Source organism: Streptomyces flavofungini (genome assembly GCF_014650815.1).
GTDB lineage: Bacteria > Actinomycetota > Actinomycetes > Streptomycetales > Streptomycetaceae > Streptomyces > Streptomyces flavofungini.
The window spans coordinates 225400-340742 of the sequence record NZ_BMVR01000009.1; the positions used below are offsets into that span (position 1 = coordinate 225400).

The window sequence follows — 115343 nt, forward strand, 5'->3', positions numbered from 1 at the left end:
ATCGAGCGCGGCCGGACCGCCAACCAGGAGGTCGACAGCCAGGGGTGCGCGCTCTAGGCCCTGTCCGATGGCTCGGCGCGATCCGCCGGGGGCGTCCGCGGGTGCGCGGCGCGCCCCGTGGAGTCGTACGGCGGGCGCGGGTCAGTCGCGGGTGTGCCGCAGTCGCGCGGACATCCAGCGGGCCCTGCGGCGCAGGATGCGGGGGATGCCGATGGCCTCGCCGGAAGCCGTGTCACCGGGGTGCCCCGGATCGTGCGGGCCGCCCCTCTCGTGGCCGTTCACCACGGTGGCCGTCCGGCGCTTGCGTGCTACGTCACTGTAGTCGTGCGTCCAGCCCATACCCGGACGTGTGCCCGTGCCTCAAGGTCGGTAACCACGCCCAAGGGCCCCAATTGGCGTATGCGGCAGGCAATTGGCGTTCGTAGGACAGTAGTTCCCTGTGGGGGTGACGAACGGTGACGAACCGTCCGGGCGGTCCGGTCCAGCGGTCCGGCCGGGGATCCCTACCGGTCCGGCTCGGGGTCCTTGAGCCAGGCCACCAGTTCGTTGGAGAACGCCACCGGGTCCTCCTCGTGCGGGAAGTGCCCGAGCCCGTCGAACAGCCGCCACCGGTAGGGCGCTTCGACGTACTCGCCGGATCCGGCAGCGCTGCGCGTGCGCAGGACCGGGTCCAGGGAGCCGTGCAGATGCAGCGTCGGCACCCGCACCGGCCGCTTCATGCGCCGGTTGAACTGGATCCCGTCGGGCCGGGCGAGGGAGCGCACCATCCAGCGGTACGGCTCGATCGCGCAGTGCGCCGTCGAGGGAATGCACATGGCACGGCGGTACGTCTCCACGGCCTCGTCGTCCGGCAGGCTCGGCCCGGACCAGTCCCGCACCAGGCGCCCCACCAGCGCCCCGTCGTCGGCGACCAGCTGACGCTCCGGCAGCCACGGCCGCTGGAAGCCCCACACGTACGACCCGGCCGCCGTCTGCTTGCGGTCCCGCAGCATCGCCGCGCGCCAGCGCCGCGGGTGCGGCATCGAGGAGACGGCGAGGCGGCGCACCAGCTTGGGCCGCATCACGGCGGCCGTCCAGGCCAGGTAGCCGCCCAGGTCGTGGCCGACGAGCGCGGCGTCGGGCTCGCCGAGGGACCGGACGACGCCCGTGATGTCCAGGGCGAGGTTGGCGGGGTCGTAGCCGCGCGGGGTGCGGTCGCTGCCGCCGACCCCGCGCAGGTCCATCGCGACCGCGCGGAAGCCCGCGTCGGCGAGCGCGACGAGCTGGTGCCGCCACGCCCACCAGAACTGCGGGAAGCCGTGCAGGAGCAGCACCAGCGGGCCCTCACCGGCCTCCGCGATGTGGAAGCGGGCGCCGTTGGCGGCGACGTCCCGGTGCGTCCAGGGTCCCTCGATCCGTACGGTCGCGGGGGTCGGCGCGGTGGTCCTGTCCGGGGGTGGGACTTGGTCCGTCATGTAGTCGAGCGTGCCACAGCGTCGGCCCGCTCACCCGCCTCCAGCTCAAGGGCCCCCGCAGGGGCCACGGGGCGCGGATGCGGCTTGACGTTGCTGAGGACGGCGGCGGTCTCCTTGGCGGCGGCCGCGGCCTTCTGGGGGCCCTTGCCCTTCGCGGCCTTCTTCGCGAAGATCACGCCGATCCACGCGAGGAGGCCGGCCACCAGGACGTTCGCGGCGAACGAGAGCACGAAGCAGATGGCCATGTTCCAGCCGCTCCAGGTGCGGATGCCGTAGGCCAGGGCGAAGCTCAGCATCGGCAGCGAGAAGATGAGGACGGCGGTGGCCGCGATGAACGCGGCGCTGCCGATCGCACCGCGCTTGACGTCCTGCGTCAGCTGGGCCTTGACCAGCGCGATCTCATCGTGCACCAGCTCCGACATCTCTTTGCTGGCCGCGGAGACGAGCTGGCCGAGGCTGCGTTCGGTGCCGACGGGACCGTCGGGTGCGCTCATCGCTTGCTCCTCATTTCTCTGACTTCTTCTCTGCCTGCGGACCTGCCCGCGCGGACGGACCGGGCGGCTGCCCGTGCGGGAAGTTCTGGTCAGATCAGATCATGCCGGACCGTCGCGGCCGTCGCTCGATCCGGCCGACAGTCGAGCAAGTCTGCGGTGCTCCGCGGCCTTCTTCTCGAAGATCTCCGCCATGCGCAGGTGGTAGTCCGGATTGTCCTGTTCATAGATGTCGGGGATGCCGTCGAGGTCCTCGTCGCGCTCCTCGTCCTCCCACAGCTTGCGGTACTTGCGGTCGCGCACCTTCAGCAGGACTCCGGAGAGGACGGCCGCTATCAGCGAGCCGACCAGCACGGCGGCCTTGATCTCGTCGGTGAGCAACGGGTCCTCGCTGAACGCGAGTTCCCCGATGAGCAGGGAGACGGTGAAGCCGATCCCGGCGAGCGAGGCCACCGCGAACACGTCCGGCCAGGCCAGGTCCTCGTTCAGCTCGGCCTTGGTGAAGCGGGCGGCGAGCCAGGTGCCGCCGAAGATGCCGACGGCCTTGCCGAGGACGAGGCCGAGCACCACGCCGAGGGTCTCCGGCTTGGTGAAGACGTCGCCGAGCGCCCCGCCCGAGACGGCGACACCGGCGCTGAACAGCGCGAACAGCGGCACGGCGAGCCCGGCGGAGAGGGGGCGTACGAGATGCTCGATGTGCTCGCCGGGGGAGTGCTCCTCGCCGCCCTGCTTGTGGCAGCGCAGCATCAGGCCCATGGCGACACCGGCGATGGTGGCGTGGACGCCGCTGTTGTACATCAGGCCCCAGACGACCAGGGCCAGCGGAACGTAGACGTACCAGCCGCGCACGCCCTTGCGGAGCAGCAGCCAGAAGACCGCGAGGCCGAGGACCGCGCCGCCGAGCGCCGCGAAGTTCAGGTCGTTGGTGAAGAAGATCGCGATGATCATGATCGCGAAGAGGTCGTCCACGACGGCGAGGGTGAGCAGGAAGGCGCGCAGCGCCGACGGCAGCGAGGTGCCGATGACCGCGAGGACGGCGAGCGCGAAGGCGATGTCGGTCGCGGTCGGCACGGCCCAGCCGTCCGTCGCGCCGTCGCCGAGGACGTTCACCAGCGTGTAGACGAGCGCCGGGACGGCCATGCCGCAGATCGCGGCGATCACGGGCAGCGCGGCGGCCTTGGGCTCCCGCAGATCACCGGCGACCAGTTCGCGCTTGAGCTCGATCCCGGCGACGAAGAAGAAGATCGCGAGCAGTCCGTCGGCCGCCCAGTGCTGTAGGGACAGGTCGAGGCCGAGCGAGCCGGGTCCGAGGTGGAAGTCCCTGACGCTCTCGTAGCTCTCCTTGATCGGGGTGTTCGCCCAGATCAGCGCGGTGATGGCGGCGACGAGGAGCAGGACGCCGCCGACCGTCTCGGTGCGCAGCGCGTTCGCGACGAAGTTTCGCTCGGGCAGGGAGAGGCGTCCGAGGACTTTGCGGTTGCTGCTGGCGGGCGCGGCCACGAGAGTCGACCTCCGGTCGGTAGGCAGGACTGAGCACATGCCGACCAGACTTCCCGGCGCACCTTGGCGTTTCTTGTCGCGTTGTTGACGTTGATCCTTAGCTTACCTAACCGTGCGCTCGGATGTATCCGGCAATTTTCACCTTAGACATAAAAAGGGCACCCGGCGCGGGTGGCGCCGGGTGCCCCTGGGTGCTGCGGCGGGCTAGTCCTCGCTGGGCGCGGCCGGGAGCCTGGACTGGATCAGGTCCATCACGGACGAGTCCGTGAGCGTGGTCACGTCACCGAGCTGACGGTTCTCCGCGACGTCCCGGAGGAGGCGCCGCATGATCTTCCCGGAGCGCGTCTTCGGCAGCTCGGCCACCGGCAGGATCCGCTTGGGCTTGGCGATGGGGCCGAGCGTCGTCCCCACGTGGTTGCGCAGCTGGCCGACCAGCTCCGCGTCCTCCGCGTTCGCCGTGCCCCGCAGGATCACGAACGCCACGATGGCCTGGCCCGTGGTCTCGTCGGCGGCGCCGACGACCGCGGCCTCCGCGACCGACGGGTGCGACACGAGCGCCGACTCGACCTCGGTGGTGGAGATGTTGTGCCCGGAGACGAGCATCACGTCGTCCACCCGGCCGAGCAGCCAGATGTCCCCGTCGTCGTCCTTCTTCGCGCCGTCCCCGGCGAAGTACTTGCCCTCGAAGCGCGACCAGTACGTGTCGATGAACCGCTGGTCGTCACCCCAGATGGTGCGCAGCATCGACGGCCACGGCTCGGTGAGCACCAGATAGCCACCGCCGCCGTTCGGCACCTCGTTGGCCTCGTCGTCCACGACGGTCGCCGCGATCCCGGGCAGCGCCCGCTGCGCGGAGCCCGGCTTGGTCTCGGTCACGCCGGGCAGCGGCGAGATCATCATGCCGCCGGTCTCGGTCTGCCACCAGGTGTCCACGATCGGGCACGTGTCGGCGCCGATGTGCTTGCGGTACCAGATCCACGCCTCGGGGTTGATCGGCTCACCCACCGACCCGAGCACCCGCAGGCTGCTGAGGTCGAACTTGGCGGGGATGTCGTCGCCCCACTTCATGAACGTACGAATCGCCGTCGGCGCCGTGTACAGGATCGTGACCCCGTACTTCTGCACGATCTCCCAGAACCGGCCCTGGTGCGGGGTGTCCGGCGTGCCCTCGTAGATGACCTGGGTCGCGCCGTTCGAGAGCGGGCCGTACGTGATGTAGGAGTGGCCGGTGACCCAGCCGATGTCGGCCGTGCACCAGTAGACGTCGGTCTCCGGCTTGAGGTCGAAGACGGCGTGGTGGGTGTACGACGTCTGCGTCAGATAGCCGCCCGCGGTGTGCAGGATGCCCTTCGGCTTCCCCGTCGTCCCGGACGTGTAGAGGATGAACAGCGGCTGCTCGGCCTCGAACGCCTCGGGGGTGTGCTCCGGCGACTGCTTGCCGACGACGTCGTGCCACCACAGGTCGCGGCCCTCGGTCCACGCCACGTCCTGCTCGGTGCGGCGGACGACGAGGACCTTGCCGATGCCCTGCGTGCCCTCGCGGGTGAGGGCCTCGTCGACGGCGGGCTTGAGCGCGGACGGCTTGCCCCGGCGGTAGCCGCCGTCGGCGGTGATGACGAGCTTGGCGTCGGCGTCCTTGATGCGCGCGGCGATCGCGTCGGCGGAGAAGCCGCCGAAGACCACCGAGTGCGCGGCGCCGATGCGGGCGCACGCCAGCATCGCCACGACCGCCTCGGGGATCATCGGCAGATAGACCGCGACCCGGTCGCCCGCGGTGATCCCCAGCTCCGTCAGGGCGTTGGCCGCCTTGCTGACCTCGTCCTTCAACTCGGCGTAGGTGATGGCCCGGCTGTCGCCGGGCTCACCCTCGAAGTGGATGGCCACGCGCTCGCCGTTGCCCGCCTCGACGTGGCGGTCGACGCAGTTGTACGCGACGTTGAGCTTGCCGTCCTTGAACCACTTGGCGAACGGCGGGTTCGACCAGTCCAGCGTCTCGGTCGGTTCGGTGGCCCAGGTCAGCCGACGGGCCTGCTCGGCCCAGAAGCCGAGCCTGTCAGCCTTGGCCTGTTCATACGCCTCCGCCGTGACATTGGCGTGCGCCGCCAGCTCGGCCGGTGGCGCGAACCTGCGGTCCTCCTTGAGCAGGTTGGCCAGGCTTTCGTTACTCACGACATCTCCCTTTCCCAGGGTGTCCGTTGTGTCCCAGACCACAGCTCATCAGACACCCGGCCCTGGTGACAAGGGCTTGCCGGAAATTGGTTTAGACCTCTACCGGGTGAGCGGGCGGCACCTGGCTGAACACCTCGTCGGGTGCCTGCCCCGCGCGCGCCGTCTCACCCGCTTTCCTCCCGTCCTCCGCCCCCTCCGTGCCTTCGGCCAGCAGATATGCCTGCGCCTCGCCCACGTGGAAGTACATCCCGTGCAATTCCAGGGTCCCTTCGGCGAGCCGCCTCGCCACCGCCTCGTGGGCCCGCAGATGCTCCAACTGCTGCACCACGTTGGTGAGGCAGAGCTGCTCGACGGCGTCGGCGGGGGCGCGGCCGGCCAGGCGGGGCATGCCGCGCAGGCTCGGCTCGGTCGTGGGGGGCCCTGCGGCCGCCCCGAGGCTCTGCCCGGCCTGCGCCCCGAAGCTCTGCTCTGCTTGCGCCCCGAGGGTCTGGTCGACCGCCGCCCCGAGGGTCTCGTCGACGGCTGTCCCGAGGCTCTGCTCGGCCGCCTCCTCGGTCTGCTCGGCCATCCGCTCCAGGCTCGGCAGACCGTGCCGCAGCCAGCGCTTGAGCGGCGTCTGCGCGCCGGTCGGCGGCGTGTTGAGCAGCGCCTGCATGGCCCCGCAGCCCGAATGCCCGCACACGGTGATGGACTTGACCTTCAGCACGTCCACCGCGTACTCGATCGCGGCGGCCACCGAGTCGTCGCCGCTCTCGGCGCCGGGCAGCGGCACCAGATTGCCCACGTTGCGGACGACGAAGAGGTCTCCGGGGCCGCTGGACGTGATCATCGACGTGACGACGCGGGAGTCGGCGCACGTCAGGAAGAGCTGCGCGGGCCGCTGTCCCTCCCGGGCGAGGCGGGCCAGCTCGCCCCGCACACGCGGCGCCGTGTTCTGCTGGAACGCGCTGATTCCCTTGGCCAGTTGGTGCTGTTCGGGGCGGTCGGTGCGCGGGGGTTCCTGCGGGGTGTCGCACTGGTGGTTGCGCCAGGGCGTCCAGGGGCGGCAGCCGCAGTGGGCGGTGGCCGCGGGCTCCGTGATGCGCTGGCCGCCGCGGCCGGTGACCTCGGCGCTGCCGCCCTGCGCGGCGTGCGCGTCGAGCCAGCTGTGCAGGGTCTCGTACGCCGCGTGGTCCATGAAGGAGCCGTCGAGCTCCACGACCGCGTGCGCCCGCTGCGGGATGTGGTGCAGGCAGCGGCTGAGCCGGGGCACCGCGAGGAACGTCAACTGTCCCCGCACGTGCACATGGTGGACGCCTTCCGAGTCCTCCTCACAGGTGATCCGCGTTCGGGCGAGGCGGTGCAGGGCGACGGCGACGGCCACGGCGACGCCGAGGGCCACGCCCTCCAGGACGCCCAGGAACACCACGGCCAGGGTGGTGGCCGCGTACACGAGCACTTCCCGGTGGCGGGTGACGGTGCGGATGTGGTTGATGCTGACCATCTGGGCGCCGACGACCATGACGAGCGCGGCCAGGGAGGCGAGCGGGATCATCTCCAGGACCGGCACGAGCAGCAGGGCGGCCGCTACTACCCAAACGCCGTGCAGCATCGTGGAGTTCCTGCTGACGGCACCGGCGCGCACATTCGCCACGCTGCGCACGGCGACGCCCGCGACGGGCAGCCCGCCGAGCGCCCCGGACACGACGTTCGCCATGCCCTGGCCGCGCAGCTCGCGGTCGAGGTCGGAGCGGCCCACGCGCTCCTGGGTGCCGGTGCGCCGGGCGGTGAGCTTGTCGATGGCGACCGCGCCGAGCAGTGACTGCACGCTGCACACCAGCGTGACCGTGAGCACGGCGGCGACCAGGCCGAGCGCGGGGCCTTCGGGCAGCCCGGCGAGGGCGTGGGTGCGCCAGGAGGGCAGGTCGACCCTGGCCACGGTCAGGGTGGCGAGGCCGGCGAGCGCGGTGGCGGCGGTGACGGCGATGAGTGGCGCGGGGACGGTCCGTGCGACGCGTCCGACGCGTCCGGGGATGCGGGGCCACAGCACCAGCACGCCGAGGGTCAGCGCGCTCACCGTCAGCGCGGCCGGGTGCACCTCGGCCAACTGGGCGGGCAGCGCGCCGAGGTTGGCGGTCACGGAGCTCTGGGGGGTGCCGCCGAGCACGATGTGCAGTTGGGCGGCGGCGATGGTGACGCCGATTCCGGCGAGCATGCCGTGCACGACGGCGGGGCTCACGGCGAGCGCGGTGCGTGCCACGCGCAGGCAGCCGAGGCCGATCTGGGCGAGTCCGGCGAGGGCAGTGATGGCGCAGGTCGTCCGCCAGCCGTAGCGCTGGATCAGGTCGGCGGTGACGACGGTGAGGCCGGCGGCGGGGCCGCTGACCTGGAGGGGGGCGCCGCCGAGGCGTCCGGCGACGAGGCCGCCGACGGCGGCGGCGACCAGGCCCGCCTGGAGCGGGGCGCCGGTCGCGAGGGCGATGCCCAGGGACAGCGGCAGGGCGATCAGGAAGACGGCGACGGACGCGGACACGTCGGCTCCCGAGACGCGGAACCTCTTGCGCGGCGGTGGCGCGTGCGGCTGCTGGGGGCGTGGGCCGTGCGCCGAGTCGGGGGCGCTTGTGGGGACGCAGGCAGACATGTTTCCCGTCTCCTCCGGGGCGGCGCGGTCGCGGAACAGGGGGTCCTCCGGTGGGCACCGGAGGGCGGGTCGCGGCCGTGGGTCACGGCGTTGCAGCGGCGGGATTACTCAACTCTCGGTAAACGAATCGTAATGCAGTGTAAAGGTCTTAGCTGGATCATCAGGGCAAATGGGGTATCTGATCACTCTAATGAGTGAATAAAAATACTGATCGGCTTGTCGGAATCCGCCACTCGTGACGCCGTGCGAAGTTGCTGCCGTTCTGTCCCGACTTGCACGGAAGAAGGTGGGCGGAAGATGGCCGCCAACCCAAGCACTGCCGCGGGGGTGCGGCGGACGGCCGCGGGCCTCGCCGCTCTCCTGGTCTGCACGGCGGCCCTGGCCGGGTGTGCCGACGACTCGTCCGGCGCGAAGGGGGGATCGCCCGGGTCGGCGCACGGCGCGAAGAAGCCCGCCGGTGCCCCGGCGCCCAAGGCCGCGGTGCGCCTGATCGGCGACGGCTCGACCGCGTTCACCGGTCAGCAGCCGCTGCTCCCCAGACCGGAACGCCTGAAACCGGGCCAGCGGCCCCCGCAGTTCGTGGTGTTCTCCTGGGACGGCGCGGGCGAGGACGGCCAGAAGCTGTTCTCCCACTTCCGCAAGGTCGCCAAGCGGAACAACGCCACGATGACGTACTTCCTCAGCGGTGTGTACATGCTCCCCGAGGCGAAGCGCAGGCTGTACAAGCCGCCGCAGCATCTCGCCGGCAGCTCGGACATCGGCTTCAACAACCGCGAGGGAATCAAGGACACCGTGGACCAGCTCCGCGGCGCCTGGCTCGAGGGCAATGAGATCGGCACTCACTTCAACGGCCACTTCTGCGGCACCGGCCGAGGCGTCGGCGAGTGGTCGGTCGCCGACTGGAAGAGCGAGATCAGCCAGGCCAAGTCCTTCGTGAAGGCCTGGAAGACGAACACCGGCATGGGGAAGGCGCAGCCGCTGCCCTTCGACTACGACCGGGAGCTCATCGGCGCCCGCACCCCCTGCCTCGAAGGCCGCCCCAACTTCATGCGCGCGGCCCGCGAACTCGGCTTCCGCTACGACACCAGCGGCGTGAACAACCAGCTCTGGCCCAAGAAGAAGGAGGGCCTGTGGGACCTGTCGATGCAGCTCGTCCCGGTCCCCGGGCGCGGCTTCGAGACGCTCACCATGGACTACAACTTCATGGTGAACCAGTCGGGTTCGACCTCGCACGGTGACCCGGACAAGCACGAGTACTGGGGCGACCAGATGCGCGACGGCCTGATCAAGGGCTTCGACCGCGCCTACCAGGGCAACCGCGCGCCCTTGATCATCGGCAATCACTTCGAGTCGTGGAACGGCGGCACGTACATGCGCGCCATCGAGGAGACGATCGAGCGCGTCTGCACCAAGCGCGAGGTGCGCTGTGTGTCCTTCCGGCAGCTCGCCGACTGGCTGGACGCGCAGGACCCGCAGGTGCTCGCCAAGCTGGCCCGGCTCGGCGTCGGCAAGACCCCGAAGGAGGGCTGGCCCGCCTTCCTCTCCGCGAGGCCCGCTCCGGCGCCCAAGGGCGTACCGGGCGCGGAGCCGGCCAAGCGGTAGTCGGCCCGGGGGTGTCCGCCGGGTCGGCGCTCGGCCCGGCGGGGGCCAGCCCGGCGGTGGTCGTCCGGGCGGTGGTCGGCCCCGGGGAGGGCTAGGCGTTCGCCGTCGCGTGCTCCCGCAGGACGAAGTCGGGGTCGACCTGGGCGGCTAGGTCGGCTCCGGTCCGCTCGTTGCCCCAGCTCTGGGCGTTCTTCAGGTGGAAGTGGACCATCTGGCGGGTGTAGCGCTCCCAGTCGCGGCGGTCGTAGGCGGCGTCGGCCGCTTCCTGGAGCGTCTTCAGGGCCAAGTGGTTGCTCTCCTCCAGGAGTTCGAACCGGGGCGGACGGCCCTTCTCCATGGAGCGCACCCAGTCGGAGTGCCCGACGGTCACCAGGAGGTCGTCGCCCACCTGCTCGCGCAGGAAGTCGATGTCGTCCCGGCCCTGGACCTTGTTGCCGACGACCTTGAGGTCGACGCCGAAGTCGTGTGCGTACTCCTTGTACTGGCGATAGACGGAGACCCCCTTCCGGGTCGGCTCGGCGACGAGGAACGTCATGTCGAAGCGGGTGAACATCCCGGAGGCGAAGGAGTCGGAGCCCGCGGTCATGTCGACCACCGCGTACTCGTCGCGGCCGTCGACCAGGTGGTTGAGGAGCAGTTCGACCGCTCCCGTCTTGGAGTGGTAGCAGGCGACACCGAGGTCGGCTTCGGTGAACTGCCCGGTGACCATCAAACGCACGGCGCCGCCGTCGAGTTCCACGGCCCGTGCGCACGCCTCGTACACCGGGTTGTCCTCGCAGACCCGCAGCAGTCGTGAGCCGTCGCCGGGCGGGGTCGTCTTGATCATTGTCTCGGCGCTGGCGATGCGCGGATTGGTGCCGCGCAGATAGTCCTTGATCAGCGGCAGCCGTCCGCCGAGCGCGGGCAGTTCGGCGCTCTGCTCCTCGTCGAGGCCGAGGGCGGCGCCCAGGTGCTGGTTGATGTCGGCGTCCACCGCGATGACCGGTGCGCCGGTGGCGGCGAGGTGTCGGATGAAGAGCGAGGACAGCGTGGTCTTGCCGCTGCCGCCCTTCCCCACGAAAGCGATCTTCATGTTCATGTAGCGTAGCCGCGCGCTCTGCCGCGGGGCCCTGTTCGCGTCAGGAGGGGCCGGTTCGCGTGAAGAAGACCACTCCTTCGTGGCGGGCGGGCCCGGGGTGCGTAGGGTCGTACTCATGAGTACGAAAGCCGATCCGCTGGCGGCCCTGGGTGCGCTGCCCGGCGTCGCCGACTCCGTGGACTCCGTGCGCAAGGCCGTGGACCGGGTGTACGGCCACCGGATCATGCGCCGCCGCAGCAACGAGGTCACCGCCGAGGCGGCGCTGCGGGGCGCGCGCGGGTCCGCGGCGCTGTCCGGCGCCGAATGGGCCCTGGAGGAGGTCCGCAGGCGTACCGACTTCAGCGGCGAGGGCGACGCGCGCGTGATGGGTGCCGCGCTGCGGCTGACCGCCGAGGCCGGGCAGCTCCTGTCCATCTGGCGGCAGTCGCCGCTGCGGGTCCTCGCGCGGCTGCACCTGGTCGCCGCGGCCGACGCTGACGAGGCCGCGGGCCGCCCGCGACTCGCGGGCGAACCGGTCGAGGAGCCGTTGATCGAGCTGGAGTTGCCGGACGCGGACGAGGTGGCGGGGCGGCTCGAAGGGCTCTCGCAGCTGATCATCGCGGGCGGCTCGGCGCCGGCCCTGGTGACGGCGGCCGTGGTGCACGGCGAACTCGCGGCCCTGCGGCCCTTCGGCTCGTGCAACGGCCTGGTGGCGCGCGCGGCCGAGCGGATCGTCCTGGTGGGCAGCGGCCTCGACCCGAAGTCCATCTGCCCGGCCGAGGCGGGCCACGCGGAGCTGGGGCGCGCTGCCTACGTAGGGGCCCTGGAGGCGTACGTGTCCGGCACTCCGGAGGGTGTGGCCGCCTGGATCGCCCACTGCGGCAAGGCGGTTGAGCTGGGCGTCAGGGAGTCGACGGCGGTGTGCGAGGCGCTGCAGCGCGGGGCCGCGTAACCGGGAGCCCCGGGGGTTCGGTGGCGGGTTGCGGCGGGTCCTGCGTGTGCACGGCGACCGGCCCTGAACAGGGATGCGGCGGTACGAGAACTCGTACCGCCGCTGGCATGTTCACCGGGTTACCAAGCGTCCTCGATGGTTTGCCCATCAGGTCGGGAACTTTGCCCGTCACCTGGTGCGGCTGGCCCGTAATCGACGGGTCGACGTCGCGTGGGTGCTCAGTGACCATGCTTCGGTCCGTGGGGCCAATCAATGCGGTTAAAGGTAATCCTCTCGGATGTCCTTGGTCTCGCGGGCCGTTGACTCCTTTGTACTCCTGTCCTGGGGGAAGCGGAAGCCCTGGCTGCACTTCTTTACTTTTAGGTTCAAACAAGGGTGAATCGGACGCAGGGCTTCGTCCGCCCCCAGAGGTGCACCGGGGCCGCCCCCAGAGGTGCACCGGACGGCCGTGGCGCGAGCTCCGTAGTGCGAGGTCAGCTCGCTGCCGCGCGCCGTCGGCTGGCGAACCATACGAGGCCCGCGGTGGCCGCTGCCGCACCGACCGCGGCCGCCGCGACGAGCGCCGGACGGCGGGGTGCGGGCAGCCGCTGCTTGAGCCGCACCGGGCGGTGGAAGTCGAGAATCGGCCATCCACGCGCGAGGGCCTCACGGCGCAGCGCCCGGTCCGGATTGACCGCGTAGGGATGGCCCACGGACTGGAGCATGGGCACGTCCGTCGCCGAGTCGCTGTAGGCAAAACAGCGCTCCAGGTCGTACCCCTCGGACTCGGCGAGCTCCTGGATCGCCTCCGCCTTGGTGGGGCCGTACGCGTAGTACTCCACCTCGCCCGTGAAGCAGCCGTCGTCGCCGACCACCATCCGCGTGGCCACCACCCGGTCCGCGCCCAGGAGTTCACCGATCGGCTCGACCACCTCGGCGCCCGAGGTGGACACGATGACGACGTCGCGACCTGCGGTGTGGTGCTCCTCGATGAGGGAGGCCGCCTCGTCGTAGATGATCGGGTCGATCAGGTCGTGCAGGGTCTCCGCGACGATCTCCTTGACCTGCTCCACGTTCCAGCCGCGGCACAGCGAGGACAGGTACGCGCGCATCCGTTCCATCTGATCGTGATCGGCCCCGCCGGCGAGGAACACGAACTGGGCATATGCGGTTCGTAGTACTGCCCTGCGGTTGATCAGCCCGCCTTGGTAGAACGACTTGCTGAAGGTGAGCGTGCTCGACTTCGCAATGACCGTCTTGTCCAGGTCAAAGAACGCGGCTGTGCGGGGCGACGAGTGGTTTTCCACGAGGTTGAGCATAGGCGCCCACCATTCGGCGTAAGCTGAGGCGCGTGGGTTTGCCTGAGAAGGCTCTCGGGTACACCATGGAAGTCACGGATCGTTCGCGACCGTGCTAACCCGGTCTGGCTCCTCCCCCCCCGAGTCGGACCGAGGGGACGACCCCCGCTCTCCCCCCCGGCGGGGGTCGTCGCATGTCCGGATGCGTTTTCGCTCCCCTTTCCTGATCTTTTCTGATCGTCGGGGTTCCGTATGGGCTGAATCGACGGCGCTGCCGTCTGCCCAAGATCCGTCACTGTGTGTATCCGTGGGGCTGCGCTGCGGAAGGTGCCCGAGGCCTCACCGGTTTGGGTGAAGGAGTTATTCACAGCCAGCGTCTTCTCCACAGTTATTTACCAAGATCCACATGATTTCCGGGATCGCCGCACGCTGGATTCCGTTCGTGAAGTTCATGGCCGGATTTCATTGGCCGGTCTTCGCGTACGCGGATCCGGATGCGCACACACGCGCATTCGAAGGACTTGCAGCGAGAGGGGGCCGGAAGATCGTGGCTGGAGTCATTGCGTGCGACACACCGCCGACGTCCGAGGGGCGCGCCGGTGGACCATTGATCGTCACGGAAGACGTGGATCTGCTGGACGACCTGCTGCGGCTGTGCGCCGCGGCCGGGGCGCGACCAGAGGTGCACCACGGCGTGCCCGAGCGCGGCGGCGGATGGGAGTCCGCGCCGCTCGTCCTCGTCGGGGACGACGCGGCGGACCGGGTGCGCGGGGCCGCACGCCGGCGCGGGGTCGTGCTCGTGGGACGCGACCAGGACGACTCGGGCGTGTGGCGGCGGGCCGTGGAGATCGGCGCGGACGACGTGCTCGTGCTCCCCGACGGCGAGCGCTGGCTGGTGGACCGCATCGCCGATGTGGCCGAGGGCGTCGGACGGCCCGCGCTGACTGTCGGCCTCATCGGCGGCCGCGGCGGCGCCGGGGCCTCCACCCTGGCGTGCGCCCTGGCCGTCACCGCGGCGCGCGCCGGACGGCGCACCATGCTGGTCGACGCCGACCCGCTGGGCGGCGGGCTCGACGTGATGCTCGGCGGGGAGACCGCCGAGGGACTGCGCTGGCCCGCCTTCGCGCAGTCGCGGGGCCGGGTCGGCGGCGGCGCCCTGGAGGAGTCACTGCCCGCCCTGCACGACCTGCGCGTCCTGAGCTGGGACCGCGGCGACACGGTGTCCATCGCCCCAGAGGCGGTACGAGCCGTCCTCGCCGCGGCCCGCAGGCGCGGCGGCGTCGTGGTCGTCGACCTGCCGCGCCGCGTGGACGAAGCGGTCGCGGAGACGCTGGCACAGCTGGACCTCGGCCTGCTCGTGGTGCCTGCGGAACTGCGCGCGGTGGCCGGGGCGCGCCGGGTCACATCGGCCGTGAGCATAGTGCTGCGGGACCTGCGGCTCGTCACCACGCCCGGCCCGCCGGGCGGCGACAGGCTGGACACGGACGAGGTGACCCGGCTGCTTGGCCTGCCGCTCGTCGGCGAACTGCCCTGGGAACACGGCCTCGGGACGGCTCGCGGCGGCGGACAGCCGCCCGGCGGCGCGGCACGCGGGCCCCTGGCCCGGTTCTGCGCGGCCTTCTGGGACCAGCTTCCCGCCCACGCCGGAGGGGGCGTATGACCGCCGTCGTGGGCGCCCGGATGCTGGACGGGGTCCGGCAGTGGCTCGCGGCGAACGGCACCGAGCCGACGCCGGCCCGGGTCGCCGAGGCCCTGCGGGCGCAGGGCCGGATCCTGGGCGATGCCGAAGTCCTCGGCGCGGCTGAGCAGTTGCGCTCGGAGCTGGTGGGCGCGGGCCCGCTGGAGCCGCTGCTCGCCGACCCCTCGGTGACCGACGTGCTGGTGTCCGCGCCGGACCGCGTCTGGGTGGACCGCGGCGGCGGCCTTGAGCTCACCCAGGTCTCCTTCCGCGACCCGGCGGCGGTGCGGCGCCTCGCCCAGCGGCTCGCCGCCGTGGCCGGGCGGCGCCTGGACGACGCCCGGCCCTGGGTGGACGCCCGCCTGCCGGACGGCACCCGGCTGCACGCGGTGCTGCCCCCGGTCGCCGTCGGCTCCGCGTATCTGTCGCTGCGCGTCGTACGGCCCCGCGCCTTCACCCTCGCCGAACTGGTCGCGGCGGGCACGGTGCCGCCCGGCGGGGAGCGGGTGCTGCGCCGACTGCTCGACGCCCGCCTCTCGTACCTCATCAGCGGCGGCACGGGCACCGGCAAGACGACCCTCCTGAGCACCCTGCTAGGCCTCGTCGGGCCAGGGGAGCGGATCGTCCTGGCCGAGGACTCGGCGGAGCTGCGCCCCGACCATCCGCACGTGGTGCGCCTGGAGTCCCGGCCTGCGAACCAGGAAGGCGTCGGCCGCGTCGGCCTGGACGACCTGGTGCGCCAGGCACTGCGGATGCGCCCCGACCGGCTGGTGGTGGGCGAGGTGCGCGGCGCCGAGGTGGTGCACCTCCTCGCCGCGCTGAACACCGGCCATGAGGGCGGCTGCGGCACGGTGCACGCCAACGCCGCCGCCGACGTACCGGCCCGCCTGGAGGCGCTGGGCACGGCCGCGGGGCTCGACCGGGCGGCCCTGCACAGCCAGTTGGCGGCCGCCCTGTCGGTGGTCCTCCATCTCGTACGGGACCGGGCGGGGCGACGCCGGATCGCCGAGGTGCAGGTCCTGGAGCGCACCCCTTCGGGTCTGGTGGCCACAGTGCCCGCCCTGCGCTGGGGTGAGCGGGGGTTCGTCCGGGAGCGCGGCTGGCCGCGGCTGAGCGCGCTGTTCGCGGAGCGGGGGGCGGGCGCATGAGCGCGGTGGTGGCGTGCGGTGCCGTTCTGTGCGCGGGCGGGTCGGTGTGGTTGCTCGGCGGGCGGGTGCGGGCCGTGCGGGGGCTGCGGCGGGCACGGACCCTTCTTCCGGCGGGCGGCCCGGCATGGGAGTCCTGGTGGCGGCGGGCGACCACGCGGGTGCGTGGGCGCGTGGGGCACGAGGCCTGGCTCCTGGTGGGAGGGGCAGTGATCGGGCTTCTCGGGGAGTCCGTGCTGCCTCTGGTCGCGGGGGCGGTCGGCATGCCCCTCGCGGGCCGGGCACGCCGGGCCGGGGAGGCCGCTCGGGCGCGGGAGCGGAGGGCCGACGCGGTCATCGCCCTGTGCGGGACCCTCGCCGGTGAGGTGCGGGCGGGGCGGCAGCCTGGGCAGGCGCTGCGGACGGCTGCGGAGGTGGGTTCGGAGGCGGGTCCTGGGGTGGGCTCGGAGTCCGGCGGGGTCGTTGGCCGGGGCCTCGGTGGGGCGCGAGCCGGGGTGCTCGCGGCGGCGCGTTTCGGCGGGGACGTGCCCGGCGCGCTGCGCGAGGCCGCCCGGGCGCCGGGCGCCGAGGGGCTCCTCGGGCTCGCGGCTTGCTGGCGGGTCGCTGTGGACCGGGGCGCGGGCCTCGCCGCAGGGCTGGAGCGCCTGGAAGGTGCGCTGCGGGCGGAGCGGGACCAACGGGCCGACCTGCGAGCGCAGTTGGCGGGGGCCCGGTCGACGGCCCTGATGCTCGCCGGACTTCCCGTCCTGGGCCTGCTGATGGGAGCCGCGCTGGGCGCCGAGCCACTGCGGGTGCTGCTGCACACGGGGGCGGGCCTCGGTTGCCTGGTCGTGGGCGGGCTGTTCGAGGGCGTGGGCGTCTGGTGGGCGCTGCGGATCATGCGGAAGGCGGAGGGGCGATGAGGGGCGAGCTGATCGTCGGCGCCGGGGTTCTCCACAGGCTGGGGGCGGTGGTGTGGGTGGCGGCAGCGCTGGCGTGGCTGCTGCTGACGGTGGCGGCGGCACGGCGGGAACGGGCAGCGGGGCGACGGGCCTCGGCTCTCCTGGGGGCCGGGGGACGGCCGGGGCGGCCATGGGGTCGAGGACGTGGCGAAGGGCCTGGAGACCGGGCGTGGCTACGGCAGTGGGGCGGTGCGGTGTCCGGGCGGCGGGCGCCGGTGCGGAGATGGCTGACGGTTGCCGGGGTGATCGGCGCGGGCTGGGCGCTGGTCGGCGGGATCGCGGGATGCCTGGTGGGTGTGGCCGCGGGGTGCTGCGTGTGGCGGCTGCGGCCGGGCGCCGACCGGAAGGACGAGTTCGACGCCTCGCAGGCAATCCGACAACTGCCCCTGGCGGCCGACCTGCTGGCGGCCTGCGTGGCGGCCGGGGCCGGGCCCGTGCTGGCGGCGCAGGCGGTGGGGGACTCCCTGGGCGGCCCTGTCGGGGAACGGCTCGCCTGGGGCGCGGCGCAGGTACGGCTCGGCGGGGCACCGGCCGACGCGTGGCGGAGGGTCGGCGAGATACCGGGCGCCGACGCCCTGGCCCGCCTCCTGGAACGCGCCACCGAGTCCGGCTCCCCTGCCGCCGCGCCCGTCGCCCGGCTCGCCGCGGACTGCCGAGCCGAACAGGGACGCACGGCGACGGCCCGGGCCCGGAAGGCCGCGGTTCAGATGACCGCACCGGTGGGCCTGTGCTTCCTGCCCGCGTTCATCGCGATCGGGGTGCTGCCAGTGGTGATCGGGCTGGCGGGGGGATTGATGGGCGGGCGGTGAGGCGGCGCGCTGCGCGCGGCAGGCGGCGGGGCTGGGGCGGTGTCCGGCTCGGTGTCCGGCCTCCGAGTTCGGCTGGGCGTCCGGGCGGGGGTGCTGGGGGCTGTGTGGGCGAAATGTCGTACGGGCGGCAGGACATCGGGCTCGCGCGGCGAGCGCCGAGCCACCAGGTCCGAGTGAGTCGGCTTCCGAAAACCGAACTGTGAACAACCAACTTCGAACAACTGACACAAATTCCATGGGGGTTGACATGTGGGGACAGGTGCGTGCGCGGGCTCGGCTGTATGTGGCACGGCTGGCGCGGTGGATGCGATGGCAGTGGCCGGTGCGATCCGGGCGACCGGTGCGTCGGCTGGGGCGGATGCGCGGTGTCGCGCGGGACACCGGAATGGTGACTTCCGAGTACGCCATGGGGATCATCGCGACCGTGGCGTTCGCCGGGTTGCTCTTCAAGGTCGTGACGAGCGGACCGGTCAAGGCCGCCCTCCAGGCGGTGGTGGAGAGGGCGCTCGATGTCCAGTTCTGAGTCCGGCTCCGGGCACCGTTCCGGACGGCGCCGGGTCCGGCGGGACGGCGGGTACGTGACGGCGGAGGCGGCGGTGGTGCTGCCGACGTTGGTGCTGTTCACGATGGCGCTCGTGTGGGCCCTGTTGGCCGCGTCCGCGCAGATCCAGTGCGTGGACGCGGCCCGGGCCGGGGCCCGCGCGATGGCCCGCCAGGACCCGCGGGGCACGGCGATCGCGGCGGCCAGGCAGGCGGCTCCGCGCGGCGCGAGCGTGACGGTCAGCCGGGACGGTGACCTGGTCCGGGTGGAGGTGGTGGCGGAGGCGCCGGGGCCGAGGGCGTTGGGGCTGGGCCTGAGGTTGCGGGCGGAGGCCGTGGCGATGGCGGAGGAGACGGTGGGGGTGGGGGCGTGAGGTGGGGGTGCGCGGGCGGTTGGTGGTCGGGGCTGGGGCTGGCGACGGGGTCGGGGCAGCCGCGGTCGGGGCCGAGGCCGGGATGTGAGTCTGGGCCTGGGGCTGGGCCAAGGGGGAGGACGGGGCCCAGGCCGGGTGGTGGCGGTGGGGCTGTGGCATCCGGGGATCGAGGTGCCGCGACGGTGTGGGCCGTGGTGGTGATGGCCGCGCTGTGTGCGGTCGCGGGGGTCGTGCTGGCGATGGGGCAGGTGACGGTGGCTCGTCATCGGGCGGGCGGCGCGGCGGACTTGGCGGCGCTGGCGGCGGCGGACCACTGGATGGAAGGGCGTGCGGAGGCGTGCGGGCGGGCCGAGCGGGTGGCGAGGGCGCAAGGTACGCGGATCGTGCGGTGCGCGGTGACGGGGGAGGTGTCGGATGTCACGGCGTCGGCGGAGTTCGGGGCGTTCGAGATGGAGGTCAGGTCGCGGGCGGGCCCCGCGGGGCCTCCAGGGCCTCCCGGGCCTCCGGGGCGGGTGGGGTCCCCGGGGTCTGCAGGGCTCGCAGGACCAGTTGGGCCGGTGAGGCCGGTGGGGCTTGTCCCGGCTGCGGGGCAGGCAGGGGTTGCCGGGCCCGCGGCTCGCGAGGGACCCGCGAGGTCGGTGCCGGGTGCGGGTGCTGCCGAGGGAGCGCCCGGCGCCGGGGGCTCGTCCGCCACGGAGGGATCGCCCGTCGACGACGGCCTGCCCGGTGACGGCCCGCCCGCAGACGGTCCGCCCGCCGACGGCCCGCCCGTCGGTGGCGAACCTGGAGACGTGCGGTCAGGCCGTCGGAGCGTCCTTCAGGAGCGTGGTGAGGAGGCGGACTGCGCCGCGTTTGTGCAGGGGTTCGTTGCCGTTGCCGCACTTGGGGGACTGGATGCAGGAGGGGCAGCCGGCCTCGCACTCGCAGGAGGCGATGGCCTGTCGGGTGGCCGTGAGCCAGGCGCGGGCGGTGTGGAAGGCGCGCTCGGCGAATCCGGCGCCGCCGGGGTGGCCGTCGTAGACGAAGACCGTCGGCAGCAGGGTGTCCGGGTGCAGCGGCACGGAGACGCCGCCGATGTCCCAGCGGTCGCAGGTGGCGAAGAGGGGCAGCATGCCGATGGAGGCGTGTTCGGCGGCGTGCAGGGCGCCGCCGAGGATCTCCGGGTTGACGCGGGCGGCGTCGAGTTGGTCCTCGGTGACCGTCCACCACACCGCGCGGGTGCGCAGGGTGCGGGGCGGCAGGTCGAGCTTGGTCTCGCCCAGGACCTCGCCGGTGATGAGCTTGCGGCGCAGGAAGGAGACGACCTGGTTGGTGACCTCGACGGAGCCGTAGCAGAGGCGGCCGGGGCCCCACGGGATCTCGGTGTCGGTGTCGAGGACGGAGATGGCGGTGGTGTCGCGGGCGGTGGTCGAGTACGGCGGGACGGCCTCCTCGACGAGGGCGACGGAGTCGTCGAGGTCCAGGCTGCGGACGAGATACGTACGGCCCTGGTGGAGGTGGACCGCGCCCTCGTGGACGGTCGTGTGGGCGGCGGAGGCGTCGACGGTGCCGAGCAGGCGGCCGGTGCCCTCCTCGACGACCTGTACGGGCCGGCCGCCCTCGCCGCGGATGTCCGTGAGGTCGGCGGCGCGCTCGCGGCGGGTCCAGTGCCAGGCCTTCGTACGGCGCCGCAGCAGCTTCGCGGCCTCCAACTGCGGCAGCAGTTCCTCGGTGGCCGGGCCGAAGAGCTTCAAGTCGTCGTCGGTGAGCGGGATCTCCGCGGCGGCGGCGCACAGGTGGGGCGCGAGGACGTACGGGTTGTCGGGGTCGAGGACGGTGGACTCGACGGGCTGGTCGAAGAGGGCCTCGGGGTGGTGGACGAGATAGGTGTCCAGCGGGTCGTCGCGGGCGACGAGGACCGCGAGCGCGCCCTGGCCGGAGCGCCCGGCGCGGCCCGCCTGCTGCCAGAGGGAGGCGCGGGTGCCGGGGTAGCCGGCGATGAGGACGGCGTCCAGGCCCGATACGTCGATGCCGAGTTCGAGGGCGGTGGTGGCGGCGAGGCCGAGGAGTTCGCCGGAGTGCAGGGCCTGTTCCAGGGCGCGGCGCTCCTCGGGGAGATAGCCGCCGCGGTAGGCGGCCACGCGCCGGGCGAGGGAGCGGTCGACCTCGGCGAGGCGTTCCTGGGCGATGACGGAGATGAGTTCGGCGCCGCGCCGGGAGCGTACGAAGGCGACGGAGCGGACGCCCTGGACGGTCAGGTCGGTCAGCAGTTCGGCGGTCTCGGCGGTGGCGGTGCGGCGGACCGGGGCGCCCTTCTCGCCGTGGAGTTCGGTGAGCGGCGGTTCCCAGAGGGCGAAGACGACCTCGCCGCGGGGTGAGGCGTCGTCGGCGACCTCGGTGACCGGAAGGCCGGTGAGGCGTTCGGCGGCCAGGGCCGGTTCGGCGGCCGTGGCGGAGGCGAGGAGGAAGACGGGGTCGGAGCCGTAGCGGGCGCACAAGCGGCGCAGCCGGCGCAGGACTTGGGCGACGTGGGAGCCGAAGACGCCGCGGTAGGTGTGGCACTCGTCGATGACGACATAGCGCAGGGGGCGCAGGAAGGAGGACCAGCGGGGGTGGGACGGGAGGATGCCGCGGTGCAGCATGTCGGGGTTGGTCAGGACGTAGTTGGCGTACTGACGTACCCACTCGCGTTCCTCGACGGGGGTGTCGCCGTCGTAGACAGCGGGTCGCACGGCTGTGCCCAGGGGCGCGGCCAGGGCGCGGACGGAGCGGCGCTGGTCGGCGGCGAGAGCCTTGGTGGGGGCGAGGTACAGGGCGGTGGTGCCGCGGCCGTTGGGGGCCTCGGAGCCGTCGAGCAGCGCCGACAGGACGGGTGTGAGATATGCCAATGACTTGCCGGACGCGGTGCCGGTCGCGACGACGACGGACTCGCCGTCCAGCGCGTGTTCGGCGGCCCGTGCCTGGTGGGCCCACGGGTGATCGATTCCGGCCGACTGTACGGCGGCGACCACCTCCGCACGGATGCGATGGGGCCAGACCGCATAACGGGCCGCACGTGGGGGCAGGTGCTCCGTATGAGTGACGCGTGCAGCCCGGCTCGGCCCCGTGGTCAGCCGGTCCAGGGCCGACTGCGGGGAGAGCTGTGCCGGGGTGTCCCGTGAGGGTCTTCCGGTGGGAGAAAAGTTGGCCATCGGCACCGAGTGTGTCACCGGCGGGATGGACAATGGTCCGAAGGCGTCGTGCACGCCTGCCGGTAAGTGATTGAATGCCATCGCGGCTGGCGATCCGTCCCGAGGGCGTGGGCCGAGGTGTCCCGAGGGGCGACCGCTCGATAGCAAGGTGCTGGAGGATCCGTGGACCTGTCTCTGTCGACCCGTACCGTCGGCGATCGTACGGTCGTCGAGGTCGGTGGCGAAATCGATGTTTATACCGCGCCCAAGCTGCGCGAGCAGTTGGTCGAGTTGGTGAACGACGGCAGTTTCCATCTGGTCGTCGACATGGAGCGAGTGGACTTTCTCGACTCCACCGGACTCGGCGTGCTGGTCGGTGGCCTGAAGCGGGTGCGTGCCCATGAGGGCTCGCTCCGCCTGGTCTGCAACCAGGAGCGCATTCTCAAGATCTTCCGTATCACCGGTCTGACCGAGGTGTTCCCGATCCACACCTCGGTCGATGAAGCGGTCGCGGCCACCGACTGATCCGGTTGCCCGGCGCTGGCCGGGCGCCCCGGGACCCGTCCCGGGGTTCCGGGCTATGGCCCGGAGTGGCAGTACGGCAGGGGGCCGGGCCGACGGCCGGGCCCCCTGACAGCACGCGTGTATGTCCGAGGGGGATGCATGGCCACCGTTGAACTCCGCTTCAGCGCGCTGCCCGAGCACGTCCGGACCGCCCGTCTGGTGGCGGCCGCGGTCGCGCGCAGGGCGGGTGTGGACGAGGCGGTCCTCGACGAGGTCAGGCTCGCGGTCGGCGAGGCCTGCACCCGTGCCGTCGGGCTGCATCAGGCCGCCGCCATTCCCGCGCCGGTGCGGGTCGCGCTGGTCGAGGAGGAGAAGCAGTTCTCCATCGAAGTCGGTGATGAGGCTCCGCGTTCCGCGCCCGGGGAGCGGGTGCCGGGTGCTCCGCCCGGATCCGGGGAGGATCTTGAGGCTGAGGGCGAGGACGAGATGGGTCTCGCGGTCATCAGTGGACTTGTGGACGACGTCGAAGTGACCGCCGGGGAGAACGGTGGGTCGATTCGGATGACGTGGCCCACGACGGCCTGACGTTCCACGTCGGCCCGCTGCCTGCGACGGCCTGAGGCCCCGCGACGGCCCGACGCTTCATGACGGTCTGAGGCCCCGCGACGGCCCGACGCTTCATGACGGTCTGACGCCCCGCGACGGCCCGACGCTCCATGACGGCCTGAGGCCCTACGACGGCCTGGGCCCACGACGGTCTGACTCTCAGCGCGGCCTGCGGTCGCCTCGCGTAGCTGCTCGCCCCGGCTTGTCGCCGGGACCCCTGCCTTCGGCGTGCGCCGGGGGCTTTTCGCTTCCCCGCCCCGCCCGCCCCGTCCCGGGGCTTCGCCCTGCCCCGTCCCGCCCCCGCGTGGGCCTGGCCGGGCCGCTCCGCCACCCCCGCGCCGCCTCTCCTATGGGGCTTCGCCCCTTGCCCGCGCTGTCGGCGCCGCCCCGAGCCTCGTCCTCAAACGCCGGACGGGCGGGAGGGGCGCATCCTGCCGAACGTCGGCCACCGACCAGGCCAACCGGCCGACGCCCGCACGCGGCGCGCCCCACGGCCTGAAGCGACACCGACGAGGTCGAGGGTGTCGGGTGAGGCCGATGGGGCGTGCGAGGCCGAGGAGTGTTCGGTTATCGGGGCGGGGATTCGGGGTTTGGATTGTGTTATTAGTGAATCGAGGGGTGTGAACTCCCGTGATCAAGACAGGAACTCGGCGTCAGCGGTGGCGTCAATGCTTTTGAAGCATTACCGCTTTCGGGGTCAATCCAGCGGCGCGATCATTTGCGGACACGCACTCCCGCGCCAATTCCGTTTGCGGCGCACTGTTTTGATCAGGTTCAGCTCCCTACAATCCGTCCACATCTTGAGCTCAGCCCAAGCGTCAAGGAGGACGAATGGCGGGGCTTTCTACCCCTCATCAGCTCGACCACCCCTCAACCCTCGCGGCAGCGGTACTGACCGACGACAACCGGCTCATCGTGATGGTGATCGCGGCCGTCGCGGTCGCGGCGCTCGTGCTCGCCTGGGTCCTGGTGCGCCAGGTCCTCGCGGCAGGCGAGGGCACCGACAGCATGAAGAAGATCGCGGCGGCGGTCCAGGAAGGCGCGAATGCCTATCTGGGACGACAGATGCGCACCCTCGGCGTATTCGCCGTCGTGGTGTTCTTCCTGCTCATGCTGTTGCCCGCGGACGACTGGAATCAGCGGGCCGGCCGTTCGATCTTCTTCTTGATCGGCGCGGCCTTCTCGGCGACCACCGGCTATATCGGTATGTGGCTCGCCGTACGCAGCAATGTGCGCGTGGCCGCGGCCGCGCGGGAAGCGACCCCGGCGGAAGGCGAGCCGGAAAAGGATCTCACCGCCGTCTCGCACAAAGCCATGAAGATCGCTTTCCGTACGGGCGGCGTCGTCGGCATGTTCACGGTGGGGCTCGGTCTGCTCGGCGCCTCCTGTGTGGTGCTCGTGTACGCGGCCGACGCCCCCAAGGTCCTCGAGGGCTTCGGCCTCGGGGCCGCACTGATCGCGATGTTCATGCGTGTCGGAGGCGGCATCTTCACCAAGGCCGCCGACGTCGGCGCCGACCTGGTCGGCAAGGTCGAACAGGGCATTCCGGAGGACGATCCGCGCAATGCCGCGACCATCGCCGACAACGTGGGCGACAACGTCGGCGACTGCGCGGGGATGGCAGCCGACCTCTTCGAGTCGTACGCCGTCACGCTCGTCGCCGCGCTGATCCTCGGCAAGGCGGCGTTCGGCGACGCCGGACTCGCGTTCCCGCTGATCGTGCCCGCGATCGGCGTGCTCACCGCCATGATCGGGATCTTCGCGGTGGCGCCCCGGCGCGCCGACCGCAGCGGCATGACCGCCATCAACCGCGGCTTCTTCATCTCCGCGGGCATCTCGCTGGCGCTCGTCGCGGCCGCCGTCTTCGTCTATCTCCCGTCGTCGTACGCGGACTTGGACGGAGTCACGGACGCGGCGATCCTCGCCAAGGACGGCGACCCGCGGATCCTCGCGGTCATCGCCGTCGCCATCGGCATCGTCATGGCGGCGCTGATCCAGCAGCTCACCGGCTACTTCACCGAGACCAACCGGCGTCCCGTCAAGGACATCGGCAAGAGCTCGCTGACGGGACCGGCCACGGTGGTGCTCGCGGGCATCTCCATCGGTCTCGAATCGGCCGTCTACACCGCACTGTTGATCGGGCTCGGCGTGTACGGGGCGTTCCTGCTCGGCGGTACGTCGATCATGCTCGCCCTGTTCGCGGTGGCCCTCGCCGGTACCGGCCTGCTCACCACGGTCGGCGTCATCGTCGCCATGGACACCTTCGGGCCGGTCTCCGACAACGCGCAGGGCATCGCCGAGATGTCCGGCGACGTCGAGGGCGCGGGCGCGCAGGTCCTCACCGACCTGGACGCCGTCGGCAACACCACCAAGGCCATCACCAAGGGCATCGCCATCGCCACGGCGGTGCTCGCGGCCTCGGCGCTCTTCGGGTCGTACCGCGACGCGATCGCCGAGGCGGCGGACGACGTCGGCCAGAAACTCGGCGACGGCGCCCCGATGAACCTGGTGATGGACATCTCCCAGCCCAACAACCTGGTGGGCCTGATCCTCGGCGCGGCGGTCGTGTTCCTCTTCTCGGGGCTCGCGATCAACGCCGTGTCGAGGTCGGCCGGAGCCGTGGTCTACGAGGTGCGGCGGCAGTTCCGCGAGCACCCCGGGATCATGGACTACACGGAGAAGCCGGAGTACGGGCGCGTCGTCGACATCTGCACCAAGGACGCGCTGCGCGAGCTGACCACGCCCGGTCTGCTCGCCGTGCTCACGCCCATCGCGGTGGGCTTCAGCCTCGGCGTCGGCGCGCTCGGCTCGTTCCTCGCGGGCGCGATCGGCACCGGCACGCTGATGGCGGTGTTCCTCGCCAACTCCGGTGGTGCCTGGGACAACGCCAAGAAGCTCGTCGAGGACGGCCACCACGGCGGCAAGGGCAGCGAGGCCCATGCCGCGACGGTGATCGGTGACACGGTCGGCGACCCGTTCAAGGACACCGCGGGCCCGGCGATCAACCCGCTCCTGAAGGTGATGAACCTGGTGGCGCTGCTCATCGCGCCCGCGGTCGTCAAGTTCAGCTACGGCGAGGACAAGAGCGTGGCGATGCGGGTCGTGATCGCCGTGCTGTCCATCGCGGTCATCGTCGGGGCGGTGTACGTGTCCAAGCGGCGCGGGATCGCCGTGGGCGACAGTGAGCCGCAGGGCAAGGTCGCCAATTCGGCGGATCCGGCGGTGGTTTCGTGACGTAGTCCGACGCGGGGCCGCGGCGGGCCGGGACCGGGGTGACCCGGACCGGCCGGACGCGGCGGATCCGCTCAACACGCGGGCGGGCGGCGCTTTTTGATGCGCCGTCCGCCCGCGGGCGTGTGCGCGGGGTCGCGCCGGGGGCCTCGTGAGTCTTCTCTCGTGCCCATAGCTTGGTGCAAATGGCTTCAATAGGGGTCGTAACGCACCCTTGGCATGAGGTTGTCGCCCAGTTGGCGTGTAAGTTCCGGGGCCGAGAGCCATGGAAGGGACCAATCCGGTGAACAAGAAGCTCGCGGCCGTACTGTCCGGCGGTGCGGTACTGGTACTGGCGCTGTCGGGATGCAGCAGCAGTGACGACGGTGACAAGAAGCTGGACGACTGGGCCAAGAAGGTCTGTGACACGGCCGTGGGGCCGCAGTCGAAGAAGATCGCCGACGCCAACGCGGCGATCAAGAAGCAGACTGCGGACAACAGTTCGCCCGACGAGGTCAAGAGCACCGACTCCAAGGCGTTCGGGGACATCTCCGCCGCGTACGCCCAGCGGAGCGCCGCCCTGAAGAAGGCGGGCGCCCCGCCCACCGACGACGGCGAGAAGAAGCTCAACGACGCCGTGAAGGAGCTGGACGGCCTCTCCAAGTCGTACGCCGACCTGAAGACGCAGACCGACAAGCTCGACACCAAGGACCAGTCGGCCTTCGCGGACGACCTCGCGAAGATCGCCGAGGAGCTGGGCAAGCTCAGCCAGAGCGAGAACACCGCCCAGAAGAAGCTGGAGGCGGGCGACGTGGGCAAGGCCATGCGCGAGCAGGACAGCTGCAAGACGGCGGCGGCGTCGCCGAAGGCCAAGAGCTAGGCCGCGGGCGGCCCGCTCATCCGTACGGCCGTGTGCCCCCGGTGCCCAGTGGCGCCGGGGGCGCCGTCTTGAGCGGGCGGGTCACAATTGGGGGGTGAGTAACGCCAGCATGCCCTTGCCCTCGTCCGACCGCCCCGACGTCACCGCGCGGCTGCGGGAAGCCCTCCTCGCCGCCGACTTCACCGCCGACGGGCTGCTCGAACTGCTCGGGGCGCCCGCCTACACCGCGCTCGCCCGCAGCGAGACCGTGCCCGCGCTCCGGGCCACCCGGGGCGACGGGGCGCAGGCGTCGCTCGTACGGCTGTTCCTGCTGCAGCATCCCGTGCCCTACGCGCGCGTGGCCGACGTGTTGCCGGTCGACGTGCTCCTGGAGAGCGGCTGGCTCGTCCGTGCGGAGGACGGTGCGGGCGGTACCGGTGAGCTGCGGGCGACCGTCGACGTGCGGCCGTACGGCGGGCCGGACGGGGAGGACTGGTTCATCGTGTCCGACCTGGGGTGCGCGGTCGGCGGCGCCGGGGGCATCGGCAGCCGCGACGAGGGCGTGGTGCTCGGGGTCGGCGGCGCGTCCACGACGCTCGCGGGCATCACCGTACGCAAGCCGGTCGCGAGCGCCCTCGACGTCGGCACCGGCTCCGGCATCCAGGCCCTGCACGCCGCCCGGCACGCCACCCGCGTCACCGCCACCGACCTCAACCCCCGTGCCCTGCACTGCACCCGGCTCACGCTCGCGCTGTCCGGCGCGCCCGAGGCGGACCTGCGGGAGGGTTCCTTGTACGAGCCGCTGGGCGACGCGACGTACGACCTGATCGTGTCCAACCCGCCGTTCGTCATTTCGCCCGGCGCCCGGTTGACTTACCGCGACGGTGGCATGGGCGGGGACGATCTGTGCCGCTCGATCGTTCAGGAGGCGGGGGAGCGACTGAACGAAGGGGGGTACGCGCAGTTTCTCGCCAACTGGCAGCACGTGGAGGGCGAGGAGTGGACCGAGCGGGTCCGTTCCTGGGTGCCGCGCGATTGTGACGCGTGGATCGTGCAGCGCGAGGTGCAGGACGTCACGCAGTACGCCGAACTGTGGCTGCGCGACGCCGGGGACCACCGCACGGACCCGGCGGAGTACGCGGCGCGGTACGACGCGTGGCTGGACGAGTTCGAGGCCCGCAAGACCCGGGGCGTCGGCTTCGGCTGGATCACCCTGCGCAAGTCCGGCGCCACCGAGCCGTCCGTGACCGTCGAGGAGTGGACGCACCCCGTCGAGCAGCCCCTCGGCGAGACGGTGCAGGCGTTCTTCGCACGGCAGGACTACTTGCGGGAGCACGACGACGCGGCGCTGCTCGCCGAGCACTTCAAGCTCGCCGGTGGCGTGGTGCAGGAGCAGATCGGTCTGCCCGGCGCCGAGGACCCCGAGCACGTCGTGCTGCGCCAGCACCGCGGCATGCGACGGGCCACCCAGGTGGACACGGTGGGCGCGGGCTTCGCGGGCGTCTGCGACGGCACGCTGAGCGCCGGCCGCATCCTGGACGCCATCGCCCAGCTCATGGGCGAGGACGCGGTGCTGCTCCGGGACCGCACCCCGGCGCAGATCCGGCTCCTGGTGGAGCAGGGGTTCCTGGAGCCCGTGGGGCAGTAGGGGCTGCCGCACCTGCCGGGACACCGCCCCCGACCTCGGCGGCCACCCACGAAGGCGTACCGCCAGACCTGTCCAGCGACCTGTCCACCGACCTGTCCAGCGACCTGTCCAGCGACCTGTCCAGCGACCTGTCCATGGACCCACCCACGGATCCCCCACGGACCCACCCACGGGGGAGAAATCAGCCCCTCCGGGAGGGAATCCAGCCATTGTGGGCCCAGTACGCCGCCCCCCGTTCACTCGGATTTCGCGCTTCCGCCGTCCGGGCGTGCCAGCCTCCCCAGCCGGGGTACCCGACAGGTGCCGCACGGACGGCACGGGGAGGCCAGGGGCATGGAGAGCGGACCAGCGATCTTCGCCGGGACGGTGTTCGCGCTGTTCGGGGCGGGCCTGCTGCTGTGGACGGGCACCCGCGTCGCACACCGCGCCCCCGTGGCCCACGGCGTGCACCCCACGGCCGCCGCGACCCTGGCGACCTTGACGGGATCCGGTGCCCTGGCACTCGCGGTGTGGTGCTTCACACGGCTCTGAGCCGACACGGTCCGGCGGCACGCCAGGCCGCACGCCAGGCCGCACGCCAGGCCGCACGACCGGAACGACCGCACGACCGGGCAGGCCGCCCGCGGCGCGGACCGTACGGGCAGGCCGCGCGCGGCGCGGAAACGGCGGGCGGGTGGGGAAAGAGCCCGTCCGGCGCTTGAGGACGAGCGCGCAGCGCGATGGACGGCACGCCACGCGAAGGGCACCATGAAAAAGTCCCCCCACCCACACCGCCCAGGGCCCAGGGGCCAGCCACCGCCAGCCCAGGCGGCAGGAATGGCGGTAGTCGGGTTACCGTTCGAGTGGCCGTTGCGGGCTTTTCCCGTTTGACACGGGGGCGGGATGTACCGTCACACTCCGCAGCGTCAGCGCAACGCAAGCGCGGTCACAGCGCCCCACGGCGTCGGACCGCACAGCCGCAGCACTGCCCACCGAGCGTCGACCGGAGAGAAGAGCGAAGTTGTCCCCGACCAGCGAGACCGCACAGGGCGGCCGCCGACTCGTCATCGTCGAGTCGCCTGCCAAGGCGAAGACGATCAAGGGCTACCTCGGCCCCGGATACGTAGTCGAGGCGAGCGTCGGGCACATCCGCGACCTTCCCAACGGGGCCGCGGAGGTCCCCGACAAGTACACGGGCGAGGTGCGCCGTCTCGGCGTGGACGTCGAGCACGACTTCCAGCCGATCTATGTCGTCAACGCCGACAAGAAGGCGCAGGTCAAGAAGCTCAAGGACCTGCTGAAGGACTCCGACGAACTCTTCCTCGCCACCGATGAGGACCGCGAGGGCGAAGCCATCGCGTGGCACCTCCTCGAGGTCCTGAAGCCCAAGGTCCCGGTCAAGCGCATGGTGTTCCACGAGATCACCAAGGACGCGATCCAAGGCGCCGTCGCCAACCCGCGCGAGCTCAACCAGCGCATGGTCGACGCCCAGGAGACCCGCCGCATCCTGGACCGCCTGTACGGCTACGAAGTCTCGCCGGTGCTGTGGAAGAAGGTCATGCCGAGGCTCTCGGCGGGCCGCGTGCAGTCCGTGGCGACCCGCCTCGTCGTCGAGCGCGAGCGCGAGCGCATCGCCTTCCGCTCCGCCGAGTACTGGGACCTCACGGGCACCTTCGGCACCGGTCGCCCCGGTGACTCCAGCGACCCCTCCCAGCTCGTCGCCCGCCTCACCACGGTCGACGGCAAGCGCGTCGCACAGGGCCGCGACTTCGACTCCCTCGGGCAGCTGAAGAGCCAGAACACCCTGCACCTGGACGAGGCCAACGCCCGCGCGCTGGCCGCCGCCCTGGAGAACACCGACTTCTCCGTACGCTCGGTCGAGTCCAAGCCGTACCGCCGCTCTCCGTACGCCCCGTTCCGTACGACGACGCTCCAGCAGGAGGCCTCGCGCAAGCTCGGCTTCGGCGCGAAGGCCACCATGCAGGTGGCGCAGAAGCTGTACGAGAACGGCTTCATCACCTACATGCGTACGGACTCCACGACGCTGTCGGACACCGCCGTGTCCGCCGCCCGTGCGCAGGTCACGCAGCTCTACGGCAGCGACTACCTGCCGGACAAGCCCCGCGTGTACGCCGGGAAGGTCAAGAACGCGCAGGAGGCGCACGAGGCGATCCGCCCCTCGGGTGATCGTTTCCGCACGCCCGCCGAGACCGGCCTGACCGGCGACCAGTTCCGGCTCTACGAGCTGATCTGGAAGCGGACCGTCGCCTCCCAGATGAAGGACGCGACCGGGAACTCCGTCACGGTGAAGATCGGCGGCCGGACCGCCGACGGCCGCGACGCCGAGTTCAGCGCGTCCGGCAAGACCATCACCTTCCACGGCTTCCTCAAGGCCTACGTGGAGGGCGCCGACGACCCGAACGCCGAGCTGGACGACCGCGAGCGCCGCCTGCCGCAGGTCAGCGAGGGCGACGCGCTGTCCGCCGACGAGATCACGGTCGACGGCCACGCCACCAAGCCCCCGGCCAGGTACACCGAAGCGTCGCTGGTCAAGGAGCTGGAAGAGCGCGAGATCGGCCGCCCGTCGACGTACGCGTCGATCATCGGCACGATCCTCGACCGCGGCTACGTCTTCAAGAAGGGCACGGCCCTGGTGCCGTCCTTCCTGTCCTTCGCCGTCGTCAACCTCCTGGAGAAGCACTTCGGGCGGCTCGTCGACTACGACTTCACCGCGCGGATGGAGGACGACCTCGACCGCATCGCCCGCGGCGAGGCGCAGGCCGTGCCGTGGCTGCGGCGCTTCTACTTCGGTGAGGGCGAGCCCTCCGGGGGCGCCGCCGACGCCGGGAACGGCGACGGGGACCACCTGGGCGGCCTCAAGGAGCTCGTCACCGACCTGGGCGCCATCGACGCCCGCGAGGTGTCGTCCTTCCCCGTGGGCAACGACATCGTGCTCCGCGTCGGCCGCTACGGCCCGTACGTCGAGCGCGGCGAGCGCGACTCCGAGGGCCACCAGCGCGCCGACGTCCCCGACGACCTGGCGCCCGACGAGCTGACCGTGGAGTACGCGGAGGAGCTGCTCGCCAAGCCCAGCGGCGACTTCGCGCTCGGCACGGACCCCGGCACCGGCCGCGAGATCATCGCCAAGGACGGCCGCTACGGCCCGTACGTCACCGAGGTGCTGCCCGAGGGCACCCCGAAGACCGGCAAGAACGCGGTCAAGCCGCGCACCGCGTCGCTCTTCAAGACCATGTCCCTGGACACGGTGACCCTCCAGGACGCGCTGAAGCTGATGTCGCTGCCCCGCGTCGTCGGTGCCGACGCCGAAGGCGTGGAGATCACCGCGCAGAACGGCCGCTACGGCCCGTACCTGAAGAAGGGCACGGACTCGCGCTCCCTGGAGACCGAGGACCAGCTCTTCAACATCACGCTGGACGAGGCCCTGGAGATCTACTCCAAGCCGAAGCAGCGCGGCCGTGCCGCGGCCAAGCCGCCGCTGAAGGAGCTGGGCGAGGACCCGGTCAGCGCCAAGCCCGTCGTCGTCAAGGACGGCCGCTTCGGCCCGTACGTGACGGACGGCGAGACCAACGCGACCCTCCGGTCCGGCGACAGCGTCGAGGACATCACTCCGGAGCGCGGCTTCGAGCTCCTCGCCGAGAAGCGGGCGAAGGCCCCCGCGAAGAAGACCGCCAAGAAGGCGGCCAAGAAGGCCCCGGCGAAGAAAACAGCGGCTAAGAAGACCGCTGCCAAGAAAACGGCAGCCAAGAAGACGACGACTGCGGCCAAGAAGACCACCACCAAGAAGGCGGCGGCTTCGAAGGCGGCGGCCGAGGACTGATCCGGCCGGGGGCCGGCCCCGCGGTGGGCTGGTCCGGTCGACGGCCCGTCCGGTCGATGTGACGCGGTGTCGGGGCGCCTGGTGATCAGGTGCCCCGGCGCCGCGTTTCCGTTGGTGCAGGCCGGGCGGGTGCGGGTCCAGGTGTTCGGACGGGCACCGCGAGGAGGCGCGGCGTCCAGATAGGCTGGACGGATGACGCGTGCCGAACAGCCACCCGCCATGACCACGGCCCCCGATGACGCCCTACTCGCGGACTCCCGCGAGCGTGCGGTGCGCGCCCTGCTGCGCGTACCGCAGCTGAAGCGGTTGTGGAGCGCGCACCTCGTGGGCAGCGTCGGTGACGCGCTCGGGTTGCTCGTCCTGGTCATGCTCACCCTCCAAGCGGCCATCGCCGAGGGGGCGTTCGGTGACGGCTACAGAGGCGTCTCCATCGCCGTGACCGCCGTCTTCGGAGCGCGCGTTCTCGCGACCCTCCTCTTCGGAGCGGTACTGCTCGGCCCGCTGACGTCCCTGACGTCACCCGACGGACCGCTGGACCGCCGCTGGACCATGGTCGGCGCCGACGGCGTCCGGGCCGCGCTGCTGATCTGCGCGCCCCTATGGATCGACTGGACGCCCGACAACGCGCTCGCGATGCTGCTCGTCACCGCCTTCGTGGTGGGTGTCGCCGAACGCTTCTGGACGGTCGCCCGCGAGAGCGCCGCGCCCGCGCTGCTGCCGGGACCGCCCCTGGAGGGCGCCACGGTGCGCCCCCTGCCCGACCACATGGACGCCCTGCGGCGCCTGTCGCTGCGTACGGGATTCGTGGCGCTGCCCCTCGCGGCCGTCGCGCTCGTCGCCGTCAGCCTCGTCGGCATCCTGCTCGGCGCCGGAGTCGACTGGTTCGAGCAGCACCAGGCGGGCCTCGGCTCGTTCCTCGCGGCCGGACTGTTCGCCGCGTCCCTGTCGATCGTGTACGCCATCGCGCTTCCCGGTACGCACACGCCCCGCGCACGCAGCCCCCTGGAGGGCCTGCGCAGGCCGCGTACGGGCAGCGGCACCGACAAGGGCCGCACCGGCGCGATCCCGCTGCTCGTCGCCGCCTGCACCGCCGTCGCCGGGGCCGTCGCCGCGGCCGTCGCCGTCGCCGTGCTGCACGCCAAGGACCTCCAGGGCGGGCCGGTCACGTACGGCCTGTTCGTCTTCGCGCTGACCGGCGGCACCGTCGCGGGCATCCGCGTCGCGCCCGCGCTGCTGCCGTCGCTGTCGCGCCGCCGCCTGCTCGCGCTCGCGATCACCGTCACCGGAGTCGCGCTGCTCGCCGCCGGACTCGTGCCCGACGTGACGACGGTCCTGCTGATCCTGGCGCTCGCGGGCCTCACCGCCGGTATCGCCGCGAACCTCGGGCACGCGCTGCTCGACCAGGAGGTCGAGGACTACCGCAGGGCGCGCACCACCGAGCACCTCCAGGCCGTCGTACGCCTCTCCGTAGCGCTCGCCGCGCTCGTCGCGCCGCTGCTCGCGGCCGTCATCGGGCCGCACCGGATGGTCAACGGCAAGTTCGTCTTCGACCACGGCGGCGCCTCCTTCACGCTGATGCTGGTCGGTGCGCTGCTGCTGCCCGTGGCCGCGCTGGTCCTCGCCAAGGCCGACGACCGGCAGGGCGTACCGCTGCGGCACGACCTGCGGGACGCGCTGCGCGGCGGCGACGACCCCGTGCAGGCGGCTGCCGACTCCGGGTTCTTCATCGCCCTGGAGGGCGGCGACGGCGCGGGCAAGTCCACGCAGGCCGAGGCGCTGGCCGAGTGGATCCGCGCCAAGGGCCACGAAGTCGTCGTCACGCGCGAGCCGGGCGCCACGCCCGTCGGCAAGCGGCTGCGGTCGATCCTGCTCGACGTGTCGTCGGCCGGACTGTCCCACCGCGCGGAGGCGCTGCTGTACGCCGCCGACCGCGCGGAGCACGTCGACACCGTCGTACGACCCGCCCTCGCGCGCGGGGCCGTGGTGATCTCCGACCGCTACATCGACTCGTCCGTCGCCTACCAGGGCGCGGGCCGGGACCTGTCGCCGACCGAGGTCGCCCGCATCAACCGGTGGGCCACCGGCGGCCTGGTGCCGCACCTGACGGTCCTGCTCGACGTGGCCCCCGAGGCGGCCCGCGAGCGCTTCACCGAGGCGCCCGACCGGCTCGAGTCCGAGCCCGCCGAGTTCCACGCGCGCGTGCGCTCCGGCTTCCTCACCCTGGCCGCCGCCGACCCCGGCCGGTACCTGGTCGTCGACGCGGCCCAGGAGCCGGAGGCCGTCACCACCGTCATCCGGCACCGCCTCGACGTCGTACTGCCCCTCTCCGAAGCCGAGGTGAAGGCCCAGGAAGAGGCCCGCCGCAAGGCCGAGGAGGAGGCGCGGCGGCGCGCCGAGGAGGAGGCCGCGCGCAAGGCCGAGGAGGAGCGTCTGGAGCGCGAGCGCCAGGAACAGCTCGCCAAGCTCCGCGCGGAGGAGGAAGAGCGCAAGCGGCGCGAGCTGGAGGAGGCCCAGCGCCGCGAGGCCGAGCGCCAGGCCGAGGAGGCCCGGCTGCGCGCCGAGGAGGCCCGCCGCAAGGCCGAGGAGGAGCGCGCGCGGGTCCTCGCCGAGGAAGCCCGGCGCGAGGCCGAGGAGCAGGCCCGCGCCGCCGAGGAGGAACGGCGTCGCCGCGCCGCCGCCGAACAGGCCCGCCTGCACGCGGAGGCCGAGGCCCGACGCCTCGACAAGCAGCGCAAGGCGGAGGAGGCGCTGCGGCGGGCCGAGGAGGCTCGGCTGTTGGCGGAGGCGGCTGCGGGGGCCGCGGAGGCTGTGGGGTCCGGCGGGCCTGCGGGGTCCGCTGGGTCCGCGCGGGGCGCCGGGCCTGCGGGGGCTGCGGGGGCTGGGTCGCCCGGCGACGCGGCGTCCGGCGGTGCGGCGTCCGGCGGTGCTGCGACCGGCAACGCGTCGCTCGACAAGTCGGCCCCGAAGTCGGCCGACAAGGCCCCCGTTCCGTCCGGCAAGGCGCCTGACAACGAGACGACCGTGGCCACGCCCGTGGTGAAGCCGCAGGTTCCGGGTGCCGCCGATGAGACGGCTGTGCTGCCGCAGGTTCCGGAGGGCGGGGCTGTGGGGACGGGGCAATCCGGCGGCGCGGGTCGGTCCGGCGGGGTCGCGTCCGGTGCGTCCGGTGCGTCCGGTGCGTCCGGTGCGTCCGGTGCGTCCGCTGGGTCCGGTGCGTCCGACGTGACCGCCGAGCTGCCGAAGGCGACGGTGCCGGGTGCGGCCGACGAGACGGCGGTCCTCCCGGCGGTGGGCCACGAGCCCGCGGCGCGGGGCGGGCAGGCGGAGAGCGTGGCGGACAAGGTGCCGCCGGGCTACTTCCGCGACGAGCGGCCCGAGGACGTCCGGTCCGGTGCGGACCGGTCGGGCGAGGCGCTGCGGGGTCCCAACGACCGTACGCGGGAGCTGCCGCAGGTCGACGAGGACGGTACGCCGAGGCGGCGGCCGCCCTCCGACTGGGCCGAGGAGACGCCGCTGGACGACCTGCCGACGCTGGCGGACGAGCTGCTCGGGTCGCACGAGGACGATGATGTGGACGAGAGGCGGCGGCGGGGGCGCTGAGGCTCGCGGGGGCGTGGCGGGCAGCTGATGTGGGCCGGGCGTGGCGGGTGTTGAGGTACCCGCTCGCGCCTGGCCCGCACTCGTGTCCGGACGTCGGTCACCGTGCCCGGTCGTGCATCGGCCACCGTGCCCGGTCGCGTATCGGCCCAGCTCAAGGCGGTCGTGGGCGGCGTTGTCAGTGGGGTGCCCCACAATGAGATCCGACAGTGCGAAACGGGACGTACGCCGAGGGTGGTGTGCGTCGGTAGGGCGAAGGCGGTGACCCATGCCGGTATGGGACGACCTGGTGGGCCAGGAGAAGGTGAGCGCGCAGCTCGGCGCCGCCGCTCGTGACGCCGACGCGCTCGTCACCGCCGTCGCGGCGGACACCCCGCTGCCCGAGTCGTCGAAGATGACGCACGCCTGGCTGTTCACGGGCCCGCCCGGCTCCGGCCGAGCCGACGCCGCCCGTGCGTTCGCCGCCGCCCTGCAGTGCGTGAGCCCCGACCGCGCACTCGGCGGCGAGCCCGGCTGCGGCTTCTGCGACGGCTGCCACACGAGCCTGATCGGTACGCACGCCGACGTGGAGGTCATCCGCACGGACCTGCTGTCCATCGGCGTCAAGGAGACCCGCGACCTGGTCCGCCGCGCCCAGCTCTCCCCGGCCGGCGGCCGCTGGCAGGTCATCGTCCTGGAGGACGCGGACCGCCTCACGGAGGGCGCGGGCAACGTCCTCCTGAAGGCGGTGGAGGAACCGGCACCCCGCACCGTGTGGCTCCTCTGCGCGCCGTCCCTGGAGGACGTCCTGCCCACCATCCGCTCCCGCTGCCGTCACCTGACCCTGCGTACGCCCTCGGTGGCGGCCGTCGCCGACATGCTCGTCCGCCGCGACGGCATCGACCCGACCGCCGCCGCGGCCGCCGCCCGCGCCACCCAGGGACACATCGACCGCGCCCGTCGTCTCGCGACCGACGAGCGCGCGCGGGAGCGCCGGGCCGCCGTCCTCAAACTGCCGCTGCGCGTCGGGGAGATCGGCGGCTGCCTGAAGGCCGCGCAGGAGCTGATCGACACGGCGGCGGAGGAGGCCAAGCAGGTCGCCGAGGACGTCGACGTCAAGGAGACCGAGGACATGAAGGCGGCGCTCGGCGCGGCCCAGGGCGGCCGGATGCCGCGCGGCACGGCGGGCGTGATGAAGGAACTCGAGGACAGACAGAAGCGCCGCAAGACCCGTACGCAGCGCGACAGCCTCGACCTCGCCCTCATCGACCTCACTGGCGTCTACCGAGACGTCCTGGCCCTCCAGTTGCGCTCCCGCGTCCCGCTCGCCAACACCGAGGTGCAGGACATGCTGGAGCGCATGGCCCGGGACACCTCGCCCGAGTCGACGCTGCGCCGCATAGAGGCGATCGGCGCGTGCCGCACGGCGCTGGACCGGAACGTGGCGCCGCTGCTCGCGGTGGAGGCGATGACGGTGGCGCTGCGGGCGGGCTGAGGGGGCGCGGCGCGCGCGGCGAACGTCGGGACGACCGCGTACCGACCAGACGACCGCGCACCGACCACAAGAGGCGAGCCCAAGCGACGACCACAAGAGGTGACCGCAATCGCCAATTGACCGCATCACCCATACGAGTACGCAAAGTGATTCAACAACTCCATAGAGTTAGTCTCGCGAGATGGAAACCTCCCATCCCCGAGCCAGCACGCCCGCTCGAGCAGGAGACCCCGACCGGCACCTCGAACGACAGCGCCCGCGAGCACGCACCCGCGCCCGCCACCTGCGCCGCGGCAGCCTGTCCCTCCTGGCCGTCGGCCTGCTCATCTCCGGCTGCTCCTCGGCGAGTTCGTCGACGGACGTCGTCATGGACGAGTTGCCCCGCGCCACACCGAAGGAACTCGCGTCGTACTACGGCCAGAAGCTGCGCTGGCGCGGCTGCGGCGTACCCGGATTCCAGTGCGCGACGATGAAGGCGCCCCTGGACTACGACAAGCCGGACGCGGGCGACGTGAAGCTGGCGGTGTCGCGCAAGCGGGCGACGGGAGGATCCAAGGCGGGCACCGAGGCGGGCGCCAAGGCGGAAGGCCGCCTCGGCTCGCTGCTCGTGAACCCGGGCGGACCGGGCGGCTCGGCCGTCGGATACCTCCAGTCCTTCGCGGCCCTCGGCTACCCGGAAAAGGTCCGCGCCCGCTACGACATGGTGGCGGTCGACCCGCGCGGCGTGGCCCGCAGCGAGCCGGTGACCTGCCTGGACGACCGCGAGATGAGCGCGTACACGCAGACGGACACCACGCCCGACGACCGCCGGGAGACCGGGCAACTCGCCGCGTCGTACAAGAAGTTCGCGGCGGGCTGCGAGAAGCGGTCCGGGAAGCTGCTCGGGCACGTCTCCACGGTGGAGGCGGCCCGTGACATGGACATCCTGCGCGCGGCGCTCGGCGACAAGAAGCTGACGTACGTGGGGGCGTCGTACGGGACCTTCCTCGGGGCGACGTACGCCGGTCTCTTCCCCGACCGCGTCGGCCGCCTGGTCCTCGACGGCGCCATGGACCCCTCGCTGCCCGCGCGCCGGATGAACCGCGACCAGACGGCGGGCTTCGAGACGGCGTTCCAGTCGTTCGCGAAGGACTGCGTGCGACAGCCGGACTGCCCGCTCGGCACCAAGAACGCGGCGGACGCGGGCAAGCGCCTGAAGGGCTTCTTCGCCGACCTGGACCGCGCCCCTCTGAGCGTGGGCGACACCGGCCCGGCCGACGGCCGCAAGCTCGGCGAGGCGCTGGCCACGACGGGCGTGATCGCCGCGATGTACGACGAGACGTCCTGGCCGCAGCTGCGCGACGCGCTGGCCGCGGCGATGAAGGACAAGGACGGCTCGATGCTCCTCGCCCTCTCCGACAGTTACTACGAGCGCGACGGCGACGGCTCGTACTCCAACCTCATGTTCGCCAACACCGCCGTGAACTGCCTCGACCTGCCGCCGTCCTTCACCTCCCCCGAGGACGTCCGCAAGGCGCTCCCCGACTTCGAGAAGGCCTCCCCGGTCTTCGGTGAGGGCCTGGCCTGGTCGGCCCTGAACTGCACGTACTGGCCCACGAAGGCCACGGGCAAGCCGCACCGCATCGAGGCCGAGGGCGCCGACCCGATCATGGTCGTCGGCACCACCCGCGACCCCGCCACCCCCTACCGCTGGGCCAAGGCCCTCGCCGCTCAGCTCACCTCCGCCCGCCTCCTCACCTACGAGGGCGACGGCCACACCGCGTACGGCCGAGGCAGCCGCTGCGTCGACGAGACGATCAACACCTACCTCCTGACGGGCCGAGCCCCCAAGAACGCCAAGCGCTGCACATAACCCCAGCTCAGAGACCCGCACGGCCGCCCGCGCCGCCACCTCGCAGGGGTGTACGGAGCACCCTTGGAAACTGTGTAGACTTGGCGTCGTTGCTGATCGCACCATAGGTGCGGACAGCGCGCCGCCTTAGCTCAGATGGCCAGAGCAACGCACTCGTAATGCGTAGGTCTCGGGTTCGAATCCCGAAGGCGGCTCCACTGAAACCCAGGTCAGTTATCAACTGACCTGGGTTTTTTCTATGTACCGGTACCCCGGGGGGCCGGGGGAACCTGGGATCGGTAGGAGGGCCGGGGCGGGGAGCCTCGGGGGATGGACGTGGAGAGGCTGCTCGGGTTGTGGTGGGTGGTGCCCGGGGGGCTCGCGGTGGTCGGGTATGCCTGCTCGTTGGGTGGGGTTACCCGGGTGCAGCGGGCCGTTTGGGTTACTGCTCGGGTCGTGGAGGTGCATGCGCCTGGGCATGGGGAGTCCAAGCGGGGTGGGGTGCCGGTGACTGTCGCGTTCTGGGATCCCGGTAGGGGGCGGGAGTGGCGGTTGCGGCATGCGGGGAAGCGGGGGCATGTGGTGGATGCGGCCTGGGTGGGGCGGGAGTTTCCGGTGCGGTTCCCGCGGGGGCGGCCCGGGCGGTTCTCTTTGATGCTGGATTCGGCGGGGGAGACCCGGGGACTCGGGGGGCCGAACTGTGCGGTTGTTCTGATGCTTTTGGGGTTGGCTGTTCAGGCGTTCTTCGTCTGGGGGTATGAGGTTGGGCTGGTATGCGTTGGGGGGTTCTTGATGCTTGGTGGGGCTTTCAGTCGGGATATCGCGTCTGCTCGTGCTCGTGGCGCCTTGTTGGCGGGGGCTGTTGCTGTTCCTGGTCGGGTTGTCGCTGTCACCAGGGACGTTTACACCGATGGGGAGGGGGGCGAGATCGTCAATCATGCGCCCGTTGTTGTTTTTACTACGCTTGAGGGAGTCCAGGTCACCGCGTTGAGTCGGGACGGAATTCCTGAGCCCCGGAAATCCCTCGGGCGTGAGGTTCGCATTCACTACGCGCCCAGTGATCCGGCTGTTTTTACGCACGATCTTGAGCATGATCGGCGTGAGCGTGCGGCGGCCGTTCGGTTCCTTCTTGGGGTGTGGGCGGCGGGGGCTGCCGCGATGGCGGCGGGGGTTGTTTCGTTGGAGTATCCGACGGTTTGGGATGCCTTTATTTGATGATGCAGGTCAGGGATGCCCAGAGCAGGGGGGAGTGTTCGACACGGTGGTCCGCGCGCCAGTTGTTCAGTTGACTGCGTTGCCAGCGGGCCAGTTGGTGCACGGGGTCGGGGTGATCGTGGGCGTTGTCGACCGCGATCACTGCCTGGGTCAGGGGGCGTACGGAGTCCGGCAGGGCGGCCAGGCGGTGGAAGGCGAAGCTCGTCGGCAGGACCCAGCGCGTGGCCGTGACCAGGTGTGCGCCGTTGTGGATCATCGCTGTCGCCAGGCCGAACGACTCCGTGAAGCGAAGGTCGCCGCCGCTCTCGCACGCGATCAGGGCCACGCGTGGCGGGGCCGGCCAGAGATGTGCTCCCGGCACGCCGTCAGGGCGCAGCGGGAGCGTGCCCAGGAGGAGGTCCTTCGCCGACAGGGGGCGGTGGGTGCGGAGCGCGGGCGTCAGGCCCGTGGTTTCCGGGCCGCAGGAGAGGTGGAGGGTTACGTCCTCGCTCTGGCCCGCCGCTAGCGGGGCGCCGCTCACATGGCCCACGTACAGCAGGCGGCTCGCGCCCCTGCGGAGCGTCTCGCCCAGCCAGTCGCGGTCCAGGTCCGTGCGGCGCAGGGCCTCGGTGGGGGTGGTCGCGGGGGGTGCGACGGGGCCCGCGTCGAGGTGGCGCTGGACGAGGGCCAGGAGGGCGGGGTCCGAGCCCGGGGGGCCCAGGACCGAGCCGAGGGGGGAGTCCGCGCGGAACCCGGGGATGCGGGGGTCGAGGATGAGGACGACGGGGGCGGAGGTGGGGGTGGTGTCGGGGTCGGGGTCGGGGTCGGGGTCGGGGTCCAGGGTTGCTTCCCGGGTGGGGGCCGGGGGTGTTTCCCGGGGTGCGGCCGGGGCGTGGTGAGTTGTGGTGGGGGTACGGAGCGATGCCGGGGCCGTCGTGGCCATGTCTGCCAGGTCGAGCAGGCGGGTGTCCGTCGTGGGGTCGGTGGGGGCGGCTTCCACGGAGAGGAGTTCCCAGGGGACCTGGGCCACCCGGGGGGACGGTTGCAGGCGGATCAGGGGGCGGCCGAGGCGCGCTGATACCTGGCGGATCTGGGCTGTCAGGCCTGGCGGCCACAGTGCTTCGGAGAGTCGGCGGGCCAGGCGGCGCTCGGTCTCGTACGTGGTCAGTGCCCCGGAATGGAACGCGCGCCGCATTCCCTCCGCGCCTCCGCCTCCGTCTCCCGCGCCTCCGCCTCCGCCTCCCGCGCCTCCGCCTCCGCCTCCCGTGCCTCCGCCTCCGCCTCCCGTGCCTCCGCCTCCGTCTCCCGCGCCTCGGCTCCCGCCCTCGCCTTCGCTCCTGGCTCCGCTGCCACCCCTGGCCTCGCTGCCGCCCTCACCCCCATCCCCGCCCCCGCCCTCGCCCGGCAGCGCAGCCACCAGCGCGCGGATCGCCTCGTCCACCTCCCGCGCCGGTGCGTAGCCCGTGCCGAAGCCCTGGGCTCCGGTCGTCCACGTCCACGTCATGTGCAGGTCGCCCGCGTCGGCGAGGCGGACCTGGACCACCGGGCGGGTGGGGTTCGTCAGGTCGTCGTCGGTGGCCAGAACGGCACCTCTTCCTCGCTCACGATCCGCCGGTGGTAGCGGAATTCGGCTGCCTGGATGTACTGCTGGAGTGCGACGCGGCCCGTTTCGGGTGACATCAGCACGCGGGGTGGGGGCGCGACGCGCAGGCCGACGGAGGCCGCGGCTTCGGCCGCCACGCCGCCCAGCGCCATCGGGCCAGGGCCGTTGCCACCGGAGGCGGTTGGCGTGTGCGTCTTCATCGCCGCGTCCGGGAAGACCGGTGCCGCGCCGGGGGCTGACGGCGGTGTGCGTTCCGTGCGGCTCAGAGCCAAGGACGCGCCGGCGCAGCGGTGTTCCACCAGTTCGAAGATCAAGCCCTGGTCCTCGGCACGCAGGGCCAGGCGGAACGCCAACTGCATCGCGTCGTCCGCCAGTTGGTGCCACTGGCTGCGGGCGTGCGCGCTGGCGAAGTCGTAGCGGGCCGCCTCCAGGGTCAGGGCGGCGGGCAGGGCGAGGGAGAGCGCGTCGGCGAGGGACGTGCGCTCGTGCTCGCCGTGGTCGGTGCGGGTCAGGTTGTCCTCAAGGGCCTTCGCGAGCATGAGGTCGACCTGGGCGCAGCGCTCGTACACGCCGCGTTCCTGGTACGCGTCCCGCGCGCCCTGGGCGAGGCGCTTCATCTCGTCGATGTCGCCCTGTTCGTACGCGTGCCGGGCGCCCATCAGCATGGTGTCGGCGGCGGCGATCGTGGCGCCGAGGCGTTCGAAGCGGGCGAGGCTCGACGCGGTCAGGTCGTTCGCGTCGGCGGTGTCGCCGCGTCGTGCCGCGAGGAAGGCGCGGGCTTGTTCGCAGACCGCCAGGTCCTCGAACTGGCCCTGCCGTTCGAAGACCTCGGCGGCCTCGGCGTACAACTGCTCCGCGCGGTCGAAGTCCCCGGCGCGCAGCGCGGCGTACGCCCGGTGGGAGAGCAGCTGCTGCCGACCGGCGTGGTGTCCCAGCGCCTGATACCCCTCGTCCGAGCGGGCGAAGTAGTCCGCCGCCAGGTCGAAGCGGTGGGTCGAGGCGCAGACGATGCCCAGGCAGTCGAGGAGGTGCGGCTCGATGGCGGGCGCCGTGGCGAGGAGCGCCGAGGCGAGTTCCTCGGCGGCGCCCCACTCGCCGCGGTCCAGGAGCAGATGCAGCCGGGCCAGTCCGACCTCGGCGCCGCGCAGGCCCTCGGGGTCCTGGAACTCGGGCAGCACGGCCGCCGCCTCGTCCGCCGTCGCCTGTGCCTCGTCCAAGTCGCCGGTTCGGCGGAGCAGTTCGGCCCTGGCCAGGAGGGTTTTGAGCAGGACCTCCAGCCAGAGCTGGCGGCCGCGCGGGCCCATCGGGACGGACGCGATGCCTCGGATCAGGGTGCGGGCCCGGTCGAGGGACCGGGCCGCGCCGGGGAGGTCCGTGGCGCTGAGCTGGACCGAGCCGAGGTCGGAGAGGAGGTGTCCGCGCAGGAGCTGTACGTCGGGGGTGTCCTCGATCGACTCGGCGAAGGCGAGGAGTTCGGCGTAGACGGCTTGGGCGGCGGGGAGGTCGGGGGTGAGCTGGTGGTGTTCGGCGAGGGCGAAGCCGGTGTCGAAGGGCTCGCCGTAGCTCAGTGGCGCGGGCGGCGTGGGCGGCGTGGGCGACGCGGGCGGGGCGGGCGGGTCCGGCTGGTCCGCTTCGTCCTTCGGCATGGGTCAGAAGTCCTCCTCTGCGGCTGCGGCGGCCATCTCGGCGAGGAAGGGGGGCGTGGGGTGCGGATGCTGCGGGTGCGTGTCCGTGGCCTGCGGGGCGGGCAGCGGCGTCGCGGCTGCCAGGCGTTGGCGGGCCAGGGCGCGGATCGCTTCGCGGGTGGCGCGGGCGGACGTGCCCGGTGGTGTGTCGGGGTCGGGGTCGGAGCCGGGGGTGGCGTCGGGGCCCGGGTCGAACCCGGGGAGCAGGACACCTACTTCGATACGTGGCGACCTCGCGGCGGCCGGGATGTCGAGGTCCGACCGGCCGGTCCACACGTCGTCCCGGCGGGCGAGCTGGACGCGGTGCGGTGGGCCGCCGTTCACCTCGACCTCGGCGGCGAGGCGTACGCCGTCGACGGGGGCCGTGGCGTCGGCGATGACCTCGACCTCGATCCGGCGTTCGGCGCCGATCGCGTACGCGGTCCAGGAGACGGCGGTCTCGGCCGCGTCGACGAAGCCGGGTGGATAGCGGTGCCAGTGGTTGGTTCCTGAGCCGCGGGCGATGACTCGGCCGGTCGGGGCGGGGGCGGGGGCGCCTGCTGTGAGGGCGTAGGCGTGGGGGTGGAGGTGGGGTAAGAGGGTGGTGAGGTCGGCGGGGGTGAGGTCGACCGGGGTGACATCGGCGGGGGTGACGTCGACGGGGCTGGTGTCGACGGGGGTGTGTTGCGTTGCGGTGTTCAGGGACGAGTGGAGTTGGCGCAGCGGCTCGCTGTCCAGTCCGGCGTTGTCCGCCGCTTCGTCTATCAGCCTGAGGACGTGGTCCAGTTGGGGTACCGGGGCTGCCGACCGGTGGGTGGCGCGCCACCAGTGGGTCAGGGGGGCGAGTGCGGCCTGGTGCTCCTCGATCAGCTCGGCCGCGTTGCCGTCGGGCTGGTCACTCGGGTCGGCGTGGAGGTCCGGGTCATCCGGGTCATCCGGATCATCCGGATCATCCGGATCATCCGGATCATCCGGTTCATCCGGGTCGGACAGGTCGGACAGGCCGCCCGGCGCGTCGATGTCGTCGGTGGCGGCAGTGGTGTCGGTGGTGTCGGCGGTGTCGTCGAAAAGTTGCTGGCATTCGTGGGTCAGTGCGGCCGACTCCAGGCCGAGTACGTCCGGTTCGAGGGCCGGGATCCCGTCCAGGTGCGAGGTGGGCCACCAGCGGGCGGCCCAGTGGGCGAGGGCCAGGCGGGCGGCGGTGTGCGCGAGGGGGGTCGGCTGTTCCGGCAGGGGCGCTGTCAGCTCCGGCAGGGGCACGTCAGTGGGCCGTGGCCCAGCCGCGAGGGCGTGGACGGCGGCTGCCGTGCGTTCGCCGTAGATCGCCCACAGCCATTGCTGGGCCCGGCCCGCGTCGTGGATCTCCGCTGTCGGGAGGCCGGGGGCGCCGAGGACGGGCCAGGTCAGGACGGCGCCCGCGACGCCGAGGACGGCCTGGGCGAAGGCGGGGGCGGGGCCGGGACCCGTGGCGGGGTCGGTGGCCGGGGCGACGACGCGGATGGTGCCGTCGTCGGCTCGGGCGATGTGGATGTCGGCCTGCCCCTCCGGCATCACGCGCTCCTCGGCTCGGCGGACTTCGGCTCGGCCGGCTTCGGGGCGGGCGATTTCGGCTGGGCCGGCTTCGGGGCGGGCGGCGACAGCGCGTCGGCCGAGGGGCCGTCGGCCGACCGCGCCCCGGACGACAGCGTGCGCAGCGCCGTCCGTACCCGGGCCCGGTGGTCCATCATCACCGAGCGCGCCACACCGTCCAGCACCGCCCAGGCCGCCCCCGCGTCCGGCAGCCCCGCACCCCGCACGTCCCGCCCGTGCAGCCGCACCCACAGCCGCCGCATGTACGCCGACCACGGGTTACGCAGGTCGTGGGCGAGGGCTTCCAACGCGCCGCCGTCCGGGTCCGGGCGCGGGGAGAGGGTCATCCTGCGGGCGCGCAGGACCGAAGCCTCGCGCTGCCAGCGGCTGTTGACGACGCGGTGGGCCGCGGTGGCCCCTGGCGCGGCTGCTCCTCCCACCCCGGCGGCCGCCCCCGGCGCGACAGTTCCCCGCGCCCCGGCAGCCGCCCCGGACGCGAAAGTTCCCCGCGCCCCGGCGGCAGCCTCGGACGCGGCAGCCGCCCCGGACACGGAAGCCGCCCCCGCCCCCGAACCCCCACCCCCCAACGGATCCAGCCCCACCGCAAGCCGCCCCCCGAGCACGACGGCCACCCGCAGGCTCTCGTCGTACAGACCAAGCGGCGCGCAACTCCGTCCGACCTCCCGCCGCACGAGTTCCGGCACCGTCGGCAGTTCCTCGCGGTGTGCCGACGTCTGGAGGACGGTGAAGAGCCGCTCGAAGAGCGTGCGGTCGAGCGGCGCGGGGAGCGTGGCGGTCGACGCGCTCCGGCCGACCTCCGGACGCGGCGGCGCCTGGTGCGCGGTCAGTCCCAGATGCGTCGGTACGTCGTCACGTCCCCACACCCCGCTCGTACGCGCCCACAGCGCCCGCCCGAGCAGGCTCCCGTGCCCGCCCCGGACCATGTCCGCGAAGCCCGACGAGCCTTCCTCCGGCAGCGGGCCCGCGCCGGGGCGCCCGCCCGAGCCACCCGCGCCGGGGCGCCCGCCCGAGCCACCCGCGCCACAGGCCTCCAGGACCTCCCCCGCCAAGCCGACCACCGCACCCAGGCCCACACCCGCACCGGCGTCCGACCCGTCGGCGCCCGCCCGCCCCGCCGCCCACGTCGCCGCCAACTCCCCATCGAGCCGCGCCCACCGGCCCCCGTCCCTCAGATGCTCCTTCAACGCCGCCACCGTCCGCCCGACGGTCACCTCCGCGATCTCCTCGACCACGGCCCTGGCCACGGCACCCGCGGCACCCGAGGGCGTCCCGTGCTCGGCCGCCAGCTCGAAGCAGCGCTGGAAGTACAGGTCTTGGGGGTTGCCCGCCACGATCCCCAACGCCCGGCGGGTCTTCTTGAGCAGCGTGAACCACTGGGCGGTCGCCGCGAGCAGCGCGCCGGACTCCCGGATGAGCGCGGCGAGACGGTCGGCCTCGCGCGGAGCGAGGAAGTCGGCCGCCAGCTCCGGGCGCAGCGCGGGTCTGACGATCAGCGGCAGCACGATCAGCTTGACCGTCCGGGTCAACGGCGCGCCCCCGGGCCCGCTCAGCGACTCAACTCCCGACCCCGGCCCATGCCCCGCCCCCGCCCCCGCCCCGGGCTCCGCCCCGATCCCACGCCAAGCCCCGTCGATGACCATGGCACGCGGACGGTGCCCGTCGCTCGGCAGCGTGCTCGCGGACGGCATGGCCCGAGATTACGTCGTCGGGGAACAGACGGTCGAACCTGGGATCGGTAGGCGAAGACCGCCCCCTAGCGTTCCCCTCGACGACGCCGGGCAGCACCACCGGTCACCAGGACCAGAGCCCGCACCAGAGCCCGCACCAGAGGGGGAAGGCACACCATGGGACTCTTCGGAAAGCGCAGGACCCGCGAGGAGCGGGCCGCCGAGATCGCCGGGAAGGTGGCCGGCGGCAAGGGTTTCTACGGTCGTACGACGCGCGCGTTCCTCGGCGGCGAGGACTTCGCCAAGGTCCAGCAGTCGATCGGCGCGCACAACTCCGCCGTCCACGCGCGGCAGTTGCTGGCCATGGGGGCACCGACCCTGCCCGCCGTCGTCGTGTCGATCACCGACACCGGCAAGCTGGTGAACTTCGACCCGATCGTCGACCTGGTACTGCAGCCGTCCGGAACCGACACCGAGCGGATCGCACTCCAGACCATCGTGTCCAAGCTGAGAATCCCGCGCACCGGGGACCAGGTGCTGCTGATCGCCGACCCGGCCCGTCCGGGCGGCTACCTCTACGCCGGGGACGGTGAGACGACGTGACGACACCACCGTACGAAGCACATGAAGCACATGAAGCACATGAAGCACACGAACCACGCATAACCTGTGAAACCCGCGAACTGCACGAGGTGTTCGTGACCGACACCGTCCTGCTCTCCTTCGACGGCCGCGTGCTTGAGGTCTTCGGCTACTCCGACACCCACCGCAGCCACCTCTTCCAGGAGCCCCGCCTGGAGTTCGGCACCGGCCGCAGGCCCCGGATGGAGATCACCCTCACGTCGGGCGTGCGGCACTCCATGCCGTACGACCCGCACCGCCTCGACGCGCTGCGCGCCTTCGCGGAGCGGCTCGCGCGCGCGGTGGCCGAGCGGCCGAAGCGCTGAGGTGAACGGGCCGACGCAGGTGTCGGCGATCGGCCGCTGGTCGGCGGTGTGGCTGTACGCGGTCGTCGCCGGGCTGTGCCTCGCGGGGCCGTTCCTGCTGGGGCTCACCCTCGTCGCGGGCAAGGGCGTCCTGGCCGTCGGCATCGTGTGCACGGTGGTTCTCGTGCCCGTGGGTCTCCTCGTCTGGGTCACCGTCGCCGCCGAGCGGAAGCACAACCGGCGGCTCGACGCCGTCGGGGTGCCGGCGGTCGCGGAGGTCATCGGGCTGACCGAGTGGGACAGCGGGGACGACGCGGGTGCCGTGGTCGTGCTGCGGCTCAGCGGGCCGGGGTTCCGGGCGTTCGAGGCGACCTGGAAGCGCTCGCCGCATCCCGCCCTGCGCGTGGGCCTGCGGCTCGATGCCGTGGTCGATCCGGCCGAGCGGCTGTACCGGGTCGAGCTGTGACCCGGTGGACCCCGCGGGCCCGGTGGCGGGCGGCCGGGAGACGTTCCGGTCCGGTCAGCGGAACAACGCTTGCCCGGGCTCCGCGGACGCGGGCGGCCTCGAACGCGTAGGAAATCCGCGTGATTCGCCGCTCGCCGGGGACGGCGGACGGCGAGGGGGAGCGACATGGCAGACCGTCAGACGCCGCACGGTCCCGAGCAGGTCGTCGAGGCCAAGCTAGAGGAATCGGAGATCCGGGTCATCGGGCAGGCGGGCAAGGTGAGCCCGCGGGACCTTTCGGGCAACGGCTACACCTACCGGTACGACTGGGGCGCGTGGAACGGGTTCGTGCGCTTCAACCTCACGAGTTCCACCTTCACCGCCAACACGCGCGTGTTCGCGGCGGTGAGCGAACCGACGGGCGGCGGTGGCAAGTTCATCGGCGCCGCGCGCTACCGCCGCCGTGGGCGTGGCCGTGCCCGACCCGCGCCGCCTGGCGCACACCACGGAGGTCGCGCGGCGCAGCGCCCGCATGCTCAGCACCACCATGCAGCGGCTCCCGCCCGGCGTCCGGACCTGAGCGGGTCGGGGGCGGGGCAGGTCGGGCCAGGTCAGCGCACTGATGCCAAGGCGACGTCCCGATGCTTACGATGCGCCATGGACGCGGGACGGCAGCGCGAGGGGGCGGACATGGGCGCAGGGGCGGGTACGGACATCGGCTTCGGCGAGGTCGCCGCCGCGCATCCCGACCGGCCCGCGCTCGTCGAGCCCGACGGCACCACCCTGTCGTACGGGGAGCTCGCGGCCCGGGTGCACCGGCTCGCGCACGTCCTCGCGGGGCTCGGGCTGCGGCCGGGGGACTGTGTCGCCGCGATGCTGCCCAACAGCCGCGCCTTCTTCGAACTGCGGCTCGCCACCGGCCGGTCGGGCCTGTACTTCACGCCGTTCAGCCACCACTTCACCACCGCCGAGGTGACGCATGTCGTCACCGACAGCGAGGCGCGGGTGGTGGTCGTGGACGCGTCGCTGCTCGACGTGGCGGGGCCCGCGCTGGACGCCGCGGGAATCCCGGCGGAACGGCGCCTGGTGTGGGGGGCGGGGCGGCCGCCCCCGGGCTGGACCGGCTACGAGGCCCTCCTTGCCACCGCCCCCGCCACCCCGCCCCCGCACCCCCGGGCGGGCGGCGTCATGCTCTACACCTCCGGCACCACCGGCCGCCCCAAGGCCGTCCGCCGGGAGCTGTGGGACGGGCCTCCCGGGCCGAGTCCGTACGAGGTGGACTTCCTGACCCGGGTCGGCGTGCGCCCGGGCGCGTACACGCAGTTGTGTGCCGCGCCGCTGTACCACGCGGCGCCCGGCCTGTTCGCGAACATGGCGATGCAGTTCGGGCACACGGTCGTGATCGCCGAACGGCCGCGTACGGAGGACTGGTTGGAGCTCGTCGAGCGGCACCGGGTCGGCGTGCTGTTCGCGGTGCCCACGGTCCTGCACCGGCTCCTTCGGCTGCCCGCCGAGGTGCGCGGGCGGTACGACGTGTCGAGCCTGAGCGCTGTCGTGCACGGCGCCGCGCCCTGCCCGCCCGACGTGAAGCGGCGCGCCATCGACTGGTTCGGGCCGGTCCTGTACGAGTTCTACGCCGCGACCGAGGGCGGGGTCACCGCCGCGAGCAGCGCCGACTGGCTGGCCAGGCCCGGCACCGTGGGGCAGCCTCTCGCGGACATCGACGTGCGGATCCTCGACGGGGACGGGCGGCCGGTCGCCGTCGGGGAGACCGGCGGGGTGTACTTCCGGCCCGTCGTCCCGTTCACGTACTACAAGGACGCCGAGAAGACCGAACGGGCCATGCGGGGCGGGTACTTCACCGCCGGTGACGAGGGGTACGTCGACGAGGACGGGTGGCTGTACCTGCGGGACCGGCGCACCGACCTGATCATCTCCGGGGGCGTGAACGTGTACCCGGCGGAGGTCGAGGCCGTCCTCATCGCGCATCCGGACGTCGCGGACGTGGCCGTCGTCGGGGTGCCCGACGCGGAGTGGGGGCAGCGGGTCGCCGCCGTCGTCCAGCCCGAGCCGGGGATACCGGGCGACGACACGTTCGCCGACCGCCTCGCCGCGCACTGCCGGGGCGCGCTCGCCGGGTTCAAGGTGCCGCGCGTGATCGAGTTCCGGGAGCGGGTGCCGAGGTCGGAGGCGGGGAAGGTGCTGCGGCGGGAGATCCGCCTCGGGTCGGCGGAATTCGGGTCGGCGGAGTCCGGGTCGGCTGCGGGTCCGGTGCCCGGCGCCTAGCGAGAGCCGCCTCGGAGCCTGCTGAGGGCTGCCTCGGAGCCTGGCGAGAGCCGCCCCGGTGCCTGGCGCACAGCACCAGCGCCCCGTCCCGGCGCATGAAAAAAGCGGGCACCCGCTCCCCGCCACTCTCAACGTATAGCTCACCGGGGGGCTTGCGGCAAGGCCCCCGTGGTGGCGCAGAATCGCCCGCCGAGGCCGGGATTCGAGGCCGGGAGCCGGGGACATGGGGAGTGGCGAAATGCGTGTGGTGCTGTCGACGTACGGGTCGCGTGGGGACGTCGAGCCGCTGGTGGGGCTCGCGGTGCGGCTGCGGGAGCTGGGCGCGGAGGTACGGGTGTGCGCGCCGCCGGACGAGGAGTTCGGGCAGCGCCTCGCCGGGGTCGGGGTGGAGCTGGTGCCGGTCGGGCGGTCGGCGCGGGAGCTGACGACCGCGACGCGGCAGCCGAAGTCCCTGCCGGAGCGCGCGGCCGAGCTGATCGCGAGCCAGCTCGACGCCGTGGGCGAGGCGGCCGAGGGCTGCGACGCGCTGGTGGCCACCGGCATGGTGCCCGCCGTGGCCGGGGCGCGGTCGGTGGCGGAGAAGCGGGGCGTTCCGTCCGTGTCGGTGACGTTCCAGCAGCTCACGCTGCCGTCGCCGCACCACGCCCCGCTGGCGTACCCGGGCCGCCCGTTCCCGCCGGAGGTCACCGACAACCATGTGCTGTGGGACCTGGACGCCCGCAGCATCAACGCCCTGTTCGGCGAGGCGGTCAACAGCAACCGGGCCGCCATCGGCCTGCCCCCGGTGGCCGACGTCCGCGACTACGTCATCGGCGACCGGCCGTGGCTGGCGACGGACCCGGTCCTGGACCCGTGGCGGCAGGCGGAGTCCGGGGCGTTCGAGGTCGTACAGACCGGCGCCTGGACCCTGCCGGACGAACGCCCCCTGCCGGACGATCTGTCGGCGTTCCTGGAGGCGGGTGCGCCCCCGGTCTACGTGGGCTTCGGCAGCATGCCCATGCACGGCTCGGCGGACGTCGCCCGGGTGGCCATCGAGGCGGTACGCGCCCAGGGCCGCCGTGTCCTCGTCCGGCGCGGCTGGGCCGACCTGGCCCTGATCGACGACCAGGACGACTGCTTCGCCGTCGGCGAGGCCAACCACCAGGCGCTGTTCCCCCGGGTGGCCGCCGTCGTGCACCACGGCGGCGCGGGCACGACGACGACGGCGGCCCGTGCCGGTGCCCCGCAGGTGGTGCTTCCGCAGGCCACGGACCAGCCGTACTGGGCGGGCCGGGTCGCCGGGCTCGGCATCGGCGCGGCGCACGAGGGCCCGACGCCGACCTTCGCCTCCTTGTCGGCCGCCCTCACGACCGCCCTGACCCCCGGGGTCCGCGAGCGGGCGGCGGCGGTGGCGGCCGCGGTCAGCGACGACGGGGCGGCGGTGGCGGCGAAGCTGGTGCTCGGGCTCGTATGACCCGCACGGGGCCCAGCGGGCTCGGCGCGCTGCGGCCCGACGGTTCTCAGAGTCCCAAACCCCTGACCAAATCGCACAGTTCATCCCGGTACAGCACCGCCGGATCATCGATCTGCGGCCGCAGCAACCCGTCGATCTCCAGCGTCACGAGCCCGTGCATCCGCCCCCACACCCGCAGTGACAGGGCGAGCACGGCGGGCGTGAGGTCGGGAAAGGCGGCGCGGGCCACGGCGGTGAACGCCGGGTCGAAGTCCTCCCAGACGTAGGCGCTGCCGCCGAGGCCGCCGCTGCCGCCGCCCACGGCGGGCCGCGCCGTCGTCGCGACCTCCACGATCCCGAGGCACAGCTCGTACTCCGCCTCGGCGCTCTCGGCGGTGTCCGCGCGCGGCACCCGGCCCCGCCCGCTGAACAACAACCGGAACTCCTGCGGATGCGTGAGCGCCCACTCCCGGTACGCGAGCCCGTGGGCCAGGGCCCGCGCACCCGGATCCCCCGCCGGATGCGCCTCGCGGGCCGCGCGGAGGTGCGCGGCCAGGTCCCGGTACGCGTCCGCCGCGAGCGCCGCGAGGAGCGCCTCGCGGGTGTCGAAGTAGCTGTAGAACGTGCCGGGCGCCATGCCCATGTCGCGGGCGATGCCTCGGAGGGCGACGGCCTCGGCGCCCTCCTCGACCAGGTGTTTCAGGGCGGTCGCCTTGATCTCGGCGGTGGTCTGGGCGCGGTGGCGCTCGCGGCGGCTGGCAGCAGGCATGGCTCCATGGTACGGCGAGCAAAGGTTGAACAGTGTTTGGGAATTGGTCAATGTTCGAGTTATGGTCCCGGTGTATCCCGAATCCCACGGCAGCAAAGGGGTGTGGCATGGCCACGCACACGTACGGACCCGGCCCGATCAAGGGCTACGACATCGGCCCGATCCCCATGGAGGCCGCGTTCACGTCGGACTTCCCGCTGGCGGCCGGCATCGGCGCGGCGGACGTGCAGGACATCGTGGACAAGCAGGAGGTGGAGCGACGCGTCATGGACGTACGGCCGGGCATGTACGCGAAGTACATGCCGAGCCGGGTGGACGAGGCGGCGGGGCGGCACTACACCGGCGGCCGGTATCTCTTCGAGACGTGGGCCGACGTCCTCGACTACGAGCGGTTCACCAGCCAGGAGCTGGAATTCGAGCCGGGTGTGAAGTTCTGGAGCCGCCCGTTCTTCCAGAACGTGGAGCGCTTCGTCTGGCGGGTCGCGGGGGCGCACAACTTCCTGCCCCTGGACGCGCATCACGTGAGCCGGTTCGAGCGGTTCCGGTACTCCGTGGACACGGCGACCGACGCCGAGGCGGCGCTGCTGCGGGCGTGGGGCTCCGTGCGCGACGAGGCCCAGGCGCGCGGGAACGCGGCCGTGTGGCTGCTGCACCAGCCGGAGCAGCGGCTCATCGGCATCCACACGGTGGCCTCCCGGACCACCCCGGCCGACCTGGAGGCCACGCCGTCCCTCGGGGCGCTGCTGCCCGCGTCCCTCGCGCCCGACCGGTACTTCGACCGGTCCAGCCGGATCCTCTCCCTCTGGCTGCCCAAGTCCCGCCTCGCGGGCGGCGCGCCGTCGGCGTATCCGTCGGCGCCGCTGCTTCCGCTGCCGTCGGTGGCGGCGCAGGAGGTCTGAGGGGAGCGGGTGCCGGGCGCCGTTGTCAGTGGCTCCGCGTAGCGTCGCGGGCATGGGTGAAGACGCGTACTTGATCAGGACCCGGACGTCTTACGACGCCATCGCCGAGGCCGTCGAGAAGGAGTGGCGGGGCGAGCTGGACAACTGGCCGCTGGCGCGGGCGATGTTCACGGCCTACGCCGAGCTGGTGCGGGACGCGGGCGGGGGCACGGTGGCCGACATCGGGTGCGGCACGGGGGAGGTGAGCGCGATCCTGAGCTCCCTGGGGCTGCGGATGCGGGGGATCGACCTGTCGCCGGGGATGCTGGCGCTGGCCCGCGCCAAGTATCCGCACCTGCGGTTCGACGTCGGCACGATGACGGCGCTCGACCTGCCGGACGGGGAACTCGGCGGGGTGGTCGCGTGGTACTCGACGATCCACATCCCGCCGGCCGACCTGCCGAAGGTCTTCGCCGAGTTCCACCGCGTCCTCGCCCCCGGCGGGCAGCTCCTGCTCGGCTTCCAGGTCGGCGACGGCATCCGCCACTTCGACGAGGCCTTCGGCCACGACGTGGACCTGGACTTCCAGCGCTGGCGGCCGGAGCGGATCACGGAGCAGCTGCGGGAGGCTGGGTTCGCCGCGAACGGGTACCTGCTGCGCGAGCCGTACGAGGGGGAGCGGACGCAGCACGCGCACCTCCTGGCGGCGAAGCCGCGCGCGTAGGCCGTCCGGCCGGGGGCACGGGGACGGGGCGCGGGAAGGCGGGCGGTCTGCCGGGGGCCCGTCCGGCGGCGCGGTTTGCCGAACCGGCAACAACTCTCGGCACCCGCCCCCACCCCCGTACAGACTCGTGACGAGCAGCCCCGCACATCCGGAGGAGCCATGACCATGACCGACGCACTCGATGTGAGGCACAGCCTGCTGGAGCTGCCCGAGAACCCCGGCATCCGCGTCCACGCCGTGGAACAGGGCTCCGGCCCGCTGGTCCTCCTGGTGCACGGCTTCCCGGAGACCTGGTACTCGTGGCGGCGGCAGCTCCCGGCGCTTGCGGCGGCCGGATACCGGGCGGTGGCGATCGACGTACGCGGGTACGGCCGCTCCTCGAAGCCGCGCGACACGACGGACTACGGGATGCTCGCGCACGTCGCCGACAACGTGGGCGTCGTCCGCGCGCTCGGCGAGGAGACCGCCGTGATCGTCGGGCACGACTGGGGCTCGCCCATCGCGGCGAACTCGGCGCTGCTCCGGCCGGACGTCTTCCGCGCGGCCGCGCTGATGAGCGTGCCGTACGCGCCCCGGGGCGGCCCCCGCCCCACCGACGCGTTCGCCGCGATCCCCGGCGACGAGGACTTCTACATCTCCTACTTCCAGGAGCCCGGCCGCGCCGAGGCCGACATGGAGCCGGACGTGCGCGGCTGGATCGCGGGCTTCTACACCGCCCTGTCCGGCGACACGATGCCGCCGCCGGACGCGCCCAGCCTGCACTTCGTGCCCAAGGGCGGCCGGATGTCGGACCGCTTCCCGCAGGGCGGGCCGCTCCCGGAGTGGCTGTCCGAGGAGGAACTCGACGTGTACGCGGACGAGTTCGAGGGGGGCGGCATGGCCGGTCCGCTCGGCCGGTACCGCAACATGGACCGCGACTGGGCGGACCTCGCGGCCTGGGACGGCGCACCGCTCACCCAGCCGTCCCTGTTCGTCGCGGGCGAGCTCGACCCGTCCCTCCAGTGGCTGTCCGCCGCCCTCGACGCGTACCCGGTGACGCTCCCCGGCCTGGCCGCGTCCCACATCCTCAAGGGCTGCGGGCACTGGGTGCAGCAGGAGCGGGCCGAGGAGGTCAACGGGATCCTGGTGAGCTGGCTGCGGGCCGTGGTGTGACCCGGCCGGGCGCTACATCCACACGCCCTTCAGGAAGGGGTACGCGTCCGTGAGCTTCGTCGGCCCCTGCACCAGCTTGCCCTCGCTGACGATCACGAACTGGTCGTCCTTGAGGAGGAAGTAGTGCATGGCGTCGTCGAAGGGGGCGGAGGCGGCGGTGTCGGGGGCGAGCAGGAACTCGGGGGGCGCGTGCGGCAGCCTGAACTCCTGCGTGTACTCGGGGTCGTCGAGCATGGTGAGCACGGCACGGTCCTCAAGGAAGTACACGATGCGGTCGCCCTTGCGGTCGGCGGCGGTGACGGCCTTGATCTGCGCCCCCTGGAGGTCCGCCGGAAGCAGCCGCCCCCGTTCGTCCGCGGACCGCTCCGAGAACTCCCGGATGTCATGGCCGAGCACGGCCGCGTGCGTATAGCTGCTGCCCTTGCGGGTGTTGATGACGTCCGCGGCGGCGGCCGGGAACCCGTGCGGGAGCCGCTGGAACTGCTCGCTTGCCTTCTTCGGACCGGACTCGATACCGCGCCGGGGCGAGAAGCGGATGAACTCGTCGCCGCGGAAGCCGTCGAAGCGCAGGTACGGGGCCCGCGGGTCCGGGACGGTCTTGGCCATCGTCTCGAAGACCCCGCCGCCCGCGTCCAGCACGCCCTTGAGCGCGGAGGCCAGCACGTTCCCGGGCGTGGCGAGGGTGCCCGGCGAGATGATCCGCGCGGTCAGCGCGTCGAAGGCCTTCGTCTCACCGAGCGCGGGCACGCTCTCCAGGCGCCAGGCCTGCGTGCCGCGCCCCTCCTCCGTCTTCGGCTCCCCCTGCTCCAGCTCGGCGCCCGCGTCCCCGCGCTCACCCCGCACCGCGAGGTGCTTCCCGCTGTTCACATTCACCCAGGAGTAGACGTCGTCGCCGATCCGCTCCGGCCGCCACAACTGCGTGACCAGCAGGTCCTCCCGGGACTCCGGCGGGCACTGCTGCACCGCCGCGCCCGCGCGGCCCCGGTTCACCAGAATGTCCATGCGCAGCGTGCTGTGGACGTTCTGCAGCGTCCACGACCCCTCCCGCGCGCTGTGCGGCTTCAGATGCCAGAACTGCCGGTGCCGCTCCGGCCCTTCGGCGTGCAGCTCCTCCAGTACGACCTTCGCGCCCTGTTTCGCGCCGCCTCCCGGCCGCACCCCCGCGTACAGTCCGCTCGCCTCGTTCTTGATGAGGTAGATGCCCTCAGACAGTGCTGACTGGCCTGGCTGTGCTGCCACGGTCAACCTCCCGGAACGTCGGGTCGGGCACGCACCCGCGGTGCGCCGCGGTCAGCCTAGAAGCGGAAGCCGTGATCCCGATACGGCCCGGTTTCAGCCGTTATTAACCCCTCAACTAGGGGCGCCACCACGGGTTGCCATCGGCCGCGATATTGAGTTTCCCGGCGGGCGCCGCCGTGCCAGGGCCGTCGCTCACCGGTCGCGGCGGTTCCAGAAGTCGCGCCACCACTGGCCCCGGTCCTTGGGGGGGGCGGCAGGAAGGCCTTGGCGATGCGCGTGACGCACATCGTGACCACCAGAAGGAAAACGAGGAGCCAGATCGCCCACCAGGGCGCGTTCGGAAGGAGATCGGGCAGATCGAGCAGAGACATCAGTGGCCTTCCCAGCCGGAGCCGGGGGCGTGTCGGCTACGCCGCGTGTGCCTCTCCCGGAGGGCGCGCAGCCGAGACGCCCCATCGAGTGCTGATCGATGGGGAGTTCGGCCGTCCGGGCGCGCGCGGGATCGTGGGCGTGGTCAGGCGGACCACACCGCACGGTGAGCGGTCGTGTCTCGGGACGGTGTCCACGTACTCGTAGTCGCACGGGACGAGCTCCTTCGCCAAGTCCTGGCGGATCAGGGCGATGAGGGCGCACATGGAGTCCGCGAGTCGGCGTGCCTGCTCGGCGTACATAGCCGGGTACGTCAGAGGGGGCGGCGCACCGGCGCTTTGCAGGGACAGCGCCGTGGCCTGCGGCAGGAGGGTGTCCTTCTCCGCCGTCCGCGCGATCGTCGCGCGCAGCCCCCACTCGTCGTAGTCCGGCTGGCTGTCCAGGTATTCGTGGAAGCGGATAGTCGCGGAAAGCACCGACAAGAGGGAGCTGGCGCGGTGTCGACCGTCCAGGGCGACGGCGGAGTTGTAGCGCTCCCAGAGCTTGTCCGACAGCACATGCGCAGACGTGATGACGACGTTCCGAGGCGTGGAGAACCCCGTGCGCCAGTCTGCTCCCGCCGTCGTCACGCCGACAGCCTACGAGGCGGGTGTGGCGCCTACCAGTCGTTCCCGTAAAGCTCCGTCTTCCGCCGCCACCACGTCCGCATCTCGCTCTCCTCGACCGGTGTCGCCGCCCGCAGGTCGCCCACGCGGATCGTCGCCACGAAGTGGGTGAACCGGACGCGGCGGAACTCGCCGTCCTGCGAGAGGACCCGCCCCGGGCCGTAGATGTCCGTGCTTGCGTGCGCCACGTACGCGCCCTCCGCGTGCTGCTGCTGGTGGTCCGTCTCCATCGGGCTGCCTCTCGCTCTGTGTGCTGTTCCGATCACACAGTGCGGTCGGCGCGGCTAGCCTCGCCAGTAGGTAGGGCTTGACAACTGCGCTGGCACGGGAGGGCGTTGCGGTGGCCATCGAGGACAGTCCGGAGTCACGGCTGCGGTACGGGGAGGAGTTGCGTTCGCGGAGGGAGGGGGCGGGGCTGACCCAGGAGGAGTTGAGTGTGCGGGCGATCATGTCGCGTACGCATATCGCCCACATTGAGGCGGGGCGGCGGCGACCTACGGTCGAGGACGCGCGGAGGTTGGACGATGTCTTGGGGGCGGGAGGCGTCTTCGTGCGGTTCCTGCCGTCCCAGGGAGACGGGCGGCGGGCGGAACGCTTCGCCGAAGCGCTGGAGCTGGAGCAGCGGGCGACTGTGATCCGTACGTACGGACCGAAGCTCGTACCGGGCCTCCTTCAGACGAGGGCGTACGCGAACGAGATCTTTCGGTTGTGGTATCCCCCGAAGTCCGCGGAGGAACGTGACGCGTTGCTGGTCACGCGACTGGCGCGGGCGCAGATCTTCGACGACTTCAAGTCGCCAGTGGCGTGGTACCTGTTGGACGAGGCTGTACTTCGCAGGCCCATCGGGGGCCCTGCGGTGATGTGCGGGCAGTTGCGGCACATCGTGGACCTGGGGGAGCGCGAACGAATCCGGGTGCATGTGCTGCCGTTCGAGGTGGGCCCGCATGTGCTCTTGGACGGTTTCGTCTCCCTCATGTGGTTCGACGACTTGCCTCCGATCGCCTATGTGGAAGCGCTGAACTTTGGCAAGGTGCTGGAGGACCCCTTCGTGGTGCGTGACTGCCAGGGGCGGTTCGAGCACGCTTTGGGTGACTCGTTGTCGCACCAGAGGTCGCTTGCGCTGCTCAATTCGGTGGCGGACGATTACGAGCATGGAGAGCAAAGGTGACCGACAGAACAGCCTCCCGAACGCATCCATCCTGGAAGGGTGGCGCAAGTCGACGTACAGCACCGGTGACGGCGCCGACTGCCTCGAAGTCAGCGACGTCTTGCGCAAGTCCAGCTTCAGCGGAGCCGACTCAGGGTCATGCCTCGAAGTGAACGACGCCTGGCGCAAGTCGAGCTACAGCTCTGCCGACGGCGACGACTGCCTCGAAGTGAACGATGCCCACCGCCAGGCAGCCGTCCCCGTCCGCGACAGCAAGAACCCCCACGGCCCCGCCGTCCTCTTCGGCGCCCCGGCCTGGAAGGCGTTCGTAGCCTCCCTCTGAACCGCCGGGGCCCCCTCACGGCACCAGCACCACCCTCCCGAACACCCGCCCCTCGTCCATCGCTCGATGGGCCCGCGCCGCCTGGTCCAGCGGCAGCACCTCGTGCACGACCGTGCGCAGATCCCCGCGCGCGGCCTCGGCGAACTGGGCCGACCGCACCGCCTGCTTGGCGGCAACCGGCACGGTGTCCAAGCTCAACGTGGCGAACGACACCGAACTGCGGAACGCGGCTATCAGGGGCACCCCGAAGTCGTTCGGGGGCAGCCCGGCGATCAGGCCGACCGCCAGGAACCGGCCGTTGGGGTTCAACTTGTCCAGGAAGAGGGGGACCTGGGCGCCGCCCGCGATATCGATCACCACGTCGAAGGACGAGGGCGCGTCGGAGTCGCCGCCGCCCTCGCGGTCGAGCACATGCGTCGCCCCCAGCTCGCGCAGCCGCACGCCCCGTTCCGCCGAGGAAGTCGTGACCGCCACGGCGCCCGCGCTGCCCCGGGCCGCGAGCTGGACGACGCTGACTCCGATGCTGCCCGCCGCACCGCGTACAAGCACCGTCTCGCCGGGCGCGAACCCGGCCCGCTCCAGGGCGAAGTGGGCGACCACGCCGGAACCGCCGAGGGCCACCGCTTCGACGCCGCTCAGGCCGTCGGGCAGGACGACGACCTCGTCGATGTCGGCGACAGCCTGCTCGACGTACCCGCCGGTCAGGCCGGTGAACGCCCACACCCGCCGCCCCAGCCACGAGGCGTCCACGCCGTCTCCCACAGCGGTCACGCGCCCGGCGACCTCGCTGCCGAGAACATGTCCCGCCTGGAAGCCCATGTCGCCGAGAGTCGCCCGGCGGATCAGGGCGTCCACGCCGCCCACGCCGATCGCCTCCGTGGCGACCCGCACCTGCCCCGGCTCCGGATCCGGCACGGGCAGGTCGACCACCTCAAGACCGTCGGACGTGCCGAACTCCTTGATCACGACAGCTTTCATCACGGCTCCTCGGGATGGGGGAAGGAATGGATGGGGGGCCACCACGCGCGTGGTGCCACCGCCTTCGGAACGTAACGGACACCCCCGTCCGTTTAGCTAAAGTGAGAACGCATGGCCCACGATTTGCCTCACGCTTCCCGTTCCGACGCCCGGGACAACCGGGCCCGCATCCTCGAAGCCGCCCGCGCGGTCTTCAGCGAGGACGGCCTGGGCGCGCCCATGCGCGAGGTCGCCCGGCACGCGGGCGTCGGCCCCGCCACGCTCTACCGGCACTTCCCCGCCAAGCGGGACCTGGTCGGGGAGACCTACGCCGAGCAGCGGCGCGTCTGCCACGCCGTCGTCCGTGACGCCCTCGCGGCCCCCGACCCGTGGCACGGGTTCCAGTACCTGATCGTGGAGATCTGCGAACTCCACGCCCGCAGCCGGGGGTTCGCCGACGCGTTCATGACGGCCTACCCCGAGGCGGACGACTTCGCCGCGGACCGGCAGCGGACGCTGCGCGCCGTCGCCGACCTGGCCCGCCGCGCCCAGGCCACCGGCCAACTGCGCGCCGGTTTCGTCGTCGACGACCTGATGCTGCTGCTCATGGCCCACCAGGGCATCCAGGACGCCCCGCGCGCCGCCCGGCTCACCGCCTCCCGCCGCTTCGCCGCGTACATGATCGAAGCCTTCCGCGCCCGCCCCGACACCCGGGCCCCCGCCCCGCTGCCACCGGCTCCACGCCTGTTCCCCGCGCACCCGCCGACCACGCACTCCTGACCGCTGGTCTGCGGCCTGCGGTTTCAGGCCTGCTGCCAGAACTGCAGCAGATACTGCTCCACAGCTTCGACTGCCTCGTCCTGTGCCTGGGCAGCGACATCGGCTCGACCGCCGCACACGACACGTACCGTCCAGGTGCCCGGCTTGTCCGAAAGGCGGACGGGATCGGGCCACGGGCCACTGGCGAGGCCGCGGGCCTGTAGTTTCCCCGACGTGCAGGCGAGCTCGGTGAGGGCGGATTCCTCCCAGTCGCCGGGAGGTTCGGGGGCTTCCTGGTCCCAGACTTCGAACGTCATGGTCGCGGTGTGCGTGTGCCCGGCGCTGGTGAAGGACAGCCGCCCCGGATGAGTCGTCAAGAACGGGCCCTGCTCCCAGTCCTCGGGGAAGGGCACCGGGATCTGGCTGTCGTCCCAGTCCTCCACGGCGAGGCCGTAGTAGTCGACTTCGACAGGTACTCCTTCACGGCTGATCAACTCGGCCATGGAGTCTGCCTCCGGGGGTCATCCTCAGGGACGGGGACACGGTAGAGCATCCCCTCCTCGCGCGGTCAACGCGCTAGCGGTCCAAGTACGCGAGCACCGCGAGCACCCGGCGGTTCGCCGACTCCGTCGGCGGCAGTCGCAGCTTCATGAAGATGTTGCTGACGTGCTTGGCCACGGCCTTCTCGGTGACGAACAGGGCTTCCGCGATGCCCGCGTTCGACAGGCCCTGGGCCAGGCACTCAAGGACCTCGCGCTCGCGCGGCGTGAGGGAGTTCAGGGGTTCGTCCCGGGACTTGCCGGTGACGAGCTTGGACACCACCTCGGGGTCCATCGCCGTGCCGCCGCCCGCGACCCGCTCGATGGTGGCGATGAACTCGGCGCCGTTGGAGACGCGTTCCTTGAGGATGTAGCCGACGCCCTCGGAGCCCGTGGCCAGCAACTCGTGGGCGTACAGCGGCTCCACGTACTGGGAGAGGAGCAGGACCGGCAGGCCGGGCACCTCCGTCCGCGCCGAGACCGCCGCGCGCAGGCCCTCGTCGCTGAACGTCGGCGGGAGGCGGACGTCGACCACGGCCACGTCGGGCCGCAGGGACGTGAGTGCTTCGTGGAGGAGGGGGCCGTTGTCGACGGCGGCCAGGACCTCGTGGCCGAAGGCCTGGAGGAGGCGGGTGACCCCGTCCCTCAGAAGGAAGTGGTCTTCGGCGAGGACAACTCGCACGGCAGCTCCATCGTCATCTGGGTCGGGCCGCCCGGTGGGCTGCTCACGGCGAGGACGCCGTCGAAGTGGGCGAGGCGCCGCTCGACTCCGCGCAGTCCGGTCCCCGCGGACACGTCCGCGCCGCCCTGCCCGTCGTCCACGACCGACGCCCGCAGCGCCCCGGCCTCGTACCGCAGGTCGATCCAGCAGCGCTCGGCGCCGGAGTGCTTGGCCGCGTTGGTGAGGATCTCCGACATCGCGAAGTACATCGCCGACTCGACGGGCGGTTCGGGACGGGACGGGAGGTCGATGACGACCTCGGTCCGCAGCGGGCTGATCATCGCGAGGGAGCGTACGGCATCGCCGAGACCCCGGTCCGCGAGGATCGGCGGGTGGATGCCCTTGACCAGGTCACGGAGTTCCTTCAGGGCCTCCGTGGAGGACTGGCGGGCCTCGACCAGGAGGTCGCGGACGCCGTCCGGGTTGGTCTCCAGGAGGTGCTCGGCGGCGTTCAGGGTCATGCCCATCGCCACGAGGCGTGCCTGCGCGCCGTCGTGCAGGTCGCGCTCGATGCGGCGGATCTCGGACATCTGGCTGTCCACGGCGTCGGACCGCGTCGACTTCAGGTGCTCCACGCGGGCGGCGAGCAGCTCGGACTCGCTGGGCGCGAGGAGCAGGTTCAGGTAGCGGGCGTGCAGGCGCAGGGACAGCGGGGCCGCCCAGAACACGGACAGGGGGAGCAGCGCGGCGCCGAGCACGCCCGCGAGCGCCGCCGTCGCCGGGTCGCCGACCGGGATGAACAGGAACCACAGGCTGTCCCACTCGGCGGGCAGCTCCGTCCCCATCGCCGCCGTCCACAGGCCCCACACGCCGGTGAGGGCGAGGGCCAGCGGGCCGAAGGCGATTGCGCCGCCCATGAACGCGTGGATGTGCACCCAGCGCCAGTCCCGGTGCACCTGGTTGCCCTTGTCCAGGAGCTGGGAGCGCAGCGCCTTGGCCCGGTCCGCGCCGGACGAGGGCAGCTCCGGGTACACCGCGGGGATGTCGACGCCCGACCAGCTCGCCGCGTACGCCCGCTCCTTGTCCGCCAGGGCCCGCACCCTGCGCACCGTGCCCGGCAGGAGCTTCAGGCCCACCGGGCCGCGCAGCGTCGACGACACGATGCCGATCCACAGCGACAGGCACATCGCACGGTGGGCCAGGAACCACAGGGTCAGGGAGCGGCGGAAGGCCTTGACGCCGCCCGCGGCCTTGAAGCCGCCCGGGGCCGCGTCGGTGTTCTGTCGTGTGCTCTTCATGTACGCATTATCGAAAGCAGGGTGGCCGGAAGGCAGTGGTAAAAACTCCCCTCTTCGGCCACGACTTCCGTGACGGCCCTCGTGACGGCTCCCGTGACGGCGTCGCCCGTCAGTCGCCGAGCACCTCGCGCAGCCAGGCCCGCTCGGCCCGGCTCGTGGCCCGCGCGATCGTGAGCATGCCCCTGCGGTACGGGTCCTCGGTGTCCTCGGCCGCCAGTGGGCGGTCCCCGTCGTCGAAGTCGTGGAAGAAGCTCGCGGGCTCCTCCAGGAACGTGAGGCGGCGGCGCAGCACCGCGTGCTGGTCGGCGGTGTCGGGGAGCCGGGACAGGAACGCCAGGACCGTGAAGAACCGGCTGCCGTCGCTGATGTCCAGGTCGGCGGGTTCCCGCAGGCGGCGTACGAGGTCGGCGCGGCCCTCGTCCGTGAGGCTCAGGGTGTGCCGCCGGGCCGCCGAGGCGCCCGGTTCGGTGCGGCGGGCCAGCAGTCCCGCCGTGACCAGGCGGTTGATCGCCGGGTAGAGGCTGCCGTCGCTGACCGGGCGGGTGTGGCCCGACAAGTGGGCGATCCGGCGCCGAAGTTCGTAGCCGTGCAGCGGGCCGTCGGCCAGAAAACCCAGGATCGCGAGTTCGAGCATGGTGCTAGTCTCGCACATCGAATCGAGGTACCTCGAATCGAGGTACCGGAAGGTGAGGGGTGTGGGCATGGAGTACACCGAGGAATGGGTGACCGCGCGGGCACGGGACGCCTACGCGCACGGCCGGGCCACCTTCGACGTCCGGCCCGAGCGCACCGCGCTGCTGGTCATCGACATGCAGGACGAGTTCGTACGGCCCGGCTGGAGCCCCTACTGGGTGCCCGCCGCGACCCGCATGGCACCCCGCCTCCACGGCCTCGTCGAGGCGTGCCGGGCCGCCGAGGTCCCCGTCATCTGGACCGTCTTCGACGACACCCACCTCGGCCTCGACCGGCCGCGCGCCCTCGCCGACCTGCCGCACGGCGACACCGGCTGGCGCCGCCCCGGCCCCGCCGGGATCTGGGCCCCGCTCGGCCGCCGCCCCGACGAACCCGTCATCCGCAAGCCGTCCTACGGCGCGTTCCACGACACCCCGCTCGACACGATGCTCCGCAACCTCGGCCGAGACACCGTCGTCGTCACCGGCACCCTCACCAACTACTGCTGCGGCACCACCGCCCGCCAGGCCTACGAACGCGGCTACCACGTCGTCTTCGGCTCCGACGTCACCGCCACCGACGACGAGTCCCGGCAGGAACCGGAACTCGCCGTCCTGCGCAAGGGGTTCGCGCTCGTCCTGACGGCCGAGGAGATCGTGGGGCGGCTGGCCGACGGGGCCGGTGGTGGCGCCGGCGCTGTCGGTGCCGTCGCCCCGGGAACGCCCGCCTAGGCGAGGCGGGCCAGCCAGTCCCGTACCGCCGCGTTGAACTCCTCCGGCCGCTCCAGGTTCGGCAGGTGCGCCGCCCGTTCGATCACGCACAGCCGGGAATCCGGCAGCGCCGCGTGCATCGCCTCCGCGTCCGCGACCGGCGTGTACGTGTCGTCCCGGCCCACGACCACCAGGGCCGGGACGGTCACGCGCGGCAGCACCGGCCGGTAGTCGGGGCGCTCGGCACGGGCGCGCAGGGCCGCCGCCGCGCCCTCCGGCGGCGCCGCCAGCATCATGCGGAGCACGTGCGCGGCGGCCTCCTCGTTGTACGGCGCCGCCATCTTGTGCAGCACCTCCTCCGCGTACCCCTTCATGCCCTCGGCAAGGAGCCGCTCCGCCGTCTCGCGGCGGAAGGCCTTCCCGGCCTCCGTGTCCGTCGCCGGGGACGTGTCGGCGAGCAGCACCCCCGCTATCCGCTCCGGGAAGCGGCCGTAAGCGTCCATCACGATCTGCCCGCCCATCGACACCCCGCCAAGCGCGCAGCGCGCCACGCCCAGGTGGTCCAGGAGGGCCACGAGGTCGCGGGCGAAGTCGCCGAAGTCGGTGACGGGGGCGTTGGCCTCGCCCTCCGGGGCGGCGGAGGCGCCGTAGCCGCGCAGGTCGAAGGTGATCACGCGGTGCGTGCCGGAGAGCGCCCTGACCTGGGGGTCCCAGAGGGAGCGGTCGAAGGGGTGGCCGTGGACCAGGACCAGGGGGACGCCCTGGCCCGAGTGGCCGCCGTGGTCGTCGTAGGAGAGACGGATTCCGTTGCTGAGCCGGTTCGTTGGCATGAGGTCAGGCTAGGTCCACTCCGCACACTCCTCAGCGGGCCAAGAGGTCCCGCAGGGCCGACGTGACCTCCTTCGGGGCCTCCTCCGCCATGAAGTGGCCGCACGACACCGTCCGGTGCGTGAGGTCAGGGGCCCACCTGCGCCACAGGCCCGCCGCGTCGAAGCCGAGCGCCGCGCCCCAGTCCTGCTGGAGGACCGTGACCGGCATCCGCAGCGCGTTGCCCGCGAGACGGTCCGCCGTGTCGTGCTCGACGTCCGCGAACGCCGACGCGCGGTAGTCCGCGACGATCGACGGGACCGCCTCGCGGCACGCCCGCAGGTACGCGGCCCGCACCTTTGGCGGCACGGCACCCGGCGACGCCGACCAGACGTCCAGGAAGTGGCCGAAGAACGCGTCCGGGTCCGCCGAGATCATCCGCTCGGGGAGGCCCGGCGGCTGCGCCATCAGATACAGGTGGAAGCCGATCGCGGCGGACGTGCCGCGCAGGACGTCCCACATGTCCAGGGTCGGCAGGACGTCCAGGGACGCGAGGTGCGTGACGGTGTCCGGGTGGTCCAGGCCCGCGCGGATCGCCACCAGGGCGCCCCGGTCGTGGCCCGCCAGGGCGAACCGCTCGTGCCCGAAGGCCCGGGCGAGCGCGATCACGTCGGCCGCCATCGTCCGCTTGGCGTACGTCTGGCCGTCCGCCGACTCGGCCGGTTTGTCGCTCGCCCCGTAGCCGCGCAGGTCCGGGCAGATCACGTGGTGGTCCGCCGCCAGGTCCGCGGCCACGTGGCGCCACATGAGGTGGGTCTGGGGGAAGCCGTGGAGGAGGACCACCGGGGGGCCGGTCGGGTCACCGCCCACGGCGGCGTTCAGGTGGACGCCGTCCGGGCCGTCGGCGGTGACCGGGATCCGGTGGTAGCCGAAGCCTTCGATGCGGGGCCCGGAGCGGGGCTCGTTCTGTGTCATGGGTTCAGCGTGCGGGGCCCGGATCAGCAACGGATCAGCAGCGGGTCCGTGCAGGTGACGGGAGGTACGTTGAGGGGGTGCCGCACGAAGAGACGCCCGGGCCGGGGGCCGGTGAGGTGACCTTCCAGGTCCTCGGCGCTCTCGCCGCCCGGGGGGCGGACGGGGATGCCCTCGACCTGAAGGGGCCCCGGCACCGGGCCGTCCTCGCCCGGCTCCTCATCGCCCGGCGGCGGACCGTGCCGGTGGACTGGATGGTCGATGACTTCTGGGAGGAGCCGCCGCCTCGCGCCGTCGGCGCTCTCAGGACGTTCGTGGGGGATCTGCGGAAGGTCCTTGAGCCGGGGCGGGCTCGGCGGGCACCCGCGCGGCTCCTGGTGACGTCCGGGCCGGGATACGCGCTGCTCGCCGGGGGCGGGGCGGTGGACGCGTGGCGGTTCGAGGGGGCTGTGGGGGAGGCCGGCCGGCTTCTCGCCGGGGACGCCCGTGCGGGTGGCCCCGGTGGGCGGGCCGGGGTGGCCCTGGGGCTGCTCGACGAGGCGCTCTCGGCTTGGCGGGGGCCCGCGTACGCCGAGTGGAGTGCCGCGGAGTGGGCGCGGGCGGAGATCGCGCGGCTGGAGGGGGTGCGGCTGCTCGCCGTGGAACGGCGGGCTTCCGCCGCGCTGGTCCTCGGGCGGGCCGCGGAGGCGGTGCTCGACCTGGAGCCGCACGTCGAGGGGCATCCGTGGCGGGAGGAGGCTTGGGGGCTGCTGGCGGTCGCCCTCTTCCGGGCGGGGCGGCGGGGGGACGCGCTGGGGGTGTTGCGGAGGGCTCGGGAGCGGTTGGCGGGGGAGTTGGGGGTGGAGCCCGGGGAGGGGCTGCGGAGGTTGGAGGGGGAGATGCTGGCGCGGCGGGGTGGGGATGCCGCTGGGCCGGGGGCCGATGTCGGCCCGCTGTCGGCCTGGGCTGTGCCCGCCCTTCCTCAAGCTCTCGGCCTCGCTCCAGCAGGGGATGCCCCTGTCGCCCTCTCGGCGGCCCAGCCGCCCACAGCGGATGACGGTGACGTGGGTGCTGGAGCCGGTGCGGGGCAGGGGAACGGGCTCGTCGGGCGGGAGGCGGAGTCGGCTGCCCTGGAGGAGGCCGGGCGGGCCGTCGTGCGGGAAGGGCGGCTCGGCCTCGCGTTGGTCTCCGGGGACGCCGGTGCCGGGAAGACCGCCCTTGTCCGGGAGTTGGTGGGGCGGCTGTCGGGAGCAGGGTGGGTCGGGGCTTGGGGGCGGGGTGTGGAGCAGGGTGGGGTTCCCGCCGGGTGGCCCTGGGTCGAGGTCCTGGGTGAGTTGGGGGTCTCTGAGGGGGAGTTGACGGCTTCGGAGGAGGAAGAGGAGGAGGCCGGCGGCGGGCGTGGGGCGTTCGCGGGTGGGGACCGGTTCGGGTGGTACCGGCGGGTGGGGGAGCTGATCTCGGGGGTCGCCGATCGGGGGCGGCCCCTGGTCCTCGTACTCGATGATCTGCACTGGGCCGACAGCGGGACGCTGGAGTTGCTCGCCTCGCTGGTGGACCGGCCGATGGAGCGGGCCGTGCTGGTCGTGGGGACATATCGGGACGGGGAAGTCCCGGACGGGGTAAGGGAGTTGTTGGGGCGGGTGGCCCGCGCCGAGCCCGTGCGGGTGCGGGTCGGGGCGTTGTCCGAGGGCGCCGTGGGGGAACTCGTGCGGGCCGTCGCGGGGCGGCCCCTCGACGCCGCGACCGTCCGCGCGGTGCACCGTCGCAGCGGCGGCAACCCCTTCTTCGTACGCGAGATCACCCGCCTGTACGCCACCGAAGGGGTCGCCGCGCTCTCCCAAGTGCCGGAAGGCGTACGGGACATCGTCCGGCGGCGGCTCGGCACGCTGCCGACGGGCGCTCGGGCCGTGCTCGTGCGGGCCGCGCTGATCGGGCCCGGCGTCGACCTGGAGGTCCTCGGGGCGCTCGCCGGGGACGAGGAGGCCGTGCTTGAGGGGGTCGACGCGGGGGTGGCGGCCGGGTTCCTCGTGGCGGGGGAAGGGGGAGGGGAAGGGGGAGGGGCGGGGGAACGGGTCGAGTTCGCGCACGCGCTGGTGCGGGAGGCGTTGTACGGGGACCTGTCGGGGCCTCGCCGGGCACGGCTGCACGCCGCCGTCGGGGAGATCCTCGAACGCCTGCGGCCCGACTCCGTCGAAGCCATCGCCCACCACTACGTCAGCGCCGGGACCCGCGCGGTCGCTGCCCGCGCCGTCGACTTCGCCGCTCGGGCGGCCCGGCGCGCGGAGGCCGCGTTCGCGCCGCACGAGGCGGTGCGGCTCTGGGGGGCGGCGTTGGGGGCGTACGACCGGGCCGGGGCGCGGTCCGGGGGTCAGGAGCCGGACCGGGCCGGGGTGCGGGCCGGGGGTCAGGAGCCGGACCGGGCCGGGGTGCGGGCCGGAGGACAGGAGCCGTTCGGCGGGCAAGCGGGGGACCGGGTGCGGCTCGGGATCGTCATGGGGCTCGTCCGGAACCTCGCCGTCACCGGCGTGCTCGCCGAGGCCCGCCGGTACCGCTCCGACGCCCTGGTCGCCGCCGAGGCCACCGGCGACCCCGAGCTGACCGCCCGCGTCATCGGCGCCTTCGACGTGCCCGGCATCTGGGCCCGCAACGACGACGAAGCCCTCTCCCGCCGCATCGTCGCCGCCGCCCTGCGCACCCTCGACGCCCTCCCGGACGACGGCAGTCCGGCCCGCCGGGCCACCCGGAGCCGACTGCTCAGCACCGTCGGCATGGAGACGCGGGGGGCCCGGACGGAACTCGGCGCCGACGCGGCGCGGGAGGCCGAGAGGCTGGCCCGGGCGGTGGGGGAGGCCGGGGGTGCCGGGGTTGTCGAGATGGCCGGGATGGCTGGGATGGCCGGGATGGCCGGGATGGCCGACGTCGGCGTCGGGGAGGCCGACGCGGCAGCGGGAGCAGGCCGGGCGGCGGAGGCCGTCCCGAGCGGCGCAGCCGATGCCGCCGCGCTGCTCGCCTTCGCCCTCAACGCCCGCTACCTCCACACCTACCACCGCCCCGGACTCGCCCCCGAACGCCTCCTCATCGGCGAGGAGTTGACCACCCTCGCCGCCCGCCACGGCCTCGTCGCCTTCGAAGTCCTCGGCCATCTGATGCTGCTCCAGGCCCACTCCGCCCTCGCGGAATTCGACCGCGCCGACGGTCACGCCGCCGCCGTCGACCGGCTCGCCGAACGGCACGGGCTGCCCCTCGCGGGGGTGTTCACCGAGGGGTACGCGGCGCTGCGTGCCGCCGTCGCCGGGCGAGTGGCGGAGGCGGAGGCCGGGTGCCGGGCCGCCGCGGCGCGGATGAGGGGCGGGGGGATGAGCGGGATGGAGGAGGCGGCGGGAACGGGCAGCGGTGGGGGGCTGTGGGAGCTGGCGCTGCTGTGCCTGCGGGTGCAGAGCGGGGGCGAGGACGCTGTGGTCGCGGGAGTCGCGGGAGTCGCGGGAGTCGCGGGAGTCGCGGGAGTCGCGGGAGTCGCGGGAGTCGCGGGAGTCGCGGGAGTCGCGGGAGTCGCGGGAGTCGCGGGGGTCGCGGGGGATGCCGGGGGCGCCAGGGATGCCGGGGGCGCCGGGACTGCCGACCAGGGCCCGGTGTCCGGGGCTGCCGAAGTCGGCGTCGGGCCGGGCCACCCCGGCGCCGGAGCCGCCCACCTCCCCCACGATCAACTCCTGGAAGCCCGCCTCTGCCTCCGCGCCCGCGCCGCCCTCCGCTCCGGCTCCGCCGCCCCCGGCCTCCTCGACGCCCTCTACCGCGAACTCCTCCCCGCCTGCGGCGAATTGGCCGGAGCCGGGAGCGGCGTGCTCACCCTCGAACCCGTCGCCCTGTACGCGGGCGACCTCGCCGCCGCCCTCGGGCGGCCCGGCGCCGCCGCCCGGCACCACCGGCAGGCGCGTGCCCTCGCCGAACGCGCCGGGGCACCCCACTGGCGCGCCGCCGCCGATGCGAGGATGCGCCGGTGACCGATTCCGATTCCGATACCGATACCGATACCGAAGAGACGAGCACGGCCAGTCCGGCCGACACGGCTACGGCTACGGCTACGGAGTACATACGCTTCGAGTCCCCCGTCCGTCACGAACGCGGGCTCCGTCCCGGCGTCTTCTTCCTGGTGAACACCCTCGCCCGCGAAGGCAGACTCACCCCGGAGCAACGGGCCTTCTGGCGCGCGGGCAACGACTGGTTCGACGCCGCGTACACCACGCCCTCCACCGCCTACGACCGCGCGGCGAACCCCGGCGCCGTCGCCTGGTTCAAGTCGACCGCCACCCACCTCATCGAGCGCGTCCCCGGCTACCTCGACCTCCTCGCCGCCCACGGCGTCCCCTGCCGCACCGTCCGCTCGACGGACCCCGGCCGCGTCGTCTACGAGGACGACGTGCAGGTCATCGTCGTACCGTACGAGGCCTCGTAGCCCGCATCGCGCGCAGCCGTGAACCAGAACGTCCCCCTCCGCGCACACGCGCGAAGGGGGACGCTCCTGCCGCTGATCGCCTTCTGGGGGAGTCGGCCGATCAGAAGTCTCATGAGGCGCGGAAGGCGCGGGAAGACTCAGAAGGCTCAGAAGTTGTAGGGCTTTGCCGTGTTCCAGTTCGTCACGTCCGCCGTCGACCACGTGAACTTCGACGGGACGCCCTTCGCGTCGAACGCCTCCTGGCCGACGCCGGGGCCGGTGTCGCCGGTGTGGTCCTGCAGGGCGATGCTGAGGTCGGACGAGGTGTGGGTCCGCGCGCTGTCGGTGAAGAGGTTCACGGCCGCGTAGACCTTGCCGCCGGGCTTCAGGGTGAGGGCCTTGCCGCCGCCGGGGTTGTCCTTGGTGGAGTGCGGCAGGACGCTGACGGTGTCGCCGAGCATCACCGACGGGAACGACGTGACGTAGCACGGCTTGGAGTCCGCGTTCGTGGCGGTGATGAGCAGGTGCTCGCCGCGCTGCTTCGCGAAGCGGTGCACCACGGAGTACGAGATCTCCTGGCCGTCGCACGCCCGGACCCCGGCGCTGGAGGCCTTCGCGCCCTGGCCCGCACCGGCGCTCGTACCCTTGCCCGCGCCGGACGACCCGTTGCCCTTGCTCGCGCCGACCGTCGTGCCCTCCGACGAACCCGAGCCCTTCGCCGCGTCGACGGTCGCACCCTCGGCCGAGCCGGACCCGCCGGACGTCCCGCCGTCCGCCTTGTCCGACACGACGGCGCCGCCGCGCTTCGCGCCGCCCTTCGCGTCGTCGCCGCCGTCCGAGCTGCCGCAGGCGGTCAGGGTCGCCAGGGCGAGCGCGGCGGTGGTGGCGGCGAGTGCGGCGGTGCGGATCCGAGACGTACGCATGGTGGTGCTCCCCCTGGGGTGGTTCGGTCTTGGCGGTCGTTCCCGCCGTTGACACCAGACTGGGCCCGGCCGCTGTCGTTCCGCTCACGCGCCGCTGTCGTCCCGCTCACGTCCCCGCACGGCGGCATCACCGGTGGCGCGGCGGGCCACGACCAGGTCGGCTTCCGCCCGGGCCGGCCCGCTTCCCCTGCTGTCCGCCTCAGCCCGCTTCCGCCCCCGCCGCCAGCCTCCGCACCGCCGCCTCGTGCCGCTCCCGGAACCCGTCCTCCGCCGACACCCGCACCAGCGCCCCCAGTGCCTGCACCGCGCCCTCGTCGAAGCCGCTCGACTCGGCCTCGCGCGCCGCCCGGTCCAGGCGGCGGATGCCCTCCGGCTCGTCGCCGAGGCCGAGCAGGGCCTCGCCGGTGGACAGGACGAGGAGGATGCGGGCCGGGCTCGGGGCGGCCGCCGCGGGAGTGAGGGCGAGGGCCGCGTACGCCGTGTCCAGGGCCGACTGCCAGTCGCGGGCGGCCAGTTGGTGGCGGGCCAGGTGGTGCAGGGCGAGGCGTTCGGTGTTGCCGTCACCGGCCGTACGGGCCAGCTCCGCCGCCCGTACGCAGCCGTGGGCCGCCTCGTCCGTGCCGCCGTGGGCCGCCTGTGCGAGGGACAGGTTGACCAGCGCCGTCGCCTCGCCGCGCGGGTCGCCCGCCTGTGCCGCGAGGGGCGGTGCCGCCTCCAGGCAGGCCAGCGCCTCGGCCGTGCGGCCCTCCTCCATGAGGACCCAGCCGAGCAGCGCGAGGACCCGCGCCTGCGCGTACGGATCGGCGGCGGCGCGGGCCGCGCGCAGGCCCGTCTCCAGGAGCGGCGCCCAGCCGTCCCGCACCCGCCACACCACCAGCGGCCACAGGGCGAGCACGATCCGCCAGGTCCGGTCGTGCAGCCCGGCCGCGTCGGCCGCGCCCGCCGCCAGCGTCAGGTCCTCGCGCTCGGCCGCGTACCAGTCCATCGCGGCGGCCCGGTCCGCGAACTCCCGCACCGCGCGCGGCGCCCGGAACCCGGCGGGCGGCGCGAAGCACGGCTCGTCGCCCGGCTCGGCCGCGTGGGCCGCCGCGAGGGCGGTGGCGACGCAGTGGTCCAGGACGCGCGGCAGCGCCTCCGGGTCGGCGTCGAGGCCGCGGGCGTAGAGCCGGACGAGGTCGTGCAGGGTCCAGCGGTCCGGCGCCGTCCGGGTCAGGAGGTGCGCGGCGGTCATCCGCTCCAGGGCCGCCTCGGCGGTGTCCGGGTCGGTGCCCGCGAGGGCCGCCGCCGCGTACCGGTCCACGTGCGTGCCCGGGTGGCGGCCGAGCTGCGCGAAGTGGTGCCCCACGGCCTCGGGGAGCTGCCGCAGCGTCAGCCGCAGTGCCGCCCGTACGCCGGTGTCCTCCACGTCGAGCAGCACCGCACGCCGCGACTCGTCGGACAGTTCCGCGGCCATCGCGGCCAGCGTCCACTGCGGGCGGTCCGCGAGCCGCGCCGCCACCACCCGCAGCGCCAGCGGCAGCCCGCCGCACAGCTCCGCCAGGCGCCGCGCCGCCACCGGCTCCGCGAGCACCCGCTCCTGGCCGAGCACCCCGGCGAGCAGCGCCGTGCCGTCGTCCGGTTCGAGGACGTCCACGGGCAGCGGCCGGGCCGCGTCGCTCGCGATCAGGCCGCGCAGCCGGTTCCGGCTCGTGACGACGGTGACGCACCGGGCCCCGCCCGGCAACAGCGGTCTGACCTGCTCGGACTCTCGTACGTTGTCGAGTACGACGAGGAGTTGGCGGTCGGCCGCGAGGGAACGGAACAGCGCCGCCGCGCCGTTCGCCGACTCCGGTATCCGGCGCGGCGGCACGCCGAGCGCCAGCAGGAACTCACGCAGTACGTCGAGGACGGACGGCTCGCCCGTGTCCGCGAAGCCGCGCAGGTCGGCGTAGAGACGGCCGTCGGGGAAGACCGCGCGGTTGCGGTGCGCCCACTGCACGACGACCGCGGTCTTGCCCACGCCCGCGGGGCCCGTGACCAGACAGACCGGGGCCTCGCCCGCCGCCGCCCGGGAGAGGGCGGTGAACTCGGCGGAGCGGCCGTGGAAGCCGCGGGGGGAGCGGGGGAGGAGGTCTATGGGGGTGTGGGAGTGGGAGTGGGAGTGGGAGTGGGTGGGGGTGGGGGGTGGCTGGTGTTGCGGGGCTGGCGGCTGGGTGGTGGTGGGGGGTGCTGGCGGCCGGGTCGCTGTCGGGGGTGTCGAACGGGTCGCCGACGGGGGAGTGCCTGCCGGTGCGCCCACCGGTGCGCCTGCCGGTGCGCCCGCCGGTGGCCCCGGCCGCGAGGCCGGATACGCCCTCGGCTGCGAGCCCGGCCGTGCCCCCGGCTGTGCCCCCGTCCGACCCCCGGACGGAGCCGCCTCCTCCTCCCCGCGCAGCGCGAGCGCATACGCGTCGGCCAGCTCCGGGCCCGGGTCGAGGCCCAGTTCGTCGGCGAGGAGGCGGCGGGCGCGGTGGAAGCAGTCCAGGGCCTCCGAGCGGCGACCGGCCCGCCGCAGCGCGGTCACCAGGGCCGCCGACAGGGACTCCCGCAGCGGGTGGGCGGTGGCCTCGGCGCGCAGCAGGGCCGCGGCGCGCGCGTGCTCGCCGACCTGCCCGTACCCGGCGGCGAGCCGCTCCACGGACGCCAGCCGGGTCTCCTCCAGGGCCTGCGCCGCCGCCTGGAGGGACGGGCTCGGGTGCACCCCGGTCAGCGCGGGGCCCTGCCACAGGGCGAGGGCCTCCTCGTACATCGCCACCGCGTCGGCGACCGCGCGCTGCCCGCGGGCCAGCGACACCAGCTCCTCGAAGCGGTGGGCGTCGATCAGGGTCTCCGGCATCCGCAGCAGGTACGCCGTGCCCTGGGTGACCAGCTCCACGCCGTACATCTCCGCGTCGGCCGCGACCAGCAGGGTGCGCAGCCGCGACACATGGCCCTGGATGACGCCGCGGGCGCGTGCCGGTGGCTCGTCGTCCCACAGGGCCTCGGTCAACCGCTGGACGGAGACGGGGTAATTGGGGCGCAGCAGCAGGGTGGCGAGCAGGCTGCGGCGCTTCGCCGGACCCAGCGGCAGCTCACCGGCCTCGGTGGCGACGGACACCCCTCCGAGCAGCCGGAACTCCACTGGTGCGATCCCTCCTGGCGGAAAAGATCCCAGGATAACCGGCCGGTAACGAGGGGTTGGACGGCCGTCGGCCACGGTCCCGGCCACGGCCCGCGGGCGCGGCCCACGCCGGGCGCGGGGAGTTGTGTGATTCCTGTCAGGGCGTCCTCGCGACGGTCGTGGACCACGGAGGTCCACTTATGCTCGGGCGCATGTGCGCTTTTGTCCTGGTCGCGGAGGACGACGAGAAACAGGCCGACCTCATCCGCCGCTATCTGGAGCGCGAGGGTCACACGGTCGGCGTCGTCCACGACGGCCGGGCCGCCCTGGAGCAGGTCCGGCGGCACGCCCCCGACCTGCTCATCCTCGACGTGATGATGCCGGAGGTCGACGGCCTCGGCGTCACCCGCGTGCTGCGCGCGGGGCCCCGGCCCGGCGAGCACCCGGCGCCCGGCGCCAGCACGCTGCCCATCCTCATGCTCACCGCCCGCTCCACCGAGGACGACCTGCTCCTCGGCCTCGACCTGGGCGCCGACGACTACCTCACCAAGCCCTACAGCCCCCGCGAGCTGATGGCCCGCGTCCGCACCCTGCTCCGGCGCGCCGGGGGCACCGCCCATCTGCCGCCGCCCGACCCGGACGCCCGCGTGCTGCGGGCCGGGGGCCTCGTCGTGGACGAGCGGCGCCACGAGGTGACCGTCGACCAGCGCCGGGTCGAGTGCACGCCCGGCGAGTTCGAACTGCTCGCCGCGATGGCCGCCGAGCCGGAGCGGGTGTTCACCCGGCCGCAGCTCCTGGACCGCATCCACGGGTCCTCGGGGTACATATCGGCGCGGACCGTGGACGTGCACGTACTGAATCTGCGCAAGAAGATCGAGGCGAATCCGCGGTCGCCGCAGCGGTTGGTGACGGTGTTCGGGGTCGGATACAAGCTGGTCGCGCACCATGCGGCGGCCGGGGGCGGGGCCGTGGCCGAGGGCCACGGCGGGGCGGCGGCCCGCCATGAGGCGTAAGCGGGGGTCCGGCGCCGGGCCTGGCTCCGGCACCGACTCCGGCACCGACTCCAGCCCCGGCTCCGGTCCCGGCTCCGACTCCGGCCGTGCGGCCCGAACCCGCGCCCCCGTCCGTGACCGCGCCCCCGTCCGTGACCGCGTCGCCGTCCGTGACCGCATCCCCGTCCGCAAGAGCCTACTGACCCGGCTCCTCGCTGTTTCCATCCTCGTCTCGGTGATGTCGATCGCCGCCACCGCCTGGCTCGCCGCGCAGACCACCTCCGGGGCGATCCGGCAGGAACAGGGGCAGGTGCTCGCCGACGACGCCCGGATCTACGACAAGCTCCTCGGCCTCGCCGCGTCGCGCCCCAACTGGCGCGACGCCGACCGCACGGTGCGCGACCTCGCCGCCGACACCGGCCGCCGGATCGCGCTCACCACCGAGAACCGCAAGGTCATCGCCGACTCCGCAAGCCCGGGCCCCGAGCGCGGGGCGCGGCTCCCGGCGCGCGCGTCGGCGGTCGTGGACCCGCTCGCCGTCGACTCGACGCTGGCGGCGGCGCGGGGGGAGGGGACGACGGGCACGGGGGCGGGTTCGATCACCGGTGCCTCCCTCGAACCCGGAGCCGTCCCGCAGGCGCCGAAGCAGGACGCGATGGCGCCGGGCACCGAGGGCGGGGCCGAATCCGTCGGCGGGACCGACGGCGGGTACCCCGGCGAGGGCGGCGGCGTCGCGGGCGGCAGCGGGCTCGGCACCGGGGAGGGGCTCGGTACCGGGACCGGCGCCGTCGACCGCATCGACCCGCGTGCCGTCGGCCCCTTCCGGCTGTCCGCCGACGAGCGCCACGAGCTGCGGGCCGTCGCCGAGAAGAACGTGGGGTGCCTGCGGGACCGGGGCATCGACGCCAAGCTCGTCGTCGGCCCGAGCGGACGCCCGTTCGTCCGTACGCCCGACGACACCGACTCCCGCGTCACGGACTACAGCTGCGGCACCTCGTACCTGGACAACATCACCGCCACCGAACGCAAAGCGCTCGGCAAGGTCAACAAGCTCGCCTGGGCCTGCATGCGCCGCAAGGGCTCCGAGCCCGTGAAGTTCGGCCTCACCATCGGCCGCAACGGCGCGCCGCGGCTGTACCCGGCGAGCGTCCCGGTGGTCGCCCCCGAGCCGACGCCGCCGTCCCCCACCGACCCGAGAGCCCCGGAGCCGACCGCCGACGAGTCCCTGCGCAAGGCCGAGGAAGCCGCCCGCAAGGCCAAGACCCGCCGCAACGAGGCCGAGCAGGCCGCCGAGTCGCTCGCCGCCAACTGCATCGACAGCGCCCGCCGCGAGCAGCTCGGCCCGTACGTGTCCTCGCCCGCGCTCCTGTTCATCACCAGCCCGGACGGCTCCCGCCCCTCCGAGAGCGGCTTCCAGCTGTCCGGCGCCAACACCACCCGCCTGGTCGGGCTCGCCGCCGCGATCCTCGCCGTCACCGTCGCCGCCACCGCGTTCGCCGCGACCCGGCTGACCCGGCCGCTGCGCGCCCTCACCACGGCGACGCAGCGCATGAAGACCGGCGAGGCCACCGAACCCGTACCCGCCCGCTCGGCCGGGGAGATCAGCCAGCTCGCCGCCGCCTTCAACGACATGGCCGCGCACCGCAAGGCCCTTGAGGAGCAGCGCAAGGCGATGGTCAGCGACGTCGCGCACGAGCTGCGGACGCCGCTGTCCAACATCCGGGGGTGGCTGGAGGCCGCGGAGGACGGGATCGTGGCGACCGACCCCGAACTCGTCACCTCGCTCCTGGAGGAGGCCCTGCTCCTCCAGCACATCGTCAACGACCTCCAGGACCTCGCCGCCGCCGACGCGGGCACCCTCCGCCTGCACCGCGAGCCCGTCCGCGCCGTCGAACTCGCCGACCAGGTCGTCGCCGCCCACCAGGCCCGCGCCGACGCCGCCGGCGTCCGCCTCACCGCCCGCGCCACCGGCGACCCCTGGCTCACCGCCGACCCCCTCCGCCTCCGCCAGGCCATCGGCAACCTCGTCTCCAACGCGATCCGCCACACGCCCGCGGGGGGCAGGGTGACCGTGCACTGCCGCAACGCGGCCGGGTCCGGCGGTACGGCCGAGGGCGTACTCGTCGAGGTCGCCGACACCGGCACCGGCATCGCCGCGGGCGACCTCCCGCACGTCTTCGACCGCTTCTGGCGCGCCGACAAGTCCCGCACCCGGGCGACGGGGGGCAGTGGCCTGGGCCTGGCGATCGTCCGCAATCTGGTGCAGGCGCACGGGGGGACCGTGACGGTGGAGAGCGAGAGGGGGAAGGGGGCGGTGTTCACGGTGAGGCTGCCGGTGACATGAGGAGGCAGGTCAGCCCGTCCGGCGTCTGAGGACGAGGCCGCAGGCCGACCGGTGGCGCTCGGTCCCACCCGAGGCGGACGGTGGGGTGATTTCAGCCCGTCCGGCGCTTGAGGACGAGCGCGCAGCGCGATCCGGCGCCGCCCCGTCCCACAGCGAGTGGGACGTCCCCTCAAGGCCAGAAGGCCAGCTTGGGCGGACCCGGCCGCGGCGGCGACACTCCCCCGAGCCACGCGCCGAAGCGCACGCACCGGCGGGGCCAGGTCCGATGTAGTGATCCCATCAGGCACCGCCAACAGATCGCTAACATGTGGCCAACGGCTGTTCGAAAGGGACGGCGGGCCGGACCCGGGCAGGTGGCCGGACCGGCGGTAACGGGGAGTTGGGCGAGCATGGCGGACGAGCTGAGGTTCGGTCTCCTCGGCGTGCCCGCGGTGTACGACGCCGAAGGCGAGCCACACCCCGTACGCAGCCCCAAGGCCCGCGCCCTCCTGGCCGCACTGCTTCTCGAACCCGACCGCGTGGTCTCCGCGGACGCCCTCAAGGAGGCGCTGTGGGCCGACGGCCCGCCCGCCTCCGCGCACGCCTCCCTGCAGAACCACGTGACCCGCCTCCGCCGCCTCCTGGACGACCCCGACCGCCTCCGGGCCGTACCGCCGGGCTACCGCCTGCGCGTGGCCGACGGCGAACTGGACGTACGCCTCTTCGAACGCCGCTTCGCGCAGGCCCGCGCCGCCCACGCGGAGCGCGACTGGGCCGCCGCGGAGGACGCCGCAGGCGCGGCCCTCGCGCTCTGGCGCGGCACCCCGCTGTCCGGGATCCCGACGGCCACGGCGGGCCACGCCCTCGTACAACGCCTCGAAGAGTCCCGTCTGCTGCTCCTGGAGTGCCGTTACGACGCCCTCCTCGAAGCCGCCGCCACCGCGCCCGGCCGCCACCTCACCGAACTCGCCTTCCGCACCCCGGAACTGGCCTCCCTGGTGGCCGAACACCCGCTCCGCGAGACCTTCCACCGCCACCTGATGCTCGTCCTGCACCGCACCGGCCGCCAGGCGGAGGCCCTCGCCGTCCACCGCGCCCTGCGCCGCCGCCTGGTCGACGAACTGGGAGTGGAACCGGGGGAGGCGGTACGGGAGGCGCACGGCGAGATCCTGCGCTCGGACACGGGCGCGGGCGCGGACACGGGCGGGGGCGCCTCGCCGGACGACGCGAACCCACCCCGCACCGCCCGCACCTCGCCCCCCGGCACCCCGCACCCGCCGTCGCCCCACCCGTCGGCGTCCCGGCCGCCGTCGGACCCCCGGCCGTCCACCGAGCCGCACCTGTCCGGGCCCCCACCGCAGGCGTCACCCCCGTCGTCCCCGACGACACGGCCCTCCGGCCCGCCTCGCGCCCTCCTGGCCGGTGGCCGCCAGACCGCCTCCGCGCCCACGCGGGCCCCCCGGCCCGCCCAACTCCCGCCCAGGCCGCCCCACTTCACCGGCCGCACCGCGCAGACCCGGCGGCTTCGGGCGCTGCTCGTCGACGGGCCCGCGGCGCACGACGGGCGAGACGCCCGCGACCGGGGCGACGCCGACAGCGCGCACGACGCGGCCGACGCCCCCGACACCCCCGACGGCACCCCCCGAGTCGCCGTACTCTCCGGAATGGCCGGCGTGGGCAAGAGCGCCCTAGCCCTCCACACCGCGCACGAGTCGCGCGGCGCCTTCCCCGACGGGCAGCTCTACCTCAATCTGCACGGCGCCACCCCCGGCATGACCCCGCTCACCCCCGGCCAGGCCCTCGCCGCGCTGCTGCGCGACCTCGGGGCGGAGGCGCGCCGCGCGCCCGAGGACCCGGACGCGGCGGCCGCGTTGCTGCGGTCCCTGCTCGCGCCCACCCGCACCCTGCTCGTCCTCGACGACGCCGCGAGCGCCGCGCAGGTGCGGCCGCTGCTGCCCGGTGGGCCGGGCTGTGCCGTCATCGTGACGAGCCGTTCCCAGCTCACCGCGCTGGACGGCGCGGCCCGCTTCCCGTTGCGGCCGCTGTCCGACGCCGACAGCGCCGCGCTGCTCCGGGCCGCCTCGGGCCGGGACGGGCTCGACGCGGCCCACCCGTTGGTGGCGCTCGCGGGCCGCCTCCCGCTGGCTCTGCGGATCGTCGCCGCCCGCCTCGCGGCCCGCAGCGCGCTCACGCCGGACGCCCTCGCGGGCCTCCTCGCGGACTGCGGCGAGCGCCTGCACCACCTGGAACACGACGACTTGAGCGTACGCAGCTCCCTCGACGTGGCCCTTTCGTCACTGCGCACGTCCGACCGCGAGAGCGACCGCGACGCCGCCCGCGCCCTGTGCGCCGTCGGCGCCCTCGACCTGCCGGAGTACAGCGCCCCGCTCCTGGCCCGGCTGCTCGCGCTGCCCCGCCGCCGAGCCCAGTCCGCCCTCGACCGCCTGGTCGACGTGGCCCTCCTCGACGAGTCGGCGTACGGCCGCTACGCACCCCACGACCTGGTCCGCGACTTCGCCCGCGAACACGCGTCCCCGGCACCGGAGTCGGCCGACCGCACGGCCCTCGACTGGTACGCCGCCCGCGCCCGCGACGCCCTCCTCGCGATCATGCCGGACGGCCAGGACCGGCGGGACCGGCTGGGCGGGTTCGAGGGGGCGCACGGCGACGGGGCCGGCCCCGGCCCCCACGCCCCGGCCTTCCCCACCGCCGACCAGGCCTTCGCCTGGGCCGACCAGGAGTTGGGGAACATCGTCACCCTCACCGAGCGGCACACCCACGACGGCACCGGGCGGGTGCCCCGGCTCGTCCGGTACCTCTTCCCCTATCTGCAACGGCGGGGCAGGCTCACCGAGTTGGCCCGGCTGTGCGCCCTCGCCGTGGCCGCGGCCCGCCGTCACGGCGAGCCCGGGGCGCGTGCGCAGGCCCTGTCCGACCTCGCGGGACACCGGTTCATGGCGGGGCGCGCGGGCGAGGCGCTGGCCCTGAACGACGAGGCCCTCGGCCTGTGGCGGGACCTCGGCGACACCTCCTCCGTACGCCGGGCCCTGAACCACCGGGGCCTGCTGCTCGAAGGCCTCGGCCGGCACACCGAGTCCGCCGCCGCCCTGCGCGAGGCCCTCGACCTGGCCCGGGGGCTCGACGACGCGCTGAGCGAGGCCATCACGTACAGCCATCTCGGCAACCTCTACGAGCACACCGACGCCCGCGCCGCCATCACGCACCACGAACGCAGCCTCGCCATCGGCGCCCGCATCGGCCACCTCGTCGTCCGCCAGTCCGCCCACTGCAACATCGGCTACGCCCGCCTCACCCTCGGCGAACCCGCCGCCGCCCGCGGTCACTTCGAGGAGGCGCTGCGCCTGCACGGCGAGTACGAGGACTGGCACGGCGAGTCCCAGTCCCGCCTCGGCCTGGTCCGCGCCCTGCGCGAACTCGCCCGCGCGGCGGACGCAACCCGCGAGTGCGCGCTGCTCCTGGACCGCGCCGAGCACCGCGGTGACACCCACATGGCCGGGCTCGCCCGCCACCAGTACGGGCTGCTGCTGCGCGCCGAGGGCCGTACCGACGAGGCGTACGCCCAGTGGGAGGCGGCCCTCGCCGCCCTCGCATCCCTGGACGGCGTCAACGCCAAGGTCGTCGCGGAGCTCAAGGCCTGTCTGACGTCCGTATAACGAACGTTCTATTTGGCGTCCGCGTAGCACTCCACGACGGCCACCGAGAACGGAAACCGCACCGGCGTCTCGCCGAACGCGATCCGCCCCGCCAGGTCCCCCGCCTCCCGAACCGCCGCGGCGACGACCTCCGCCTCCTCCTGCGGGCAGTGCACGATCACTTCGTCGTGCTGGAAGAAGACCAGCTCGGCGCGCATCCCGGCGGTGGCGCGGCGGAGGGCGGCGAGCATCAGCAGGGCCCAGTCGGCGGCGCTGCCCTGCACGACGAAGTTGCGGGTGAAGCGGCCGCGGGCGCGGGCGTCGGTGGAGGCGTACCCGGGGGTGAACTCGCCGTCCCCGGCGGGCTGTTGCGGGGCGGCCTCCTCCTGGGGGATGCCCGCTTCGCCGTCGTCGTCCGTCGCTCCGGCGGCCGGGGGACTGGTGCGGCCGAGCCACGTCCGTACGAGACGGCCCTCCTGTCCGGCCTTCGCGGCGTCGTCGACGTACCCGACGGCCAGCGGGAAGCGGCGGCGCAGCGCCGCGAGGTTCTTCAGGCCGTCGCCGGACGTCTGGCCGTAGACGGCGCCGAGCAGCGCCAGCTTGGCGTGCTCGCGGTCGCCGGAGAACGCGCGGTCCGAGAGCCGCGTGTACAGGTCCTCCGCGCTGCCCGCGACGTCCATCAGGCCCCGGTCGCGGGAGATCGCGGCGAGGACGCGCGGCTCCATCTGGTCGGCGTCGGCGACGACCAGGCGCCAGCCCGGGTCGGCGACCACGGCACGCCGGATGACCTTCGGGATCTGCAGGGCACCGCCGCCGTTCGTGGTCCAGCGGCCGGAGACGGTGCCGCCCGGCGTGTACTCCGGGCGGAAGCGGCCGTCGTGGACCCAGTCCTGGAGCCAGGACCAGCCGTGGGCCGTCCAGATCCGGTACAGCGTCTTGTACTGGAGCAGGGGCTTGACCGCGGGGTGGTCGATCTCCTCCAGCTCCCACTTCCGCGTCGACTTGATCCGGATACCGGCGCGGGCGAACGCCTTCACCACCTCGGCGGGCAGGTCGGGGCGGACGCGGTGGCCGAACGCGGCGGACACCTCGTCGGCCAGTTCGGCGAGCCTGCGGGGTTCGCCGCTGCCGCCGTAGCGCTCGCCGAGGAGCTCGCGCAGGAGGTCCTTGTGCACGTCGGCGCGCCAGGGCAGGCCCGCGGCGTTCATCTCGGCGGCCACGAGCATGCCGGCCGACTCGGCGGCCGTCAGGAGCCTCATGCGGCCCGGGTGGGCGGTGTCGTCGTGCCGTCGGAGCTGGTCGGCGTACACCTCCAGGAGGGCTTCCAGAGGGAGGGGGGCCGCCGGGGACGGCTCGAAGAGGGAGTCCTGGGAGCCCGGCTCGGCGGCGCGGGGCGGGGGATCGGGCGGTACGGGTCTTCGGTGCAGCCGGGCCCAGGCGGCCGCCGCCGAACGGGGCTCGCCGAGGCGGCCCGCGTGGCCGAGCAGCAGCAGCTCCGCCGCCTCGATGTCGTAGCACCGCTCCACGCGGCCGCCCGCCGCGAGGACCCGCGGATAGGACCTGGCCGTGGACTGCCACACCCACCGCTCCACGCCGGGCCGGGCCAGCACGGCCTCGCCCACCCCGCCGAACCGCTGCACGCCCCCGACGGGCACGCCGTCCTCCCCCACGGCCACGGCAAGACACACACCCCCGTCCCCCTCGGCCACCACCCACCGTCCACCACGCATACCCCCGACGATGCCACCCCCCACTGACAACGCCCCGCCACCGCCACCGCCACCGCACCCGACCTGCGAGTTCGCCCCGACGCCCGGCGGCGAGCGCCCCGCGCCGGACGGCCCCCCCCGGGCCCCGGCCCCCGGAACCCAGGTGGCCCCCGCCCGCATGCCGCCCCCGCGGGGCCCTGCGAGGCTCGCCCCATGCGAGTGGCGTTGGCGCAGACGGACTGCGTACTGGGTGCGGTGGACGAGAACTTCGAGGTGGCCCGGGAGCAGGTGGCGCGGGCGGCCGCGCAGGGTGCCGACCTGGTGGTCTTCCCGGAGCTGAGCCTGCACGGCTACCACCTGGGTGCCCTGCGCGGGGACACCTCGCTGGCCGCCGACGACCCCCGCCTCCTCGGCCTGTCCCTCCTGGGCCCGGACGTCCTGGTCGGCCTGCACGAGCACACCAGCCTGCGCGCGTACAACACCTCGGCCTACTACGCGGGCGGCGCCCTCCTGCACGCCCACCGCAAGCTGTACCTGCCCAACTACCTGGCCTGGGAGGAGCGCAAGCACGTCAGCCCCGGCCAGCACCTGCGCGCCTACGACCTGCCCGGCAACCACGGCCGCGCCGCCACGCTCGTCTGCAACGACGCCTGGCAGCCGGTGCTGCCGTGGCTCGCCGTGCAGGACGGCGCCGAGGTCATCGTCGTACCGACGAACAGCGCCGCGAGCCTCGACCCGGAGGCCATGGACACCGGCCTGTACTGGGACACCCTGCTGTCGTACACCGCCCGCATGCTCCAGTGCTGGGTCGTCTTCGTGAACCGCGTCGGCAACGAGAACGGCGCCACGTTCTGGGGCGGTTCGCGGGTCGTGGACCCGCGCGGCACCGTCGTCGCCCAGGCCCCGAAGTGGGAACCGGCTCTGGTCACCGTCGACATCGACGTCCACGAGGCCCGCCGCCGGCGCCGCCTGGTGCCGCTCGTCGCGGAGGCCCGCCTCGGCCTGGTCGACCGGGAGGTACGGCGGCTGATCGACGAGGGCGGGGACTCGTAGGCCGACGAGGCCGGGGACCCGGGGCCCGGCCGGGGCGGGGACTCCCGGTCGCCGAGGCCGACACGGGCGGGACCCTCACGACACCTGCCTCCGGCACCCCAGCACCCCCGCCCCCACCGCCACCACCACCGAGACCCCCACGCACACCCCCATCACGTCCCACGGCACCACCACCCCCGCCGGTGCCGAGAGCCTCGCCAGCGCCGCGCTCAGGCCGCCGAGGCCGACCAGTGTCACGGCGAGGCCGAGCACCGCGCCCACCGTCACCGCGAGGACCGCCTCGGCGGCGACCACGAGCCGGATCTGGCCGGGGGCGGCGCCGAGCAGTCGCAGGGAGCGCAGCTCGGGGGCCCGTACGGGTGCCGTCATCAGCTGCGTGCTCGCCAGCGAGATCGCCGTGTACGCGAGGCAGAGCGCGAGCAGCATGCGCAGGCCGAGGCGGGTCTGGTGCTTCATGCCGGGGTACTCGGCGGCCAGCCACTCCCCGGCCGGCCGCACCTGCCCGCCGGTCGGCCGCAGCGCCGCCGCGACGGCCGTGCGGTCGGCGCCGTCCCGGAGGCGTACGTCCATGCGGTCGAGCGGGGCGGCGGGGGCGTTGCGGGCCGTGACGTACGCCCCGTTGTCGCCGGTGCCGCGGGCGAGGACCGCCACGATCCGCAGCCGTGCCCGGCGGCCGTCGCCGAGCCACACGTCGACGTGCCGGCCGACGCGGTGCCGCTGCCACTCCTCGTTGACGACGATCGACCGGTCGTCGAGCCGCCGTACGTCACCGGCGACCACGGGCAGCCGGTTCGCCGCCGCGAACGCCGCCGGGTCGGTCACCGCGCGCGCCTCGGCGCGGAGGAGGGCGGAGTCGTCGTCCTCGCGTACGAAGACGGCGGTGCGCGCCGACGCGGCCACGGTCGCGCCCGGAATCCGCCCCGCAGGCCGCAAGTCAGCGCCGGTGACGATCAGTTGGGCGGCGGTGCGGTCCCTCGCCTCGGCCGCCTTCGCCGCGCCCACCGTCGCGGCGGACCCCAGCAGGCAGCCGCCGACGGCGACGCTGACGAGGACGGGCGCGGCAATGGCGGCGGTGCGCCGCACGGCCCCGGCGGCATTGGCCCGAGCAACCCGCCCGAGACTCACCCAACTCCTGGCCGTGCTGCCGTGCGTGCTCCTGGCCGTGCTGCCGCGCGCGCTGCGGGGACGGCCCGGGTCGGTGCAGCTACGGCCGACGGTCACCCCGCCCGCGACCGGGACGCCCCGCCGCACCCGCACCCGGGGCCGACGCAACGCCCCCACCACGTACCGCACCGACACCGGCGCCAGCGCGGCCACCCCCGTACACAGAACCATCGGCTGCGTCGTGTACGTCTTCCGCTTCAGCAACTCCGACGGCTCCGCCCACACCGTCCACGCCAGCAGCCCCACCCCGCCCACCAGCAGCACGGCGCCCACGACCCGGCGCCCGACCGGCAGCACGCCGGTGTCGAGCGACGCCTCGCGCAGCGCCTCGACGGGGCTGACCCGCCCGGCCCGGCGCGCCGCGCTCCACGATCCGGCGAGGGCGACGAGCAGCCCGGTCCAGAAGGCGAGCTGGTACGGCCACCAGGTCCACGCGAAACCGTCGGGGCCGCCGTCGACGGTGAACCACGGCGGCGCCACCCCCGAGTCCACCAGCGCCCCCGCCAGCACCGGCGCCCCCAGTGCCCCGCCCAGGCACCCGACCGCCGCCGCCACCGCCCCCACCACCAGCGCCTCGCCGAGCAGCCACCGCCGGACCTGCCCCCGGCTCGCCCCGGCCGCCCGCAGCAGCCCGAACTCCCGGCGCCGCAGCGCCACCACGAAGGCGAACGTCGACGCGGTCACGAACACCGCCACGAACGCGGCGACCCCGCCCGCCGTGCCGAGGAACGCGTTCACGGCGACCAGCGCTTCGGCGTCGCGTGCGGTGGCGGGGTCGACCAGGCGGCGGTCGGCGCCGGTCAGGACGCGGGCGCCGGTGCCGGACGCGGCGACGACGGCGCGTACCCGGGCGACGGGCGCGGCGAGGCCGACGGCGTCCGGTGCCGTACGGTCTGTATGGATCTGCCCCAGGCGACGAAGCTCGCGCAGGAGTTCGTTGTCCACAGGGTGTGGATGAGCGAGCCGCTTCGTCACGTGGCGGACCTCGGGCCCGCGCCGCACCGGCACCGTCAGCGTGTCCCGCCCCGCCACCACCACCGGCGACCCCGCGAACCGCACCGGCTCCCGCACCGGCGCGGCCAGACTCGCCGCGAGCCCCACCCCCGCCGCGGCGGTCAGGGCCACCCCGAGGGCGACGGCGACGAAGGCGCCCAGGAATCCGGCCCACCGGGCCCGTAGCGAAGCGAGAACCATGCCCCGAGCCAACCGCGCCGGGGCCCCGCGCTCACGACCACTGGCGGGCCGGTCGAAGGTAGGGCCAGGCCTACCCTTAGGGGTATGGATTCGGTGATCGACAGGGCGTTCGCGGCGGCGCTGTACGGGGCGGACGCGCGGGTCGGGCGCGCCGACGAAGGCCTCGACACCGGCGCGTCGCTGCTCGCCGCCGACCCCACCGCCGACGCCGAACTCGCGGCGCGCGGCGAGGAGTCGCTGCGGCGGGCCTGGGAGCGCGGCTGGCAGCCCGCCGACGTCCTGCGCCTGGTCCGGCGCGACCTCGACGAGCCGCACGTACGCCTGGCCGCCGCCCTGATCCGCGCCGAGACCCGCCGCTACGCCCCCGGCCTGCTGCCCGCCCGCTGGCCCGCGCAGCTCGCCGCCCTCGACGCCCACGAGCCCTGGCGGGGGCCCGACCGCTTCACGCACGCCACCGCCGTCCTCGCCCTCTACCGCCTGCTCCTGCGGCTGCCCCCGATCGAGCCCGTCGGTCCGGCGCCCGGCACCCCCCTGCACGTACCGCCGCCGCACCGCGACGACGAACCGCGCACCCTCACCCGCATCCGGGCCCTGCTCGCCAAGGCGGAGGCGACCGGCTACCCGGAGGAGGCGGAGGCGCTGACCGCGAAGGCGCAGGAGCTGATGGCGCGGCACAGCGTCGACGAGGCGCTGCTCGCCGCCCGTACGCACCGCGCGGACCTGCCCGGGGCCTGCCGGATCGGGGTCGACGCCCCGTACGAGACGGCCAAGGCGATCCTCCTCGACGCCGTCGCCACCGCGAACCGCTGTCGCGCGGTGTGGAACGAGGCCCTCGGCTTCACCACCGTCGTCGGCTTCGAGGCCGACCTGGAGGTCGTCGAACTGCTGCACACCTCCCTCCTCGTGCAGGGGCTCGCCGCCATGACGACGGCGGAGGCCGGGCAGCGCGCGGGCGGGCGCAAGCGGACCAAGACGTTCCGGCAGGCGTTCTGGATGGCGTACGCCCAGCGCGTCGGCGCGCGCCTCGAAGCGGCCGCCGCGCCCGTCACGCACGCGGAGGCCGGTGGGGGCGGTGCGCTGCTTCCGGTCCTCGCGGCCCGGGATGTCGCCGTCACCGACCGGGCGGAGCGGATGTTCCCCGAGACGACCAGCACGCGGGTGCGCGGGGTGCGGGACGGGGCGGGGTGGGCCGAGGGGGCCGCGGCGGCCACGAACGCCAGCCTGCACACGCGTGTGAGACTTCCGGGGCGGGACAGGTGAGCCGGGGAGGGGCGGGCATGCGCATCGGGGAGCTGTCGGAACGTACCGGTACGCCGCGCAGGCTGCTGCGGTACTACGAGGAGCAGGGGCTGATCGTCGCCGAGCGCGCCGCCAACGGGTACCGGGCGTACGACGAGTCGTGCGTCGACCGGGTCCTGCAGATCCGGGGCCTCCTGGACGCGGGGCTCCCCACGCGCCTCATCAAGCAGATCCTGCCCTGCCTGGACCAGCCCCGTGTCATCCACTTCCCCGACGCCACGCCGGAGATGCTGGCCACGCTGGAGCGGGAGCTGGACAGCATGACGCGGCGCGTCGCCTGCCTGACCCGGAACCGGGACGCGATCGGCGAGTACCTCGACGCGGTCCGGGCCCGCCGCGACCAGCCCGCCTGACCCTGCCCCCGCAACCGGCACCGGGATAAAACCTCCCAAACCACCGTACGATCACACCGTGACCTGGTGGCGGGCCCTGCGGCAGACGACGCGCTCGGGGCTCGCCGTCGAGCGCCGACGCCTCGAACCGCTGGTCGCCCTGCGCGGAGCCGGGGGCCTGGCGATCGTGATCGGCGTGAGCCTCGCCCTGTTCGGCCCCGCCGTCGCGGCCAGCTCGGCGTTCGGCGCGTTCCAGGCGGCCATCGCCACGTTCCAGCGCAGCTGGCGGCCCCGCCCGGAACTGGCCATCGCCTCCGGTACGAGCCTCGCGATCTCCACCTTCCTGGGCTACCTCACCGGCAGTCACCTGCTCCTCTTCCTCGCCCTGCTCGCCCTGTGGACGTTCCTCGCGGGCCTGAGCTGGGCGGCGGGCCCGACGATCGGCCTCATCGCCACCTCGAACGTGGCGATCATGCTCGTCACGATCACCCTGCCCACCTCCGTGGCCGCGGCGGCCGGGCACGCGGCGATGATGGTCGCGGGCGGCGCCATCCAGGCGGCGCTGGTGATCGTCTTCCCGGTACGCCGCTGGGGCGCCCACCGCGACGCCCTCGCGGACGCCCTGGCCGCCGAGGCGGACTACGCGCGCCGCCTGCGCCACGACCCCGTGGCCCCGTTCGACCCGGCCCCGCTGATGACGGCCCGCGCCGCCGCCCACATCACCCCGCGCCAGGCCCGCACCCGCCCCGCCGAACTCCACGGCGCCCGCGGCCTCGCGGAACGGATCCGCCCCGTCCTGGCCTCCCTGGCCGACCCGGCCCTCGGCGCCCCGGCACAGGGCCCGGAACGCGACCGCGTACGCGAACTCCTCGCCGCCGCGGGCGCCATCCTCGACGCGGCGGCCCGCGCCATCCGCCACGGCACCCCGGTGGCCCTGCCGGCCGCGGCGATCTCCACCTTCCGCACCCCCGACACCGGCACGATCCTCAAGGGCCCGCCCCACCGAGCCGCAACCCGCCTGGGCACCCTCCTGCGAGACGTGGTGGAGGTGGCGGGCGGCACCTCACCACCCCCGCCTCCGACCACTCCCACCACCCCCGCAGATCCCACCGCCCCCGCAGATCCCACCGCCCCCGCAGATCCCGCCGCCCCCGCAGATCCCACCGCCTCGGGAGTGGGCACAGCCCGGGCCGACGGCGCCGGTACGCCCCGGCGCAACCTGGTCCGCCCAGGCCTGACGGCCCTGGCCCCCGCCGCGCTCCGCGCCATGCGCGCCGACCTGGACCACCGCTCCCCGGTGACCCGCCACGCCCTGCGCGTCACGACGGTCGCCGTCGTGGGCTACGCCGCCGGCACCTACCTCCCCCTGGGCCACGGCTACTGGGCCCCCATGGCCTCGGTCATGGTCATGCGCCCGGACTTCTCCCAGACCTACGCCCGCGCGGTCGCCCGCTTCGGCGGCACCCTCGTGGGCGTGGCCCTGGCCACCGCCCTGGTGCAGCTCGCCCACCCGGGCACGTACCTCTCGGGCGCCCTCGCCGCGGCGAGCGCGGGCCTGATGTACCTGCTGATGCGGACGGGCCAGGTCGCCGCCCAGGCCTGCGTCGCCGCGTACGTGGTCTTCCTCCTGGGCATGGGCGGCGAGCAGTGGACCCAGACGGTCCCGGAACGCGTCGTCCTGACCCTGATCGGCGGCCTCCTGGCGATGGCGGCGTACGCCGTGTACCCGGCCTGGGAGACCCCCCGGCTGCGCACCCGCCTCGCGGACTGGCTGGCCGCGAACGGCCGTTACGCCGCGGCCGTCGTCGGTCACTACGCCGACCCCGCGGGCAAGAACTGCCCCGACGTCCGCACCGCCCTGCTCGCGACCCGCGACGCCCGCGCGGCCTGGCAGGAGGCCCTGGAGCGGGCCGAACACGAACCCGTACGCCACCGCGGCCTGTCCCGCGCCGCGGCCGCCGACGCCGAGCACGCCCTGTCCCAACTCGGCCGCGTCGCCATGCTCCTGGAGGCCCACCTCCCCGACCGGGGCACACCCCCCGTCCCGCACGCGGCGGCCCTCGCGGACGCGCTCCGCACCGCCACCGAACAGGGCGCCAAGGCCGTGCGCGAACGCCGCGTACCGGAGTGGGCCCCGGTCCGCGACGCCCTCGACGCCTGGGAGCCGGGCGCCGCCCCCGACCGCGTCGTCCGCCGCGGCGGCACCCTCCTCCTGCGCGCCCTCGCCGACCTCTCCGACGCCCTGGACACCGCACCCCCGCCGATGCTGGTCGACGGCACCGACGCCGCCGTACGCGGTACGGAAGAGACGCCGGCGGATCCGGGGCCGCAAAAGCCGAGCGGGCCGGGGGGCCCGGAGGCCCCCACGGCCCGCTGAACGCCCGGCGCGGCGGCCGGACTCAGGACTGCGGAATGTCCGCCGTGGGCAGCCCCTCCGGCAGCTTCCCGTCCTTCGTCCGGAGGAACTCGTCCTTGCCGAAGCCCTCCCAGGTGATCTTCAGCGCCTTGCCGTCGACGGAGTCGATCCGGCCCTTGGTGCGGTCCATGTCCCCGTCGGCGCACTTCAGCTTGATCGTCTGCGTGCCGCCGACCCCGGCGAAGCCGTTGCACACGTGCTCGCCGACCAGCGTCGCCCGGTTCTTGGTGATCACGAGCGCGACCGGCTTGCCGCCGGTGGTGGCGACCCAGCTGCCCTCCAGGTCGCCGTCCGCGGCGTCCCCGTCGTCGGAGTCGGAGTCGGAGTCCGAGCCGGGCGTCTTGGACGCGCTGTCCGCCGCCCCCTTGTCCTTGCCGTCGTCACCGCCGTCGTCACCGTCACTGCTGCAACCGGTCAGGACGACCGCGGCGGCCAGCGAGGCCACCGCGGCGCCGATCGTCAGGCTGCGGACACGCGTATGCACTGAAGTCCCCCTATGTGGAGCTCTGTTCCGGGCCGTGGCCCGTGGAATCGCGCGCCAAGCTACCAGGAGGACTTGCGGACGCCGGGGAGGAATCCCGCGTGGGCCTGCGCCCGCATCCGCACCCGGGAGAGGCCGAAAGCGCCCAGGTAGCCGCGGGGGCGCCCGTCCACGGCGTCGCGGTTGCGCACCCGCGTGGCGCTGGCGTCGCGGGGCTGGCGGGCCAATTCCCGCCGGGCGGCGAGCCGTTCGGACTCGGGTGTGGACGGGCGCCGGATGAGCTCCTTCAGCTCGGCCCGCCGCGCCGCGTACCGCGCGACGATCTCGCGCCGCCGCTCGTTCTTCGCGATCTTGCTCTTCTTGGCCATCAGACCTTCACCCCGCGCGCACGGATCCTGGCCACGGCGGCCTCGATCCCGATCGTGTCGATTGTCTTGATGCCCTTGGCGCTCAGGCGCAGCCGTACGTACCGGCCCTCGCTGGGCAGCCAGTACCGCTTGCGCTGGATGTTCGCGTCGAAGCGGCGCGGGGTGCGCCGGTGCGAGTGCGAGATGTGGTTGCCGAACCCGGGCTTCGCGCCGGTGAGCTGGCAGTGGGCGGACATGGTGACGCACCTCTCGGTCGGATTCGCCCCGTCCATTTGGAAACGGGATTCATTTTCATATACTAGCCCTCATGGCTCGCAACGAACTCCGCCCGGTCATCAAGCTCCGGTCCACCGCCGGCACCGGCTACACGTACGTCACCCGCAAGAACCGCCGGAACGACCCCGACCGCCTGACCCTGCGCAAGTACGACCCGGTGGCAGGCCGCCACGTCGACTTCCGAGAGGAGCGCTGATCCCTGTGCGACCCGGTATCCACCCCCCGTACGGCCCCGTCGTCTTCCGCGACAAGGCCGCGAACTTCGCCTTCCTCACCCGGTCCACGGCCACGAGCGAGAAGACGGTCGTCTGGGAGGACGGCCACACCTACCCCGTCATCGACGTCGAGGTCTCCTCCGCGAGCCACCCCTTCTACACGGGGCAGCAGCGCGTCCTGGACACCGCGGGGCGCGTGGAGCGCTTCGAGCGGCGTTACGGCGGCGGTCGCTGATGGGCCGCCACGAGTCCGACGGCGCCCACCGGCCCGACGGCACCCCCGGCCGCATGGACGTCGCCGTCGTCGCGGGCCTGCACACCGAGGCCCGCGCCGCCGCCGTCGACCGGCTGCTCGCCACCGTGCCGGGCAGCGTCGCCCTCCACCACGACCTGTCGACCGCCGCGTACGGCACCGTCACGCGGACCGTGCGCGACGCGAGCGGAATCCTGTCCACCGGCGAGGCGCCGCTGGTCAACGACTGCGCCTGCTGCGCGCTGCGCGAGGACCTGGTGCCCGAGCTGGAGCGGCTCGCCGCGAGCGGCCTGACCCGGCTCGCCGTCGTCGAACTGTGGGACTCCGTCGAGCCGAAGGCGATGGCCGAGGTCATCGCCGGGTACGGCTCCGACGCGCTGCGCCTGAGCGGCGTGCTCACCGCCGTCGACCCGAGCCTGCTGCTGCCCTGCCTCGCCAACGGCGACGACCTCGCCGAGGCCGGGATCGCCGCGGCCGCCTCCGACCAGCGCACCGTCGCCGACACCTGGGCGCGCCAGCTGGAGTACGCCCCCGTCCTCGCGGTCCTGGAGTCCGAGGCCGCCGACGCGGAGGACCGGGCGCTGCTCGCCCAGCTCCATCCGACGGCCCGCCGGGTCCCCATCGGCCACGGTGACCTGGCGGGCGCCGCGCTCGGCGGCTTCGACGTGGAGGCCGCGGCCGCCGCCCAGCATCCCGCCTGCGCGCTGCTGCCCGCCGAGGCGGACGAGAGCGGCGTCTCCACGTTCGTGTGGCATCGCGAACGGCCCTTCCACCCCGAGCGGCTCTACGCCGCCCTGGAGGACCTGACCTGCGCCGCCGCCCGCAGCCGCGGCCGGTTCTGGCTCGCCGACCGGCCCGACACGCTGCTCGCCTGGGACGCGGCGGGCGGCGCGCTGTGCGTGGAGAACGCGGGGCCGTGGCTGGCCTCGCTGCCGGACGCCGCCTGGGAGATGGTGCCGCCGGTGCGCCGGGCCGCCGCCGCCCTCGACTGGCACCCCGAGCACGGGGACTGCTGCCAGCACCTCGTCTTCACCTCGCCCGGCCTCGACCGCGACGGCCTCGCCCAGGTCCTGGAGTCCTGCCTGCTCACCGACGAGGAGTACGCCGCCGGGCGCGCCGCCTGGCAGACCCTCACCCCCGCCTTCGACGCCCTCCTGGAGGTCTGACGTTGTCCCCGTCCCCGTCCCCGCGCCGCCTCGACCGCGGCAAGCCCCTCAAGTCCCGCCCCAACCCCTTGGTCACAGCAGGCATCACGTACATCGACTACAAGGACACCGAGCTGCTGCGGAAGTTCATCTCCGACCGGGGCAAGATCCGTAGTCGTCGCGTCACGCGGGTGACTGTGCGGCAGCAACGGCAGCTGGCCAAGGCCATCAAGAACGCCCGTGAGATGGCGCTGCTTCCGCCCGCCTCCCGCTGAGCGGTGCCGCCCATTCGCCCCCGTTTGCACACGTAGGCGCCGCGTCTTCGGCCAAAAACGCAGCCGTTTCGCATTCTGCTGCGTCTGTCCTAAGTGCACGAGGTATTCGATCCGGACAACTCGGCGCGGAACTCGGCGCGGAAGATCATGGACGGGGGCCGTCGTTCGCATGTCATGCGGGCACTGGGGAAGCGGCGGAAGGGCTGTAACCAGCTCACCACGGCGCGTGCACGTGCATCTGCCCATGCATCGGCATATGAACACGGCTATGATCCGGGACAGTTGACGGCTACAACAACAGCCACGGCACCACCGGGGAGCGACCTGTGCACCACGTGTTCAACGGCATGGCGGCCACGGATCTTCACGGGGTGGTCTGGCAGAAGAGCAGGCACAGCAATTCGCAGGGCGCCTGCGTGGAGTTCGCGAGGCTGCCGGGCGGCGACGTGGCCGTCCGCAACTCGCGGTTCCCCGAGGGGCCCGCACTCGTCTACACGCGCGCCGAGATCGAGGCCATGCTGCTCGGCATGAAGGACGGCGAGTTCGACGGCCTGATCGGCGGCTGACCACCGCCGGTCCTGCTCAGCGGCTGACCACTTCTGAACAGGGCACCTTGTGAACAGGGCACCGTGACGGACCGCATGAGGACTTCATGGATGTCACGGACGTCATGGACTTCATGGCGAAACGGGGGTGGAGCTGTTCCCCTGACTCTGGGCCGGCAGCCCTAGGCCAGTTGGAACAGCGCCCACACCACCTTGCCGTTCAGTGCGCCCGCGAGCGGGTGCCAGCCCCAGCCGTCGCTGAACGAGTCCACCAGGAACAGCCCGCGGCCCGACTCCGCGGAGAAGTCGTCCTCCGCCTCCTCGCGCGCGACCGGACTGTCGTCGCTGGGGTCGCGCACCGCGCACACCAGACGCGAGGTCCAGCGCATCATGTGCAGCCGCACGGGCGCGTCCTCGGTGGAGCCGACGGGACACGCGGCGCGCGGAGTGTCCGCGGGCAGCGCGTGCCGCAGGGCGTTGGTGACGAGTTCGGAGACGACGAGCGCGATGTCGTCGAAGCGCTCCTCCAGCTCCCATGACACCAGCGTCTTGCGGGTGAACTGCCGGGCGCTGCCCACGGCTTCGTACCGGGCGGGAAGAGCGCAGGAGGCCGCACTGGAGACCGCGGAGGGGTCGAGCGGAGGAAGGCCCTGCCGTAACGGCTCGAGCATGGTCGATCCATTCGTCCCCATGCGAGGCACTCCCCGGTTTTCGCGGTTCGCGGTACAAAGCGATGAAGCGGTGGCGCGGTCGGTACAGCCGGGCGGCACAGCGATGTCGCAGCGGTGACGCGCGGACCATGGTTCCGAATGCGTACAGCAGATGCAAGGGCAGATGCACGTGCACGCGCCGGACTTGACCGTTCCTAGCCCCCTTCTTGCCTATTTCTTCCTACGACTTCTTGTGCAGACCTTCCGGAGGCTTTCCCTTTCCGTAACCGAACGAGTACGGCCTGAAGCGTTTAATGGCAGACTGCGGGTCTCACATCTTGGGGAGGACTGAGCGAAGTGACCGCTGGGGAGTCGAGCGGCTCGGTGGTACGGCGCATTCTGCTGGGCTCGCAACTGAGGCGCCTGAGGGAGTCGCGGGGCATCACCCGGGAGGCGGCGGGCTATTCGATCCGCGCTTCCGAATCGAAGATCAGCCGCATGGAGTTGGGACGGGTGAGCTTCAAGTCGAGGGACGTCGAGGACCTCCTCACGCTCTATGGCGTCATGGACGAGGCCGAGCGCAACGCTCTCCTCTCACTCGCCAAGGAGGCCAACCTGACGGGCTGGTGGCACAGTTACTCCGACGTCCTGCCCGGTTGGTTCCAGACATACATCGGTCTGGAGGGCGCCGCCTCCCTCATCCGCGTCTATGAAGTCCAGTTCATCAACGGCCTGTTGCAGACCGAGGCGTACGCGCACGCGGTCGTCGAGCGCGGCATGAAGGCCGCCGCCGCAGGCAAGGCGGGTGGAAGCGGCCGGTCCGCGCGGTCCGGCGGTGGCGGCCGGATCAATCAGGCCGACGTCGACCGGCGCGTGGCCCTGCGCCTGGAGCGCCAGAAGCTGCTCGTCTCCGAACGCGCGCCGCGCTTCCAGCGCGTGCTCGACGAGGCCGCGCTGCGACGGCCGTACGGAGACCGGGAAGTGATGCGCGGTCAGATCCAGCACCTGATCGACATCTCCGAGCGCCCCAACGTGACCCTGCAGGTCATGCCGTTCACCTTCGGCGGGCACGCGGGCGAGTCCGGGGCCTTCACGATGCTCAGCTTCCCCGAGTCCGACCTGTCGGACGTCGTCTATCTGGAGCAGCTCACCGGCGCCCTGTATCTGGACAAGCGTGAGGAAGTCGCCCAGTACGAACGGGTGATGACCGAGCTGCGGGACGACTGTCCGAATCCGGCCGACAGTCGTGACCTTCTGCGTGGTCTACTCCAACTGACCTGAATCGTCAGTAGGATGACGTGAAATCAGGTGTCTGCTCTCTGCGGCAAGGGGTCTCGCGTCATGTCCTTCTTCACCGATCTGGCTCACCAGTACATCGACGGTGAGTGGAAGGCCGGCTCCGGTTCCTGGGACATCATCGACTTCAATCCGTACAACGGGGAGAAGCTGGCGTCGATCACGGTCGCCACGGCGGACGAGGTGGACCAGGCCTACCGAGCGGCGCAGCGCGCACAGGAGGGGTGGGGCGCGACCAACCCCTACGCCCGGCGCGCCGTCTTCGAGCGCGTGCTGCGCATCATCGAGGACCGCGAGGCGGAGATCACCGAGGCGATCGTCAACGAACTCGGCGGCACGCTCGTCAAGGCCGGGTTCGAACTGCACCTGGCCAAGGAGTTCCTGCGCGAGGCGATACATCTCGCGCTCGCCCCGCAGGGCCGCATACTCCCCTCGCCCGACGACACCAAGGAGAACCGCCTCTACCGCATCCCGGTGGGCGTCGTCGGCGTCATCAGCCCCTTCAACTTCCCCTTCCTGCTGTCGATCAAGTCGGTCGCCCCGGCCATCGCGCTCGGCAACGCCGTCGTCCTGAAGCCGCACCAGAACGCCCCGGTGCTCGGCGGCAGCCTGATCGCGAAGATCTTCGAGGACGCGGGGCTGCCCCCGGGCGTCCTGAACGTCGTCATCACGGACATCGCCGAGATCGGCGACGCGCTCATCGACCACCCGGTCCCCGGCGCCATCTCCTTCACCGGCTCCGACGCCGTGGGCCGCCACGTCGCCACCGTCTGCGCCCAGGCCTTCAAGCGCTGCATCCTCGAACTCGGCGGCAACAGCGCCCTGATCGTCCTGGACGACGCGGACGTGGACTACGCGGTGGACGCCGCCGTCTTCAGCCGCTTCGTCCACCAGGGCCAGGTCTGCATGGCCGCGAACCGCATCCTCGTGGACCGCTCCGTCGAGGCCGAGTTCACCGAGAAGTTCGTCGCCAAGGTCAAGTCCCTGAAGGTCGGCGACCCGGCGTCCCCCGAGACCCACATCGGCCCGCTCATCAACTCCTCGCAGGCGGACGGGGTTTCGTCGCTGGTCGCCCAGACCATCCAGGCGGGCGCCACGGCCCTGGTGCACGGCCGCACCGAGGGCAACCTGGTCGCGCCGTCCGTCCTCACCGACCTCCCCGAGGACGCCCCGGTCCTGCGCCAGGAGATCTTCGGCCCGGTCGCCCTCCTGCTGCCCTTCGACGGCGAGGACGAGGCCGTCCGCATCGCCAACGACACGCCGTACGGCCTGAGCGGCGCCGTCCACACCGCCGACATCGAACGCGGCGTGCGCCTGGCCCACCGCATCAACAGCGGCATGATCCACATCAACGACGGCACGGTCCACGACGAGCCGATCGTGCCCTTCGGCGGCGAGAAGCACTCGGGCGTCGGCCGCCTCAACGGCGACGCGACGATCGAGGCGTTCACGACGCACAAGTGGATCTCGGTGCAGTACGGAAGGTCGCGCTTCCCGTTCTGACCGGAAATTCTCTGCGCCTTCCGGGCCATTGAGGACGGTACCTGTCCTCAATGGCCCGTAGCTTCTGTGGTGTCGGACAGGCCGACGGCCCGGCAGGGCGAAGAGAGGCGGACATCATGGTCACCCACGTCAACGCGGAAGCTCCCGGCGACGAGCGCGGCGCACTCATCGCCTTCGTGGAAGCTCAGCGCGGCGGCATCCGCCGCTCGGTGCTCGGGCTCGGCGACGAGCAGGCGTCCAGCAGGCCGAGCGCCAGCGAGCTGACCCTCGGAGGCCTGGTCAAGCACGTCGCCGAGACCGAGCTGAACTGGCTGCGCATGGCCCAGCAGAAGCCCAACGAGCGTCAGCGCACCGAGGAGACCTGGGGCGACAGCTTCCGCCTCGTCGAGGGCGAGACGCTCGCCGACGTCCTCGCGTTCTGGGACGGGGTGGCCGCCGAGACGGAGGCGTTCATCCGCGCGGTGCCGAGCCTGGACGACACCTTCCCGCTGCCGGACCAGCCCTGGTTCCCGGACGACGGCGCCGTGTCGATGCGCTGGCTGATGCTGCACCTGGTCGAGGAGATCGGGCGGCACGCCGGGCACGCGGACATCATCAGGGAGTCGTTGGACGGGAAGACGGCTTTCGAGCTGGTGGCGATGGACCAGGGATACGCTAGTCAAAGTTGATTGGCCGTCTAGGAGAGGTGTGGTGAATGTCGGCGATCCGGCTGCTGGTCCTGGGGGCAGTCCGTCAGCACGGGCGGGCCCACGGCTACCAGGTCCGCAACGACCTGGAGTACTGGGGCGCCCACGAGTGGTCCAACGCCAAGCCGGGCTCGATCTACCACGCCCTGAAGCAGATGGCGAAGCAAGGCCTGCTCTACGAGCACGAGACCGCGCCGTCCGCGGCCGGGGGCCCGCCGCGTACGGAGTACGAGATGACGGAGCGGGGTACCGAGGAGTACCTCGCCCTGCTCCGTGGCGCCCTGACAGCCGTCGCGCACGACCAGAAGTCCGACGTCCTCTCGGCGGCGGTCGGCCTCATGGTCGACCTGCCGCGCGAGGAGGTCGTCTCGCTCCTGAAGGAGCGGGTGCAGGCCCTTGAGGACTGGCGCCACTCCGTCACGGAGTACTACACGCCGGAGGACGGCCCCGGACAGCTCGGCCACATCGGCGAGATCATGAATCTCTGGGTGTGCTCGGCCGACGCGGGCGCGGAGTGGACCAAGGGCCTCATCGAGCGGATCGAGAACGGCGCGTACAGCTTCGCCGGCGAGGGGGAGCCGTTCGTGGGGGTGCTTGCGGAGGGCGAGGAGAACCCGTACGCGACGCCGGAGAAGCACCCCGGCGACACACACTGAAGCGGCCGTCCGTGACGCAGGTCACACAAATGTCCGGCTGATCAAGTTTGACTAATCGGCTTCCCGGGGATATCTTCGTCCGTCTAGTCAAGCTTGACTAGACGGTGTGGAGGGAGTCGGATGACGGACGCGATCGTCGTCGAGGGCGCACGGAAGCGGTACGGCGAGAAGCGGGCCCTGGACGGGCTCGACCTGGTGGCCGCGCGGGGCACGGTGCACGGCGTGCTCGGGCCGAACGGGGCGGGCAAGACCACGGCGGTGCGGATCATGGCCACGCTGCTCCGGGCGGACGAGGGGCGTGTGGAGATCGCCGGGTACGACGCGGGGCGGCAGGCGGGCGAGGTGCGGCGCCGCATCGGCCTGCTCGGCCAGCACGCGGCGGTCGACGAGGAGCTGAGCGGCCACCAGAACCTGGAGATGTTCGGCCGTCTCTACCACCTGGGCGGGCGCCGGGCGCGGGTGCGGGCCGGTGAACTCCTGGACCGCTTCGGCCTCGCGGAGACCGGCCGCAAGGCGGTCAAGCAGTACAGCGGCGGCATGCGGCGCCGCCTGGACCTCGCCGCGTCACTGATCACGGATCCGGAGGTGCTGTTCCTGGACGAGCCGACGACGGGCCTCGACCCGCGCGGCCGGGCCGAGGTGTGGGACGCGGTGCGCTCCCTCGTCGGCGCGGGCACGACGGTGCTGCTGACCACGCAGTACCTCGAAGAGGCCGACCAACTGGCCGACCGCATCTCCCTGATCGACCAAGGCAGGGTCATCGCGGAGGGCACCGCGGACGACCTGAAGGCACGGCTCGGCGGCGACCGCATCGATGTCGTGGTGCGCGACGCGGCGGAGCTGGTGCGGGCGGCCCGGCTGCTGCCCGGCGCGGCGGACGACGTGACGGTCGACGCCGACCGGCGCCTCGCCAGCACGCCCGTCACCGACCGCATGGAGGCGCTGGCCCGGGTCGTACGGGCGCTCCAGGAGGAGGGCATCGAGGCGGAGGACATCGCGGTGCGCAGGCCGACGCTGGACGAGGTGTTCCTGCGCCTGACGGGGCGCACGGAGGACCAGGAACGCATGAAGGAGGCCGTGTGAGTACGACAACTGGCGGTACGCCGACGACGGTGGCCGTGTCCGGGGCGGGCGGCTCCCGGATCGGCTGGGCCCTCATCGACTCCTGGACGATGTCCCGGCGCGAACTCGCCCACTGGGCGCGCCAGCCCGTGCAGGTCGTCGTCGGGCTGGCCTTCCCCGTGATGCTGCTGCTGATGTTCAACTACCTGATCGGCGGCGGCAAGGGCATCCAGGGCGACTACGCCGAGTTCCTGGTGCCCGGCATGTTCGCCCTGACCATGGTCTTCGGCCTGGACGCGACGATGGTCGCGGTCACCACCGACCTCAACAAGGGCGTCATCGACCGCTTCCGGTCCATGCCGATGACCAACGGGGCCGTCCTGGTGGGCCGTTCCGTCGCCGACATGCTCCAGTCCTTCGCCTCCCTGATCGTCATGATGGGCGTCGGGCTCGCGATCGGCTGGCGCTGGCACGGGTCGTTCGCCGGGGTCATCGGTGCCGTCGGGCTGCTCATGCTCCTGCGGTTCGCGATGCTCTGGCTCGGCATCTACCTCGCGATGGTCGCGGGCAAGCCGGAGCTGGTCGTGGCCGTGCAGATCCTCGTCTGGCCCGTCGGGTTCCTCTCCAACGCGTTCACCGTCCCGCAGAACATGCCCGACTGGCTGGGCGCGGCGGTCGAGTGGAACCCGATGTCCGCGGCGGCCACGGCCGTCCGTGACCTCTTCGGCAACGACCCCGGCGTGACCGGCACGTCCTGGGCCGCCGACCACGCCGAACTCCTCGCGGTGGCCTGGCCCCTGGCCCTGGTGGGCGTGTTCCTCCCGCTGGCGGTACGGAGGTTCGGAGCCCTGAGCAAGTAGCCGGACCCTGAGGGGCTCTCCCCGATCCCACCCCTGTATTCCAGCCCCTCCGGCCTTTGAGGAGCGGGGTCTGGGGCGGAGCCCCAGTTTCGGGAAGGGGCGGGCTTGGGGAGCCCCCGGCAAGGCCCCCGGCCCGCACCCCCACCCGCCCTAGTGGTGAAACCCCGTAGCCGCCCCCCGATCCCGCGTCAGCGGACCCCCTTGCCGCCGCAGCTCCGGCAGCAGCCGCCCCAGATCCTCCACGAACAGCTCCGCGAGATCGGCGGAGAACCCGTTCCGGCAGACGACCCGCAGGACCGCCAGGTCCTGCCGGTCGGCCGGGAACGTATAGGCGGGCACCAGCCACCCCCGCTCCCGCAACCGCCGAGCCACATCGAACACGTCGTACGCCGAAACATCAGCGGCCGTGGTGAACGCGAAGACGGGCAGCTCGTCGCCCCGGGTGAGAAGCCGAAAGCCCCCCAGGGCCTCGATGCGCAGGGCAAGCCCCCGGGCCACGTCCCGGGAGGCCTGCTGCACGGCCCGGTAGCCTTCCCGCCCGAGCCGCAGAAACGTGTAGTACTGAGCGACGACCTGCGCCCCGGGCCGGGAGAAGTTCAGGGCGAACGTGGGCATGTCCCCGCCGAGGTAGTTCACCCGGAACACCAACTCCTCCGGCAACTCGGCAGCCGTACGCCACAAGGCCCACCCGACCCCCGGGTAGACGAGCCCGTACTTGTGCCCGGAGGTGTTGATGGACGACACACGGGGAAGCCGGAAGTCCCAGACGAGGTCCTCGTCGAGGAACGGCGCGACCATGGCCCCGGAAGCCCCGTCGACGTGGACGGGAATGTCGAGCCCGGTGCGCTCCTGAAGGGCGTCGAGCGCCGCACACACCTCGCCCACGGGCTCGTACGACCCGTCGAAGGTGGACCCGAGGACGGCCACGACGCCGATGGTGTTCTCGTCGCAGAGCGCGGCTGCGGCCTCGGCGGAGAGGTGGAACCGGTCGCCCTCCATGGGCACCTGCCGGGCCTCCACCTCCCAGAAGTCGCAGAACTTCTCCCAGCAGACCTGCACGTTGACGCCCATGACGAGGTTGGGCCGGGCCTCGCGGGAGGGGTAGCGGTCGGCGTTGCGGCGCGTCCAGCGGCGCTTGAGCGCCATCCCGGCGAGCATGCAGGCCTCGCTGGACCCGGTGGTGGAGCAGCCGACCGCGGCGGCCGGGTCGGGGGCGTTCCAGAGGTCGGCGAGCATCGCGACGCAGCGCCGCTCCAGCTCCGCCGTGCGCGGGTACTCGTCCTTGTCGATCATGTTCTTGTCCCGGCACTCCGCCATCAGGACACCGGCCTGCGGCTCCATCCAGGTGGTGACGAAGGTGGCGAGGTTGAGCCGGGAGTTCCCGTCGAGCATGAGCTCGTCATGGACGAGCTGGTACGCGGTCATGGGCGGCAGCGGCCCGTCGGGGAGCCGGTGCTTGGGCGGGGCCTGGGTCATGCCGCCGACGGGGTTGGCCTCTCCGTAGAACGGGTTCACGGAGAGCGAGCGGTCGTCGGGCCGGTCGGGGCCCTGGTGGAGGGGCATCGTGGATCCTTCCGGCCGAAGCTCGGGTGCTGCTCCCTTTCGGGAGGATATTGCCGGGCCTTCGGGCTTGCACCTCACGTGGCGTGAGGACTCAGGCTGGGACGCGTACCGAGCAAGAGAGGGCGGGAACCATGAGCTACTCCGTGGGACAGGTCGCCGGTTTCGCCGGGGTCACGGTGCGCACGCTGCACCACTACGACGAGATCGGCCTGCTCGCGCCGAGCGAGCGCAGCCACGCGGGCCACCGGCGCTACGGCGACGACGACCTGGACCGGCTGCAGCAGATCCTGTTCTACCGGGAGCTGGGCTTCCCCCTCGACCAGGTCGCGACCCTGCTCGACGACCCGGAGGCGGACCCGCGCGCGCACCTGCGCCGCCAGCACGAGCTGCTGTCCGCCCGGATCGCCAAGCTCCAGCAGATGGTCACGGCCGTCGAGACCGCCATGGAGGCGAAGAAGATGGGCATCAACCTCACGCCCGAGGAGAAGTTCGAGGTCTTCGGAGACTTCGATCCCGACGAGCACGCGGAGGAGGTCGAGCGCCGCTGGGGCGACACGGAGGCGTACGCCGAGTCGCAGCGCCGCGCGGCCACGTACACCAAGGCGGACTGGAAGCGGCTGACCAGCGGGTTCGACGCGATCCACGCGCGCATGGGGGATCTGCTCGCCGCCGGTGCCGCCGCCGACTCCACGGAGGCGATGGACGTGGCCGAGGAGCACCGCCTCTTCATGCACTCCAGCTACTACGACTGCGATCACGCGTTCCACGCCTGCCTCGGCGACATGTACGTGTCGGACCCGCGCTTCACGGCCACGTACGAGGCGATCCGGCCGGGGCTCGCGGTGTACCTGCGGGACGCGATCCACGCGAACGCGGCCCGCGCGGGAGGCCAGGGGGAGTGACGGCGCCTCCGGGGGGCGTGAGCTTGGCTTCCAGGTGCCTGGCGCGCCCTCCGGTCCCCGGGGGAACCTGAAGGGAACCGGTGGAACCTGCCCGCGTCATCTCACGTTGGTAGCTTTGGGCGGCGACCGATGCCATCACACCGCACGGCCCGCCCGCAGAGCCCCACCGCCGCACCCCCTCACACCCACAGGAGCCCGGAACCGTGACGACGCTTGCGCTCGGACCAAGCTGGCTGGATCCGGACTACCTGCTGAACCAGTTCGGACTCTGGGGCCTGCTCCTGATCGTCTTCGCGGAGTCGGGCCTGCTCATCGGCTTCTTCCTGCCGGGCGACTCGCTCCTGTTCACCACGGGTCTGCTGATCACGACGAACAAGCTGGACACCCCGCTGTGGCTGGCCTGCGTGCTGATCTGCATCGCCGCGATCCTCGGTGACCAGGCGGGCTATCTGTTCGGCAAGAAGGTCGGCCCGTCGCTGTTCAACCGCCCGGACTCCAAGCTCTTCAAGCAGGAGAACGTGGTCAAGGCGCACGAGTTCTTCGAGAAGCACGGCCCGAAGTCCCTGGTCCTGGCCCGCTTCGTGCCGATCGTGCGGACGTTCACGCCGATCATCGCGGGCGTCAGCGGCATGCGGTACCGCTCGTTCATCACCTTCAACATCCTCGGCGGCATCCTGTGGGGCGCGGGCGTCACGCTGCTCGGCGCCTGGCTCGGCAAGCACGAGTTCGTCCACAAGAACATCGAGGCGATCCTGATCCTGATCGTCCTCATCTCGGTGGTCCCGATCATCATCGAGTTCCTGCGGGCCCGCTCCAAGAGCAAGAAGGCGGGCGCGCAGGCCCCGGCCGCGCAGCAGGACGCCCCCGACGACCACGACGACTTCGGCGGCCACGGCGACGGCAGTCAGCAGCACCGCCAGGCGCAGCTGTCCCCGTACCCCCAGCAGGGCCAGTACCCGGGCCAGCAGGGCGGCCAGTACGGCGGCGGCGCGGACGGCCACCACTACCAGGCGCAGCAGCCGCAGTACGGCGACCACCAGACCCAGTTCCTGGGCCGTCAGCAGCCGCAGCAGGCCCAGCAGCAGGGATACGACGGCGGCCACCCGGAGCAGCACCAGTACCAGGCGCAGCAGCCGCAGTACGGGGACCAGCAGCAGGGATACGTGAACCAGCACGCCCAGAACGCGCAGCACCAGCAGCACGAGGGCCAGTACGGCAACCAGTACGGCAATCAGTACGAGGGCCAGCAGGGCGGCCAGTACGGCAACGCGGACGGCCAGCAGTACCAAGCCCCGTACGACCCCGCCGCCCAGCAGTACGACGGCCAGCAGCCCCAGCAGCAGCCGTACCCGGACCACCAGACCCAGTACCTGGGCCGTCAGCAGCCCCAGCAGCCCCCGTACCCCGAAGAGCCCCAGCAGCCGGGCAACCCCCGCTACTGACCGAAGACGGCCTAGAAGCCGCGCGTCCGCTTGGCCGCGCGGCGCGCCTTCTGGCCCCCGGCCATCCGCGGCGCCTTGAGGAAGAGCCGGGACAGCTCGCCGCCCAGGTTCACGCCGATCGCGATGGCCAGGGCGAGCGCCGCCGCCTTGGAGAGCGAGGCGAGCCCCGGGTTGAGGTTGTTCCGGGCGATCTCCAGGAGCCCGAAGTACGTGGCGCTACCGGGAAGCAGCGGCCCGATCGCCGCCGTCACGTACGGCAGCGCGGACGCGAACCGGTAGCGCGACAGGAGCTGGCCGAACAGGCCCACGAGCCCCGCCGCGACCGCCGTCGCCGCCACCGGGGAGATGCCCCCGGTGCGCGCGAGGGCGCCGAACACGATCCAGGCGACCCCGCCGTTCAGCGTCACCAGGAGCACGGTGGAACGTTCCTGCTGGAGCAGGATGGCGAAGGCCAGGCTCAGCGACATGGACGCGAGGATCTGGATCCACGGCCGGTCGGAGGAGTGGATCGACGTCTCCGGGTTGAGGCCCGCGTCCAGCGTCACGCCCAGATAGAGCACCATCAGCACGCCGCAGACGATGCCGACGATCAGATACCCGACCTCCAGGAGCCGGGCGGCGGCGGTGATGTAGTAGCCGGTCAGACCGTCCTGGACGCCCGCGACGAGCGCCCGCCCGGGGATCAGCGCGAACAGCCCACCGGTGATCACCGCGGACGCCTTCACGTCCGGCAGGTCGAGCAGGCTGATCGCCACGCCCATCGCGGCCGGGGGCATCGCCGCGACCACGAACTGGTAGAACTCCGGCAGCCCGCGCCCCGCGCACAGCCACGCGAGCCGGTCGCCCAGCATCGCGCCGAGGGCGGCCGCCACGAACACCAGCACATCGCCGCCGACCAGCACCGCCGCCGAACCGGCGAGCAGCCCGGCCGCGGCCGTCAGCGCCCAGCCCGGGTAGGGGTGCCGGTTGCGGCGCAGCTCCGCGAGCCGCCGGTAGGCCTCCTCCAGGGAGATGTCGACCTCTTCGGAGCTAATGTCGTCCACCAGCCGGTAGACGGCCGACAGGCGCGTGTAGTCGGTGCCCCGGCGGCGTACCGTGCGCGACGCCGTCACCGGGTCGTCCACCAGGGAGGGCTGGTACGAGATGGCGATCAGCGTGAACGTGACGTTCGGCTCGCAGCGGTCCAGGCCGTAGGAGTGCGTCACGGCGAACATCGCCGCCTCCACGTCCTCCGCGCCCTCACCGCCCGCGAGCAGCAGCTCCCCGATGCGCAGGGTGAGGTCCAGGACGCGCGGCACGGCGCGGCCCTCGTCCTCCTCGTGCTTCTGCGTCGGCTCCGGCGCCGGGCGCTCGGCCACCGGCGTGCGCAGGATCGTGCGCATCCGGTCCTGCCAGGGCGCCTCCTTCACCAGGCGGACCACGGGCACGCCGCCGGGCGGGGTGAAGGCGGACGCGTGCTGGGCGTCGTACGAGGGGGGCGGGGCGAACGCCGAGGACTCCTTGTCCTCGGGCAGCTGTGGGATCCGCAGACCCGTCGGGATCGTGAACTCCGAGGACGGGTGGTCCTCCTCGGGCGCGGTCGCCTGGTCGACGCCGCCGACGGGCGCGAAGGCGCTGTGCGCCTCGTCCGACTGCGGTTTGCGGTCCTCCTCCGCTTCAGCCACGCGTAATGCCTCGCTCCTGTGTACGTACGTGTGTGCGCACCCTACGTACGTCAGTATGCGCACGAGGCACGTGAGTATGCGCACGCATCTGTCGGCGCACGCGAACGGGCCGCGTGCCCCCCATGGGGTGCACGCGGCCCGTCGATGTCACCACCCGCGAACAGCAGCCATCAATTGCGAAACCACGATGGCGAGCACCAGGTCCGCGAGAGCGGCGCCGGTCTAGGCGCAAAAAGGGGCTCAGTGGCCGCCGTGCGCCTCGAAGCGCTTGTAGGAGGCCTCGATCTCGGCCTCGGCGTCGGTGCGGCCGACCCAGTCGGCGCCCTCGACGGACTTGCCGGGCTCCAGGTCCTTGTAGACCTCGAAGAAGTGCTGGATCTCCAGGCGGTCGAACTCGGACACGTGGTGGATGTCGCGCAGGTGCTCCACGCGCGGGTCCGACGCGGGGACGCAGAGCAGCTTGTCGTCGCCGCCGGCCTCGTCGGTCATCCGGAACATGCCGATCGCGCGGCACTTGATGAGGCAGCCCGGGAAGGTCGGCTCGTCAAGAATGACCAGTGCGTCCAGCGGGTCGCCGTCCTCGCCGAGGGTGTTCTCCACGAAGCCGTAGTCAGCCGGGTAGCTGGTGGACGTGAAGAGTCGACGGTCCAGGCGGATACGGCCGGTCTCGTGGTCGACCTCGTACTTGTTCCGCGAACCCTTCGGAATCTCGATGGTGACGTCGAACTCCACGGGTGGCTCCTCCATGATCAGCACATACTTCGGGTGGTTAAGTGTCCCTCACGCAGATGTGTGATCGCGAAAGGGGCAGGTCGTCGTGGACGAGCGCAAGCCTTGGCAGCAGCCTGAAAAGCTGCTGCAGCTTCTGAGGCGGCTTGCCGTCAAGCCTCCCGCGAAACTCAGGACCTGGCAGCTCACGGCGGCATCGGCCGCCGTCGGCCTTGTCGTCGCGGCCGTGGCGATCGCCGCGGCCGGCCCCTGGGACTCCTCCGGCCAGCGTACGGCCGAGCGGGACCTGGCGGCCTCCCGGGAAGCCGGGGGTGGCGCAGATCACGCCGGTGGTACGGGCGGCGGGGCCCCGAACGCCGCCCCCAGCGCGCCCTCCGTACTCGCCGGACTCGGCCGTTCCGCCCGCAAGGCGCCCGAGCCCGGCGGCAAGCGGCTCGCGGACGTCCTGCGCCCCCTCATGGACGACAAGAAGCTCGGCCCCGAGCGGTCGGGCGTGGTCGTGGACGTGGCCACGGGCAAGCGGCTGTACGGCAAGGGCTCGGGCCAGGCCCTGACACCCGCGTCGACCACGAAGATCGCCACGGCGGTCGCGGCGCTCTCGGCCCTCGGTCCCGACCACCGCCTGACCACGAAGACGGTCATCGGCCCCGGCTCCCGCGACGTCGTCCTCGTCGGCGGCGGCGACCCGACCCTGACCGCCCGCGGCGAGGGCCGCTACGTAGACGAGTCCGCGAGCCTGCGCGAACTCGCCGACGACACCGCCGAGGCCCTCAAGAAGCGCGGCGCCGACCAGGACGTCTCCCTGTCGTACGACACCTCCCGCTACTCCGGGCCGCCCCAGCACCCCATCGGTCCGAACGAGAACATCGCCCCCGTCAGCGCCCTGATGGCCGACGAGGGCCGCCTCGACGACTCCTCCTCGGGGCCCGCCGCGCGCACCGCGGAGCCCGCGCGGGACGCGGCGCACAACTTCGCCAACCTGCTGCGCGAGCGCGGCATCGGCCTGAAGTCCGACCCGAGCGCGGGGAAGGCCCCCAAGGACGCCGACGACCTCGCCCGCACCCGGTCGCAGCCGCTGTCCGCCCTCGTCGAGCGGATGCTGACGCACAGCGACAACGACATCGCCGAGGCCCTCGCCCGCGAGACGGCGGTGGCCGGGGGCGAGCCCGCCAGCTTCAAGGGGGCGTCCCGGGCGGTGCGGGCGCGGCTCGACAAGCTCGGACTGCCCCTCGACGGCGCCGAGTTCGCCGACGGCAGCGGCCTCGACCGCGACGACCGCCTCTCCGCGAGGCTCCTCGCCGCCCTCCTGAAGCGCGCGGCCGGCCCCGACCGCCCCGAACTGCGCTCCGTAGTGACCGGCCTCCCCGTCGCGGGCTTCACCGGCACCCTCGTCAACCGCTATCCCGACGCCTCCGCGGGCACCGGCGTGGTCCGCGCCAAGACGGGCACCCTCACCGGCGTGAACAGCCTCGCAGGCACCGTGGTGGACCCCACCGGCCGTCTCCTGGCCTTCGCCTTCATGACCACGGGGACGACGGATCCCCAGGGGGCCCAGTCGGCCCTGGACGCGATGGCGTCAGCACTGGCGGGCCGGGGGGCCTAGCCCCACCCGGTGGCGACGGGCGCAGCCACGGCTGACGCTGCCGCGACGGACGGCGGCAACCCCACCCGCCCCAGGGCGTCCCAGCCCGGCCCGTCCGGTGGGACAACGGCGCATCCAACGCCGTACGCGGGCGCAGCCGACCACGTACCGTTGACGCATGACGAGCCTCGGTGGTGCGGAGATGGTCGACTGGAATCTCGCGGTGGCGACCGCGACCCGGCTCGTGCGGCCGGGCCCGGAGGTGAGCCGGGACGAGGCCCGCGCAGTGGTCGCGGAACTCCGCAGGCACGCCAAGTCCTCGGAGGCACACGTCCGTTCGTTCACACGGATGGGTACGGAGGACACCCACGACACCCCCGTGCTCGTAGTGGACCGCGCGGGCTGGGTCCGCGCGAACGTGGCGGGCTTCAGGGAGCTGCTCAAGCCGCTCCTGGAGAAGATGAAGGACCGCAGGGGCAGCGGCCCGGGCGGCGCGGTGATGGGCGCGGTCGGCGGCAAGGTGACGGGCGTGGAGCTGGGCATGCTCCTGTCCTTCCTGGCGTCGCGGGTCCTCGGCCAGTACGAGACCTTCGCCCCGGCCACCCGCGAACTCCCCGCGGGCGGCAACGGCGGCGGCCGCCTCCTCCTGGTGGCCCCGAACATCGTCCACGTGGAGCGCGAACTGGACGTGGACCCGCACGACTTCAGGCTCTGGGTGTGCCTGCACGAGGAGACGCACCGCACCCAGTTCTCGTCCGTGCCGTGGCTGCGCGACCACCTGGAGGGCGAGATCCAGTCGTTCCTCGGCGAGACCGAGGTCGACCCGATGACCGTCCTCGAACGCGTCCGTGAGGCCGCGCAGAGCCTGGCCGGGGGCCGCACGGACGGCGCGGACGACGACGGCGACGGCGGCCGCACGTTCGTGGAGCTCGTCCAGACTCCGGCCCAGCGCGAGATCCTGGCCCGCCTCACCGCCGTGATGTCCCTGCTCGAAGGGCACGCGGACTACGTGATGGACGGCGTCGGCCCCGACGTCGTGCCGTCCGTGACCGAGATCCGGGAGAAGTTCAAGGAGCGCCGCCAGCGCGGCGCGAGCCGCCTCGACCAAGCGCTGCGCAAGCTCCTCGGCCTCGACGCCAAGCTGCGGCAGTACCGGGACGGCGAGCGGTTCGTGCGGGCGGTCGTGGAGGAGGTCGGCATGGACGGCTTCAACCGCGTGTGGACCTCCCCGAACACGCTTCCCACCAAGGCGGAGATCGCCAAACCGGCGGACTGGGTCGCGCGGGTGCACCGTAAGGCAGACTGAGCGAACAGACGCGGCCGACGGCAGGAGAACGCCCCCGCAATCACCCGTCCGAGGGACCGTGAGCCATGGGTAGGCGTGCAATGCTCGGGTAACGGCTCGGTTCTGTCACCATCGACACACTCTGAGTGACTGAACTGAGGCTCACCCCCCGAACTTCACGAAGGGAACCAACCGGAATGGGTCCCCATCCTGCGGTCGCGGCGATACGCCTGGCGGTCCGCCGCGTACTTCACGACGTACTGACCGACGTAGCCACCCGGCGCACGCTCACCAGCGCGCACACCGGCGCACCCGACATCCCCCACGCCTCGCACCCCCCGCATCTCTCGCAGACCCCGGACTTCGCGCACGAGCTGCCGCCCCCGCCGCTCGTGCTCGTGGCGTGCTCCGGCGGCGCCGACTCCATGGCGCTGGCCTCCGCACTGGCCTTCGAAGCCCCCAAGCTCGGCATCCGAGCCGGTGCGGTGACCGTCGACCACGGCCTGCAGTCCGGCTCCGACCTGCGCGCGGCCGAGGTCGTCGCCCGCATGACCGCGCTCGGCCTCGACCCCATCGAGTCCCTGGTGGTGCACGTCGGCCGGGACGGCGGCCCCGAGGCCGCCGCCCGCGACGCGAGGTACGCGGCCCTCGACGAGGCCGCCGAGCGGCACGACGCCGCCGCGGTCCTGCTCGGCCACACCCGCGACGACCAGGCCGAGACGGTGCTGCTCGGCCTCGCGCGCGGCTCCGGCATCCGCTCCCTGTCGGGCATGGCCGCGGTCTCCGGGGCCGGTGGCCGCTATCGCAGGCCGTTCCTGCACCTGGACCGGCAGACCGCCCGCAAGGCCTGCATGGTCCAGTCCCTGCCGGTCTGGGACGACCCGCACAACGCCGACCCGGCCTACACCCGCTCCCGGCTGCGGCACGAAGGCCTGCCCGCCCTGGAGAAGGCGCTCGGCAAGGGCGTCGTGGAAGCCCTCGCGCGCACCGCGCAGCTCTCCCGCGACGACGCGGACGCGCTCGACGCCTGGGCCGCCCAGGCCGAGTCGTCCGTGCGGGACGCCGGTGGCCTCCTGGAGTGCGCGAAGCTCTTCGCGCTGCCGCCCGCGGTGCGCCGCCGCATCGTGCGCCGCGCGGCCATCGAGGCGGGCGCCCCGGCCGGCGCGCTGTTCGCCCGGCACATCGAAGAGGTGGACCGGCTGATCACCGGCTGGCGCGGCCAGGGAGCCATCAATCTCCCGGGCAAAGTCGTCGCGCAGCGGCAGGGTGGCAGACTGGTCATCCGGCAGGGCTGACTGGGGAGCGTTTTTCCCGACCGGCCGGTGGGACGACCGAAAGTGATACGGGTGGACGCGAAAGACATGGGCACCGACCTGCAGTCGGTGCTCATCACCAAGGAAGAGATCGACGCGAAGCTGGCCGAGCTGGCCGCGAAGATCGACGCGGAGTACGCGGGCAAGGACCTGCTGATCGTCGGCGTGCTCAAGGGCGCGGTGATGGTGATGGCCGACCTGGCGCGCGCGCTGTCCACGCCGCTCACGATGGACTGGATGGCGGTGTCCTCGTACGGCGCCGGCACGCAGTCCTCCGGCGTGGTCCGCATCCTCAAGGACCTGGACACCGACATCAAGGGCAAGCACGTCCTGATCGTCGAGGACATCATCGACTCCGGCCTGACGCTGTCCTGGCTGCTCTCCAACCTCGGCTCGCGCGAGCCCGCCTCGCTGAAGGTGTGCACGCTGCTGCGCAAGCCGGAGGCCGCGAAGGTCGCGATCGACGTGGAGTGGGTCGGCTTCGACATCCCGAACGAGTTCGTCGTCGGGTACGGCCTGGACTACGCCGAGAAGTACCGCAACCTCCCGTTCGTCGGAACGTTGGCTCCGCACGTGTACGGCGGCTGACTTTCCGGGAACCCTCAGCGACGTCCCGCCGTTGGAGCATGCGAAGACGGGTTTGCCAGCCGTCCCGTGCGGCTTCGGGTGACAATGCTGGGGTACCGTCCGAAGAACAGTCTTTATCAATCTCACTATGGCAGGAGGTACGGAGCGGCATCGCTCCGTGTGGATGGACGTGAAGCGATACTTCCGTGGGCCAGTCATGTGGATTGTGCTGGCCGTCCTTGCCGTGGTCGTGTTGATGCAGGTCGTCGGTTCGTCCGGGGGCCACAAGACGGTGGACACCGGCCAGGTCGTGCAGGCCATCGACGACAACAAGGTCGAGTCGGCCAAGCTCACCACCGGTGACGATCACACCATCAAGGTGGAGCTCAAGGACGGCCAGAAGGTCAAGGGCAGCAGCAAGATCCAGGCGAGCTACATCGGCGACCAGGGTGTCGAGCTCGCCAAGACGCTGCAGGCCAAATACGAGGACAAGCAGATCCCGGACGGTTACACCGTCTCCCCGTCGAAGCAGAACCCCTTCGTCGGCATCCTGCTGTCCCTTCTCCCGTTCGTCCTGATCGTCGTCGTGTTCCTGTTCCTGATGAATCAGATGCAGGGCGGCGGCAGCCGAGTCATGAACTTCGGCAAGTCCAAGGCGAAGCTCATCACCAAGGACACCCCGAAGACGACGTTCGCCGACGTCGCGGGTTCCGACGAGGCGGTCGAGGAACTCCACGAGATCAAGGAGTTCCTCCAGGAGCCGGCGAAGTTCCAGGCCGTCGGCGCCAAGATCCCCAAGGGTGTGCTGCTGTACGGCCCGCCCGGTACGGGCAAGACGCTCCTCGCGCGCGCCGTCGCGGGCGAGGCGGGCGTCCCGTTCTACTCGATCTCGGGTTCCGACTTCGTCGAGATGTTCGTCGGTGTCGGTGCCTCCCGAGTGCGTGACCTCTTCGAGCAGGCCAAGGCGAACGCCCCGGCGATCGTCTTCGTCGACGAGATCGACGCCGTCGGACGGCACCGCGGTGCCGGTCTCGGCGGTGGCCACGACGAGCGCGAGCAGACGCTCAACCAGCTGCTCGTCGAGATGGACGGCTTCGACGTGAAGGGCGGCGTCATCCTGATCGCCGCCACGAACCGCCCGGACATCCTCGACCCGGCCCTGCTGCGGCCCGGCCGTTTCGACCGGCAGATCGCCGTCGACCGCCCGGACATGCTCGGCCGTCTGGAGATCCTCAAGGTTCACCAGAAGGGCAAGCCGGTCGCCCCGGACGTCGATCTGGGTGCCGTCGCGCGGCGCACGCCGGGCTTCACCGGCGCCGACCTGAGCAACGTCCTCAACGAGGCCGCCCTGCTCACCGCGCGCAGCAACCAGAAGCTGATCGACAACCACATGCTGGACGAGGCCATCGACCGCGTCGTGGCGGGCCCGCAGAAGCGGACCCGGATCATGTCCGACAAGGAGAAGAAGATCACCGCGTACCACGAGGGCGGACACGCCCTGGTCGCGGCGGCGTCTCCGAACGCGGACCCGGTCCACAAGATCACGATTCTGTCGCGCGGCCGCGCCCTCGGCTACACCATGGTCCTGCCGGACGAGGACAAGTACTCGACCACGCGCAACGAAATGCTCGACCAGCTGGCGTACATGCTGGGCGGGCGCGCGGCCGAGGAACTGGTCTTCCACGACCCGACCACCGGTGCCGCCAACGACATCGAGAAGGCCACGGCCACCGCTCGCGCGATGGTCACGCAGTACGGCATGACCGAGCGGCTGGGCGCGATCAAGTTCGGCGGCGACAACACCGAGCCGTTCCTCGGGCGCGAGATGGCGCACCAGCGTGACTACTCGGAAGAGGTCGCGGCGCTGGTCGACGAAGAGGTCAAGAAGCTCATCGAGACCGCGCACAACGAGGCCTGGGAGATCCTCGTCGAGAACCGCGACGTTCTCGACAACCTGGTCCTCCAGCTCCTGGAGCGGGAGACGCTCGGCAAGGAGGAGATCGCGGAGATCTTCGCCCCGATCGTCAAGCGCCCGGCCCGCCCGGCCTGGACGGGCTCCACCCGGCGTACGCCGTCGACACGCCCGCCGGTGCTCTCGCCGAAGGAACTGTCGCTGACGAACGGCGCGAACGGTGCCACCCCCGCGGTGACCGCCGGAGCGACCGGTGCGACCGGCACGAGCGACACCCCGTCCCTCGAGGTGGCCCCTGAGGACCGCCCCGAGAGCTGAGCCACACCCCGTCCCGGGCGCTCCACCAGGCCCGGAATGGATGCCGCGCCCCCCAGGTTCTAGCCTGGGGGGCGCGGCTGTTTTCGGCCGTCCGCAACACAGGACCCAGGAACGAGGCACAGATGACCGACCCCGTGACGCTGGACGGCGAAGGCACGATCGGCGAGTTCGACGAGAAGCGGGCCGAGAACGCCGTGCGTGAGCTGCTGATCGCGGTCGGCGAGGACCCGGACCGCGAGGGCCTGCGGGAGACACCGGGGCGGGTGGCGCGCGCCTACCGGGAGATATTCGCCGGGCTGTGGCAGCAGCCCGAGGACGTCCTGACGACGACCTTCGACCTGGGCCACGACGAGATGGTCCTGGTGAAGGACATCGAGGTCATGAGCTCCTGCGAGCACCACCTGGTGCCGTTCGTCGGCGTCGCCCACGTCGGGTACAT

94 protein-coding genes, 1 tRNA gene and 2 pseudogenes (2 of these 97 only partly in view) are annotated in these 115343 nt (G+C 72.8%); 61 read left to right on the forward strand and 36 right to left on the reverse strand.

Going from position 1 to position 115343, the window contains the following annotated elements:
* Window positions 1–57, forward strand: partial view of a MarP family serine protease gene (locus IE274_RS24460; RefSeq protein ID WP_190118012.1) — the end only. Its footprint begins 1146 nt before the window's first position; the window shows 57 of its 1203 coding nt (coding positions 1147–1203); the start codon falls outside the window, past its left edge; it ends in the stop codon at window positions 55–57.
* Between the two features lie 84 nt (window positions 58–141).
* On the opposite strand, the gene IE274_RS24465 is transcribed toward IE274_RS24460, so the two are convergent.
* The 6 genes from IE274_RS24465 to IE274_RS24490 all read right to left on the reverse strand — a co-directional run bounded on the left by IE274_RS24465 (window position 142) and on the right by IE274_RS24490 (window position 8234).
* Window positions 142–339, reverse strand: coding sequence for a hypothetical protein (locus IE274_RS24465; protein WP_190118013.1), 198 nt, complete (start codon window positions 337–339; stop codon window positions 142–144).
* Between the two features lie 164 nt (window positions 340–503).
* A complete protein-coding gene (locus IE274_RS24470; RefSeq protein ID WP_190118014.1) occupies window positions 504–1454 on the reverse strand; it encodes an alpha/beta fold hydrolase in 951 nt (316 codons plus the stop codon).
* On the reverse strand, window positions 1451–1948 hold the full coding sequence (locus IE274_RS24475) for a phage holin family protein (RefSeq protein ID WP_190118015.1): 498 nt from the start codon (window positions 1946–1948) through the stop codon (window positions 1451–1453). The genes IE274_RS24470 and IE274_RS24475 overlap by 4 nt, the downstream gene beginning before the upstream one ends.
* 99 nt (window positions 1949–2047) lie before the next feature.
* Complete coding sequence (nhaA, locus tag IE274_RS24480; RefSeq protein WP_229909773.1) at window positions 2048–3445, reverse strand: Na+/H+ antiporter NhaA; 1398 nt, start codon at window positions 3443–3445, stop codon at window positions 2048–2050.
* A 204-nt stretch (window positions 3446–3649) separates the two neighbouring features.
* Window positions 3650–5656, reverse strand: a complete 2007-nt coding sequence (acs, locus tag IE274_RS24485) for an acetate--CoA ligase (RefSeq protein WP_190118017.1) — start codon at window positions 5654–5656, stop codon at window positions 3650–3652.
* Between the two features lie 49 nt (window positions 5657–5705).
* On the reverse strand, window positions 5706–8234 hold the full coding sequence (locus IE274_RS24490; protein WP_190118018.1) for a bifunctional SulP family inorganic anion transporter/carbonic anhydrase: 2529 nt from the start codon (window positions 8232–8234) through the stop codon (window positions 5706–5708).
* 297 nt (window positions 8235–8531) lie between these two features.
* Between IE274_RS24490 and IE274_RS24495 the strand changes: the two genes are divergently transcribed.
* Window positions 8532–9836, forward strand: a complete 1305-nt coding sequence (locus IE274_RS24495) for a polysaccharide deacetylase family protein (RefSeq protein WP_229909774.1) — start codon at window positions 8532–8534, stop codon at window positions 9834–9836.
* A 91-nt stretch (window positions 9837–9927) separates the two neighbouring features.
* Here IE274_RS24495 and IE274_RS24500 read toward each other — a convergent pair whose 3' ends face one another.
* Complete coding sequence (locus IE274_RS24500; RefSeq protein WP_190118019.1) at window positions 9928–10914, reverse strand: ATP-binding protein; 987 nt, start codon at window positions 10912–10914, stop codon at window positions 9928–9930.
* A gap of 115 nt (window positions 10915–11029) precedes the next feature.
* Between IE274_RS24500 and IE274_RS24505 the strand changes: the two genes are divergently transcribed.
* Entirely contained in the window at window positions 11030–11845 is an 816-nt protein-coding gene (locus tag IE274_RS24505; RefSeq protein ID WP_190118020.1) for a Fic family protein, read from the forward strand.
* A gap of 473 nt (window positions 11846–12318) precedes the next feature.
* Here IE274_RS24505 and IE274_RS24510 read toward each other — a convergent pair whose 3' ends face one another.
* Window positions 12319–13143 carry an HAD family hydrolase gene (locus IE274_RS24510; protein WP_190118021.1) on the reverse strand — a complete coding sequence of 275 codons (825 nt, stop codon included), beginning with the start codon at window positions 13141–13143 and terminating at the stop codon, window positions 12319–12321.
* Between the two features lie 526 nt (window positions 13144–13669).
* Here IE274_RS24510 and ssd point away from each other — a divergent pair.
* The 7 genes and pseudogenes from ssd to IE274_RS24545 all read left to right on the forward strand — a co-directional run.
* Window positions 13670–14782 carry a septum site-determining protein Ssd gene (gene ssd, locus IE274_RS24515; RefSeq protein WP_190118022.1) on the forward strand — a complete coding sequence of 371 codons (1113 nt, stop codon included), beginning with the start codon at window positions 13670–13672 and terminating at the stop codon, window positions 14780–14782.
* Entirely contained in the window at window positions 14779–15948 is a 1170-nt protein-coding gene (locus IE274_RS24520; protein WP_190118023.1) for a TadA family conjugal transfer-associated ATPase, read from the forward strand. Before ssd ends, IE274_RS24520 begins: the two co-directional genes overlap by 4 nt.
* Complete coding sequence (locus IE274_RS24525; protein WP_190118024.1) at window positions 15945–16847, forward strand: type II secretion system F family protein; 903 nt, start codon at window positions 15945–15947, stop codon at window positions 16845–16847. Before IE274_RS24520 ends, IE274_RS24525 begins: the two co-directional genes overlap by 4 nt.
* A gap of 281 nt (window positions 16848–17128) precedes the next feature.
* Window positions 17129–17695, forward strand: a complete 567-nt coding sequence (locus tag IE274_RS24530) for a type II secretion system F family protein (RefSeq protein ID WP_373305768.1) — start codon at window positions 17129–17131, stop codon at window positions 17693–17695.
* 385 nt (window positions 17696–18080) lie between these two features.
* Window positions 18081–18218: a DUF4244 domain-containing protein gene (locus tag IE274_RS24535; RefSeq protein WP_372446966.1), complete on the forward strand. Its 138-nt coding sequence runs from the start codon at window positions 18081–18083 to the stop codon at window positions 18216–18218.
* On the forward strand, window positions 18205–18609 hold the full coding sequence (locus tag IE274_RS24540) for a TadE family type IV pilus minor pilin (RefSeq protein WP_190118027.1): 405 nt from the start codon (window positions 18205–18207) through the stop codon (window positions 18607–18609). The genes IE274_RS24535 and IE274_RS24540 overlap by 14 nt, the downstream gene beginning before the upstream one ends.
* A 200-nt stretch (window positions 18610–18809) precedes the next feature.
* Window positions 18810–19025 (forward strand): annotated as a pseudogene (locus tag IE274_RS24545) (Rv3654c family TadE-like protein); the annotation flags it as partial.
* A 381-nt stretch (window positions 19026–19406) separates the two neighbouring features.
* On the opposite strand, the gene sftH reads toward IE274_RS24545, so the two are convergent.
* Window positions 19407–21860: a DEAD/DEAH box helicase gene (gene sftH / locus IE274_RS24550; RefSeq protein WP_190118028.1), complete on the reverse strand. Its 2454-nt coding sequence runs from the start codon at window positions 21858–21860 to the stop codon at window positions 19407–19409.
* 81 nt (window positions 21861–21941) lie between these two features.
* On the opposite strand from sftH, the gene bldG reads away from it, so the two are divergent.
* The 11 genes from bldG to IE274_RS24605 all read left to right on the forward strand — a co-directional run bounded on the left by bldG (window position 21942) and on the right by IE274_RS24605 (window position 39522).
* Window positions 21942–22283, forward strand: coding sequence for an anti-sigma factor antagonist BldG (gene bldG, locus IE274_RS24555; RefSeq protein ID WP_190118029.1), 342 nt, complete (start codon window positions 21942–21944; stop codon window positions 22281–22283).
* Window positions 22284–22421: 138 nt separating this feature from the next.
* Entirely contained in the window at window positions 22422–22847 is a 426-nt protein-coding gene (locus IE274_RS24560) for an ATP-binding protein (protein ID WP_190118030.1), read from the forward strand.
* Window positions 22848–23699: 852 nt separating this feature from the next.
* Complete coding sequence (locus IE274_RS24565; protein ID WP_190118031.1) at window positions 23700–26102, forward strand: sodium-translocating pyrophosphatase; 2403 nt, start codon at window positions 23700–23702, stop codon at window positions 26100–26102.
* Between the two features lie 262 nt (window positions 26103–26364).
* Window positions 26365–26958 carry a small secreted protein gene (locus tag IE274_RS24570; protein ID WP_190118032.1) on the forward strand — a complete coding sequence of 198 codons (594 nt, stop codon included), beginning with the start codon at window positions 26365–26367 and terminating at the stop codon, window positions 26956–26958.
* Between the two features lie 94 nt (window positions 26959–27052).
* Window positions 27053–28585: a DUF7059 domain-containing protein gene (locus tag IE274_RS24575; protein ID WP_190118033.1), complete on the forward strand. Its 1533-nt coding sequence runs from the start codon at window positions 27053–27055 to the stop codon at window positions 28583–28585.
* A 333-nt stretch (window positions 28586–28918) separates the two neighbouring features.
* Entirely contained in the window at window positions 28919–29116 is a 198-nt protein-coding gene (locus IE274_RS24580) for a hypothetical protein (protein ID WP_190118034.1), read from the forward strand.
* Between the two features lie 469 nt (window positions 29117–29585).
* Window positions 29586–32402: a type I DNA topoisomerase gene (gene topA / locus IE274_RS24585; protein WP_190118035.1), complete on the forward strand. Its 2817-nt coding sequence runs from the start codon at window positions 29586–29588 to the stop codon at window positions 32400–32402.
* A 192-nt stretch (window positions 32403–32594) separates the two neighbouring features.
* The gene (tmk, locus tag IE274_RS24590; protein WP_190118036.1) at window positions 32595–36002 is read left to right on the forward strand and encodes a dTMP kinase; all 3408 of its coding nucleotides are present in this window, start codon (window positions 32595–32597) and stop codon (window positions 36000–36002) included.
* A 265-nt stretch (window positions 36003–36267) separates the two neighbouring features.
* Entirely contained in the window at window positions 36268–37473 is a 1206-nt protein-coding gene (locus IE274_RS24595) for a DNA polymerase III subunit delta' (RefSeq protein WP_190118037.1), read from the forward strand.
* Between the two features lie 181 nt (window positions 37474–37654).
* Entirely contained in the window at window positions 37655–39325 is a 1671-nt protein-coding gene (locus IE274_RS24600) for an alpha/beta hydrolase (RefSeq protein WP_190118038.1), read from the forward strand.
* Between the two features lie 120 nt (window positions 39326–39445).
* A tRNA-Thr gene (locus IE274_RS24605) sits at window positions 39446–39522 on the forward strand.
* A 989-nt stretch (window positions 39523–40511) separates the two neighbouring features.
* On the opposite strand, the pseudogene IE274_RS24610 reads toward IE274_RS24605, so the two are convergent.
* The 4 genes and pseudogenes from IE274_RS24610 to IE274_RS24630 all read right to left on the reverse strand — a co-directional run.
* Window positions 40512–41714 (reverse strand): annotated as a pseudogene (locus IE274_RS24610) (CHAT domain-containing protein); the annotation flags it as partial.
* Window positions 41715–42058: 344 nt separating this feature from the next.
* The gene (locus IE274_RS24615; RefSeq protein ID WP_229909775.1) at window positions 42059–43747 is read right to left on the reverse strand and encodes a tetratricopeptide repeat protein; all 1689 of its coding nucleotides are present in this window, start codon (window positions 43745–43747) and stop codon (window positions 42059–42061) included.
* A gap of 3 nt (window positions 43748–43750) precedes the next feature.
* Window positions 43751–45316: a hypothetical protein gene (locus tag IE274_RS24620; protein ID WP_190118040.1), complete on the reverse strand. Its 1566-nt coding sequence runs from the start codon at window positions 45314–45316 to the stop codon at window positions 43751–43753.
* Window positions 45316–47043 (reverse strand): hypothetical protein, encoded by a 1728-nt coding sequence (locus IE274_RS24630; RefSeq protein ID WP_229909776.1) that lies wholly within the window; start codon window positions 47041–47043, stop codon window positions 45316–45318. Before IE274_RS24630 ends, IE274_RS24620 begins: the two co-directional genes overlap by 1 nt.
* A 156-nt stretch (window positions 47044–47199) precedes the next feature.
* Here IE274_RS24630 and IE274_RS24635 point away from each other — a divergent pair, with 156 nt between their 5' ends.
* The 5 genes from IE274_RS24635 to IE274_RS24655 all read left to right on the forward strand — a co-directional run bounded on the left by IE274_RS24635 (window position 47200) and on the right by IE274_RS24655 (window position 52132).
* The gene (locus IE274_RS24635; RefSeq protein ID WP_190118041.1) at window positions 47200–47625 is read left to right on the forward strand and encodes a hypothetical protein; all 426 of its coding nucleotides are present in this window, start codon (window positions 47200–47202) and stop codon (window positions 47623–47625) included.
* Window positions 47626–47720: 95 nt separating this feature from the next.
* Complete coding sequence (locus IE274_RS24640) at window positions 47721–47969, forward strand: hypothetical protein (protein ID WP_190118042.1); 249 nt, start codon at window positions 47721–47723, stop codon at window positions 47967–47969.
* Between the two features lies 1 nt (window position 47970).
* Complete coding sequence (locus IE274_RS24645) at window positions 47971–48414, forward strand: hypothetical protein (protein ID WP_190118043.1); 444 nt, start codon at window positions 47971–47973, stop codon at window positions 48412–48414.
* 165 nt (window positions 48415–48579) lie between these two features.
* Window positions 48580–50679: an AMP-binding protein gene (locus IE274_RS24650; protein WP_229909777.1), complete on the forward strand. Its 2100-nt coding sequence runs from the start codon at window positions 48580–48582 to the stop codon at window positions 50677–50679.
* 238 nt (window positions 50680–50917) lie between these two features.
* Complete coding sequence (locus IE274_RS24655) at window positions 50918–52132, forward strand: glycosyltransferase (RefSeq protein WP_190118044.1); 1215 nt, start codon at window positions 50918–50920, stop codon at window positions 52130–52132.
* Between the two features lie 46 nt (window positions 52133–52178).
* Here IE274_RS24655 and IE274_RS24660 read toward each other — a convergent pair whose 3' ends face one another.
* A complete protein-coding gene (locus tag IE274_RS24660) occupies window positions 52179–52880 on the reverse strand; it encodes a TetR/AcrR family transcriptional regulator (protein ID WP_190118045.1) in 702 nt (233 codons plus the stop codon).
* Between the two features lie 107 nt (window positions 52881–52987).
* On the opposite strand from IE274_RS24660, the gene IE274_RS24665 reads away from it, so the two are divergent.
* The 3 genes from IE274_RS24665 (at window position 52988) to IE274_RS24675 (ending at window position 55634) form a co-directional block, all read left to right on the forward strand.
* On the forward strand, window positions 52988–53779 hold the full coding sequence (locus IE274_RS24665; protein WP_190118046.1) for a hypothetical protein: 792 nt from the start codon (window positions 52988–52990) through the stop codon (window positions 53777–53779).
* Window positions 53780–53831: 52 nt separating this feature from the next.
* Window positions 53832–54482, forward strand: coding sequence for a class I SAM-dependent DNA methyltransferase (locus tag IE274_RS24670; protein WP_190118047.1), 651 nt, complete (start codon window positions 53832–53834; stop codon window positions 54480–54482).
* Between the two features lie 159 nt (window positions 54483–54641).
* A complete protein-coding gene (locus tag IE274_RS24675; protein WP_372446965.1) occupies window positions 54642–55634 on the forward strand; it encodes an alpha/beta fold hydrolase in 993 nt (330 codons plus the stop codon).
* A 12-nt stretch (window positions 55635–55646) separates the two neighbouring features.
* Here the strand turns inward: IE274_RS24675 and IE274_RS24680 are convergent, their stop codons facing one another.
* The 4 genes from IE274_RS24680 to IE274_RS24695 are packed head-to-tail and all read right to left on the reverse strand — an operon-like array spanning window position 55647 to window position 58137.
* Window positions 55647–56873: an RICIN domain-containing protein gene (locus tag IE274_RS24680; RefSeq protein WP_190118049.1), complete on the reverse strand. Its 1227-nt coding sequence runs from the start codon at window positions 56871–56873 to the stop codon at window positions 55647–55649.
* 56 nt (window positions 56874–56929) lie between these two features.
* Window positions 56930–57244 (reverse strand): hypothetical protein, encoded by a 315-nt coding sequence (locus tag IE274_RS24685; RefSeq protein ID WP_190118050.1) that lies wholly within the window; start codon window positions 57242–57244, stop codon window positions 56930–56932.
* Window positions 57245–57280: 36 nt separating this feature from the next.
* On the reverse strand, window positions 57281–57871 hold the full coding sequence (locus IE274_RS24690; protein WP_190118051.1) for a hypothetical protein: 591 nt from the start codon (window positions 57869–57871) through the stop codon (window positions 57281–57283).
* A 29-nt stretch (window positions 57872–57900) separates the two neighbouring features.
* A complete protein-coding gene (locus IE274_RS24695) occupies window positions 57901–58137 on the reverse strand; it encodes a hypothetical protein (protein WP_190118052.1) in 237 nt (78 codons plus the stop codon).
* 110 nt (window positions 58138–58247) lie between these two features.
* On the opposite strand from IE274_RS24695, the gene IE274_RS24700 reads away from it, so the two are divergent.
* Together IE274_RS24700 and IE274_RS24705 are read left to right on the forward strand one after the other, a co-directional pair.
* Window positions 58248–59075 (forward strand): helix-turn-helix domain-containing protein, encoded by an 828-nt coding sequence (locus tag IE274_RS24700; protein ID WP_190118053.1) that lies wholly within the window; start codon window positions 58248–58250, stop codon window positions 59073–59075.
* Window positions 59059–59397, forward strand: coding sequence for a DUF397 domain-containing protein (locus IE274_RS24705; RefSeq protein WP_190118054.1), 339 nt, complete (start codon window positions 59059–59061; stop codon window positions 59395–59397). Before IE274_RS24700 ends, IE274_RS24705 begins: the two co-directional genes overlap by 17 nt.
* 15 nt (window positions 59398–59412) lie before the next feature.
* Here the strand turns inward: IE274_RS24705 and IE274_RS24710 are convergent, their stop codons facing one another.
* A complete protein-coding gene (locus IE274_RS24710; RefSeq protein WP_190118055.1) occupies window positions 59413–60375 on the reverse strand; it encodes a zinc-binding dehydrogenase in 963 nt (320 codons plus the stop codon).
* Between the two features lie 111 nt (window positions 60376–60486).
* Here IE274_RS24710 and IE274_RS24715 point away from each other — a divergent pair, with 111 nt between their 5' ends.
* On the forward strand, window positions 60487–61134 hold the full coding sequence (locus IE274_RS24715; RefSeq protein WP_190118056.1) for a TetR/AcrR family transcriptional regulator: 648 nt from the start codon (window positions 60487–60489) through the stop codon (window positions 61132–61134).
* A gap of 23 nt (window positions 61135–61157) precedes the next feature.
* Here the strand turns inward: IE274_RS24715 and IE274_RS24720 are convergent, their stop codons facing one another.
* The 4 genes from IE274_RS24720 to IE274_RS24735 all read right to left on the reverse strand — a co-directional run bounded on the left by IE274_RS24720 (window position 61158) and on the right by IE274_RS24735 (window position 64245).
* Window positions 61158–61616: a hypothetical protein gene (locus tag IE274_RS24720; RefSeq protein ID WP_190118057.1), complete on the reverse strand. Its 459-nt coding sequence runs from the start codon at window positions 61614–61616 to the stop codon at window positions 61158–61160.
* A 73-nt stretch (window positions 61617–61689) separates the two neighbouring features.
* Entirely contained in the window at window positions 61690–62334 is a 645-nt protein-coding gene (locus tag IE274_RS24725) for a LuxR C-terminal-related transcriptional regulator (RefSeq protein WP_190118058.1), read from the reverse strand.
* Entirely contained in the window at window positions 62298–63611 is a 1314-nt protein-coding gene (locus tag IE274_RS24730; protein ID WP_190118059.1) for a sensor histidine kinase, read from the reverse strand. The genes IE274_RS24725 and IE274_RS24730 overlap by 37 nt, the downstream gene beginning before the upstream one ends.
* A gap of 109 nt (window positions 63612–63720) precedes the next feature.
* Complete coding sequence (locus IE274_RS24735; RefSeq protein WP_190118060.1) at window positions 63721–64245, reverse strand: PadR family transcriptional regulator; 525 nt, start codon at window positions 64243–64245, stop codon at window positions 63721–63723.
* Window positions 64246–64312: 67 nt separating this feature from the next.
* On the opposite strand from IE274_RS24735, the gene IE274_RS24740 reads away from it, so the two are divergent.
* Window positions 64313–65014 (forward strand): cysteine hydrolase family protein, encoded by a 702-nt coding sequence (locus IE274_RS24740; protein ID WP_190118061.1) that lies wholly within the window; start codon window positions 64313–64315, stop codon window positions 65012–65014.
* Here the strand turns inward: IE274_RS24740 and IE274_RS24745 are convergent.
* Window positions 65011–65823, reverse strand: coding sequence for an alpha/beta fold hydrolase (locus IE274_RS24745; RefSeq protein ID WP_190118062.1), 813 nt, complete (start codon window positions 65821–65823; stop codon window positions 65011–65013). The genes IE274_RS24740 and IE274_RS24745 overlap by 4 nt on opposite strands.
* Window positions 65824–65854: 31 nt before the next feature.
* Window positions 65855–66775: an alpha/beta fold hydrolase gene (locus IE274_RS24750; RefSeq protein WP_190118063.1), complete on the reverse strand. Its 921-nt coding sequence runs from the start codon at window positions 66773–66775 to the stop codon at window positions 65855–65857.
* Between the two features lie 77 nt (window positions 66776–66852).
* On the opposite strand from IE274_RS24750, the gene IE274_RS40105 reads away from it, so the two are divergent.
* The gene (locus IE274_RS40105) at window positions 66853–70749 is read left to right on the forward strand and encodes an ATP-binding protein (RefSeq protein ID WP_190118064.1); all 3897 of its coding nucleotides are present in this window, start codon (window positions 66853–66855) and stop codon (window positions 70747–70749) included.
* 89 nt (window positions 70750–70838) lie between these two features.
* Window positions 70839–71201, forward strand: coding sequence for a hypothetical protein (locus tag IE274_RS24760; protein WP_190118168.1), 363 nt, complete (start codon window positions 70839–70841; stop codon window positions 71199–71201).
* A 146-nt stretch (window positions 71202–71347) separates the two neighbouring features.
* Here the strand turns inward: IE274_RS24760 and IE274_RS24765 are convergent, their stop codons facing one another.
* The gene (locus IE274_RS24765) at window positions 71348–72103 is read right to left on the reverse strand and encodes a DUF4232 domain-containing protein (RefSeq protein WP_190118065.1); all 756 of its coding nucleotides are present in this window, start codon (window positions 72101–72103) and stop codon (window positions 71348–71350) included.
* Window positions 72104–72302: 199 nt separating this feature from the next.
* Window positions 72303–75242, reverse strand: a complete 2940-nt coding sequence (locus tag IE274_RS24770; protein WP_190118066.1) for an AfsR/SARP family transcriptional regulator — start codon at window positions 75240–75242, stop codon at window positions 72303–72305.
* Between the two features lie 191 nt (window positions 75243–75433).
* On the opposite strand from IE274_RS24770, the gene IE274_RS24775 reads away from it, so the two are divergent.
* The 3 genes from IE274_RS24775 to IE274_RS24785 all read left to right on the forward strand — a co-directional run bounded on the left by IE274_RS24775 (window position 75434) and on the right by IE274_RS24785 (window position 82210).
* Window positions 75434–76234 carry a response regulator transcription factor gene (locus IE274_RS24775; RefSeq protein ID WP_229909778.1) on the forward strand — a complete coding sequence of 267 codons (801 nt, stop codon included), beginning with the start codon at window positions 75434–75436 and terminating at the stop codon, window positions 76232–76234.
* Window positions 76224–78557, forward strand: a complete 2334-nt coding sequence (locus tag IE274_RS24780) for a sensor histidine kinase (RefSeq protein ID WP_190118067.1) — start codon at window positions 76224–76226, stop codon at window positions 78555–78557. Before IE274_RS24775 ends, IE274_RS24780 begins: the two co-directional genes overlap by 11 nt.
* Before the next feature lie 389 nt (window positions 78558–78946).
* Complete coding sequence (locus IE274_RS24785; RefSeq protein WP_190118068.1) at window positions 78947–82210, forward strand: AfsR/SARP family transcriptional regulator; 3264 nt, start codon at window positions 78947–78949, stop codon at window positions 82208–82210.
* Window positions 82211–82218: 8 nt separating this feature from the next.
* Here the strand turns inward: IE274_RS24785 and IE274_RS24790 are convergent, their stop codons facing one another.
* Entirely contained in the window at window positions 82219–83919 is a 1701-nt protein-coding gene (locus IE274_RS24790; protein WP_190118069.1) for a bifunctional 3'-5' exonuclease/DNA polymerase, read from the reverse strand.
* A 192-nt stretch (window positions 83920–84111) separates the two neighbouring features.
* Here IE274_RS24790 and IE274_RS24795 point away from each other — a divergent pair, with 192 nt between their 5' ends.
* Window positions 84112–84951: a nitrilase-related carbon-nitrogen hydrolase gene (locus IE274_RS24795; protein WP_190118070.1), complete on the forward strand. Its 840-nt coding sequence runs from the start codon at window positions 84112–84114 to the stop codon at window positions 84949–84951.
* A 75-nt stretch (window positions 84952–85026) separates the two neighbouring features.
* Here the strand turns inward: IE274_RS24795 and IE274_RS24800 are convergent, their stop codons facing one another.
* Window positions 85027–87309 carry an FtsX-like permease family protein gene (locus IE274_RS24800; protein ID WP_190118071.1) on the reverse strand — a complete coding sequence of 761 codons (2283 nt, stop codon included), beginning with the start codon at window positions 87307–87309 and terminating at the stop codon, window positions 85027–85029.
* An 84-nt stretch (window positions 87310–87393) separates the two neighbouring features.
* Here IE274_RS24800 and IE274_RS24805 point away from each other — a divergent pair, with 84 nt between their 5' ends.
* Genes IE274_RS24805 through IE274_RS24815 form a run of 3 tightly spaced genes read left to right on the forward strand, consistent with a single transcriptional unit; the run spans window position 87394 to window position 91317 of the window.
* The gene (locus tag IE274_RS24805; protein WP_190118072.1) at window positions 87394–88569 is read left to right on the forward strand and encodes a DUF2786 domain-containing protein; all 1176 of its coding nucleotides are present in this window, start codon (window positions 87394–87396) and stop codon (window positions 88567–88569) included.
* Window positions 88570–88586: 17 nt separating this feature from the next.
* Window positions 88587–88961, forward strand: coding sequence for a MerR family transcriptional regulator (locus IE274_RS24810; RefSeq protein WP_190118073.1), 375 nt, complete (start codon window positions 88587–88589; stop codon window positions 88959–88961).
* Between the two features lie 58 nt (window positions 88962–89019).
* A complete protein-coding gene (locus tag IE274_RS24815) occupies window positions 89020–91317 on the forward strand; it encodes an FUSC family protein (protein ID WP_190118074.1) in 2298 nt (765 codons plus the stop codon).
* Between the two features lie 22 nt (window positions 91318–91339).
* On the opposite strand, the gene IE274_RS24820 is transcribed toward IE274_RS24815, so the two are convergent.
* From IE274_RS24820 to rpmB, 3 genes are read right to left on the reverse strand one after another with little or no spacing between them, the layout of a single operon-like run.
* Window positions 91340–91840: a hypothetical protein gene (locus IE274_RS24820; RefSeq protein ID WP_229909779.1), complete on the reverse strand. Its 501-nt coding sequence runs from the start codon at window positions 91838–91840 to the stop codon at window positions 91340–91342.
* A 59-nt stretch (window positions 91841–91899) separates the two neighbouring features.
* On the reverse strand, window positions 91900–92205 hold the full coding sequence (gene rpsN / locus IE274_RS24825; RefSeq protein ID WP_190118075.1) for a 30S ribosomal protein S14: 306 nt from the start codon (window positions 92203–92205) through the stop codon (window positions 91900–91902).
* On the reverse strand, window positions 92205–92441 hold the full coding sequence (gene rpmB, locus IE274_RS24830; protein ID WP_190118076.1) for a 50S ribosomal protein L28: 237 nt from the start codon (window positions 92439–92441) through the stop codon (window positions 92205–92207). Before rpmB ends, rpsN begins: the two co-directional genes overlap by 1 nt.
* 71 nt (window positions 92442–92512) lie before the next feature.
* Between rpmB and rpmG the strand changes: the two genes are divergently transcribed.
* From rpmG to IE274_RS24855, 5 genes are all read left to right on the forward strand, one after another.
* Window positions 92513–92677 carry a 50S ribosomal protein L33 gene (gene rpmG / locus IE274_RS24835; protein WP_030361075.1) on the forward strand — a complete coding sequence of 55 codons (165 nt, stop codon included), beginning with the start codon at window positions 92513–92515 and terminating at the stop codon, window positions 92675–92677.
* A 5-nt stretch (window positions 92678–92682) separates the two neighbouring features.
* On the forward strand, window positions 92683–92931 hold the full coding sequence (locus IE274_RS24840) for a type B 50S ribosomal protein L31 (protein ID WP_190118077.1): 249 nt from the start codon (window positions 92683–92685) through the stop codon (window positions 92929–92931).
* Window positions 92932–92984: 53 nt separating this feature from the next.
* The gene (locus IE274_RS24845) at window positions 92985–94115 is read left to right on the forward strand and encodes a CobW family GTP-binding protein (protein WP_190118170.1); all 1131 of its coding nucleotides are present in this window, start codon (window positions 92985–92987) and stop codon (window positions 94113–94115) included.
* Between the two features lie 2 nt (window positions 94116–94117).
* Complete coding sequence (gene rpsR, locus IE274_RS24850; RefSeq protein ID WP_190118078.1) at window positions 94118–94369, forward strand: 30S ribosomal protein S18; 252 nt, start codon at window positions 94118–94120, stop codon at window positions 94367–94369.
* A 326-nt stretch (window positions 94370–94695) separates the two neighbouring features.
* Window positions 94696–94935, forward strand: a complete 240-nt coding sequence (locus tag IE274_RS24855; RefSeq protein WP_190118079.1) for a DUF397 domain-containing protein — start codon at window positions 94696–94698, stop codon at window positions 94933–94935.
* 161 nt (window positions 94936–95096) lie between these two features.
* On the opposite strand, the gene IE274_RS24860 is transcribed toward IE274_RS24855, so the two are convergent.
* On the reverse strand, window positions 95097–95606 hold the full coding sequence (locus tag IE274_RS24860) for an ATP-binding protein (RefSeq protein WP_190118080.1): 510 nt from the start codon (window positions 95604–95606) through the stop codon (window positions 95097–95099).
* Window positions 95607–95921: 315 nt separating this feature from the next.
* On the opposite strand from IE274_RS24860, the gene IE274_RS24865 reads away from it, so the two are divergent.
* From IE274_RS24865 to IE274_RS24890, 6 genes are all read left to right on the forward strand, one after another.
* Entirely contained in the window at window positions 95922–96845 is a 924-nt protein-coding gene (locus tag IE274_RS24865) for a helix-turn-helix domain-containing protein (RefSeq protein WP_190118081.1), read from the forward strand.
* A gap of 60 nt (window positions 96846–96905) precedes the next feature.
* The gene (locus tag IE274_RS24870) at window positions 96906–98363 is read left to right on the forward strand and encodes an aldehyde dehydrogenase family protein (protein WP_190118082.1); all 1458 of its coding nucleotides are present in this window, start codon (window positions 96906–96908) and stop codon (window positions 98361–98363) included.
* Window positions 98364–98479: 116 nt separating this feature from the next.
* Entirely contained in the window at window positions 98480–99031 is a 552-nt protein-coding gene (locus tag IE274_RS24875; protein WP_190118083.1) for a DinB family protein, read from the forward strand.
* Between the two features lie 26 nt (window positions 99032–99057).
* Window positions 99058–99705, forward strand: a complete 648-nt coding sequence (locus IE274_RS24880) for a PadR family transcriptional regulator (protein ID WP_190118084.1) — start codon at window positions 99058–99060, stop codon at window positions 99703–99705.
* 120 nt (window positions 99706–99825) lie between these two features.
* The gene (locus IE274_RS24885; protein WP_190118085.1) at window positions 99826–100788 is read left to right on the forward strand and encodes an ATP-binding cassette domain-containing protein; all 963 of its coding nucleotides are present in this window, start codon (window positions 99826–99828) and stop codon (window positions 100786–100788) included.
* A gap of 89 nt (window positions 100789–100877) precedes the next feature.
* Window positions 100878–101627 carry an ABC transporter permease gene (locus IE274_RS24890; protein ID WP_229909798.1) on the forward strand — a complete coding sequence of 250 codons (750 nt, stop codon included), beginning with the start codon at window positions 100878–100880 and terminating at the stop codon, window positions 101625–101627.
* A gap of 150 nt (window positions 101628–101777) precedes the next feature.
* Here IE274_RS24890 and gad read toward each other — a convergent pair whose 3' ends face one another.
* A complete protein-coding gene (gene gad, locus IE274_RS24895; RefSeq protein WP_190118086.1) occupies window positions 101778–103190 on the reverse strand; it encodes a glutamate decarboxylase in 1413 nt (470 codons plus the stop codon).
* A 131-nt stretch (window positions 103191–103321) separates the two neighbouring features.
* On the opposite strand from gad, the gene IE274_RS24900 reads away from it, so the two are divergent.
* The gene (locus IE274_RS24900) at window positions 103322–104092 is read left to right on the forward strand and encodes a MerR family transcriptional regulator (protein ID WP_190118087.1); all 771 of its coding nucleotides are present in this window, start codon (window positions 103322–103324) and stop codon (window positions 104090–104092) included.
* 203 nt (window positions 104093–104295) lie between these two features.
* Window positions 104296–105534 carry a DedA family protein gene (locus tag IE274_RS24905; RefSeq protein ID WP_190118088.1) on the forward strand — a complete coding sequence of 413 codons (1239 nt, stop codon included), beginning with the start codon at window positions 104296–104298 and terminating at the stop codon, window positions 105532–105534.
* An 11-nt stretch (window positions 105535–105545) separates the two neighbouring features.
* On the opposite strand, the gene IE274_RS24910 is transcribed toward IE274_RS24905, so the two are convergent.
* A complete protein-coding gene (locus tag IE274_RS24910) occupies window positions 105546–107198 on the reverse strand; it encodes a threonine/serine exporter family protein (RefSeq protein ID WP_190118089.1) in 1653 nt (550 codons plus the stop codon).
* A gap of 240 nt (window positions 107199–107438) precedes the next feature.
* Window positions 107439–107930 carry an inorganic diphosphatase gene (locus tag IE274_RS24915; protein WP_030361059.1) on the reverse strand — a complete coding sequence of 164 codons (492 nt, stop codon included), beginning with the start codon at window positions 107928–107930 and terminating at the stop codon, window positions 107439–107441.
* Between the two features lie 85 nt (window positions 107931–108015).
* Here IE274_RS24915 and dacB point away from each other — a divergent pair, with 85 nt between their 5' ends.
* The 6 genes from dacB to folE all read left to right on the forward strand — a co-directional run.
* Window positions 108016–109530 (forward strand): D-alanyl-D-alanine carboxypeptidase/D-alanyl-D-alanine endopeptidase, encoded by a 1515-nt coding sequence (gene dacB / locus IE274_RS24920; RefSeq protein WP_190118090.1) that lies wholly within the window; start codon window positions 108016–108018, stop codon window positions 109528–109530.
* A gap of 157 nt (window positions 109531–109687) precedes the next feature.
* Window positions 109688–110815, forward strand: a complete 1128-nt coding sequence (locus IE274_RS24925) for an Rv3626c family coenzyme F420 biosynthesis-associated protein (RefSeq protein ID WP_190118091.1) — start codon at window positions 109688–109690, stop codon at window positions 110813–110815.
* Window positions 110816–110991: 176 nt separating this feature from the next.
* On the forward strand, window positions 110992–112089 hold the full coding sequence (gene tilS / locus IE274_RS24930) for a tRNA lysidine(34) synthetase TilS (protein WP_190118092.1): 1098 nt from the start codon (window positions 110992–110994) through the stop codon (window positions 112087–112089).
* Between the two features lie 66 nt (window positions 112090–112155).
* Window positions 112156–112695: a hypoxanthine phosphoribosyltransferase gene (gene hpt, locus IE274_RS24935; protein ID WP_030361055.1), complete on the forward strand. Its 540-nt coding sequence runs from the start codon at window positions 112156–112158 to the stop codon at window positions 112693–112695.
* Window positions 112696–112858: 163 nt separating this feature from the next.
* A complete protein-coding gene (gene ftsH / locus IE274_RS24940; RefSeq protein WP_190118172.1) occupies window positions 112859–114904 on the forward strand; it encodes an ATP-dependent zinc metalloprotease FtsH in 2046 nt (681 codons plus the stop codon).
* 122 nt (window positions 114905–115026) lie between these two features.
* Window positions 115027–115343, forward strand: the 5' portion of a protein-coding gene (gene folE, locus IE274_RS24945; RefSeq protein ID WP_190118093.1) for a GTP cyclohydrolase I FolE. 289 nt of this gene lie beyond the right edge of the window; 317 of the gene's 606 nt are visible here — the first part of the coding sequence; it begins with the start codon at window positions 115027–115029; the stop codon falls past the right edge of the window.

Excerpts from the sequence above, each read along its gene's own strand:
- IE274_RS24465 (WP_190118013.1), bottom strand. The coding sequence starts at position 339 with ATGGGCTGGACGCACGACTACAGTGACGTAGCACGCAAGCGCCGGACG.
- IE274_RS24470 (WP_190118014.1), bottom strand. The coding sequence starts at position 1,454 with ATGACGGACCAAGTCCCACCCCCGGACAGGACCACCGCGCCGACCCCC.
- IE274_RS24475 (WP_190118015.1), bottom strand. The coding sequence starts at position 1,948 with ATGAGCGCACCCGACGGTCCCGTCGGCACCGAACGCAGCCTCGGCCAG.
- IE274_RS24490 (WP_190118018.1), bottom strand. The coding sequence starts at position 8,234 with ATGTCTGCCTGCGTCCCCACAAGCGCCCCCGACTCGGCGCACGGCCCA.
- IE274_RS24495 (WP_229909774.1), top strand. The coding sequence starts at position 8,532 with ATGGCCGCCAACCCAAGCACTGCCGCGGGGGTGCGGCGGACGGCCGCG.
- IE274_RS24500 (WP_190118019.1), bottom strand. The coding sequence starts at position 10,914 with ATGAACATGAAGATCGCTTTCGTGGGGAAGGGCGGCAGCGGCAAGACC.
- IE274_RS24505 (WP_190118020.1), top strand. The coding sequence starts at position 11,030 with ATGAGTACGAAAGCCGATCCGCTGGCGGCCCTGGGTGCGCTGCCCGGC.
- IE274_RS24510 (WP_190118021.1), bottom strand. The coding sequence starts at position 13,143 with ATGCTCAACCTCGTGGAAAACCACTCGTCGCCCCGCACAGCCGCGTTC.
- IE274_RS24520 (WP_190118023.1), top strand. The coding sequence starts at position 14,779 with ATGACCGCCGTCGTGGGCGCCCGGATGCTGGACGGGGTCCGGCAGTGG.
- IE274_RS24525 (WP_190118024.1), top strand. The coding sequence starts at position 15,945 with ATGAGCGCGGTGGTGGCGTGCGGTGCCGTTCTGTGCGCGGGCGGGTCG.
- IE274_RS24535 (WP_372446966.1), top strand. The coding sequence starts at position 18,081 with ATGGTGACTTCCGAGTACGCCATGGGGATCATCGCGACCGTGGCGTTC.
- IE274_RS24540 (WP_190118027.1), top strand. The coding sequence starts at position 18,205 with ATGTCCAGTTCTGAGTCCGGCTCCGGGCACCGTTCCGGACGGCGCCGG.
- sftH (WP_190118028.1), bottom strand. The coding sequence starts at position 21,860 with ATGGCATTCAATCACTTACCGGCAGGCGTGCACGACGCCTTCGGACCA.
- IE274_RS24560 (WP_190118030.1), top strand. The coding sequence starts at position 22,422 with ATGGCCACCGTTGAACTCCGCTTCAGCGCGCTGCCCGAGCACGTCCGG.
- IE274_RS24565 (WP_190118031.1), top strand. The coding sequence starts at position 23,700 with ATGGCGGGGCTTTCTACCCCTCATCAGCTCGACCACCCCTCAACCCTC.
- IE274_RS24570 (WP_190118032.1), top strand. The coding sequence starts at position 26,365 with ATGGAAGGGACCAATCCGGTGAACAAGAAGCTCGCGGCCGTACTGTCC.
- IE274_RS24580 (WP_190118034.1), top strand. The coding sequence starts at position 28,919 with ATGGAGAGCGGACCAGCGATCTTCGCCGGGACGGTGTTCGCGCTGTTC.
- tmk (WP_190118036.1), top strand. The coding sequence starts at position 32,595 with ATGACGCGTGCCGAACAGCCACCCGCCATGACCACGGCCCCCGATGAC.
- IE274_RS24595 (WP_190118037.1), top strand. The coding sequence starts at position 36,268 with ATGCCGGTATGGGACGACCTGGTGGGCCAGGAGAAGGTGAGCGCGCAG.
- IE274_RS24600 (WP_190118038.1), top strand. The coding sequence starts at position 37,655 with ATGGAAACCTCCCATCCCCGAGCCAGCACGCCCGCTCGAGCAGGAGAC.
- IE274_RS24615 (WP_229909775.1), bottom strand. The coding sequence starts at position 43,747 with ATGCCGAAGGACGAAGCGGACCAGCCGGACCCGCCCGCCCCGCCCGCG.
- IE274_RS24620 (WP_190118040.1), bottom strand. The coding sequence starts at position 45,316 with ATGCCGGAGGGGCAGGCCGACATCCACATCGCCCGAGCCGACGACGGC.
- IE274_RS24630 (WP_229909776.1), bottom strand. The coding sequence starts at position 47,043 with ATGCCGTCCGCGAGCACGCTGCCGAGCGACGGGCACCGTCCGCGTGCC.
- IE274_RS24635 (WP_190118041.1), top strand. The coding sequence starts at position 47,200 with ATGGGACTCTTCGGAAAGCGCAGGACCCGCGAGGAGCGGGCCGCCGAG.
- IE274_RS24650 (WP_229909777.1), top strand. The coding sequence starts at position 48,580 with ATGGCAGACCGTCAGACGCCGCACGGTCCCGAGCAGGTCGTCGAGGCC.
- IE274_RS24655 (WP_190118044.1), top strand. The coding sequence starts at position 50,918 with ATGCGTGTGGTGCTGTCGACGTACGGGTCGCGTGGGGACGTCGAGCCG.
- IE274_RS24660 (WP_190118045.1), bottom strand. The coding sequence starts at position 52,880 with ATGCCTGCTGCCAGCCGCCGCGAGCGCCACCGCGCCCAGACCACCGCC.
- IE274_RS24665 (WP_190118046.1), top strand. The coding sequence starts at position 52,988 with ATGGCCACGCACACGTACGGACCCGGCCCGATCAAGGGCTACGACATC.
- IE274_RS24670 (WP_190118047.1), top strand. The coding sequence starts at position 53,832 with ATGGGTGAAGACGCGTACTTGATCAGGACCCGGACGTCTTACGACGCC.
- IE274_RS24675 (WP_372446965.1), top strand. The coding sequence starts at position 54,642 with ATGACCATGACCGACGCACTCGATGTGAGGCACAGCCTGCTGGAGCTG.
- IE274_RS24685 (WP_190118050.1), bottom strand. The coding sequence starts at position 57,244 with ATGTCTCTGCTCGATCTGCCCGATCTCCTTCCGAACGCGCCCTGGTGG.
- IE274_RS24695 (WP_190118052.1), bottom strand. The coding sequence starts at position 58,137 with ATGGAGACGGACCACCAGCAGCAGCACGCGGAGGGCGCGTACGTGGCG.
- IE274_RS24705 (WP_190118054.1), top strand. The coding sequence starts at position 59,059 with ATGGAGAGCAAAGGTGACCGACAGAACAGCCTCCCGAACGCATCCATC.
- IE274_RS24710 (WP_190118055.1), bottom strand. The coding sequence starts at position 60,375 with ATGAAAGCTGTCGTGATCAAGGAGTTCGGCACGTCCGACGGTCTTGAG.
- IE274_RS24715 (WP_190118056.1), top strand. The coding sequence starts at position 60,487 with ATGGCCCACGATTTGCCTCACGCTTCCCGTTCCGACGCCCGGGACAAC.
- IE274_RS24720 (WP_190118057.1), bottom strand. The coding sequence starts at position 61,616 with ATGGCCGAGTTGATCAGCCGTGAAGGAGTACCTGTCGAAGTCGACTAC.
- IE274_RS24730 (WP_190118059.1), bottom strand. The coding sequence starts at position 63,611 with ATGAAGAGCACACGACAGAACACCGACGCGGCCCCGGGCGGCTTCAAG.
- IE274_RS24735 (WP_190118060.1), bottom strand. The coding sequence starts at position 64,245 with ATGCTCGAACTCGCGATCCTGGGTTTTCTGGCCGACGGCCCGCTGCAC.
- IE274_RS24740 (WP_190118061.1), top strand. The coding sequence starts at position 64,313 with ATGGAGTACACCGAGGAATGGGTGACCGCGCGGGCACGGGACGCCTAC.
- IE274_RS24745 (WP_190118062.1), bottom strand. The coding sequence starts at position 65,823 with ATGCCAACGAACCGGCTCAGCAACGGAATCCGTCTCTCCTACGACGAC.
- IE274_RS24750 (WP_190118063.1), bottom strand. The coding sequence starts at position 66,775 with ATGACACAGAACGAGCCCCGCTCCGGGCCCCGCATCGAAGGCTTCGGC.
- IE274_RS24765 (WP_190118065.1), bottom strand. The coding sequence starts at position 72,103 with ATGCGTACGTCTCGGATCCGCACCGCCGCACTCGCCGCCACCACCGCC.
- IE274_RS24775 (WP_229909778.1), top strand. The coding sequence starts at position 75,434 with ATGTGCGCTTTTGTCCTGGTCGCGGAGGACGACGAGAAACAGGCCGAC.
- IE274_RS24780 (WP_190118067.1), top strand. The coding sequence starts at position 76,224 with ATGAGGCGTAAGCGGGGGTCCGGCGCCGGGCCTGGCTCCGGCACCGAC.
- IE274_RS24785 (WP_190118068.1), top strand. The coding sequence starts at position 78,947 with ATGGCGGACGAGCTGAGGTTCGGTCTCCTCGGCGTGCCCGCGGTGTAC.
- IE274_RS24790 (WP_190118069.1), bottom strand. The coding sequence starts at position 83,919 with ATGCGTGGTGGACGGTGGGTGGTGGCCGAGGGGGACGGGGGTGTGTGT.
- IE274_RS24795 (WP_190118070.1), top strand. The coding sequence starts at position 84,112 with ATGCGAGTGGCGTTGGCGCAGACGGACTGCGTACTGGGTGCGGTGGAC.
- IE274_RS24800 (WP_190118071.1), bottom strand. The coding sequence starts at position 87,309 with ATGGTTCTCGCTTCGCTACGGGCCCGGTGGGCCGGATTCCTGGGCGCC.
- IE274_RS24805 (WP_190118072.1), top strand. The coding sequence starts at position 87,394 with ATGGATTCGGTGATCGACAGGGCGTTCGCGGCGGCGCTGTACGGGGCG.
- IE274_RS24810 (WP_190118073.1), top strand. The coding sequence starts at position 88,587 with ATGCGCATCGGGGAGCTGTCGGAACGTACCGGTACGCCGCGCAGGCTG.
- rpsN (WP_190118075.1), bottom strand. The coding sequence starts at position 92,205 with ATGGCCAAGAAGAGCAAGATCGCGAAGAACGAGCGGCGGCGCGAGATC.
- rpmB (WP_190118076.1), bottom strand. The coding sequence starts at position 92,441 with ATGTCCGCCCACTGCCAGCTCACCGGCGCGAAGCCCGGGTTCGGCAAC.
- rpmG (WP_030361075.1), top strand. The coding sequence starts at position 92,513 with ATGGCTCGCAACGAACTCCGCCCGGTCATCAAGCTCCGGTCCACCGCC.
- IE274_RS24845 (WP_190118170.1), top strand. The coding sequence starts at position 92,985 with ATGGACGTCGCCGTCGTCGCGGGCCTGCACACCGAGGCCCGCGCCGCC.
- IE274_RS24860 (WP_190118080.1), bottom strand. The coding sequence starts at position 95,606 with ATGGGGACGAATGGATCGACCATGCTCGAGCCGTTACGGCAGGGCCTT.
- IE274_RS24870 (WP_190118082.1), top strand. The coding sequence starts at position 96,906 with ATGTCCTTCTTCACCGATCTGGCTCACCAGTACATCGACGGTGAGTGG.
- IE274_RS24875 (WP_190118083.1), top strand. The coding sequence starts at position 98,480 with ATGGTCACCCACGTCAACGCGGAAGCTCCCGGCGACGAGCGCGGCGCA.
- IE274_RS24880 (WP_190118084.1), top strand. The coding sequence starts at position 99,058 with ATGTCGGCGATCCGGCTGCTGGTCCTGGGGGCAGTCCGTCAGCACGGG.
- IE274_RS24885 (WP_190118085.1), top strand. The coding sequence starts at position 99,826 with ATGACGGACGCGATCGTCGTCGAGGGCGCACGGAAGCGGTACGGCGAG.
- IE274_RS24890 (WP_229909798.1), top strand. The coding sequence starts at position 100,878 with ATGTCCCGGCGCGAACTCGCCCACTGGGCGCGCCAGCCCGTGCAGGTC.
- gad (WP_190118086.1), bottom strand. The coding sequence starts at position 103,190 with ATGCCCCTCCACCAGGGCCCCGACCGGCCCGACGACCGCTCGCTCTCC.
- IE274_RS24900 (WP_190118087.1), top strand. The coding sequence starts at position 103,322 with ATGAGCTACTCCGTGGGACAGGTCGCCGGTTTCGCCGGGGTCACGGTG.
- IE274_RS24925 (WP_190118091.1), top strand. The coding sequence starts at position 109,688 with ATGACGAGCCTCGGTGGTGCGGAGATGGTCGACTGGAATCTCGCGGTG.
- tilS (WP_190118092.1), top strand. The coding sequence starts at position 110,992 with ATGGGTCCCCATCCTGCGGTCGCGGCGATACGCCTGGCGGTCCGCCGC.
- hpt (WP_030361055.1), top strand. The coding sequence starts at position 112,156 with ATGGGCACCGACCTGCAGTCGGTGCTCATCACCAAGGAAGAGATCGAC.
- ftsH (WP_190118172.1), top strand. The coding sequence starts at position 112,859 with ATGGACGTGAAGCGATACTTCCGTGGGCCAGTCATGTGGATTGTGCTG.